General features: G+C 59.1%; 100 protein-coding genes and 2 pseudogenes (1 of these 102 running past the window's edge). 69 read left to right on the forward strand and 33 right to left on the reverse strand.

The features are described from left to right. On the forward strand, window positions 1-282 hold a 282-nt coding region (locus AFK24_RS19180), incomplete at its 5' end, for a DJ-1/PfpI family protein (RefSeq protein ID WP_170826364.1). A gap of 303 nt (window positions 283-585) precedes the next feature. Then, on the forward strand, window positions 586-1548 hold the full coding sequence (locus AFK24_RS19185) for an IS110 family transposase (RefSeq protein WP_065834734.1): 963 nt from the start codon (window positions 586-588) through the stop codon (window positions 1546-1548). Between the two features lie 28 nt (window positions 1549-1576). Here the strand turns inward: AFK24_RS19185 and AFK24_RS19190 are convergent. Together AFK24_RS19190 and AFK24_RS19195 are read right to left on the reverse strand one after the other, a co-directional pair. Next, window positions 1577-1996 (reverse strand): annotated as a pseudogene (locus tag AFK24_RS19190) (L,D-transpeptidase family protein); the annotation flags it as partial. Window positions 1997-2183: 187 nt separating this feature from the next. Further along, a complete protein-coding gene (locus AFK24_RS19195) occupies window positions 2184-2735 on the reverse strand; it encodes an NUDIX hydrolase (RefSeq protein WP_065834736.1) in 552 nt (183 codons plus the stop codon). Between the two features lie 156 nt (window positions 2736-2891). On the opposite strand from AFK24_RS19195, the gene AFK24_RS19200 reads away from it, so the two are divergent. The 5 genes from AFK24_RS19200 to purT all read left to right on the forward strand — a co-directional run bounded on the left by AFK24_RS19200 (window position 2892) and on the right by purT (window position 6194). Further along, window positions 2892-3488 (forward strand): CoA pyrophosphatase, encoded by a 597-nt coding sequence (locus tag AFK24_RS19200; protein ID WP_065834737.1) that lies wholly within the window; start codon window positions 2892-2894, stop codon window positions 3486-3488. A gap of 38 nt (window positions 3489-3526) precedes the next feature. Then, window positions 3527-4051 carry a gamma carbonic anhydrase family protein gene (locus AFK24_RS19205; protein WP_065834738.1) on the forward strand — a complete coding sequence of 175 codons (525 nt, stop codon included), beginning with the start codon at window positions 3527-3529 and terminating at the stop codon, window positions 4049-4051. 2 nt (window positions 4052-4053) lie between these two features. Further along, on the forward strand, window positions 4054-4260 hold the full coding sequence (locus AFK24_RS19210) for a DUF1289 domain-containing protein (protein ID WP_065834739.1): 207 nt from the start codon (window positions 4054-4056) through the stop codon (window positions 4258-4260). A gap of 182 nt (window positions 4261-4442) precedes the next feature. After that, a complete protein-coding gene (locus AFK24_RS19215) occupies window positions 4443-4910 on the forward strand; it encodes a VUT family protein (protein ID WP_065834740.1) in 468 nt (155 codons plus the stop codon). Between the two features lie 102 nt (window positions 4911-5012). Next, window positions 5013-6194 carry a formate-dependent phosphoribosylglycinamide formyltransferase gene (purT, locus tag AFK24_RS19220; RefSeq protein ID WP_065834741.1) on the forward strand — a complete coding sequence of 394 codons (1182 nt, stop codon included), beginning with the start codon at window positions 5013-5015 and terminating at the stop codon, window positions 6192-6194. 89 nt (window positions 6195-6283) lie between these two features. Here purT and AFK24_RS19225 read toward each other — a convergent pair whose 3' ends face one another. The 4 genes from AFK24_RS19225 to AFK24_RS19240 form a co-directional block, all read right to left on the reverse strand. After that, a complete protein-coding gene (locus tag AFK24_RS19225) occupies window positions 6284-7003 on the reverse strand; it encodes a WbqC family protein (protein WP_065834742.1) in 720 nt (239 codons plus the stop codon). Between the two features lie 159 nt (window positions 7004-7162). Beyond that, entirely contained in the window at window positions 7163-8485 is a 1323-nt protein-coding gene (locus AFK24_RS19230; protein ID WP_065834743.1) for an MFS transporter, read from the reverse strand. A gap of 298 nt (window positions 8486-8783) precedes the next feature. Continuing rightward, complete coding sequence (locus AFK24_RS19235; protein ID WP_065834744.1) at window positions 8784-10031, reverse strand: HlyC/CorC family transporter; 1248 nt, start codon at window positions 10029-10031, stop codon at window positions 8784-8786. 12 nt (window positions 10032-10043) lie between these two features. After that, window positions 10044-10856, reverse strand: coding sequence for a cytochrome C assembly family protein (locus tag AFK24_RS19240; RefSeq protein WP_065834745.1), 813 nt, complete (start codon window positions 10854-10856; stop codon window positions 10044-10046). A gap of 199 nt (window positions 10857-11055) precedes the next feature. On the opposite strand from AFK24_RS19240, the gene ffh reads away from it, so the two are divergent. The 11 genes and pseudogenes from ffh (at window position 11056) to AFK24_RS19295 (ending at window position 24581) form a co-directional block, all read left to right on the forward strand. Continuing rightward, window positions 11056-12432, forward strand: a complete 1377-nt coding sequence (ffh, locus tag AFK24_RS19245) for a signal recognition particle protein (RefSeq protein WP_065834746.1) — start codon at window positions 11056-11058, stop codon at window positions 12430-12432. A 248-nt stretch (window positions 12433-12680) separates the two neighbouring features. Then, complete coding sequence (gene rpsP, locus AFK24_RS19250) at window positions 12681-12938, forward strand: 30S ribosomal protein S16 (protein ID WP_020289547.1); 258 nt, start codon at window positions 12681-12683, stop codon at window positions 12936-12938. Window positions 12939-12943: 5 nt separating this feature from the next. After that, window positions 12944-13480, forward strand: coding sequence for a ribosome maturation factor RimM (rimM, locus tag AFK24_RS19255; protein WP_020289546.1), 537 nt, complete (start codon window positions 12944-12946; stop codon window positions 13478-13480). A gap of 5 nt (window positions 13481-13485) precedes the next feature. Further along, on the forward strand, window positions 13486-14238 hold the full coding sequence (trmD, locus tag AFK24_RS19260; protein ID WP_065834747.1) for a tRNA (guanosine(37)-N1)-methyltransferase TrmD: 753 nt from the start codon (window positions 13486-13488) through the stop codon (window positions 14236-14238). 43 nt (window positions 14239-14281) lie between these two features. After that, window positions 14282-14632 carry a 50S ribosomal protein L19 gene (gene rplS / locus AFK24_RS19265; RefSeq protein ID WP_020289544.1) on the forward strand — a complete coding sequence of 117 codons (351 nt, stop codon included), beginning with the start codon at window positions 14282-14284 and terminating at the stop codon, window positions 14630-14632. Window positions 14633-14747: 115 nt separating this feature from the next. Continuing rightward, complete coding sequence (gene xerD / locus AFK24_RS19270) at window positions 14748-15644, forward strand: site-specific tyrosine recombinase XerD (RefSeq protein ID WP_065834748.1); 897 nt, start codon at window positions 14748-14750, stop codon at window positions 15642-15644. A gap of 150 nt (window positions 15645-15794) precedes the next feature. Further along, window positions 15795-16535, forward strand: coding sequence for a thioredoxin fold domain-containing protein (locus AFK24_RS19275; protein WP_065834749.1), 741 nt, complete (start codon window positions 15795-15797; stop codon window positions 16533-16535). Window positions 16536-16673: 138 nt separating this feature from the next. Then, entirely contained in the window at window positions 16674-17978 is a 1305-nt protein-coding gene (locus AFK24_RS19280; protein ID WP_065834914.1) for a homoserine dehydrogenase, read from the forward strand. 104 nt (window positions 17979-18082) lie between these two features. Next, the gene (gene thrC / locus AFK24_RS19285; protein ID WP_065834750.1) at window positions 18083-19492 is read left to right on the forward strand and encodes a threonine synthase; all 1410 of its coding nucleotides are present in this window, start codon (window positions 18083-18085) and stop codon (window positions 19490-19492) included. Window positions 19493-19667: 175 nt separating this feature from the next. Beyond that, on the forward strand, window positions 19668-23225 hold the full coding sequence (locus AFK24_RS19290) for a transporter substrate-binding domain-containing protein (protein WP_240500417.1): 3558 nt from the start codon (window positions 19668-19670) through the stop codon (window positions 23223-23225). Between the two features lie 82 nt (window positions 23226-23307). Further along, window positions 23308-24581: pseudogene (locus AFK24_RS19295) on the forward strand (EAL domain-containing response regulator). Here AFK24_RS19295 and AFK24_RS19300 read toward each other — a convergent pair. Next, window positions 24554-25210, reverse strand: a complete 657-nt coding sequence (locus tag AFK24_RS19300) for a response regulator (RefSeq protein WP_065834916.1) — start codon at window positions 25208-25210, stop codon at window positions 24554-24556. The pseudogene AFK24_RS19295 and the gene AFK24_RS19300 sit on opposite strands and share 28 nt — an antisense overlap. Window positions 25211-25697: 487 nt before the next feature. Between AFK24_RS19300 and AFK24_RS19305 the strand changes: the two genes are divergently transcribed. Continuing rightward, entirely contained in the window at window positions 25698-25994 is a 297-nt protein-coding gene (locus AFK24_RS19305; protein ID WP_065834752.1) for a DUF3509 domain-containing protein, read from the forward strand. Window positions 25995-26177: 183 nt separating this feature from the next. Here AFK24_RS19305 and AFK24_RS19310 read toward each other — a convergent pair whose 3' ends face one another. Then, complete coding sequence (locus tag AFK24_RS19310; RefSeq protein ID WP_170826368.1) at window positions 26178-27023, reverse strand: TIGR02285 family protein; 846 nt, start codon at window positions 27021-27023, stop codon at window positions 26178-26180. A gap of 381 nt (window positions 27024-27404) precedes the next feature. Between AFK24_RS19310 and AFK24_RS19315 the strand changes: the two genes are divergently transcribed. From AFK24_RS19315 to AFK24_RS19325, 3 genes are all read left to right on the forward strand, one after another. Continuing rightward, on the forward strand, window positions 27405-27947 hold the full coding sequence (locus AFK24_RS19315) for a YaeQ family protein (RefSeq protein WP_065834754.1): 543 nt from the start codon (window positions 27405-27407) through the stop codon (window positions 27945-27947). Between the two features lie 53 nt (window positions 27948-28000). Continuing rightward, a complete protein-coding gene (gene recJ, locus AFK24_RS19320) occupies window positions 28001-29716 on the forward strand; it encodes a single-stranded-DNA-specific exonuclease RecJ (RefSeq protein WP_065834755.1) in 1716 nt (571 codons plus the stop codon). Window positions 29717-29815: 99 nt separating this feature from the next. Further along, window positions 29816-30922 (forward strand): NADH:flavin oxidoreductase/NADH oxidase, encoded by a 1107-nt coding sequence (locus tag AFK24_RS19325; protein ID WP_065834756.1) that lies wholly within the window; start codon window positions 29816-29818, stop codon window positions 30920-30922. Window positions 30923-31281: 359 nt separating this feature from the next. Here the strand turns inward: AFK24_RS19325 and AFK24_RS19330 are convergent, their stop codons facing one another. The 6 genes from AFK24_RS19330 to ydcS all read right to left on the reverse strand — a co-directional run bounded on the left by AFK24_RS19330 (window position 31282) and on the right by ydcS (window position 38324). Then, window positions 31282-32586: a hypothetical protein gene (locus tag AFK24_RS19330; RefSeq protein ID WP_065834757.1), complete on the reverse strand. Its 1305-nt coding sequence runs from the start codon at window positions 32584-32586 to the stop codon at window positions 31282-31284. Between the two features lie 196 nt (window positions 32587-32782). Beyond that, window positions 32783-34207 (reverse strand): gamma-aminobutyraldehyde dehydrogenase, encoded by a 1425-nt coding sequence (locus tag AFK24_RS19335; protein ID WP_065834758.1) that lies wholly within the window; start codon window positions 34205-34207, stop codon window positions 32783-32785. A 27-nt stretch (window positions 34208-34234) separates the two neighbouring features. Next, the gene (locus AFK24_RS19340; protein WP_065834759.1) at window positions 34235-35062 is read right to left on the reverse strand and encodes an ABC transporter permease; all 828 of its coding nucleotides are present in this window, start codon (window positions 35060-35062) and stop codon (window positions 34235-34237) included. Further along, the gene (locus AFK24_RS19345; RefSeq protein ID WP_065834760.1) at window positions 35052-35990 is read right to left on the reverse strand and encodes an ABC transporter permease; all 939 of its coding nucleotides are present in this window, start codon (window positions 35988-35990) and stop codon (window positions 35052-35054) included. Before AFK24_RS19345 ends, AFK24_RS19340 begins: the two co-directional genes overlap by 11 nt. Before the next feature lies 1 nt (window position 35991). Beyond that, complete coding sequence (locus AFK24_RS19350; RefSeq protein ID WP_065834761.1) at window positions 35992-37047, reverse strand: ABC transporter ATP-binding protein; 1056 nt, start codon at window positions 37045-37047, stop codon at window positions 35992-35994. Window positions 37048-37172: 125 nt separating this feature from the next. Beyond that, window positions 37173-38324, reverse strand: a complete 1152-nt coding sequence (gene ydcS, locus AFK24_RS19355; RefSeq protein WP_065834762.1) for a putative ABC transporter substrate-binding protein YdcS — start codon at window positions 38322-38324, stop codon at window positions 37173-37175. A gap of 205 nt (window positions 38325-38529) precedes the next feature. Here ydcS and AFK24_RS19360 point away from each other — a divergent pair, with 205 nt between their 5' ends. The 15 genes from AFK24_RS19360 (at window position 38530) to AFK24_RS19430 (ending at window position 55322) form a co-directional block, all read left to right on the forward strand. Then, complete coding sequence (locus tag AFK24_RS19360; protein ID WP_065834763.1) at window positions 38530-39306, forward strand: tellurite resistance TerB family protein; 777 nt, start codon at window positions 38530-38532, stop codon at window positions 39304-39306. A gap of 307 nt (window positions 39307-39613) precedes the next feature. Next, window positions 39614-41236 carry a methyl-accepting chemotaxis protein gene (locus AFK24_RS19365; protein ID WP_065834764.1) on the forward strand — a complete coding sequence of 541 codons (1623 nt, stop codon included), beginning with the start codon at window positions 39614-39616 and terminating at the stop codon, window positions 41234-41236. A 9-nt stretch (window positions 41237-41245) separates the two neighbouring features. Further along, window positions 41246-41770: a chemotaxis protein CheW gene (locus tag AFK24_RS19370; RefSeq protein ID WP_065834765.1), complete on the forward strand. Its 525-nt coding sequence runs from the start codon at window positions 41246-41248 to the stop codon at window positions 41768-41770. Next, entirely contained in the window at window positions 41770-43074 is a 1305-nt protein-coding gene (locus AFK24_RS19375; RefSeq protein ID WP_065834766.1) for a CheR family methyltransferase, read from the forward strand. Before AFK24_RS19370 ends, AFK24_RS19375 begins: the two co-directional genes overlap by 1 nt. Beyond that, entirely contained in the window at window positions 43071-43760 is a 690-nt protein-coding gene (locus AFK24_RS19380) for a chemotaxis protein CheW (protein ID WP_065834767.1), read from the forward strand. The genes AFK24_RS19375 and AFK24_RS19380 overlap by 4 nt, the downstream gene beginning before the upstream one ends. Further along, window positions 43757-46123 (forward strand): hybrid sensor histidine kinase/response regulator, encoded by a 2367-nt coding sequence (locus AFK24_RS19385; protein ID WP_065834768.1) that lies wholly within the window; start codon window positions 43757-43759, stop codon window positions 46121-46123. The genes AFK24_RS19380 and AFK24_RS19385 overlap by 4 nt, the downstream gene beginning before the upstream one ends. After that, the gene (locus AFK24_RS19390; RefSeq protein ID WP_065834769.1) at window positions 46120-47130 is read left to right on the forward strand and encodes a chemotaxis response regulator protein-glutamate methylesterase; all 1011 of its coding nucleotides are present in this window, start codon (window positions 46120-46122) and stop codon (window positions 47128-47130) included. Before AFK24_RS19385 ends, AFK24_RS19390 begins: the two co-directional genes overlap by 4 nt. Before the next feature lie 45 nt (window positions 47131-47175). Beyond that, window positions 47176-48180 (forward strand): response regulator, encoded by a 1005-nt coding sequence (locus AFK24_RS19395; protein WP_065834770.1) that lies wholly within the window; start codon window positions 47176-47178, stop codon window positions 48178-48180. A 210-nt stretch (window positions 48181-48390) separates the two neighbouring features. After that, a protein-coding gene (gene prfB / locus AFK24_RS19400; protein ID WP_139110540.1) for a peptide chain release factor 2 occupies window positions 48391-49486 on the forward strand; the annotation gives its coding sequence in 2 pieces (ribosomal slippage) (window positions 48391-48462 and window positions 48464-49486; 1095 coding nt in all). A gap of 96 nt (window positions 49487-49582) precedes the next feature. Further along, complete coding sequence (lysS, locus tag AFK24_RS19405) at window positions 49583-51085, forward strand: lysine--tRNA ligase (RefSeq protein WP_065834771.1); 1503 nt, start codon at window positions 49583-49585, stop codon at window positions 51083-51085. Between the two features lie 246 nt (window positions 51086-51331). Then, on the forward strand, window positions 51332-52063 hold the full coding sequence (locus AFK24_RS19410) for a TetR/AcrR family transcriptional regulator (RefSeq protein ID WP_065834772.1): 732 nt from the start codon (window positions 51332-51334) through the stop codon (window positions 52061-52063). Between the two features lie 22 nt (window positions 52064-52085). Further along, window positions 52086-52631 carry a hypothetical protein gene (locus AFK24_RS19415; protein ID WP_065834773.1) on the forward strand — a complete coding sequence of 182 codons (546 nt, stop codon included), beginning with the start codon at window positions 52086-52088 and terminating at the stop codon, window positions 52629-52631. A 47-nt stretch (window positions 52632-52678) separates the two neighbouring features. Next, window positions 52679-53956: a flavohemoglobin expression-modulating QEGLA motif protein gene (locus AFK24_RS19420; protein WP_065834774.1), complete on the forward strand. Its 1278-nt coding sequence runs from the start codon at window positions 52679-52681 to the stop codon at window positions 53954-53956. 176 nt (window positions 53957-54132) lie between these two features. Next, window positions 54133-54996, forward strand: coding sequence for an alpha/beta hydrolase (locus AFK24_RS19425; protein WP_430962170.1), 864 nt, complete (start codon window positions 54133-54135; stop codon window positions 54994-54996). After that, on the forward strand, window positions 54993-55322 hold the full coding sequence (locus AFK24_RS19430) for a hypothetical protein (RefSeq protein ID WP_065834776.1): 330 nt from the start codon (window positions 54993-54995) through the stop codon (window positions 55320-55322). Before AFK24_RS19425 ends, AFK24_RS19430 begins: the two co-directional genes overlap by 4 nt. A gap of 111 nt (window positions 55323-55433) precedes the next feature. Here AFK24_RS19430 and AFK24_RS19435 read toward each other — a convergent pair whose 3' ends face one another. From AFK24_RS19435 to AFK24_RS19445, 3 genes are all read right to left on the reverse strand, one after another. Next, window positions 55434-56216, reverse strand: coding sequence for an OmpA family protein (locus AFK24_RS19435; protein ID WP_065834777.1), 783 nt, complete (start codon window positions 56214-56216; stop codon window positions 55434-55436). A gap of 48 nt (window positions 56217-56264) precedes the next feature. Further along, window positions 56265-56684, reverse strand: a complete 420-nt coding sequence (locus AFK24_RS19440) for a DUF4398 domain-containing protein (RefSeq protein ID WP_065834778.1) — start codon at window positions 56682-56684, stop codon at window positions 56265-56267. Window positions 56685-56946: 262 nt separating this feature from the next. Continuing rightward, window positions 56947-57291, reverse strand: a complete 345-nt coding sequence (locus AFK24_RS19445; RefSeq protein ID WP_065834779.1) for a pilin assembly protein — start codon at window positions 57289-57291, stop codon at window positions 56947-56949. A 230-nt stretch (window positions 57292-57521) separates the two neighbouring features. Here AFK24_RS19445 and ppc point away from each other — a divergent pair, with 230 nt between their 5' ends. From ppc to AFK24_RS19480, 7 genes are all read left to right on the forward strand, one after another. Continuing rightward, window positions 57522-60158 carry a phosphoenolpyruvate carboxylase gene (ppc, locus tag AFK24_RS19450; protein WP_065834780.1) on the forward strand — a complete coding sequence of 879 codons (2637 nt, stop codon included), beginning with the start codon at window positions 57522-57524 and terminating at the stop codon, window positions 60156-60158. Window positions 60159-60434: 276 nt separating this feature from the next. Continuing rightward, complete coding sequence (gene adk / locus AFK24_RS19455; protein ID WP_065834781.1) at window positions 60435-61082, forward strand: adenylate kinase; 648 nt, start codon at window positions 60435-60437, stop codon at window positions 61080-61082. An 85-nt stretch (window positions 61083-61167) separates the two neighbouring features. Next, window positions 61168-61842 (forward strand): tRNA (adenosine(37)-N6)-threonylcarbamoyltransferase complex dimerization subunit type 1 TsaB, encoded by a 675-nt coding sequence (tsaB, locus tag AFK24_RS19460; protein ID WP_065834782.1) that lies wholly within the window; start codon window positions 61168-61170, stop codon window positions 61840-61842. Window positions 61843-62661: 819 nt separating this feature from the next. After that, window positions 62662-62976, forward strand: coding sequence for a hypothetical protein (locus AFK24_RS19465; protein ID WP_065834783.1), 315 nt, complete (start codon window positions 62662-62664; stop codon window positions 62974-62976). After that, on the forward strand, window positions 62973-63854 hold the full coding sequence (locus tag AFK24_RS19470; protein WP_430962169.1) for a DUF72 domain-containing protein: 882 nt from the start codon (window positions 62973-62975) through the stop codon (window positions 63852-63854). Before AFK24_RS19465 ends, AFK24_RS19470 begins: the two co-directional genes overlap by 4 nt. A gap of 57 nt (window positions 63855-63911) precedes the next feature. Continuing rightward, the gene (locus AFK24_RS19475) at window positions 63912-64745 is read left to right on the forward strand and encodes an isocitrate lyase/PEP mutase family protein (RefSeq protein WP_065834784.1); all 834 of its coding nucleotides are present in this window, start codon (window positions 63912-63914) and stop codon (window positions 64743-64745) included. A 2-nt stretch (window positions 64746-64747) separates the two neighbouring features. After that, the gene (locus AFK24_RS19480) at window positions 64748-65446 is read left to right on the forward strand and encodes an extensin family protein (protein WP_065834785.1); all 699 of its coding nucleotides are present in this window, start codon (window positions 64748-64750) and stop codon (window positions 65444-65446) included. Here the strand turns inward: AFK24_RS19480 and AFK24_RS19485 are convergent. Next, window positions 65443-66066 (reverse strand): energy transducer TonB, encoded by a 624-nt coding sequence (locus AFK24_RS19485; protein WP_065834786.1) that lies wholly within the window; start codon window positions 66064-66066, stop codon window positions 65443-65445. The two genes, AFK24_RS19480 and AFK24_RS19485, sit on opposite strands and share 4 nt — an antisense overlap. Window positions 66067-66162: 96 nt before the next feature. Here AFK24_RS19485 and AFK24_RS19490 point away from each other — a divergent pair, with 96 nt between their 5' ends. Next, window positions 66163-66963: a class I SAM-dependent methyltransferase gene (locus AFK24_RS19490; RefSeq protein WP_065834787.1), complete on the forward strand. Its 801-nt coding sequence runs from the start codon at window positions 66163-66165 to the stop codon at window positions 66961-66963. A 265-nt stretch (window positions 66964-67228) separates the two neighbouring features. Here the strand turns inward: AFK24_RS19490 and AFK24_RS19495 are convergent, their stop codons facing one another. Continuing rightward, on the reverse strand, window positions 67229-67864 hold the full coding sequence (locus tag AFK24_RS19495) for a TetR/AcrR family transcriptional regulator (RefSeq protein WP_065834788.1): 636 nt from the start codon (window positions 67862-67864) through the stop codon (window positions 67229-67231). Between the two features lie 93 nt (window positions 67865-67957). Here AFK24_RS19495 and AFK24_RS19500 point away from each other — a divergent pair, with 93 nt between their 5' ends. Beyond that, the gene (locus tag AFK24_RS19500) at window positions 67958-69058 is read left to right on the forward strand and encodes an efflux RND transporter periplasmic adaptor subunit (protein ID WP_065834789.1); all 1101 of its coding nucleotides are present in this window, start codon (window positions 67958-67960) and stop codon (window positions 69056-69058) included. Between the two features lie 6 nt (window positions 69059-69064). Continuing rightward, window positions 69065-72130 (forward strand): efflux RND transporter permease subunit, encoded by a 3066-nt coding sequence (locus tag AFK24_RS19505; RefSeq protein WP_065834790.1) that lies wholly within the window; start codon window positions 69065-69067, stop codon window positions 72128-72130. Between the two features lie 277 nt (window positions 72131-72407). Here the strand turns inward: AFK24_RS19505 and AFK24_RS19510 are convergent, their stop codons facing one another. The 7 genes from AFK24_RS19510 to AFK24_RS19540 all read right to left on the reverse strand — a co-directional run bounded on the left by AFK24_RS19510 (window position 72408) and on the right by AFK24_RS19540 (window position 81416). Next, entirely contained in the window at window positions 72408-73097 is a 690-nt protein-coding gene (locus AFK24_RS19510; RefSeq protein ID WP_065834791.1) for a DUF4197 domain-containing protein, read from the reverse strand. 78 nt (window positions 73098-73175) lie between these two features. Then, window positions 73176-73574, reverse strand: a complete 399-nt coding sequence (locus tag AFK24_RS19515; protein ID WP_065834792.1) for a YbaY family lipoprotein — start codon at window positions 73572-73574, stop codon at window positions 73176-73178. A 54-nt stretch (window positions 73575-73628) separates the two neighbouring features. Further along, window positions 73629-76130 (reverse strand): glycerol-3-phosphate 1-O-acyltransferase PlsB, encoded by a 2502-nt coding sequence (gene plsB, locus AFK24_RS19520; RefSeq protein ID WP_065834793.1) that lies wholly within the window; start codon window positions 76128-76130, stop codon window positions 73629-73631. A gap of 175 nt (window positions 76131-76305) precedes the next feature. Then, entirely contained in the window at window positions 76306-76683 is a 378-nt protein-coding gene (locus AFK24_RS19525; RefSeq protein ID WP_065834794.1) for a hypothetical protein, read from the reverse strand. Between the two features lie 83 nt (window positions 76684-76766). After that, the gene (locus AFK24_RS19530; RefSeq protein WP_065834919.1) at window positions 76767-77576 is read right to left on the reverse strand and encodes a putative RNA methyltransferase; all 810 of its coding nucleotides are present in this window, start codon (window positions 77574-77576) and stop codon (window positions 76767-76769) included. Then, the gene (gene dapE, locus AFK24_RS19535; protein ID WP_065834795.1) at window positions 77576-78727 is read right to left on the reverse strand and encodes a succinyl-diaminopimelate desuccinylase; all 1152 of its coding nucleotides are present in this window, start codon (window positions 78725-78727) and stop codon (window positions 77576-77578) included. The genes AFK24_RS19530 and dapE overlap by 1 nt, the downstream gene beginning before the upstream one ends. Before the next feature lie 100 nt (window positions 78728-78827). Beyond that, window positions 78828-81416 carry a glycosyltransferase family 2 protein gene (locus AFK24_RS19540; protein WP_065834796.1) on the reverse strand — a complete coding sequence of 863 codons (2589 nt, stop codon included), beginning with the start codon at window positions 81414-81416 and terminating at the stop codon, window positions 78828-78830. Window positions 81417-81866: 450 nt separating this feature from the next. Here AFK24_RS19540 and tcdA point away from each other — a divergent pair, with 450 nt between their 5' ends. Next, a complete protein-coding gene (tcdA, locus tag AFK24_RS19545; protein WP_065834797.1) occupies window positions 81867-82712 on the forward strand; it encodes a tRNA cyclic N6-threonylcarbamoyladenosine(37) synthase TcdA in 846 nt (281 codons plus the stop codon). Here tcdA and AFK24_RS19550 read toward each other — a convergent pair. The 7 genes from AFK24_RS19550 to map all read right to left on the reverse strand — a co-directional run bounded on the left by AFK24_RS19550 (window position 82688) and on the right by map (window position 90923). After that, a complete protein-coding gene (locus tag AFK24_RS19550) occupies window positions 82688-83101 on the reverse strand; it encodes a SufE family protein (RefSeq protein ID WP_065834798.1) in 414 nt (137 codons plus the stop codon). The two genes, tcdA and AFK24_RS19550, sit on opposite strands and share 25 nt — an antisense overlap. Then, window positions 83098-84309: an aminotransferase class V-fold PLP-dependent enzyme gene (locus AFK24_RS19555; RefSeq protein ID WP_065834799.1), complete on the reverse strand. Its 1212-nt coding sequence runs from the start codon at window positions 84307-84309 to the stop codon at window positions 83098-83100. Before AFK24_RS19555 ends, AFK24_RS19550 begins: the two co-directional genes overlap by 4 nt. Before the next feature lie 67 nt (window positions 84310-84376). Further along, on the reverse strand, window positions 84377-85411 hold the full coding sequence (dapD, locus tag AFK24_RS19560; protein WP_065834800.1) for a 2,3,4,5-tetrahydropyridine-2,6-dicarboxylate N-succinyltransferase: 1035 nt from the start codon (window positions 85409-85411) through the stop codon (window positions 84377-84379). A gap of 45 nt (window positions 85412-85456) precedes the next feature. Continuing rightward, complete coding sequence (locus AFK24_RS19565; protein ID WP_065834920.1) at window positions 85457-85765, reverse strand: arsenate reductase; 309 nt, start codon at window positions 85763-85765, stop codon at window positions 85457-85459. A 353-nt stretch (window positions 85766-86118) separates the two neighbouring features. Next, a complete protein-coding gene (gene dapC, locus AFK24_RS19570) occupies window positions 86119-87312 on the reverse strand; it encodes a succinyldiaminopimelate transaminase (protein ID WP_065834801.1) in 1194 nt (397 codons plus the stop codon). Window positions 87313-87381: 69 nt separating this feature from the next. Continuing rightward, window positions 87382-90081, reverse strand: a complete 2700-nt coding sequence (locus AFK24_RS19575; protein WP_065834802.1) for a [protein-PII] uridylyltransferase — start codon at window positions 90079-90081, stop codon at window positions 87382-87384. 59 nt (window positions 90082-90140) lie between these two features. Next, complete coding sequence (gene map / locus AFK24_RS19580) at window positions 90141-90923, reverse strand: type I methionyl aminopeptidase (protein WP_065834803.1); 783 nt, start codon at window positions 90921-90923, stop codon at window positions 90141-90143. Between the two features lie 315 nt (window positions 90924-91238). Between map and rpsB the strand changes: the two genes are divergently transcribed. The 21 genes from rpsB to eno form a co-directional block, all read left to right on the forward strand. Further along, window positions 91239-91982, forward strand: coding sequence for a 30S ribosomal protein S2 (gene rpsB / locus AFK24_RS19585; protein ID WP_020289482.1), 744 nt, complete (start codon window positions 91239-91241; stop codon window positions 91980-91982). A 191-nt stretch (window positions 91983-92173) separates the two neighbouring features. Then, window positions 92174-93037 carry a translation elongation factor Ts gene (tsf, locus tag AFK24_RS19590; protein ID WP_065834804.1) on the forward strand — a complete coding sequence of 288 codons (864 nt, stop codon included), beginning with the start codon at window positions 92174-92176 and terminating at the stop codon, window positions 93035-93037. Between the two features lie 215 nt (window positions 93038-93252). After that, window positions 93253-93996, forward strand: a complete 744-nt coding sequence (gene pyrH, locus AFK24_RS19595) for a UMP kinase (protein ID WP_003172271.1) — start codon at window positions 93253-93255, stop codon at window positions 93994-93996. Next, window positions 93993-94550: a ribosome recycling factor gene (gene frr / locus AFK24_RS19600; protein WP_065834805.1), complete on the forward strand. Its 558-nt coding sequence runs from the start codon at window positions 93993-93995 to the stop codon at window positions 94548-94550. The genes pyrH and frr overlap by 4 nt, the downstream gene beginning before the upstream one ends. Before the next feature lie 14 nt (window positions 94551-94564). After that, a complete protein-coding gene (gene uppS, locus AFK24_RS19605; protein ID WP_065834806.1) occupies window positions 94565-95320 on the forward strand; it encodes a polyprenyl diphosphate synthase in 756 nt (251 codons plus the stop codon). Further along, window positions 95320-96135 carry a phosphatidate cytidylyltransferase gene (locus tag AFK24_RS19610; RefSeq protein ID WP_065834807.1) on the forward strand — a complete coding sequence of 272 codons (816 nt, stop codon included), beginning with the start codon at window positions 95320-95322 and terminating at the stop codon, window positions 96133-96135. The genes uppS and AFK24_RS19610 overlap by 1 nt, the downstream gene beginning before the upstream one ends. Further along, a complete protein-coding gene (ispC, locus tag AFK24_RS19615) occupies window positions 96132-97322 on the forward strand; it encodes a 1-deoxy-D-xylulose-5-phosphate reductoisomerase (protein ID WP_065834808.1) in 1191 nt (396 codons plus the stop codon). Before AFK24_RS19610 ends, ispC begins: the two co-directional genes overlap by 4 nt. Window positions 97323-97398: 76 nt before the next feature. After that, complete coding sequence (rseP, locus tag AFK24_RS19620; protein ID WP_065834809.1) at window positions 97399-98751, forward strand: sigma E protease regulator RseP; 1353 nt, start codon at window positions 97399-97401, stop codon at window positions 98749-98751. Between the two features lie 74 nt (window positions 98752-98825). Next, window positions 98826-101198 (forward strand): outer membrane protein assembly factor BamA, encoded by a 2373-nt coding sequence (bamA, locus tag AFK24_RS19625; protein ID WP_065834810.1) that lies wholly within the window; start codon window positions 98826-98828, stop codon window positions 101196-101198. Window positions 101199-101243: 45 nt separating this feature from the next. Continuing rightward, window positions 101244-101747, forward strand: a complete 504-nt coding sequence (locus AFK24_RS19630) for an OmpH family outer membrane protein (RefSeq protein ID WP_020289474.1) — start codon at window positions 101244-101246, stop codon at window positions 101745-101747. A gap of 3 nt (window positions 101748-101750) precedes the next feature. Continuing rightward, window positions 101751-102806 carry a UDP-3-O-(3-hydroxymyristoyl)glucosamine N-acyltransferase gene (gene lpxD / locus AFK24_RS19635; protein ID WP_065834811.1) on the forward strand — a complete coding sequence of 352 codons (1056 nt, stop codon included), beginning with the start codon at window positions 101751-101753 and terminating at the stop codon, window positions 102804-102806. Between the two features lie 111 nt (window positions 102807-102917). Continuing rightward, the gene (fabZ, locus tag AFK24_RS19640; protein WP_020289472.1) at window positions 102918-103358 is read left to right on the forward strand and encodes a 3-hydroxyacyl-ACP dehydratase FabZ; all 441 of its coding nucleotides are present in this window, start codon (window positions 102918-102920) and stop codon (window positions 103356-103358) included. Further along, on the forward strand, window positions 103355-104131 hold the full coding sequence (gene lpxA / locus AFK24_RS19645; RefSeq protein ID WP_065834812.1) for an acyl-ACP--UDP-N-acetylglucosamine O-acyltransferase: 777 nt from the start codon (window positions 103355-103357) through the stop codon (window positions 104129-104131). The genes fabZ and lpxA overlap by 4 nt, the downstream gene beginning before the upstream one ends. 2 nt (window positions 104132-104133) lie before the next feature. Continuing rightward, window positions 104134-105273: a lipid-A-disaccharide synthase gene (gene lpxB, locus AFK24_RS19650; RefSeq protein WP_065834813.1), complete on the forward strand. Its 1140-nt coding sequence runs from the start codon at window positions 104134-104136 to the stop codon at window positions 105271-105273. Window positions 105274-105284: 11 nt separating this feature from the next. Next, complete coding sequence (gene rnhB / locus AFK24_RS19655; RefSeq protein ID WP_065834814.1) at window positions 105285-105935, forward strand: ribonuclease HII; 651 nt, start codon at window positions 105285-105287, stop codon at window positions 105933-105935. Between the two features lie 75 nt (window positions 105936-106010). Next, window positions 106011-109532, forward strand: coding sequence for a DNA polymerase III subunit alpha (dnaE, locus tag AFK24_RS19660; RefSeq protein ID WP_065834815.1), 3522 nt, complete (start codon window positions 106011-106013; stop codon window positions 109530-109532). A 109-nt stretch (window positions 109533-109641) separates the two neighbouring features. Further along, on the forward strand, window positions 109642-110589 hold the full coding sequence (locus tag AFK24_RS19665) for an acetyl-CoA carboxylase carboxyltransferase subunit alpha (protein WP_020289467.1): 948 nt from the start codon (window positions 109642-109644) through the stop codon (window positions 110587-110589). Between the two features lie 200 nt (window positions 110590-110789). Continuing rightward, the gene (gene tilS, locus AFK24_RS19670) at window positions 110790-112124 is read left to right on the forward strand and encodes a tRNA lysidine(34) synthetase TilS (protein WP_065834816.1); all 1335 of its coding nucleotides are present in this window, start codon (window positions 110790-110792) and stop codon (window positions 112122-112124) included. Between the two features lie 265 nt (window positions 112125-112389). Continuing rightward, window positions 112390-114021: a CTP synthase gene (locus AFK24_RS19675; protein ID WP_065834817.1), complete on the forward strand. Its 1632-nt coding sequence runs from the start codon at window positions 112390-112392 to the stop codon at window positions 114019-114021. Between the two features lie 17 nt (window positions 114022-114038). Continuing rightward, window positions 114039-114884 (forward strand): 3-deoxy-8-phosphooctulonate synthase, encoded by an 846-nt coding sequence (gene kdsA / locus AFK24_RS19680; RefSeq protein WP_065834818.1) that lies wholly within the window; start codon window positions 114039-114041, stop codon window positions 114882-114884. Window positions 114885-115052: 168 nt separating this feature from the next. Then, window positions 115053-115343: the beginning of a phosphopyruvate hydratase gene (gene eno, locus AFK24_RS19685; RefSeq protein WP_065834819.1), read on the forward strand. The gene runs 996 nt beyond the window's last position; the window shows 291 of its 1287 coding nt (coding positions 1-291); it begins with the start codon at window positions 115053-115055; its stop codon lies off the right edge, out of view.

A 115343-nucleotide genomic window follows, 5' to 3' on the forward strand; every position in this document is an offset into this window, starting at 1 on the left:
GTTCTTGAGTGGGTGCGGGCGTTTGACAAAGCGCATAAGCCGATCGCAGCGGTGTGCCACGGCGCACAGATTCTAGCGGCGGCAGGTATTCTCAAAGGTCGCGAATGCAGCGCCTATCCGGCCTGTGCGCCTGAAGTGCGTCTGAGCGGCGGTACGTTCATGGACATCGAAGTCACCGCCGCACACACCGAAGGCAACCTGGTAACCGCGCCAGCATGGCCGGCGCATCCAGCTTGGCTGGCGGGGTTTCTGGTGTTGTTGGGGACTGAAATCAAGCTTTGATGAAACACCGGTCCCGTTGGAGCGAGGCTTGCCCGCGAAGGCAATAGTTCAGACTCAAAGAATGTGCTGGATCTATTTGCGTCTTCGCGAGCAAGCTCGCTTGTATGTTTAGACTTGAAGGGGTGGGCGGGACTAAAAGCTTGATTCCGACTCTAGCCAGTACGGACCGTGGGAGACTTCTCGTCCCGCCCTTTCTACCCAAAGCGCCGATAAGGAATTCATCGGTAAAACCGACGATAGAGGCAAGCCAGCGCAGCGGTAGAACCCCGACAAGTACCTAAACCCTAGCTCGGAGGATTCGTCATGGCAATCCTTACCTCGCCAACGGTGATTGGCATTGACGTTGCCAAAGCCGAAATAGTCGTTTACCGCGAAGACCTGAAAACCACTCAAGCCATCGACAACAACCGCTTGGCTGTAGGCCGCTGGCTCAAAACGCTGCCAGCGCAAAGCTCGATTGCCCTGGAGGCGACCAGTATCTACCACTTGGACACCGTTGAACTGGCCCACGAAATGGGCCATCGGGTTTATGTTGTGGATGCTTATCGGGTGAGTCATTACCGCGAAAGTGTTGGCCAGCGGGCGAAGACCGATCCCTGTGATGCGCGGTTGTTGGCGCGTTATCTGAGCAGTGAACAGGAGCGGTTGCGCATTTGGAGCCCACCTCCGCAGGCCTACAAAGTCTTGAAAAGCCTGCTTCAACGACGTGCAGAGCTCATCAAGTTGCGTGTCAGTATCTCGCTGAGCTGGTCTGGCGAACCGCTTCTGCAAGAGTCATTGGCCCTGCTTCTGAAGTCCTACGAACAAGCGGAGCAGGCCCTTCAGCAGTTGCTGCGCAAAGTCAGCCGAGAGGCTGGCATCACCGAAAACATCAAGCGTTGCAAAGCCATTGAAGGAATTGGAGAGCTTACGGCCACTGGCTTGGCGACCGCCTTCATGCGCGGCCAATTCGCCAGCAGCGATGCTTTCATTGCTTTTTTGGGTATGGACTTGCGAGCAAAGGATTCAGGCAAGAAGAACGGGCCTCGCCATCTGTCCAAAAAGGGCGATGCGGAGTTGCGGCGGCTGGCACACAACGCGGCAATGGCGGCTTGTCGATCGCCCGCTTGGAGGCCGTACTACGAGTCTTATCTGGCCAGGGGGCTCGCCAAAACCCAAGCCTTGGTCATCCTCGCCCGCAAGCTTTGCCGGGTGGCATTCGCCCTGATGAAAAACCAGAGCGAATATCAACCTAATTTAAGGTTGCAGGGTTTCCCTGCAACATAGAATCTCCCACAGGTTTCAAGCATGCACTTTACGGCCTGATCTCGATCATCGTGCCGTCCTTCACCAGATCCCACACTTCGCGCATGTCATTGTTCTTCATGGCGATGCAGCCGTTGGTCCAGTCCAGGGTATGGAAATACCATTCCGGATATTCCTCATCCACTGGCGTGCCGTGGATCATGATCATGCTGCCGGGGTTGACCCCTTCGCGACGCGAGCGAGCCGAGTCGGTGATGTTCGGGTAGGAAATGTGCATCGACAGGTTGTAGTTGGTGCTGTTCTTGCGCCAGTCCAGCCAGTAGAAACCTTCCGGCGTGCGTTGATCGCCTTCCTGCAACTTGGTGCCCTTGGGTTGCTTGCCCAAGGAAATGCGATAAGTCTTGAGTGCTTCGCCGCCACTGATCAGCTGCAACTGACGCGCCGATTTGAGCACCAGAACCTTTTCGATCTTGCGATCGGCGATGTTCTCGATGTTGATCACTTTGTTACCGACGATCTTCTGCTCGCTGCCCTTGGGCACGATGGTTTGCGTGAACGCAGCCTGGGACAGCGGAACGAATGACAAGCACAAGACAGCAAACAACCAACGCATCGAAACGATTTCCCTGAAGCGGCGCGAAGTGCGCCAGCTGTAATTAAGTGTCCTGTATAGGCCGCGACGGCGGCAACGCGTCGGTGCGCACAGGGTAAATCTGTTGGCGCCGGTCAGCGAAGAAGCATTCTAGAGTACGTCTGACCGTCATGAAAGCCAGCTCGGACCATGGGATATCGGCTTCGTCGAACAAAGCCACTTCCAGGCTCTCGATGCCGGCGGCGAATGTCTGGGACGCCATCTGCGCACGGTAGAACACGTGGACCTGATTGATATGTGGTACATCGACCAACATGTACAGATGCAGATCGCCCAAGGTCGCACAGGCTTCTTCATCGGTCTCACGGCGCGCGGCTTGCTCGATGGTTTCGCCGTTCTCCATGAACCCGGCGGGCAGAGTCCAGAAACCCAGGCGCGGTTCGATGGCGCGCCGACACAGTAAGACTTTGTCACCCCACAGGGGCAGGCAGCCCGCCACGATATTCGGGTTCTGGTAATGAATGGTATGACAGTGTTCACAGACGTAGCGCAGGCGGCTATCGCCCTCGGGAATACGTTGTATGACCGGGTTACCGCACTGGCTGCAGAATTTCATGGAGTCATTCGATTGCTGAATTCAGCCGCTATCTTGGCGTGCGACGCGCCTGCTCGGCAAGAAGCGCTTTGTATTGACCAGAGTTGTCCTACAAGGGCTTGGGCAGTTCGCCGCTTTGGTGCATGATGCCGGGTAGGCAACAGATCGAGATTTCCCATGCTGGACGAGCTATTTCGCCGTGTAAGCAGTCATACGCCGAGCACTCTTGAGACGGATCGACGTTTCCCCGAGGCTGCGGTGTTATTGCCCATTACTCGCAGCGACGAACCCGAGTTGATCCTGACCCTGCGTGCCAGCGGTCTGTCGACTCATGGTGGCGAAGTGGCTTTTCCCGGTGGGCGGAGGGATCCTGATGACGTGGATCTGGTGTTCACCGCCTTGCGCGAGGCCGAAGAGGAAATAGGCTTGCCGCCGGGCCTGGTGGAAGTCGTCGGCCCACTCAGCCCGTTGATCTCCAAGCACGGCATCAAGGTCACGCCCTATGTAGGGCTGATCCCCGATTTTGTTGAATACCGCCCAAATGATGCAGAAATTGCTGCCGTGTTCAGCGTGCCGCTGGAGTTTTTTCGCCAGGACACCCGGGAACATACGCACCGCATTGATTACCAGGGGCGCAGCTGGTATGTGCCGAGCTATCGTTACGGCGAGTATAAAATCTGGGGCCTGACGGCGATCATGATCGTCGAGCTGATCAATGTGCTGTATGACAGCAAAATCAGCCTGCATCAGCCACCCGAACATTCCGTGACCTGAGCTAGATCAATCGGCCGTAGAGCCTTGAGGAGCGACGCATGAAATACCGCCTGGGCGACGCCCGTGTTGAAACCGATCCGAATAGCTGGGTTGCACCCAATGCCGTGCTGATTGGCAAGGTCAAGCTGGAGGCGGGCTCCAGTGTCTGGTTCAACGCTGTGCTGCGCGGCGATAACGAACTGATTCATATTGGCGAGAACAGCAATGTGCAGGACGGAACGGTCATGCACACGGACATGGGTTCGCCGCTGGAAATCGGCAAAGGCGTGACCATTGGCCATAACGTCATGCTGCATGGTTGCAGCGTGGGGGATTACAGCCTGATCGGCATCAATTCGGTGATCCTCAACGGGGCGAAAATCGGCAAATACTGCCTGATCGGCGCCAATTCGCTGATCGGCGAAGGCAAAGTGATTCCTGATGGTTCATTGGTGATGGGCTCTCCCGGCAAAGTCGTGCGGGAACTCACCGAAATCCAGAAGAAGATGCTTGAAGCCAGCGCTGCGCATTACGTTAACAACGCCCGACGCTACGCCCGGGATTTGCAGCCGCAGGAGGACTGAGCATGCAGGCCGAACGCCGCGTCCCGTCCCCTTGCGTGAGCATCTGCGCGCTGGATGACGATGATGTCTGCCTGGGCTGCCAGCGCACCGTCAAGGAAATCACCGACTGGCACGCCCTGGACAACGAGCAACGCCGCGCGGTGTTGGTGTTGTGCCATGAGCGAGCGGAGGCGAGTGGATTGGTTTGGTCGGTGCCGTCACCTTCCTGAAACCGTAAAGCATTTTCGCGAGCAAGCTCGCTCCCACGGGGCCAGCGTATATCTTTCTTTGTGGGAGCGAGCTTGCTCGCGAAGCGGTCTGTCCGACATTACGCCTCGCCAACAAGTTGGCTCCTACAGAGTCTCGCGGCTGGTACTATCAGCAGCATCTTCCCGCCACATAAGCCTCGCCCATGCTCTTCCTGATCACCTACATCGGCAGTGTCGTGCTGATCAACTTTGCGTTCTCTACCGCGCCGCATCTGGACGTTATCTGGTCGGCGTGGGGTGGGTTGGTGTTCGTGCTGCGCGACATGGTGCAGACCCGCTTCGGCCATGGCGCGATTTTCGCCATGCTGGCAGCGCTGGTGTTGTCCTACGTGACCTCCGATCCCACGATCGCGCTGGCCAGCGCCACGGCATTCGCAGTGTCCGAATGCATTGACTGGCTGGTGTTCAGCATCACCAAACGGCCGCTGCACGACCGGCTCTGGCTGAGTTCGGCGCTGAGCATCCCGCTGGACACCTTCATCTTCTTCGGCATGATCGATGCCATGACCACGCCAGTCATTATTACCGCGCTGGCCTCCAAGTTTGTGGGGGTGACGGCGGTCTGGCTGATCATGGTCTGGCGCGCGCGCAAGAACGCTTGTCCGGGCTGAGGTCCAATTCCCGGGGCTTCGTGGTAAATTGCGCGCCTTTCTCCACCGCGGTCGCCCGCATTCGGCGGGCTGCCCTCGATATCTGCTCCACGAGGACCTGAGATGACTCAAATCGGAACTCCACTGTCGCCTACCGCGACCCGCGTTTTGCTCTGCGGTTGCGGCGAACTGGGCAAGGAAGTAGTGATCGAATTGCAACGCCTTGGCGTCGAAGTGATCGCGGTTGACCGCTACGCCAACGCGCCAGCCATGCAGGTCGCCCATCGCAGCCATGTCATCAACATGCTCGACGGCGCCGCGCTGCGTGCAGTCATCGAAGCCGAGAAGCCACATTTCATCGTGCCGGAAATCGAAGCCATCGCCACCGCGACGCTGGTGGAACTGGAGGCGGAAGGCTTCACCGTGATTCCGACTGCACGCGCCGCACAGTTGACCATGAACCGTGAAGGTATTCGTCGTCTGGCTGCTGAAGAGCTGGACCTGCCCACTTCGCCGTATCACTTCGCCGATACCTTCGAAGAGTATCGCAAAGCCGTGGAAGACCTGGGTTTCCCCTGTGTCGTCAAACCGGTAATGAGTTCTTCGGGCAAGGGGCAGAGCCTGCTCAAGACCACCGATGATGTGCAGAAAGCCTGGGATTACGCCCAAGAGGGCGGTCGCGCCGGCAAAGGTCGGGTGATCATCGAAGGTTTCATCGATTTCGATTACGAAATCACCTTGCTGACCGTACGTCACGTGGGCGGTACGACGTTCTGCGCGCCGGTCGGCCATCGTCAGGAAAAAGGCGACTATCAGGAATCCTGGCAGCCACAGGCCATGAGCCCGGTAGCGCTGGCGGAATCCGAGCGTGTCGCCAAGGCCGTGACTGAAGCCTTGGGCGGTCGCGGGCTGTTTGGCGTCGAGCTGTTCATCAAAGGTGATCAGGTCTGGTTCAGCGAAGTCTCGCCGCGTCCGCACGATACTGGCCTGGTGACCCTGATTTCGCAGGATCTGTCGCAATTCGCGCTGCACGCTCGCGCCATTCTCGGCCTGCCAATCCCGTTGATTCGTCAGTTCGGGCCATCGGCTTCAGCAGTGATTCTGGTTGAGGGCAAATCCACCCAGACGGCATTCGCCAACCTGGGCCAGGCCCTGAGCGAACCTGATACGGCGCTGCGTCTGTTTGGCAAGCCGGAAGTCGATGGCCAGCGCCGCATGGGTGTGGCTCTGGCTCGCGACGAATCCATCGAAGCCGCACGCGCCAAGGCGACGCGTGCTTCGCGGGCGGTGAAGGTTCAGTTGTAACGTTCGGTTGTAACATTGCCAGCACACACCGCCACAGTTCCCTTATGGCAACTGTGGCGTGTGTATCACACAGTGGTCGCCCGGATCGTTTAACAGGCTATTCGCGTGTTTTCGTGAATGTAAGCAGCGACGTCCCCCGGCGGGTTCCACATCAGTACGTCGAGAATCGATAGATTGCCGATGAATTCGTACGGCGCCGTGTCGTAGACAAACGTCGATACATCCAGAAAGCGCAACTCTATGCCACGTTGCTGCCATTCACTGGCAACGAATATCGCCCGTCCGCCCGGCGCGTTGATGTACCTGCCTGCGCCCAGTCGTCCGCTGATTTCCAGCGCCCATTGGCCTGGATGCTGGATGGGCGGCAGGTGCAGATCCATGGCGGAATGCGGCTTCCAGCTGAAAGGCAGATCGAGGTAGTCGCATGTGGCTTTGAGAGACTGGGTGTTCAGTTCACCGATGCCATTGTCCTTGACCGAGGCAAACGTATTTCTCACCAGGTCTCGCACTTTTTGATAGAAGGGGGCCTTGCCGCGATAGTGCTCCAGCTGGCCGAGAATGCGTTGTAATGCGGCCGAGTGATCAATCACTGTGGTGGCCTGGATCGACGTGCCCAATGTGGTGCTTACCGGCACGTTGATGTATTGCCAGCCACCTTTTGCATCAAGAATCCGGTTGCGATTCATCCAGGTTTTGCGGCAGTACTGCGCAGTGTCGAATATCACTCCGCGTTCCGCCGCCGCGATGAGTTGAAAGTACCCCAGATAGGGGAAGAAATAAGGTTGCATGATGGCTAGCGTGTTATTCATTTCTGGCGTCTTCAGAACGGTTCCCCGGAGCCTTGAGAATAGCCGTCGAAATCACTTTGTCTGTGGGAATAACCAATGAATACGGGGTTTTATGGGGCTAGCCGACAAATGACCGGCAGGGCCGCCTGCAAATCATTTGTCGACTTCGCACGGGTGGCGTCAGGCGATCTTGTCCAGGTCGGCGTGACGCGTTTCCTTCAGGCGCAGCACGGCAATCAGGCTGATTAATGCCGCCGCTGATACATACCCGCCAACCCAGCTCAAGCCGCCCATCGCCACCAGTTTCTGAGCGAAAAACGGTGCCACCGAAGCACCGACAATGCCGCCCAGGTTGTAGGCCGCAGACGCGCCGGTGTAACGCACGCGTGTAGGAAACAGTTCCGGCAGCATGGCACCCATCGGAGCGAAGGTAATACCCATCAGGAACAGTTCGATACACAGGAACAAGGCCACTGCCCAGGTCGTGCCGTGGGTCAGCAAAGGTTCCATGGTAAAGCCGGACAGAATCGCCAGAACCCCGCCAATGATCAGCACCGGACGCCGGCCGAAGCGGTCGCTGGCCCAGGCAGCCAAGGGCGTGGCCGCAGCCATGAACAGCACGGCGAAGCACAGCAAACCGAGGAAGGTCTCGCGACTGTAGCCCAGGGTCGAGACGCCGTAGCTCAGCGAAAACACCGTTGAGATGTAAAACAGCGCGTAGCAGACCACCATGGACGCCGCACCCAGCAGCATCGGCGCCCAGTATTGGCTGAACAGCTCGGCGATCGGCATCTTGACCCGTTCGTGACGAGCAATGGCGTTGGCGAAGATCGGGGTTTCTTCCAGCTTGAGTCGCACGTACAGGCCAACCATCACTAACACTGCACTCAGCAGGAACGGAATCCGCCAGCCCCAGGAGCGAAACTGTTCGTCATCCAGGGTCATCGCCAGAGTCAGAAACAGCCCGTTGGCGGCGAGGAAACCAATCGAAGGGCCCAGCTGCGGGAACATGCCGAACCAGGCGCGCTTGCCCGGCGGGGCGTTTTCAGTGGCCAGCAACGCCGCGCCACCCCATTCGCCGCCCAGGCCCAGGCCTTGCCCGAAACGCAAGACGCACAGCAGGATCGGCGCCCAGGCGCCGATAGTCGCGTAACCGGGCAGCACGCCGATCAGCGTGGTGCAGACCCCCATCAACAATAGCGAAGCGACCAGCGTCGACTTGCGGCCAATGCGGTCACCGAAGTGGCCGAACAGCGCTGAGCCCAGTGGACGTGCGAGAAAGGCGATGCCGAAGGTCAGAAACGCCGACAGCATCTGTGCGGTGCCGGAAGTCTGCGGAAAGAACACCGGCCCGATCACCAAAGCGGCGGCGGTGGCGTAGACATAAAAGTCGTAGAACTCGATCGCCGTACCGATGAAGCTGGCCGTGGCGACCCGTGTTGCGGAGTTGGCCGGGCGAGCCGGAGCAGCGTGATTTTCGCCCAGGGCGGAAGTTGTGGTCATACGGGAATCCCTGACAGTCATCTTGCCTGTCGACAATCGCCTTGGCTGGGCGATGCACGGCGGCAAACGTTAATTATTGTGGGGACAGCGCTGATCAGGTTAGCCCGGATGTGGGCAAGAGGCGTGGCAATGCCAAAGGGTAGGGCGGATGCCAGGGAAGTGCGAAACATTTCAGGCTGAGTGACTGGCCGATCAGGCTGAGTGCGGGTAGCACGCGGATCGGCGGGGCTGGGTAAGCGGCTCGATTATAGAAAGGCCGCTGCGGGCAGAACAAGGAGGTTTTGCACGCAGCTACGCTTTAATTGACGGCGCGCGTCGCCGAGTTCTGCCACATCAGCACGCGAGTGACCCGATTGTCTTCGGTTTGCAGAATTTCCAGGCGATACGGTCCGATCTTCAGGCAGACCGAGCTTTCCGGGATGGTTTCCAGGGCTTCGGTCACCAGGCCGTTCAAGGTTTTCGGGCCATCGGACGGCAGGTGCCAACCCAGGCTCTTGTTCAGTTCGCGGATCGACGCTGCGCCATCGACCACCAGACGGCCATCTGCCTGAGGATGAATGTGTGGGTTGTCGAGAGTCTGTTCGTTTTCGAATTCGCCGACGATTTCTTCGAGAATGTCTTCCAGGCTGACGATGCCCAGCACTTCGCCGTATTCGTCGACCACCACGCCCAGACGCCGCTGCTGTTTATGGAAGTTCAGCAATTGCAGTTGCAACGGCGTGCTTTCCGGCACGAAGTACGGCTCATAGCAGGCAGCTAGCAGTTGCTCCTTGGTCAGCTCGGCCTTGGGGAGCAGATGGCTGATCTGGCGCGTATTGAGGACGCCCTGAACCTGATTGATGTCGTTGTGATACACCGGCAGGCGGGTATGCCGGGAAATGATCAGGCGTTCGATGATGTGTTCGATAGGTTCATCGAGATTGACCCCGTCGACATCGCTGCGCGGTACCAGAATGTCGTTGACGGTGATGCTGTCCAGCGCGTGAATCCCGGACAGTACCGGCGAACCGCCAGGTTCGTGCTCGTGAACCCCTTCCTGATTCGGGTCCGACAAGGAATCCTGATCGTCTTCATGCCGGGGGGCAGGCTTGTTGCGGGCGTTGAAAGGCAGCACGAGCGCGATGGCGAGAGTATTGAACAGCCAGGCCAGCGGCCACATGATTTTCATCGGAATGCTCAGCATGCCGTTGGCCAGTTTGATGATAGCCAGTGGATGCCGCACAGCCAGGCGGCGCGGTGCGTACTCGGCAAAGACCAGGATCAGGCCGGTGCTGACAAGCCAGGCAACCGTCGGGCCGTTGTAAAGCCAGTAGCGCATAGACAGCAGCGTCGCGATCACCACGATCAGGGTTTTGACCAGAGTATTGGTCAGGATCAGGCTGCCGAGCTGGAATTCCAGTCGCGGCTTGACCGGGTCGGTTGGGCGAGTGCCGATTCGCAAGGCCTTGACGCGGTGGTGCGCGGCTTCGACGGCCGTAAACAAGGCTGACCAGAGGATCAGCAGCGCAACAACACCAAGCATTGGGCCGATGGGCAAGTTATCCATGATCAACGCCCGTCAGATGTGCAGAATGAATTCACGGACCAGCTTGCTGCCGAAATACGCCAGCATCAGCAGGCAAAAGCCGCCCAGGGTCCAGCGGATAGCCTTGTGTCCGCGCCAGCCCAGACGATTTCGACCCCACAGCAACACACTGAAGACTATCCAGGCCAGACACGCCAGCAGGGTTTTGTGCACCAGATGTTGAGCGAACAGGTTCTCGACGAACAGCCAGCCGGAAATCAGCGATAGCGACAACAGCGACCAGCCGGCCCATAGAAAGCCGAACAACAGGCTTTCCATGGTTTGCAGCGGCGGGAAGTTCTTGATCAGCCCGGAAGGATGCTTGTGTTTGAGTTGATGGTCCTGCACCAGCAGCAGCAGCGCCTGGAACATCGCGATGGTGAACATGCCATAGGCCAGGATCGACAGCAGGATATGGCTGAGAATGCCCGGTTCCTCGTCAATCGGCTGCACGGTGCCGGTCGGCGCGAACTGCGCCAGCAGCACGGTTGCCAGCCCCAGCGGGAACAGCAGCACCAGCAGGTTTTCCACCGGAATCCGCGCGGTAGCGAGCAGCGTCAGGGCAATCACGGCCACGGCAATCAGGCTGGCGGCGCTGAAGAAGTCCAGGCCAAGCCCGATAGGGCGCACCAATTGCGAGAAAAGCCCGGTGGCATGCGCGATGACGGCTAGCGTGCCAAGCAGGCAGAGCAGCCGTTTGTCGGCCTTGGTGCCCTGGCTCAGACGAAGGCCCTGATAGATGGTCGCAGCGGCATAAAGGCAAGCGGCGGCGAGGCTGGGTAGCAGGCTGGGTGGCAAGGGGAACATAAATCCTGATGGGCGGGCCCGAAAGGCGCTGAGTTTCGCATACAACCCGCATTTCACGAAAGACCACAGAGGCAGACTCCGAGCGGAGTCTTCGCTATAATCCGCGACCTGCTCAAGCCGCAGGCTCGCCGAGCGCCATTTTTTACTACGGGCCGGGCCGCATCAACCGGGGTTCGACGAGAGCCTGAAAGGATCGCGCATGTTTGAAAACCTTACCGACCGTCTCTCGCAGACGCTGCGCCACGTAACTGGCAAGGCCAAGCTGACCGAGGACAACATCAAAGATACCTTGCGCGAAGTGCGGATGGCGTTGCTTGAAGCCGACGTTGCCTTGCCGGTAGTCAAAGACTTCGTCAACAAGGTCAAGGAACGCGCCGTCGGCACTGAAGTGTCGCGCAGCCTGACGCCGGGCCAGGCGTTCGTGAAGATCGTCCAGGCCGAGCTGGAAGACATGATGGGGGCGGCCAACGAAGAGCTGAGCCTTGCCGTCACGCCTCCGGCAGTAATTCTGATGGCAGGTTTGCAGGGTGCGGGTAAAACCACCACTGCGGGCAAACTGGCCAAGTTCCTCAAGGAGCGCAAGAAGAAAACCGTCATGGTGGTCTCGGTGGACGTGTATCGTCCTGCGGCCATCAAGCAGCTGGAAACCTTGGCCAATGACATCGGCGTAACATTCTTTGCGTCCGATATCAGCCAGAAGCCGGTAGAGATCGCACTGGCGGCCATCAAGGAAGCCAAACTCAAGTTCATTGATGTCGTGATCGTCGATACCGCCGGTCGTCTGCACATCGATGTCGAGATGATGGGCGAGATCCAGGCGTTGCACGCTGCGGTCAAACCGGCTGAAACCCTGTTCGTAGTCGATGCCATGACCGGTCAGGACGCCGCCAATACCGCCAAGGCGTTTGGCGATGCCTTGCCGCTGACCGGCGTGATCCTGACCAAGGTCGACGGTGATGCTCGTGGTGGCGCGGCGCTGTCGGTCCGGGCGATTACCGGCAAGCCGATCAAATTCATCGGTATGGGCGAGAAGAGCGACGCTCTCGAACCCTTCCACCCCGACCGTATCGCTTCGCGAATCCTGGGCATGGGCGACGTGCTCAGCCTTATCGAGCAGGCTGAACAGACCCTCGACAAGGACAAGGCCGACAAGCTTGCGAAGAAGCTGAAGAAGGGCAAGGGCTTCGATCTCGAAGACTTCCGCGATCAGCTACAACAAATGAAGAACATGGGCGGCCTCGGCGGCCTCATGGACAAACTGCCAAGTATCGGCGGCGTGAACCTCTCGCAAATGGGCAATGCCCAGGGCGCGGCAGAGAAACAGTTCAAGCAGATGGAAGCCATCATCAACTCGATGACTCCGGCCGAGCGTCGCGACCCGGAGTTGATCAGCGGTTCGCGCAAGCGTCGCATCGCCATGGGTTCGGGCACGCAGGTGCAGGACATCGGGCGTCTGATCAAGCAGCATAAACAGATGCAGAAGATGATGAAGAAATTCTCCGCGAAAGGCGGAATGGCGAAAATGATGCGCGGCATGGGCGGAATGTTGCCCGGCGGCGGCATGCCAAAGATGTGATTACGTCGCGCGCAAGTTCGTTTGCGCGCAGCTCGCTGGAGGGAAACCTCCAGCAAAACACCCGTCTGGCGGGTGTCTATCCGCCGTCGAAATCGACGGCTCCATAGCAAATCTTGATGGCATGCCGATAGGCGCCGGAAAAAGACATTTGCAAAAGTCCGGATATTCCTTAGAATATGCGGCCTTTCGGGCACCTATGCCCGCTGTGCATCTTAGATTTGCAGCACCGACTACAGGAACGATGTTCAATGCTAACCATCCGTCTTGCCCTTGGCGGCTCCAAAAAGCGCCCGTTTTACCACCTCACTGTTACCGATAGCCGCAATGCGCGCGACGGTTCACACAAAGAGCAAATTGGCTTCTTCAACCCGGTTGCCCGTGGTCAGGAAGTTCGTTTGTCCGTGAACGACGAGCGTCTGGCTTACTGGATGAGCGTGGGTGCACAAACATCCGAGCGCGTTGCTCAGCTGTTGAAAGAACGAGCCAAGACTCAGGTCGCGGCCTGAGCAATATGAACGCGACGCCAACTGTTGCCGACGATTTGATCGTCATTGGCAAGATCTACTCTATTCATGGCGTTCGCGGCGAAGTGAAGGTTTTTTCCTTTACTGATCCGATTGGAAACCTGTTGGATTACAAAACCTGGACGCTTCGGCGCGAAGGCAGCGTTAAACAGGTAGAGCTGGTCAGCGGACGCTTGCAAAACAAGTTTCTGGTCGCAAAGCTCAAAGGTCTCGATGATCGTGAAGAAGCCCGTCTTCTATCCGGTTACGAAATCTGTGTGCCACGCAACCTGTTCCCTGATCTGACCGACGGCGAGTACTACTGGTACCAGCTGGAAGGTTTGAAGGTTATCGACACTCTTGGGCAATTGTTCGGGAAAATCGATCATCTTCTGGAAACCGGCTCGAACGATGTAATGGTGGTCAAGCCCTGCGCAGGCAGCCTGGATGATCGCGAACGCCTGTTGCCCTATACGGAGCAATGCGTGTTGGCAATCGACCTGAGTGCCGGCGAGATGAAGGTGGATTGGGATGCGGACTTCTAAGCGCCATGGCTAGCCTGCGCATAGAAGTGATCAGTCTGTTCCCCGAGATGTTTTCCGCCATCAGCGAATACGGCATAACCAGCCGAGCGGTGAAACAAGGGCTGTTGCAGCTCACTTGTTGGAATCCGCGGGACTACACCACGGATCGACATCACACTGTGGATGATCGCCCATTTGGCGGTGGTCCGGGCATGGTGATGAAGATCAAGCCCCTTGAAGATGCTCTGGTTCAGGCCAGGCAAGCGGCAGGGGAAGCGGCGAAGGTAATTTACCTGTCGCCACAAGGCCGCCAACTGAATCAGTCTGCTGTACGCGAACTGGCACGGGAGGAAGCGATTATCCTCATCGCCGGTCGTTATGAAGGCATTGACGAGCGTTTCATTGAAGCTCATGTCGATGAAGAGTGGTCGATTGGTGACTATGTACTGTCTGGCGGCGAGCTGCCGGCAATGGTGCTGATCGACGCGGTTACGCGGCTGCTGCCTGGAGCTTTAGGGCATGCGGACTCCGCGGAGGAAGATTCCTTCACGGATGGTCTGCTGGATTGCCCGCATTACACCCGACCGGAGGTGTATGTGGATCAGCGTGTTCCCGACGTGTTGCTTAGTGGCAATCACGCACATATCCGGCGTTGGCGTTTACAGCAGTCCCTTGGGCGGACCTATGAACGACGCGCCGATCTTCTGGAAAGCCGCTCGCTTTCTGGAGAAGAGAAGAAGCTGCTGGCGGAATACATCCGCGAGCGGGACGATAGTTAACGTATCGATGGTCGATCCAGATGGATCACCTTAGGAGCACAGCATGACTAACAAAATCATTCTTGCACTCGAAGCAGAGCAGATGACGAAAGAGATCCCTACCTTTGCCCCGGGCGACACTGTTGTCGTTCAGGTGAAAGTGAAGGAAGGCGACCGTGCGCGTCTGCAAGCGTTCGAGGGCGTAGTAATTGCCAAGCGTAACCGTGGCGTGAACAGTGCTTTCACTGTTCGTAAAATCTCCAACGGTGTTGGCGTTGAGCGTACTTTCCAGACTTACAGCCCGCAAATCGACAGCCTGGCTGTGAAACGTCGCGGTGACGTTCGCAAAGCCAAACTGTACTACCTGCGTGACCTGTCCGGTAAAGCAGCTCGCATCAAGGAAAAACTGGCTTAAGTCCAGCAATCCGATGCAAAAAAAAGCAGCCTTCGGGCTGCTTTTTTGTGTCCGGGATTTTATTGTCCGTGTTCAATAGCGGTCTTTCGCGAAACAGCACAAGCGTCCATCACCTATGCCTGCAATCGACCATCCGCTGATTGACCGTTTTCTCGACGCCCTGTGGCTGGAGAAGGGGCTGTCGGACAATACCCGCGACGCTTATCGCAGCGACCTGGCCTTGTTCAACGGCTGGCTTGAAGAGCGGGGCGTGGATCTGATCAGTGTCGGGCGCGAAGCCATTCTTGATCATCTGGCCTGGCGCGTGGATCAGGCCTACAAACCGCGTTCGACGGCGCGTTTTCTTTCCGGTGTGCGCGGTTTCTATCGCTATTTGCTGCGCGAGAAGCTGATCCAGATTGACCCGACGTTGCAAATCGATATGCCGCAACTGGGCAGGCCCCTGCCCAAGTCGCTGTCCGAAGCCGATGTCGAAGCCTTGTTGGCGGCTCCCGATCTGAGCGAGGCTATTGGCCAGCGGGATCGCGCGATGCTTGAAGTCCTGTACGCCTGCGGTCTGCGGGTTACCGAATTGATCAGCCTCACGCTGGAGCAAGTCAACCTGCGCCAGGGCGTATTACGGGTCATGGGCAAAGGCAGCAAGGAGCGGCTGGTGCCCATGGGTGAAGAGGCTATCGTCTGGATCGAGCGCTACATGCGCGGTGCTCGCGATGAGCTGCTGGCCGGGCGTCCCAGCGATGTGTTGTTCCCCAGTCTGCGGGGCGAGCAGATGACACGCCAGACGTTCTGGCATCGCATCAAGCATCAGGCTGTGGTGGCCGGTATCGGCAAGTCACTGTCGCCACATACCTTGCGCCACGCATTCGCGACCCATTTGCTCAACCACGGCGCAGACCTGCGCGTGGTGCAAATGCTGTTGGGCCACAGTGATCTGTCGACCACGCAGATTTACACCCATGTCGCCCGTGCCCGATTGCAGGACATGCACGCCAAGCATCACCCGCGCGGCTGAAGGCATCAATGGCAGGAATTGCCCGATATCCGGCGTCGGTCCGGGTCGGTGTTGCAGGGCTTATGTGATAGTCTTTGCCGGTTTCGCAAATGGATGCTGGCACCCGCTGTTTTCAGCGCGGCCCATTTGCCCACCGCCCGAGGAGTTTTCATGCGCGTGATTCAGATTTTCGCCGCCGCAGTCATTGCGCTGGCCAGTACCTTCAGCCTGTTCGCTCAGGCTGATGCGCCCGCCGAACAAGCCATTCGCAAGACGCTGGATTCACTCAAGCTGGAATTGCCAGTCGAAAGCATTGCGGCCAGCCCGCTGAACGGCCTTTACGAAGTCAAGCTCAAGGGCGGCCGCGTGCTGTATGCCAGTGGCGACGGGCAGTTCGTCATGCAGGGTTACCTGTTCCAGATCCAGGACGGCAAACCGGTCAACCTGACTGAGAAAACCGAGCGTCTGGCAATTTCCAAAACCATTAATGGCATCCCGACCGCTGAAATGGTGATCTACCCGGCCATTGGCGAAACCAAATCACACATCACCGTATTTACTGACACCACGTGCCCGTATTGCCACAAGCTGCACGCCGAAGTGCCGCAGCTGAACAAGATGGGTATCGAAGTCCGCTATGTTGCTTTCCCGCGTCAGGGCCTGGGTTCGCCCGGCGATGAGCAACTGCAGGCAGTCTGGTGCTCCAAGGATCGCAAGGGCGCCATGGACCGCATGGTCGATGGCAAGAACATCCAGGCGCCTAAATGCGCCAACCCTGTGACCAAGCAATTCGAAATGGGCCAGTCGATCGGTGTCAACGGCACACCGGCCATCGTCCTGGCTGACGGTCAACTGATCCCGGGCTACCAGCCTGCGGCGCAAGTGGCCAAACTGGCGCTCGGCGCAGAATAATCCAGCGTCATCAAGGTTTCCTTGAAGACCGTGGGACGACAGCTGTCAGCGTCGTCCCGTTAAATTGAGAGCCGCATGGTGACGTGCGGCTGTTTTCCACGGCCAGCCTCGAGTTGGCCGTTTTACGGGGAGTTCATAGTGAAACCGGTCAAAGTAGGCATCTGTGGGCTAGGTACTGTCGGTGGCGGTACCTTCAACGTACTTCAGCGTAACGCCGAGGAGATTGCCCGCCGCGCCGGGCGTGGAATCGAGGTGGCACAAATTGCCATGCGTACGCCGAACCCCAACTGCCAGATTACCGGTACCCCGACCACCAGCGATGTATTCGCGGTGGCAACCAACCCTGAAATCGATATCGTCATCGAGCTGATCGGCGGCTATACCATAGCCCGTGACCTGGTCCTCAAAGCCATTGAAAATGGCAAGCACGTCGTCACTGCCAACAAGGCGCTGATTGCCGTGCACGGTAACGAAATTTTCGCCAAGGCGCGCGAGAAGGGCGTCATCGTCGCGTTCGAAGCGGCAGTGGCGGGCGGTATTCCGGTAATCAAGGCAATCCGTGAAGGGCTGTCGGCAAACCGTATCAATTGGGTGGCCGGGATCATCAACGGCACGGGCAACTTCATCCTCACTGAAATGCGTGAAAAAGGTCGTACGTTCCCGGACGTCCTGGCCGAAGCTCAGGCGCTGGGTTATGCCGAAGCCGATCCGACCTTCGACGTCGAAGGCATCGATGCCGCGCACAAGCTGACCATTCTGGCTTCCATTGCGTTCGGTATCCCGCTGCAGTTCGACAAGGCCTACACCGAAGGCATCACCAAGCTGACCACTGCTGACGTGAATTACGCCGAAGCGCTGGGCTATCGCATCAAGCACCTGGGCGTTGCGCGCAGCACTGCCGCTGGCATCGAGTTGCGTGTTCACCCGACGCTGATCCCGGCCGATCGATTGATCGCCAACGTCAATGGCGTGATGAACGCGGTGATGGTCAATGGCGACGCTGCGGGTTCTACCCTGTTCTACGGCGCCGGTGCCGGCATGGAGCCTACGGCTTCGTCGGTGATCGCTGACCTGGTGGACGTCGTGCGCGCCATGACTTCCGACCCTGAGAATCGCGTACCGCACCTGGCCTTCCAGCCGGACTCGCTTTCCGCGCATCCGATCCTGCCGATCGAAGCCTGCGAAAGCGCGTACTACCTGCGAATCCAGGCCAAGGATCATCCGGGCGTGCTGGCGCAAGTGGCGAGCATTCTGTCGGAGCGCGGCATCAACATCGAATCCATCATGCAGAAGGAAGTCGAAGAACATGACGGCCTGGTGCCGATGATTCTGTTGACCCATCGCGTGATTGAGCAGCGCATGAATGACGCCATCCAGGCATTGGAAGCGTTGCAGGATGTGGTTGGTCCGGTAGTCCGGATCCGGGTCGAACATCTTAATTAACAGTCAGCGACAAGCTTCACGCGACAAGCTGCAAGCCTGAGCCGATTGGTTTTACTTGCAGCTTGAGCCTTGAGGCTTGCAGCTCAAACCGAAGGTTTGATTTTATGCGTTACATCAGTACCCGCGGCCAAGCGCCAGCTCTGAATTTCGAAGACGTGCTGCTCACTGGCCTGGCCAGCGATGGCGGCCTGTATGTGCCGGAAAACCTGCCGCGTTTCACTCAGGAAGAAATCGCTTCCTGGGCCGGGCTGCCTTATCACGAACTGGCTTTCCGTGTGATGCGCCCATTCGTGACCGGCAGCATCCCGGATGCGGATTTCAAGAAGATCCTCGAAGAAACCTACGGCGTGTTTGCCCACAGTTCGGTGGCGCCGCTGCGTCAGTTGAACGGCAACGAATGGGTACTGGAGCTGTTTCACGGCCCGACCCTGGCGTTCAAGGACTTCGCTCTGCAACTGCTGGGTCGTCTGCTCGACTACGTGTTGGCCAAGCGTGGCGAGCGCGTCGTGATTCTGGGCGCAACCTCTGGCGATACCGGTTCGGCGGCAATTGAAGGCTGTCGTCGCTGCGACAACGTCGATATCTTTATCCTGCACCCCAACAACCGGGTTTCGGACGTGCAGCGTCGGCAGATGACCACCATCTTCGGCGACAACATCCACAACATCGCCGTCGAAGGCAACTTCGACGACTGCCAGGAAATGGTCAAGAATAGCTTCGCTGATCAGGCTTTCCTCAAGGGCACGCGTCTGGTCGCGGTCAACTCGATCAACTGGGCGCGGATCATGGCCCAGATCGTTTACTACTTCCACGCGGCCCTGCAGCTGGGGGGCCCGGCGCGTTCGGTGTCGTTCTCGGTGCCGACCGGCAACTTCGGTGACATCTTCGCCGGTTACCTGGCCCGCAACATGGGGCTGCCGATCAATCAGCTGATCGTCGCCACCAACCGCAACGACATCCTGCACCGCTTCATGAGCGGCAATCAGTACGTCAAGGAAACCCTGCACGCCACGTTGTCGCCTTCGATGGACATCATGGTCTCGTCGAACTTCGAGCGTCTGCTGTTCGACATGCACGGTCGCAACGGCGCGGCCATTGCCGGCCTGATGGATACGTTCAAGCAAGGTGGCGGTTTCAGCGTCGAAGACGAGCGCTGGACCGAAACCCGCAAGCTGTTCGACTCCCTGGCCGTCAGTGACGAGCAGACCTGCGAAACCATCGCCGAGGTGTTTGCGCAAACGGGTGAGGTGCTGGATCCGCACACCGCCATTGGCGTCAAGGCGGCACGCGCCTGTCGTCGCAGCCTGGATACCCCGATGGTGATCCTCGGCACGGCCCATCCGGTCAAGTTTCCTGAGGCAGTGGAGAAGGCGGGCGTAGGAAAAGCGCTTGAGCTACCTGCACATTTGTCTGATTTATTCGAGCGTGACGAACGCTGCACCGTTCTGCCGAATGACCTCAAAGCCATACAGGCCTTCGTCAGCCAGCATGGCAATCGCGGCAAACCGTTGTAACGGTATCGTTGTGTAACAACTTTAGGCCCGCCACCCGGCGGGCCTTCTCATTTCCGCATGCCAAACTTTGGGTGTTTAGAATCTTGCGGATGAGTCAGTTTTAGTGAAAGAAGCAAACATTGCGCGTGCTTTAAAGGCACCCGGCCATGCAGCGAACAGGCGCGTATTGCACGCGGTGCTCTTGTCGATATTGCTGCTGCTCAGTCAATGGGCCTTCGCCGCCCAAAGCCTGCCGTTCAATCTTGTGGCTCCTTTCGTGGTGCTTGAGCCCTTGGCGCTCAGTATTCCGGATCGCCAATGGCTGCAGCAGCGCAAGAAATTGCGCGTCGGTATTTCCATTGCTGACTATGAACCCATCGACATCACCAGCGACCACAACCGCTACCAGGGAATCAGTGCCGATTACCTGAGCCTGATTGGCAGCAAGCTGGGTACGACGATTGAGGTTGTGGGTTTTGCCAAAAGGCACGAGGCCGTTGTTGCATTGCGCAACGGGACGATTGATATCCTGACCAGCGCCAACGGCTACGAGCGTGGACTAAGCGGGTTGGCCTATTCAAGCGACTATATGCCGGACCGCTCGTTCGTCATCGGTCGCGGCTCCGACACGGCGCTGCCTGCCAAGCTGGCCGGAAAAAAGATCGTATTGCTGGACGGCTATGCCGATGACCATGTCGTGCATACGACGTATCCCGACAGCGAGATCATTCTTGCTCCGAACCTGTTCAGTGCCCTGGAAGCTTTGAGTCACGGTGAAGCTGATGCCTTCATTGGCAACGAAGTGATCGCGCGTTCCTATATCGCCTTGCATCCGTATCTGGATTTCCAGATCAAGTTCGAGAGCGCGCTGCCGCCGATGGGGTTCGCGTTTGCGGTTCGCGACGACCAGAAACAGCTGTTATCGCTGATCAATGAAGCGCTGGTCAGTCTCGGTGCGGCGCTTAACCGTGAAATTCTCGGTCGTTGGACGCTGGGCCTGGGGTCTGATGTGAACGGCCAGCGTATAACGCTGAGCAATGCCGAAAGAAAATGGATCGTCAAACATCCCAATGTCACGGTGGCCACCAGTCAGCATCCGCCCTATATCTACAAAGACACGAACGGCCAGTGGGTCGGCTTGAATATCGATATCCTGGCGAGAATTTCGCGTCTGACCGGCCTGCAATTCGTGCATACGGAAGTCGCTTCAACCCGGGCGACCTTGAACCTGCTGCAAAGCGCTCACGCCGACATGAACACCACCCTGGCGGAGAATAACGAACGCAGGAAAATCCTCGATTTCACCTATGCCTTTGGTGGCAACAGTTGGGTGTTCGTGGTGCGGGCAGACAGCGAGTCGCCTGTTTCCCTGAAGGATCTGACGGGGCGCACGCTAGCATTGCCCGCCCGGCATGCGCTGGAAGAAGTCATCCGGCGCGAGTATCCCGACGTCAGGTTGCGCCAGGTGGCGAATTACGAAGAGGCGCGTCAGCAGGTCGCCAAAGGTCAGGCCGATGCCACTCTGCAGAATGAAGCGGGCGCTCACCTGAATCTGCCTGACACGCTCAAGGTCGGGCGCAGCGTCGATGGCCGATGGTCGCCGGACCGATTTTCTGTAATCAAGGCCCAGCCCGAGTTGCTGAGTATTCTGAACAAGGCCCTTGAGGAGTTTCCGGTACCTGAAATGCGCGCCATCCGCATGAAATGGCTCGGTGCGGTGGTCCCGCAGCCTTCCATCTGGAATCGGATTCCGGCCTGGGTTTACTGGGTCCTGGTTCTGGCGTTGCTCATCGGCATGGTTTCGCTGATCTGGAGCAGCCGCCTGAAGGTTCAGATTCGCCAGCGCCAGAAAGCCGAAGAAGCGCTCAACGATCAGCTCGCGTTCAAGCATGCGCTGCTCAACGGTATACCCAACCCGATTTATGTTCGTGATCTCATGGGGCGCCTGGTTTCCTGCAACAGCAGCTACGAAGAAAGTTTCGGGGTCAGTTTCGAGCAGATGAACGGGCGGCGCTTGATTGACGTCGACGTGATTCCCCATGAAAGCGCGCAGCAACTGCATGCTGATTACCTGACGTTGCTGGAAACACGCAAACCGGTGTTTGTAGACCGCAGCATGCAGCTGTTCGACAAACGGATTGATGCCCGGCAATGGACCGTGCCGTTTTTCCGTGCCGACGGTCAGCTGCAAGGTCTGCTGGGTGGGTGGATCGATATTTCCGACCGTAAACTGCTGGAATCCCGGTTACAGGAAGCCCGGCAGCAGGCGGATCGGGCCAGCGAGGCCAAGAGCGCGTTTCTGGCCAGCATGAGTCACGAAATTCGCACGCCGATGGGGGCGATCATCGGCTTGCTGGAGCTGGAGCGGGAAAAAGCGCTGCGCCTTGGCCAGGTGCCATCCCAAGGCCTGGAAACGGCCTTTCGGTCGGCAACGGAGCTGGTCGAACTGATCGGCGAAAGCCTCGATCTGGCAAAAATCGAAGCGGGTGGTCTGCAGTTGAACCTGGCTCTGGTGCCTTTGCAGCCATTCATGGCAGGCATCGTTCAGCTGTTCGAGGCCCAGGCCGCCGAAAAAGGCCTGGACCTGTCTCTGGATTTCGCCGAAGGAGCCCAGGGTTTTTATCAGCTGGACCCGCTGCGTTTGCGTCAGGTTCTGCATAATCTGCTGGCGAACGCCTTGAAATTTACCGACCGGGGCTCCGTGGTTCTGGGCATCGACGCCACGTCCCATGACGCTGAGTCGGTGCAATTGCACATCAGCGTTCGTGACTCCGGTGTTGGAATCAGCCCCGAGCAGCAAAGGGAGTTGTTCCAGCCATTCGTCCAGGGTAGCGAAGAGATCGCCGGGACTTATGGCGGAACAGGGTTGGGGCTGAGTATCTGTAAACAACTGGTCGAGTTGATGGGCGGAAAGATCAGCCTATCCAGCGAGGTGGGACAAGGCGGCACTGAAATTATCGTTGACGTCCCGATCAAGCGTGGCCCTGAAGTGCCCGCGACTTTGATCTCAACGCCGATTCAGACGCCGGCGGTACGCCGCCTGCGTCTGTTGGTCGTCGATGATCTTTCCGCGAATCGTCTGGTATTGACTCAACAACTGGAATTTCTCGGCCATCAGGTCGTGGCGGTTGAAGGGGGAGGGCCAGCTCTGGAACTGTGGCGTGAGGAGGCGTTTGATCTGCTGCTCACCGATTGCAATATGCCCGGAATGACCGGTTATCAGCTAGCCGAGACAATTCGGCTGTTGGAAAGCCAGGAGCAACGACAACGTTGCCCGATCATCGGCTGTACCGCCAACGCTTTGGTGGGAGAGGAACAACGTTGCATGGCTGCAGGTATGGATTCGGTCATCGTGAAACCTGTTTCGCTTGAGCGTCTGGCTCAGCTCCTCGCAGCCCATGCGCCGCCACTGAGCTTCGATATGGACGCGCTAAGACGTTTGACCCAGGCCAACCATGAGCAAATGCAGCGCATGCTTGCCGAACTCTGGAGAAACCTGGATCAAGAACAGGGTTTTATTCAGCAGGCTGTCGAACGGCACGACTGGAAGGCCTTGAGCGCCATCACGCACCGTTTGAAGGGCGCGGCCTGTCTGGTTGATGCTGTCGAGCTGGCCAGGGCCTGCGCTGGCGTTGACGAACATGCGCGCAATGAGTCGGAAGCCGCCCTGGATGAACACTGGCCAATCCTGCAACGGTCCATGGTTCGCTTGCGAGCCGACATCATTTTGCAGCTGGATCAGCCCCCGTTTTAGGACATGTCCTATAGGGCACAGAGAAGTGACTGGTTAAAGTACAGGGCATTCGGCCAGGCGGCCTGGAGTCAGGAAACCGATCGTGCGTTCACTTACCGTATTGATACTAGAAGACAACCCTTTCCAGCTGATGGCGTTGCATCAAATGCTCAACGCCAATCAGATTTTCGATGTGCTGACCGCCCCCAGCGTTGCTCAGGCGCGGCAGTCGTTGAACAAACGCGGCGGGGTAGACATCGCAATCTGCGATCTGATGATGGAAGGGCCTGATGGTCTGGAACTGATTCGTCATCTGGCGCTGAGCGGTCAGGCGCGCGCCGTGATCATCCTCAGCAGCACCGAGCCCAGCGTTCAGGAAAGCGTTGCGCAGCTGGCTCGGCAGCAGGGCATCGCAGTGTTGGGCTGTCTGCAAAAACCGGCGTCGACAGTCGCCATCGGCGAGCTGCTGGAGGCCTACGATGCGCTGCCGGATGCTTGCGATGAGCCCTTGCCGACGCCACGTTCCGCCCTGACCTTCCAGGAGTTGTACCCGGCGGCACAGCACGGGGCAATTGATTTGTCGGTGTTGTCCGAGCAATGGGTCGCCTGTTATCAACCCAAGGTCAGCTTGTCTGGCGAAGTACTCGGCGTGGAAGCCTTGGTGCGCTGGCAGCATCCGGAGTACGGATTATTGACCCCCGACCGCTTCATGCCCGCCCTGGAAGGCGCGGGGTTGATGGTGCCGTTGACCTGGCGGGTGCTTGGTCTGGCGCTGAAGCTGTCTGCCGATATGTTGTGCGAGCAGGGCGAGGCGTTGCCGGTGGCGGTCAATATCACGCCGCAAATGCTTGAACTGCCCGATTTTGCTGAACAGGTACTCGCCCGGCTGGTGCACTTCGGATTACCCGCGCAGATCCTTACCCTGGAGATCGTCGAGCAGGCCGCTCCCGAACCTTCGACCTGGCAAGTGGAAGGCCTGCTGCGCTTGCGTATGCATGGCTGCAAGCTGTCCATCGATGATTTTGGTACCGGCGCGTCGAACCTTGAGCGGCTGCTGCAACTGCCTTTCACCGAGCTCAAGGTGCCTGCTGAATTTGTGCGCGACATGGCAGACGACTCGCGCAAGAGTGCCGTGGTTGCTGGTGCAATGCTCATCGCACGGAGGATGTCACTGGACGTGGTGTTTGAGGGGGTCGAGTCAATGGATGACTTCTATTCGGTGATGGCGCTGGGCGGCGCATCCCTGCAAGGGTATTTCATCTCCCGGCCGTTGTTAGTGCGTGATGTGCTGCCGTGGATTACAGAGCGCACGGGCCTGGAAGCCAGCCAGCTCGGGCCGCAAAGCGGGCTCAGCCGAGGCCATTCTCCTGCAGGTAAATGAACAGCGCGGCCTCGTTTGCCAACCCCAGTTTGCGCATCGCGTTGATTTTTTGCGCACTTACGGTTTGCTTGCTGCGATTCAGTTGCATGGCGATTCCTCCGATTGTCATTCCCGCTGCGAGCAGCCTTATGACTTCCAGCTCACGCGGTGACAGCGGTCTTACGGTCCCGTTCAGGTCATGGTCGGCGGCATCCAGCATGATCTGGCGCACGGAGTCGGCGATATACAGATGTTTGCGACGCACGTTGGCGATGGCTGCAGGAAGTTCGCCAGCGACACTGGCTTTGCTTAACAGCCCCTGGACTTTCAAATCGAGAATCGCTCGAAACAACGCGGCGTTGTTGAGCATGGTGACCACGACGATGGGCAGCGTCGGAAAGTCCCGGCGGATTTTCTGCAACAGCCGCAAGCCGTCGTTGTGGTGTTCGTCGGGCATCATGAAGTCCGTCACCAGCACATCAGCTTCAACCCGCCGAAGGATCTCCAGCAGCTCATCCGGATTGCTGGCCTGGGCGATGACTTTCGCGCAATTGTTCTGCTCCAGCACCACCCGCAAACCGATGAGAAATATGGGATGGTCGTCGGCCAGGATGATGCGCAAGGATTTCTCGGCGTAAGCGCTCACAATGTTCATTCCAATTGATTGCATATCGGGGCGCATCCCCATGAGCGGCGGCAGGTTGCGCGGTCCTTATCTCGATTAGATATCAGGATTGGACATGCTGCGGCTCCATGGCGGGAGAAGTCTGCGTAGGAACAGGTCGTGATTCTCCGCGAAATTTCCTACAGTTTGTTTGCGGCGGCCTGGCGCTATCGCGCAGCAAGCATTCTCCCCTGAGGCGATCGGCCCGCGTTCCGACTTGCCCGAGAGCCCTCTGTAGGAGCGAATTCATTCGCGAAGCAGTGTTTCAGGCGCTGAATCTCTGCCGGATGTACCGGCTCATCGCGAATAAAATCGCTCGTGCCGGGCCGGTTTTTTCTCTGTCACATTCAGCTGGCATGCTCAAGTGCTCGGTTAGTTGCACCCTCTGGTCAAGCAATAAGAACTTTCTGATGACGCCGATGGTCATTGATAAGCACCTTTGCATTCAAACTGTTGAGTGGTGATCTAGATGGAAAATATCAGCTTACTGCTAAGTCAGGCTCTGGCCCCTTACCAAGCCCACATTGGGCCGGCCGGACCTCAGGGTGAGCGTTTGGTCTCGCTCAAGGATGCGTCTGGAGCTGTGGTGATCAAGCGTGTTTTCAGCGCAGCGCAACTGGGCGACAAACGCCAGTTGACGGACGTGGTCGACGGTTTGCGCCGTGATCTGATGGTTGCCGAAGGGCGAATAGAGCCTTCTGTGATTGCTGCAATGCGTCATGCGGCGTTGAGTCGCCCGTTTATCTCGTCGCCCGTTTTTGTTTAACCGGTTCGGGAACCTTATGGTGGCCGTACGCTCTGATTAATTACGGCAGGTTCAAACATTGTGCTCCGGTGATTGATGCCTGCCGTACTGGTCCCTATGGACCACGGTTTACCCCGAGTAGTCTCCCCGCTGCTCGGGGTTTCTTTTTTTCAGGGCCGGCACATTCTTGCCGCCCGCTGGCATTTACCGCTGCTCATCCTCAAAGAATGCCTTGGCATCCTGCAGATACTCTTCACGCTGGCCGTCAGGCAGCCACTGCGCGTACAGCCCGATCAAGCTGGTTTTGCGCAGCACCCGCATCTCCCGATTGATGATCTCCATCGCCTGCTGGCCTTGGGGGGAGTTCGAGCATCCGACATGGGTAAATTGATATTTAGGCGTGCCCTTGACCGGCAGGAATGTCAGCTCTTCCTCGACAATGCCTTGTTGGCGAGCCTGATAAAGCGCTTCGGGCCAATAGCTGATCAAGGCTTGCAAGCGGCCCAGGCGTTCCATTTGCAGCAAGCTGCCGATGGCGTCATTGCCGTAATGCAGATTGAGTTCATTTGCTGGAGTGTCACGCAGGATTCGGTCGATGACCGGTCCGTAGCTCCGTTCGGCAACCACGCCGAGCTTGATCGTCCGGCTCTTGAGCAGCGCCTCCAGATCGATCTGGTTCTCGGACAGGAACGGCTTGAAGCTGTCCATATCGTCCTGACGCACCACCAGACCATTGCTGCGTACTGCATAAGTCGGGATCGAAAACAGCAGGTTTTTCGCCCGTTCGGCAGTCCAGAGCAGCATTGGATCACAGGTAAACGACGACTTATCGACAAGCATCTGCATGCCTCTGGCACGATTCACGCGCATCAGCAGGTGCTCGTATTCCGGCATTCGGGCAATCAGCAGTGGCAGCAGCCTGTCGATAGCGCCCTGACCCTGTTGCGGACCGGAGAAAATCGTCACTGGTGGCATGTCGCGCAGCAGCCAGATCAACGTTTCTTTCCCCTGACTGCTGGAGGGCAAGGCACACAGCGTCAGCAAGGCCAGTAAAGAAGCCATGCAAGACCTGGCGGGCGGCGCGCTGCAATAAGGCATTCGCGAATGTCTTCCCCGAGAAATGGCTGAGTATAGGACGGTAAAAAAGACGCTGGGGTGATCAGCGTTTGAAACAGACATATTCAGCAACAATGCCAGCAATGCCGCCGAGGATATCGTTTTTTTTGATTGAATATCAAAGCCTTGAAACCAATTAGCACCAATTGAACCAATGTGCATGACAGTGGCCTGGATTTCCAGTGATTCGCCGCGTTGCAGGTCCGCCACAAGTGTCCATCGGTACTTGCCGTCAGCTGATCGGCCGGCTTTGGTCGTTCAATGGGGCTGCATCGGGTAGACTTGCCGCCTTTCCTCGCATCTAGAAGCCCGTTCATGGCCCAGCCGTCCACGACCTACAAATTCGAACTGAACCTCACCGACCTGGATCGTGGGGTTTACGAGAGTGTCAAACAGACCATCGCCCGTCACCCTTCGGAAACCGAAGAACGCATGACAGTGCGTCTGCTTGCCTATGCCTTCTGGTACAACGAGCATCTGTCGTTCGGTCGTGGGTTGTCGGAAGTCGACGAGCCCGCACTCTGGGAAAAAAGCCTGGACGACCGCGTGTTGCACTGGATTGAAGTCGGGCAGCCTGACGCCGATCGCCTGACCTGGTGCTCGCGTCGTACTGAACGCACCAGCCTCCTGGCTTACGGTAGTCTGCGTGTCTGGGAAGGCAAGGTCATCCCGGCGGTCAAGAACCTGAAGAACGTCAATATCGCTTCAGTGCCGCAAGAGATTCTCGAAGTGCTGGCCAAGGACATGCCCCGCGTCATCAAATGGGACGTCATGATCAGTGAAGGCACGATTTTCGTGACCGACGATCGTGGTCAGCATGAAGTCCAGTTGCAGTGGCTTACGGGCGAACGTGGCTGAGTGACAGGCTCTACGCTTTAGATCGATAACCACAGAGAACCAGCGAAAACCGCATGCGCATCGAACCTCGTCTGTTGCCGGAAACCCTGCCTTTTCTCGGCGATTTGCCGCCATTGCTTACCCGGCTGTATGCCTCGCGGGGCGTGTTGTCGGAGGCCGAACTCGACAAGAGTCTGGCGCGGCTGATCCCGTATCAGCAACTCAAGGGCATTGATGCCGCGGTGGATCTGCTGGTGACAGCGCTCAACGAGCGCCAGCGTATTCTGATCGTCGGCGACTTTGACGCAGACGGCGCCACGGCGAGTACCGTTGGCGTACTGGGTTTACGTCTGCTGGGCGCGGCCCATGTGGATTATCTGGTTCCCAACCGCTTTGAATATGGCTACGGCCTGACCCCGGAAATCGTCGCCGTCGCTTTGCAGCGTCAGCCGCAACTGCTGATGACCGTGGATAACGGCATTTCCAGCGTCGAAGGTGTGGCCGCTGCCAAGGCGGCCGGCTTGCAGGTATTGGTCACCGATCACCACTTGCCAGGCCATGAGCTTCCCGCCGCTGACGCCATCGTCAATCCCAACCAGCCGGGCTGTACCTTTCCGAGCAAGGCGCTGGCCGGGGTCGGGGTGATTTTCTATGTGTTGATGGCCTTGCGTGCGCGGCTGCGGGAAAACGGCTGGTTCGAGGCCAATCAACGCACGCAACCCAATCTGGGCGAGTTGCTGGATCTGGTCGCTCTGGGCAGCGTTGCCGACGTCGTGCCGCTGGATGCCAATAATCGCATCCTCGTCCATCAGGGCCTGATGCGTATTCGCGCCGGGCGTGCACGTCCCGGACTCAAAGCCATTCTCGAAGTCGCCCGCCGTGAAGCGTCGCGCATCACTTCAACGGACCTGGGCTTCATCATCGGCCCACGCCTCAACGCGGCGGGGCGTCTGGATGACATGAGTCTGGGCATCGAATGCCTGCTCTGCGAAGACGAAACCCTGGCGCGGGAAATGGCCGGCCAGCTGGATGAGTTGAATCAGGATCGCAAATCCATCGAGCAAGGCATGCAACGCGAAGCGTTGGCCCAACTCAAGGATCTGCCGTTGGAATCGATGCCGTTCGGTCTGTGTCTGTTCGAACCGGACTGGCATCAGGGCGTGATCGGCATTCTTGCTTCGCGCCTCAAAGAACGTTATCACCGGCCGACCATTGCCTTTGCCAGCGCGGGCGATGGCGTGCTCAAAGGTTCGGCGCGCTCGGTGCCGGGTTTTCATATTCGTGATGCGCTGGATGCGGTCGCAGCGCGGCATCCGGAACTGATCAGCAAGTTCGGCGGGCATGCCATGGCGGCGGGCCTGTCCTTGCCTGAGGCCAATTTCCCCGCGTTCGCCGAGGCGTTTGATGTCGAGGTGCGGCGTCAGCTCAATGAAGATGATCTGACGGGACGCTTGCTGTCCGACGGAGCCCTGGCGGTCGAGGAATTCCACTTGGAGCTGGCCCGTGCCCTGCGCAATGCTGGCCCTTGGGGACAACATTTCCCCGAACCCCTGTTTCATGGCGTGTTCCAGTTGGTAGAGCAGCGGGTGGTGGGCGAGCGGCATTTGAAGATGGTGCTGAAAAGCGAATGTGGCACGGTCAAGCTCGATGCCATCGCGTTTGGCGTGGATCGCGACATTTGGCCCAACCCGAACATTCGCTGGGTTGAACTGGCCTACAAACTGGACCTCAACGAGTTTCGCGGCAATGAAACGGTGCAACTGATGGTGGCGCATATCGCCCCGCGCTAACGATCAGCAGGAACCCTCGGTTGCAAAGGATTGTCGACTAATCTCTTGGTACGGTTTAACCACCAGCCCAAACGACATTATTCAGCCTGAGAGGTCCCCATGAGCCTGTTGCTAGAACCTTATACCTTGCGCCAGCTGACCCTGCTCAATCGCATTGCCGTATCGCCGATGTGCCAGTACTCATCGGTGGATGGTCTGGCCAATGACTGGCATCTGGTTCACCTCGGCAGCCGAGCAGTCGGCGGCGCTGGCCTGATTTTCACCGAAGCCACGGCGGTGACCAAGGACGGCAGGATTACCCCCGAAGACCTCGGTCTGTGGAATGACGAGCAGATCGAACCCCTGCAACGCATTACCCGCTTCATCACTGCGCAAGGTGCAGTCGCCGGCATTCAGCTGGCTCACGCCGGGCGCAAGGCCAGCACCTGGCGGCCATGGCTGGGCAAATCCGGCAGTATCAAGGCGGAAGAGGGCGGCTGGACACCTTGGGGTCCGTCGCCGATTGCCTTCGATCCGAAGCACACCGCGCCCGTGCAGCTCAGCGAAACGCAAATCCAGGAGGTGATCCAGGCCTTCGTCGATGCCGCTAAACGCGCGTTGACTGCCGGCTTCAAAGTCGTGGAAGTGCATGCCGCCCACGGTTATCTGCTGCACCAGTTCCTTTCGCCGCTGAGCAATCAGCGTCAGGATCAATACGGTGGTTCCTTCGAAAATCGCATTCGCCTGACCCTGGAAGTGACCGCAGCGGTACGCGCGGTCTGGCCCGAAGAGCTGCCATTGTTCGTTCGCGTGTCGGCTACCGATTGGGTGGAAGATGGCTGGAATCCGGATGAGACGGTCGAACTCGCACGTCGCCTCAAGGATCTGGGCGTGGACCTGATTGATGTTTCTTCGGGCGGCACTTCGGCCAACGCAGAAATTCCGGTCGGCCCGGGTTATCAGACCCGCTTCGCCGAACGTGTGCGCAAGGAATCGGGCATGGCCACTGGCACCGTAGGCATGATCACCGAACCCGCCCAAGCCGAGCACATCCTGCGCACCGGTCAGGCCGATATCATCCTGCTGGCCCGCGAACTGCTGCGCGACCCGTACTGGCCGCTGCACGCCGACGACGACCTGGGCGGTCGCCTGGCAACCTGGCCCGCGCAGTATCAGCGCGCTACCCATCGTGATCAGCCGATCCATGAGTCGGATTTGCGCGATTGATTGAGACCGTTCGGTGCTTGCTGAATCCAACGTTCAGCAAGCATTGGTATCAGGTTGTTCTCAAACGCTCGGCACCGATGGCCGCTTCGGCCAGGTACCGTTCTTGCCCATCCAGATGCTGCCGGTAATGCTCACGCAGCGGCGCTACCCAAGTAGCGACTTCAGATTGAAGATTTCCTCAACCAGCTCCAGGCGCCACAGCACCAGCGGTCAGGTAATTCGAATCCGCCCCGGCCACTGTTTAACTCTTGAATATCATATGCCTGACCGTAGTCGCGGTATTCGTGTCATGCCGCGTAGACCACTGATGTCACGGCCAGTTTTATTGAAGCAAGCTTGTGGGTTTTTCCACTGCTTTGCTAAACCGCCTGAGGCGTTTCTTGCTCGGACAAAAAACGTGCAACGACGCCTTCGGTCGTCAGGCTCCAGCCTGTTACAACGACCTTGCGATCTGTTTGTCTGGTCAAGTCGAAGGCGCGCTTCGTGGAATTTAGCATGACCCACCCTTCCTTTTGCCCGTAGTTGGCGTCGAATACTCCAGTTTTCAAATAGCGCGCCAACACGACAGCATCCATGTCTCCCAGCAAAATGAAACCATCCTGGTCTTCGACAGTATTGCGCCATTCAACGGGCGAGGCAGATCCGGGCAGTGCAGCGGCTAAGCTATCTCCGCCATTGAACGATAGATCGCGGGAGCCGTCTGCCTCGAAACTAAACAGGAGTCCATTATTTTCGGAATTCGCAGCCGTATAGTTGGCGACCAGCAGCAGCTTGTTTTTGCTGTGTGATATCAATGATGTAACAAATCCATACTTACCGAGCGGCGAGGTGATAATCACAGACCCCAGATTGCCAAATGATAGGTCGGCAGTGCCATCACTGTTGTAACGATTGATATACATGGTTGGAGTACTGGTGCTCAAATGCCCCGCTACCACTATTTTCCCTTCCGGAGTTATTACGTGGCAGTCGGCATTGTTTTCCAATTCGGGTTTTATATACACATAGCCGTTATCCTGAAACTTTGTATCCAATGTGCCGTCGGCGAGAAGGCGTCCCAAGATGCTGAAGACAGGACGATCTGGCCCAACGGAATATATAAACGTTTTGGAAAACAGGATTTCCCCTTCCGGCAGCGGTGTCAACGTGCAGCTGCTGCGCACCGGCCACGGGTCAGATATGCCGCTTCGGGGATAGGTGCTGCAATCTGATACACCTGTTGGCGCCGTTGCATTGATATATGCTACTCCGTTGGAACCGAAAGACAGGTCGGGCTTTCCATTGCTGTCCAGGCGGCTGATCGCCGCTTCGTAAATCCCCGGCTCCGGCTGGTAGACCCCGGAAAGAAGAATATCGCCGTTGGAAAGTTCAATGCATGAAGTGGCGTGGGAAGCGACGTTATCAACAAAGAAATCGTGTGCTATACCTGTTCCATCGTTTCCGAACGAGGGATCCAGTGCGCCATTTTCATCCAGTCTGATCAGCGCATAGTGATATGGGTATGGCCGTTTAGTTGCACTGATCAGAATTTTTCTTTGTGAAGTGGTTATTACTCCATAGGTTTGTTCAATAAGATCGGAATCAAAGGTGTAAATACCCAGACTGGCAAAACTTTGATCGAGATCCCCTGCGGTAATTTCAGTTACTGGTTTGATGCTGTCCATGTCACATCTCCCTCAAGCGGTTTTAACAAAGTCTCCTTCGGACGGCTTCATTGAAGTCTGCGACGCACAGATGCGAATAGTCTACTGTCAGAAGTGACAGTGGTGAAAACTTATGGCTATAAGTCGGAGGCGAATAGACCGTGCCCGGTTACTACAGCGGGAAGTGGTTGACTCGCCCGCTGTAGATCTACCGGGTTCAATGCTTAAACATCACATGCCTCACCGTGGTGTAGTCCTCCAACCCATACATCGACAGGTCCTTGCCGTAGCCGGACAGTTTTTGTCCGCCGTGGGGCATTTCGCTGACCAGCATGAAGTGGGTGTTGACCCAGGTGCAGCCGTATTGCAGGCGTGCGGCCAGGCGGTGGGCGCGGCCGATGTCCTGGGTCCAGACGGACGAAGCCAGGCCGTAGTCGGATTCGTTGGCCCAGGCCAGCACTTGCGCTTCGTCCTCGAATTTCGTTACCGAGACAACCGGGCCGAACACTTCACGGCGGACGATTTCGTCGTCCTGCTGGGCGTCGGCGATGACGGTGGGTTCGAAGAAGAAGCCATTGCCTTCCACGGCTTTGCCGCCGGTAATCAGCCGCGTATGGGACTGGGCGAGGGCGCGCTCGACGAAACCGGCGACGCGGTCGCGATGCTGGGCACTGATCAGCGGGCCGAGTTCGGTTTGCGGGTCGTTTTGCAGGCCGTATTTGATGCTGCTGACCGCTTCGCCCAGCTTCTCGACGAACTTGTCGTAGATGCCTTGCTGCGCGTAGATCCGACAGGCGGCGGTGCAATCCTGACCGGCGTTGTAGAAGCCGAAAGTGCGAATTCCTTCGACAGCCGCGTCGATGTCGGCGTCATCGAAGATGATCACCGGCGCCTTGCCGCCCAGTTCCATGTGCATGCGTTTGACTGTGCCAGCGGTGCTGGAAATGATGTGCGAGCCGGTGGCAATCGAGCCGGTCAGTGACACCATGCGCACTTTGGCGTGGGTGATCAGCGCATTGCCAACGGTCGAGCCACGCCCGAACACCAGGTTCAGCACGCCTGCGGGAAAGATATCCTTCGCCAGCTCCACCAGACGCAACGCAGTCAGCGGCGTTTGTTCGGACGGCTTGAGCACCACCGTATTGCCTGCGGCCAGCGCCGGAGCGATTTTCCAGGCGACCATCATCAGCGGGTAGTTCCATGGCGCAATCGAGGCGATCACGCCAATCGGATCGCGGCGGATCATCGATGTGTGCCCCGGAAGGTATTCACCGGCTGCCGAACCGCCCATGCAGCGACTGGCGCCGGCGAAGAAACGGAACACATCGGCAATCGCCGGGATCTCGTCGTTCAAGGCCGCGCTATAAGGTTTGCCGCAGTTGTCGGACTCAAGCCTGGCCAATTCTTCGCCGTTGGCTTCGATGGCGTCGGCCAGTTTCAACAGCAACAGGGAGCGGTCCTTGGGCGGGGTTTGCGACCAGCTTTCGAAAGCGACATCGGCGGCGCGCACGGCGGCATCGACCTGAGCTTCGCTGGCTTCCTTGAGTTCCACCAGCACCCGGCCCAATGCCGGGTTGAACACCGCCTGGCTCGGACCTTCACCCGCCACGAGCTGGCCGTTGATCAGCAGTCTGGTTTGCATGATGTTCTCCTTGATCAAGCCTTCGGGTTATTTACCGCCGCTGCCTGCCACGCTTTCACCACCACGGGTCAGGTAATACGCGCCGAGGATCGGCAACATGGTGACCAGCATGACCAGCATCGCCACGACGTTGGTCACCGGCACGTCCCGTGGGCGGCTGAGCTGGTTGAGCAGCCAGATCGGCAGCGTGCGTTCATGACCTGCCGTAAATGTGGTGACGATGATCTCGTCGAACGACAAGGCAAACGCCAGCATGCCCCCGGCCAGCAGCGCCGAGCCAAGATTGGGCAGAATGATGTAGCGAAAGGTTTGCCAGCCGTCGGCGCCCAGATCCATCGACGCTTCGATGAGGCTGTGGGACGTGCGACGCAAGCGGGCGATGACATTGTTATAGACGATGACCACGCAAAATGTGGCGTGGCCGACAATGATCGTGAACATGCCCGGCTCGATGCCGAGAGTCTTGAACGCCGCCAGCAGCGCCAGCCCGGTAATGATGCCGGGCAGGGCGATGGGCAGGATCAGCATCAGGGAAATCGCGTCCTTGCCGAAAAAGTCCCGCCGATACAGCGCGGCCGACGCCAGGGTGCCGAGGACCATGGCGATCAGCGTTGCCACACAGGCGATCTCCAGGGAAAGCTTGATCGCCTCCAGTACGTCAGGCCTGGCGAACGCAACGCTGAACCACTTCAAGGTGAAACCCTGCGGCGGAAAGCTGAAGGCAGCGTCCTGGGTGTTGAAGGCGTACATGAAGATGATCAGGATCGGGAAATGCAGAAACACCAGCCCGCCCCAGGCAGCGATGCGCAAACCGAGGGAAGGCCGGTCTGTTTGTGGCGCAGATTTAGAGCGCATCGAAAGCCCCCAGACGTTTGACGATGGACAGGTAAATCGCGATCAGCACAATCGGCACCAGAGTAAACGCCGCCGCCATGGGCATATTGCCAATCGCGCCTTGCTGGGCGTAAACCATGCTGCCGATGAAATACCCCGGCGGGCCGATCAGTTGCGGCACGATGAAATCGCCGAGCGTCAGGGAAAAGGTGAAGATCGAGCCGGCGGCGATCCCTGGGATCGACAGCGGCAGAATCACCTGCATGAAGGTCTGGCGCGGCCTGGCGCCGAGGTCCGCCGAAGCTTGCAGCAGGGACGGCGGCAGTCTCTCCAGCGAGGCCTGAATGGGCAGGATCATGAACGGTAACCAGATATAAACGAATACCAGAAAGCGGCCCAGATACGACGTCGATAACGTGCTGCCGCCAACCCCCGGAATGCCGAGAATGAACTGCAACAGTGGCTCCAGCCCCAGATGCTGGACGAACCACTGCGCGACACCACCTTTGGCCAGCAGCAAGGTCCAGGCGTAGGCCTTGACGATATAACTGGCCCACATCGGCAACATCACTGCGATGTAGAAGAGCGCCTTGATGTTGCCACTGGTGTAGCGCGCCATGTAGTAAGCGATCGGGAAGGCGATCACGCCACTGGCGATGGAAACCGCGACCGCCATGGTCAGGGTACGCTTGATAACGTCGAAGTTTGCCGGCTGGAACAGCGCAGCGAAGTTGGCCAGGGTCAGCTCTGGAGTGACCGCCATGGTGAAGTCGTCAAACGTATAGAAGCCCTGCCAGATCAGGCTGAGCAGCGAGCCGAAATACACCGCGCCGAACCAGAGCAGCGGCGGGATCAGCAGCAGTGCCAGATACAGGTTCGGGCGCATGTACAACACATCGCAAAAGCGTCGCAGCACTGATCGGTCCGGTCCGGACGCCGCCTGACTCATGTCACTGTGCTCCGGTTGCGGAGGTATCAATGGCTGACGCATCGCTCAACGCAACCATCGCTTCCTTGGCCCAGCGCACCGCCAGGCGCTGGCCGGGTGCGTGCTGACCGGTATCGTCCAGCCATTGCGTATTGGCCTGGCTGATGCTCAATAACTGCCCGCTTTCCAGCGCCAGTTCGTAACGTGTCGAGCTGCCTTGATACTGAACATCATGCAGCACGCCGCTGATTTCTATCTCATGGCTCGCCAGCGGGCCTGTCGCGAAGCGGATATGTTCCGGGCGAATGGAAAAAGGCTGTGCATTGCCGCTCAGCTGTCGGGCCAGATCGCCACGCAGCACATTCGAGGTGCCGACGAACTCGGCGACAAAGATCGTGGCGGGTTTCATGTACAGATTGCGCGGGGTATCGACCTGCTCGATGCGGCCTTTATTGAACACGGCAACCCGGTCGGACATGGACAGCGCTTCGGTCTGGTCATGGGTGACGAAGATGAAGGTGATGCCCAGCTGGCGTTGCAGCTTCTTCAGTTCGCCCTGCATTTGCTCGCGCAACTTGAGGTCAAGCGCGCCCAACGGTTCGTCGAGCAACAGCACCCGAGGACGATTGACCAACGCCCTGGCCAGGGCAACCCGCTGGCGCTGACCGCCGGACAACTGCACCGGCTTGCGCTGGCCATAACCGTCGAGAGCGACCATCGCCAGGGCTTCGTCGGCGCGGGCGTAGCGTTCGGCCTTGCCGACACCCTTGACCTTCAATCCGTAGGCGACGTTGTCCCGCACGTTCATGTGCGGGAACAGCGCGTAATCCTGAAACACCGTGTTCACGTCGCGTTGGTAGGGCGGCAGGCCAGCGGCTTCTTCGCCATGAATGCGGATCGAGCCCGCGCTGGGCTGCTCGAATCCAGCGATCAATCTCAGGCAAGTGGTCTTGCCCGAACCTGATGGCCCGAGCATGGAGAAGAACTCACCATCCTCGATCTGGATGGAAACCCGATCAACGGCCTTCACCTCGCCAAACTGCCGGGAGACGTTGGTGAACTCGACTGCTAAGGGCATTTTGTTTGCTCCGCTAGGACCGCTGCTTAGCACTGTGGGAGCGAACTTGTTCGCGAAAGCGGTGTGTCAGGCGCTGATGTTTTGCCTGAAAGACCTTCGCGAGCAAGCTCGCTCCCACAAGGTCGCTATCTGCCACCCATAATTGCAATGTAGTCCTGGGTCCAGCGGCTGTAGGGCACGAACTTGCCGCCTTCGGCCTGTGGGGTTTTCCAGAAGGCAATGTGCTCGAACTGATCGAAGCCATTGGTCGCGCAACCTTGAGGGCCGAGCAATTCATTGGTCTTGCACGCTTCGGGTACGGCGGGGAGCGAGCCAAACCAGGCCGCGACGTCGCCCTGGACCTTCGGTTGCAGCGACCAGTCCATCCATTTGTAGGCGCAATTCGGATTTTTGGCATCGGCGTGCAGCATGGTCGTGTCGGCCCAGCCGGTGGCGCCTTCCTTGGGAATGGTCGAGGCGACGGGCTGCTTGTCGGCTTGCAGGCCATTGACCATGTAACCCCAGGAACTTGAGGCTGCGACGCCTTCGTTCTTCACGTCGCTCATCTGCACCGTCGCGTCATGCCAGTAGCGGTGGATCAACGGTTGCTGTTTGCGCAGCAGATCCAGCACGGCGGCGTATTGGGTTTCGGTCAGCTGGTAGGGATCGACGATGCCCAGTTCCGGCTTGGCGGATTTGAGGTACAGCGCCGCGTCGGCGATATAGATCGGGCCGTCGTAAGCCTGGACCCGGCCTTTGTTGGGTTTGCCGTCGGGAAGATCCTGCGCCTCGAACACCACGCTCCAGCTTATCGGTGGCACCGGGAATACCGTGGTGTTGTACATCAGGACGTTCGGGCCCCATTGATAGGGCGTGCCATAGGTTTGCTGGTTAACCACGTACCAAGGACCGCCCTTGAGGCGCGGGTCGAGGTTTTTCCAGTTGGGGATCAGTGCAGTGTTGATCGGCTGGACGCGCTTGCCGGCGATCAGCCGCAACGATGCGTCGCCTGATGCCGTCACCAGGTCATAGCCGCCTTTGGTCATCAGGCTGACCATTTCGTCGGAAGTCGCGGCGGTCTTGACGTTGACCTTGCAGCCGGTTTGCTGCTCGAAGCCCGTTACCCAGTCGTACGCTTTGTCGCTTTCGCCCCGCTCGATATAGCCCGGCCAGGCAACGATATCCAGTTGGCCTTCGCCGTCGCCGACGGCTTTGAGCGTTTCGGCGGCCTGTACGCTGACGCTGGCGATCAGGCCGGTGACGAGTGCGCTCAGGAGTGCAGTTCTGTGTGCTGACATAAGGTTCCCTCTTCTATAGTTATGTTCGGGGCAGTTATCAACAGCGGTAGTGCGACGACGGTGCAGCGACGTTATTGGAATGCTCACAATGTGCCGGAGCGCCGGTTGCCTTGCAACATCCAGAAGTACACCTGAAGCCAGTGGCGACACACTTCGTTTTAATCTGCCTGCCACTGAACTGCCTGAGAAGGCAACGGAGGCTTTCATGAACACGCGTGGTTTACTCGACCAACTTCTCAAATCCGGCCAGCAAATGTTGCAAGACAAGGCGGGCGGATCGCGACCGGCTGGAACATCCTCGTCGGGTGGTCTGGGTGGTCTTGGCGATCTGCTCGGCGGCGCGGGCAAATCGTCTTCCGGCGGCCTCGGCGATCTGCTGGGTGGCGCTGGCAAGGGCGGCTTGGGCGGCCTGTTGTCGGGTGCCGGAGGTGGCGCGCTGGCGGCGGGTGCCCTCGGCATGCTACTGGGCAATAAAGGCGGCCGCAAAATGGGCGGCAAAGTGCTGACCTACGGCGGTCTGGCGGCGCTTGGGGTTCTGGCCTACAAGGCTTATGGCAACTGGCAGGCCAGCCAGGGTTCCGCGCCACAGAATGAACCGCAAACCATCGATCGTCTGCCACCCGCGCAGGTCGAGGAGCACAGCCAGGCAATCTTGCGAGCCCTGGTCGCTGCCGCCAAGTCCGACGGCCATGTCGATGAGCGCGAACGCGTGCTGATCGAGGGCGAATTCACCAAACTGACCAATGATCAGGAGCTGCAACACTGGCTTCAGGCCGAGTTGAACAAGCCTCTGGACCCTGCGGAAGTCGCCCGCGCCGCCGCGACACCGGAAATGGCCGCAGAGATGTATATCGCCAGCGTCATGCTCGTGGATCAAGAGCACTTCATGGAACGCGCCTATCTCGATGAGCTGGCGCGGCAATTGAAGCTTGAGCCGGGTCTCAAGGCAGAACTGGAAGCGCAGGTGCGCGAGGTGCAATAAACCGGTTACCCGTGTGGCGCGTTGTTTTCAATAACCCGCTGACCCGAAGGCTCTTCTCGACACCGGGAAGGGCCTTTTTTTTGGGGAACACTCGTTTTTGAAGTAATGAATCGTCCGGTCAATTCGTTTGTGCGCATTGGTCGTGTACGAAATTTCCGATAATCCGGCGGAATAACGCTCTAACTATCTGTGAAACATCCCCTTGCTGGGTAAGGCGCTGGGCTATAATCACGCCGCTTTGGGCCGTCTGCCGGTCCGCTTCTTGAACTCGGTGATCACGCCGATGTTGAACTCTTGAGGGCTGACTGTGAAGAACTGGACCTTGCGCCAACGGATTTTGGCGAGTTTCGCTGTAATCATCGCCATAATGCTGCTGATGGTCGTCGTGTCTTACTCGCGTCTGCAGACGATCGAGTCCAGTGAAGAGCAGGTCCGCGTCGATGCACTTCCCGGCGTGTACTTCAGTACGCTGCTGCGCAGTGCATGGGGCGAAAGTTACATTCGCACCCTTGAACTGATCGGTGAGGGCAAGGGGCGCGAGCTGACGGCAGCGGAAAAAGATCAGTTTCACGAGTTCGAGGCTCGGCTGCAGGAACAGGTCGACAACTACAAACGGACCATTTTCGACGACTCCGACCAGGCCAACTTCACCGATTTCGAGAAAAGCCGCGCATCTTACTACCGCCTTCTGGCGCACGTCCACGAGGCCTATCAGCGTGGCGACTACGCCACGGCACGCGCAACCTTCTACGATGATGTGCGGCCGGTGTGGTCCCTGGGCCGCAAGCAGCTGAATGACATCATCGTCGTCAACAAGAAAGTCGCCGATGACGCAACGACCCGTATCGACGCGGGGGTGAAGGCCGCTCAGATCAGCATGGTCGTGTCGCTGTTCGTGGCGATTATTGCTGCCGGCCTGTGCGGCCTGTTCCTGATGCGCTCGATCATGTCGCCCATGCAGCGCATCGTGCAGATTCTCGAGATCATGCGGACCGGCGACTTGAGCAAGCGGCTCAATCTGGATCGTAAAGATGAGTTCGGCGCCGTGGAAACCGGCTTCAACGACATGATGACCGAATTGACCGGGCTGGTTTCCCAGGCCCAGCGCTCCTCTGTACAGGTCACGACTTCCGTCACCGAAATTGCCGCCACCTCCAAGCAACAGCAGGCGACGGCCACCGAAACTGCAGCAACCACCACCGAAATTGGCGCGACCAGCCGCGAAATCGCGGCGACCTCCCGTGATCTGGTGCGCACCATGACCGAAGTCACCACGGCTGCGGATCAGGCCTCGATCCTCGCTGGCTCCGGCCAGCAGGGCCTGGCGCGCATGGAAGACACCATGCATTCGGTGATGGGCGCGGCGGATCTGGTCAACGCCAAGCTGGCCATTCTCAATGAAAAGGCCGGCAACATTAATCAGGTGGTCGTCACCATCGTCAAGGTGGCCGACCAGACCAACCTGCTGTCCCTCAACGCTGCCATCGAGGCTGAAAAAGCCGGTGAATACGGTCGCGGATTTGCGGTTGTCGCCACCGAAGTGCGGCGTCTTGCCGATCAGACGGCCGTGGCCACTTACGACATCGAACAGATGGTCCGGGAAATCCAGTCGGCGGTTTCGGCGGGCGTGATGGGCATGGACAAATTCTCCGAGGAAGTACGCCGGGGCATGTTCGAGGTCACTCAGGTGGGCGAGCAGTTGTCGCAGATCATCCATCAGGTACAGGCGCTTGCGCCTCGGGTGTTGATGGTCAACGAAGGCATGCAGGCGCAGGCCACGGGTGCCGAACAGATCAATCAGGCGCTGGTGCAGTTGGGCGATGCCAGCAGTCAGACTGTGGAATCCCTGCGCCAGGCCAGCTTTGCCATCGACGAGCTGAGCCAGGTCGCGGTGGGACTGCGCAGCGGCGTCTCGCGTTTCAAGGTCTGAGTCCGGTCCATGAGTGTTCATCCGGTCAGGCGCGGCAGCCACTCGACGTGCAACAACAAGTTGTTTTTGTTGTTTCGCATCGGCGAGGAACGTTACGCACTGGAAGCGCTGGAAATCGCCGAGATATTGCCGCGTCTGCCACTCAAGCCGATCGCCCATGCGCCGCATTGGGTGGCTGGGGTGTTGGCTCATCGCGGCACGATGATTCCGGTCGTCGACCTGAGCGCGCTGACTTTCGGCCAGCCTGCGCGGGTGCGCACCAGTACCCGGCTGGTGTTGGTGAATTATCGCGTCGATGCCCAGCGCCCTTCGCAACTGCTCGGTCTGATTCTGGAACAAGCCACCGACACGTTGCGTTGCGCACCCGGTGAGTTCAAGGCTTATGGGCTGGACAATCCTGAAGCACGCTATCTGGGACCGGTTCGCGAAGACGAGTCGGGCCTGTTGCAATGGATCGGTGTGCAGGACCTGCTCAGCGATGCGGTGCGCGCGCTGTTGTATCCGCAGCCAACTGATGCGGGCGAGGAGCAGTAATGAGCGATCCTGCGCGGTTTTTTGCCTTCCTCAAGGACCGTATCGGTCTGGACGTCGCGTCCGTGGGCGAAGCGATCATCGAACGTGCGCTGCGCCAACGCTGCACGGCCTCCGCGTCGGCGAACTACGACAGTTACTGGGCGCTGTTGCACGGTTCGGCCAGCGAACAGCAGGCTTTGATCGAAGCCGTGATTGTTCCTGAAACCTGGTTTTTCCGTTATCCGGAATCCTTTGTCACCCTGGGAAAACTGGTTGGCGAAAGACTGGCGGTGCTGCAGGGTGTGCGTCCGGTACGCATCCTCAGCTTGCCCTGTTCGACGGGTGAAGAACCTTATTCCATCGCCATGGCGCTGTTTGATGCGCATATCGGCGCGCAGCAATTTCAGATCGACGCCATGGACATCAGCCCCCTATCCATCGCCCGTGCCGAGCGCGGCGTGTACGGCAAAAATTCTTTTCGCGGGGCCGATACCGCCTTTCGCGAGCGCTATTTCAGTACCGTGGAAGAGGGCTTCCTGGTCGATGAGCGGGTGCGTGATCGTGTTCGTTTCCGTGCTGGCAATCTGCTGGATCCGGGCCTGTTGACCCAAGCCGCTTACGACTTTGTGTTCTGTCGCAATCTGCTGATCTATTTCGACCAGCCGACCCAAAAGCAAGTATTTGAAGTACTCAAGCGCCTGACCCGCAACGACGGCGTGCTGTTCATCGGGCCTGCCGAAGGCAGCCTGTTGACGCGCATGGGCATGCGCTCCATCGGCGTCCCGCAGACGTTCGCATTCAGTCACCACGTCGAGCCACCTCAGGAAACCAGTACGAGTCAGGTGCCACTGCCGCTGGCAAACCTTGCCCGCAGCATGCCGGGCACGGCAGTCGCGCCGCCGGTGCGGATGCCAGCCCGCGCATACCCGCGAGCGACCGCACCAACGCCAACGCCGCGCCCCGCGCCTGGTGCGTCGAAAGCGACGAGCGGGACCACGGACGACGTCGCGACCTTGCTGGCAACCATCGCCAGCCTCGCCAATGAAGGCCGCAGCGTTGAAGCGCGGGCAGCGTGCGAGCGTTTCCTGCAACACCACGAACCGGTCGCACAGGTTTTCTATTGGCTCGGGTTGCTCAGCGAAGTCGAGGGCAGTGCCGCGCTGGCACAAGGTTTTTACCGCAAGGCACTCTATTTGCAGCCGCAGCACGCCGAAACACTGGCGCAACTGGCCGCATTGCTGGAGGCTCAGGGCGACAGCAGCGGTGCGCGTCGCTTGCACGAGCGCGCAGCCCGTGGCGTGAATAAACAAGGAAGCGGGCAATGAGCGGCAGTTACGGCTATGCGAGTTTTACGCACGAAGACGCTCAAGCCATCGATGACTGCTGGAATCGCATCGGCATCCACGGCGACCGCTCCTGCCCGTTGCTGGTCGAGCACATTCATTGCCGCAACTGCCCGGTTTACTCCGCTGCGGCCACGCGTCTGCTCGACCGCTATGCCCTGACTCGCGACGATCATGATTACTCGCTGGCCAGCGAGATGCACATCGACATCAAGACTCGTTCGATCCTGGTGTTTCGCCTGGGTGAAGAATGGCTGGCTTTGCCGACCCGTTGTCTGGTGGAAGTCTCGCCATTGCAGGCGATTCACTCGCTACCCCATCAGCGCTCCCGGGCGTTGCTCGGCGTGGCCAATGTACGCGGCGCGCTGGTTGCCTGTCTGTCGCTCGTGGAGTTGCTGGGCCTGGATCCCGCGCCGGCCCTCGCACACTCGGGACGGATCATGCCGCGCATGCTGATCGTCGCTGCCAAGGGCGGTTCGGTGGTGGTGCCGGTGGATGAAGTCGATGGCATCCATGCCATGGCCGAAACCCTGCTGGATTCGGCGTCCGCTTCCGGAACCCATGTCAACGCGCGATTCACCCGGGGTGTGCTGCAGTGGAAGAATTACAGCCTGCGCTTGCTGGATGAAGAGCAATTGATTTCGGCGATCAATCGGAGCCTGACATGACCCCGGATCAAATGCGCGACGCTTCGCTGTTCGAGCTGTTTACCCTGGAAGCCGAGGCCCAGACCCAGGTCCTGAGCGCCGGCCTGCTGGCCCTTGAACGCAACCCGACCCAGGCCGAGTATCTGGAATCCTGCATGCGCGCCGCCCACTCGCTCAAGGGCGCGGCACGCATCGTCGGGGTCGAGTTCGGCGTCAGTGTTTCCCACGTCATGGAGGACTGTCTGGTCAGTGCCCAGGAAGGTCGTCTGCACTTGCAGCCTGAGCATATCGACGCCTTGTTGCAGGGTACCGATCTGTTGATGCGTATCGCCACGCCCGGCGCGAGTAATATCGAGCAAGCCGACATCGACGCTTATGTGGCGCGGATGAACACCTTGCTGAAACAAGGCGCGGGCATGTTGCGCGGCGCGACGTTGCTGCCCGCTGCGATCGAGCCTGCTGCCGACTCGGCACTGCTGGCCAGCGCGATGCTGTTGGCTGACCTGGCGCTGTCCGGTGTCGCGATCCAGTCGAGCGCCGACAGCGCTGTGCAGCCTGCCCCCGAAGCGGCAAAGGCCGAGCCTCAACCCAGCACCACCGCCTCGCCGCGCCGCAACAGACGGGCCAGCGAAGGTGGCGAGCGGGTTTTGCGGGTTACCGCCGAGCGTTTGAATGGCCTGCTGGATATGTCCAGTAAATCCCTGGTCGAGACCCAGCGCCTCAAGCCGTTTCTGACCAATATGCAGCGCCTCAAGCGTCTGCAAGGCAACAGTCAGCGCGCACTGGATGACCTTGAAGCCGGCTTCGGCGAAACCGGCATGGCGCCAGAGGCCCAGAAAGCCCTGCACGAAGCGCGTCGGTTGTTGGCCGAGGCGCAACAGATGCTGATCCACCAGACTGCCGAGCTGGATGAGTTCGGCTGGCTGGCGGCGCAGCGTTCGCAGCAGCTGTACGACATGGCGCTGGCCTGTCGCATGCGGCCGTTTGCCGACGTATTAAGTGGTCAGGCGCGAATGGTCCGCGATCTGGGCCGCGAACTGGGCAAACAGGTGCGCCTGGAAATCGAAGGCGAGAAGACCCAGGTTGACCGCGATGTGCTGGAAAAACTTGAAGCGCCGCTGACCCATCTGCTGCGCAACGCTGTGGACCATGGCATTGAGCTGCCGGAAGAACGTATCGCGGCGGGCAAGCCTGCCGAGGGTCTGGTCCGGCTCAAAGCCTCGCATCAAGCCGGTCAATTGCTGGTTGAACTGAGTGACGACGGCAACGGCGTCGACCTGGAGAAGCTGCGCAGCAATATCGTCAAGCGGCAGTTGTCACCCGCCGAAACCGCCGCGCAGTTGAGCGAGGAAGAGTTGTTGAGCTTCCTGTTCCTGCCGGGTTTTAGCATGCGTGATACGGTCACCGAAATTTCCGGGCGCGGCGTCGGACTCGATGCGGTGCAGGACATGGTGCGCCAGTTGCGTGGCGGAGTCGGGCTCGAACAGGTCGCGGGGCAGGGCAGTCGCTTCCTGCTGGAAATGCCGCTGACCCTTTCGGTGGTGCGCAGTCTTGTCGTGGAAGTGGGCGGTGAAGCCTACGCCTTTCCGCTGGCGCACATCGAACGCATGAGCGACGTGGCGTCTGACGACATCATCCAGCTCGAAGGCCGCCAGCATTTCTGGCACGAGGGTCGGCATGTGGGGCTGGTCGCCGCCAGCCAGTTGCTGCAACGTCCGTCCGGGAAAAACACCGATGGCGTGCTCAAAGTCGTGGTGATCCGCGAACGTGATGCGGTGTATGGCGTGGCGGTCGAGCGCTTCATCGGCGAACGCACGCTGGTGGTCTTGCCCCTGGATCCGCGTCTGGGCAAAGTCCAGGACATCTCGGCCGGAGCATTGCTGGACGATGGTTCGGCGGTGCTGATCATCGATGTCGAAGACATGCTGCGTTCGGTAGAAAAACTGCTGAATACCGGACGTCTGGAGCGCATTGATCGACGTAATCGCCAGGTCGACGCGGTCACCCGCAAACGCGTGCTGGTGGTCGATGACTCGCTGACGGTGCGCGAGCTGGAGCGCAAGTTGCTGGTCAATCGCGGCTATGAAGTAGCGGTTGCCGTGGACGGCATGGATGGCTGGAATGCCCTGCGTGCCGAAGATTTTGACTTGTTGATTACTGACATCGACATGCCGCGCATGGACGGCATCGAACTGGTCACGCTGTTGCGCCGGGACTCGCGTCTGCAGTCGCTGCCGGTGATGGTGGTTTCGTATAAGGATCGCGAGGAAGATCGGCGTCGTGGTCTGGATGCCGGTGCGGATTATTACCTGGCCAAGGCCAGTTTTCATGACGACGCGCTGCTCGATGCCGTTGCCGAATTGATCGGGGATGCTCACGGATGAAAATTGCAATCGTCAACGACATGCCGCTGGCTATCGAGGCGTTGCGTCGCGCGCTGGCCTTCGAGCCTGCGCATCAAGTGGTCTGGGTGGCGTCCGACGGCGCCGAAGCGGTGCGGCGCTGTGCCGAACTGACGCCGGACCTGATCCTGATGGATCTGATCATGCCGGTGATGGATGGCGTGGAGGCAACGCGTCAGATCATGGCGGCGACACCCTGCGCCATCGTCGTAGTCACCGTGGACCGTGAGCAGAATGTGCATCGCGTCTTCGAGGCCATGGGTTACGGCGCGCTGGACGTGGTGGACACGCCCGCCATTGGCGGTAGCAATCCAAAGGAAGCCGCCGCACCCCTGCTGCGCAAGATTCTCAACATCGGCTGGTTGATCGGTCAGCGCGGTACGCGCGAACCCGCCGCCGCGCCCCCGATCCGCACGGCCGTGCAGCGTCGCGGCCTGGTCGCCATCGGCTCCTCGGCGGGCGGCCCGGCAGCACTGGAAATTCTCTTGAAGGGGCTTCCGGTGAACTTCCCGGCGGCCATCGTGCTGGTGCAGCACGTCGATCAGGTGTTCGCCGCAGGCATGGCCGAATGGTTGAGCAGCGCGTCCGGTTTGCCGGTGCGCCTGGCCAGGGAAGGCGAACCACCGTGCAGCGGCACGGTTCTACTGGCAGGCACCAATCACCATATCCGCATGTTGAAGAACGGCACGCTGGCCTATACCGCCGAGCCGGTTAACGAAATCTATCGGCCCTCGATCGACGTGTTTTTCGAGAGTGTGGCCCGCTACTGGAACGGTGACGCAGTGGGCGTTTTATTGACTGGAATGGGACGGGACGGCGCGCAGGGACTCAAGTTAATGCGCCAGCAAGGTTATCTGACCATCGCGCAGGATCAGCAGTCTTGCGCGGTTTATGGCATGCCCAAGGCTGCCGCCGCCATCGATGCAGCTGTCGAGATCCGACCGCTGGACACCATTGCGCCTCGCTTGAGAGAGGTGTTCACCCAATGACGCCCCCGTTGAGTCCACTGCCACCTGGTGCTCAGGAGTTCCCAAATGAATGACCTGCAGATGGACAATTTCAAGTCCTCCGATGAAAACGCTGCAATGGTATTGCTGGTCGACGATCAGGCCATGATCGGCGAAGCGGTACGTCGCGGGCTGGCCAATGAAGACAACATCGATTTTCATTTTTGCGCCGATCCTCACCAGGCCATCTCCCAGGCCGTGCAGATCAAGCCGACGGTGATTCTCCAGGACCTGGTGATGCCGGGGCTGGACGGCCTGACGCTGGTGCGCGAATACCGCAACAACCCGTTGACCAAGGACATCCCGATCATCGTGCTCTCCACCAAGGAAGACCCGCTGATCAAGAGCGCCGCGTTCGCCGCAGGTGCCAACGATTATCTGGTCAAGCTGCCGGACAACATCGAGCTGGTGGCGCGCATTCGCTATCACTCGCGGTCCTACATGACGCTGCTGCAACGTGACGAGGCCTACCGCGCCTTGCGCGTCAGCCAGCAACAGCTGCTCGACACCAATCTGGTGCTGCAGCGCCTGATGAACTCCGACGGCTTGACCGGGTTGTCCAATCGTCGTCACTTCGATGAATACCTGGAGCTGGAATGGCGTCGCGCGATCCGTGAACAGTCGCAGTTGTCGCTGATGATGATCGATGTGGACTTCTTCAAGGCCTACAACGATAACTTCGGGCACCTGGAAGGCGACGAGGCGCTGCGTCAGGTCGCCAAGGCGATTCGCGCCAGCTGCGCACGCCCGTCGGACCTGCCGGCGCGTTACGGTGGCGAAGAATTCGCCCTGGTGTTGCCCAACACCTCGCCCGGCGGCGCGCGCTTGCTTGCCGAAAAACTGCGCATGACCGTCGCCGGCATGAACATCCCGCACATCGCCCCGGCGCCGGGTTCGAGCCTGACCGTGAGCATCGGCGTCGCGACCATGGTCCCGCCGGTGGGCAGCAACAGCCGGCAATTGATTCAGAACGCCGACAAAGGCCTCTATGCCGCCAAGCACAATGGGCGCAATCAGGTTTCGGTGGGGTAAAAAAAACAGTTGGAGCCGAGCTTGCTCGCGAAGACGATGGGTCAGACGCTGAAAATGCTTTGGATCTACCTGCCTCTTCGCGAGCAAGCTCGCTCCCACGGATATCTATCGGCTCTTTAATGGCTGGCTCTGCCCAACGGACTGCCCTCCCGGCACGCAGCGGTGTATACTCGTCGGCTTTGAAAATTTCGCCTGCGAGTGCTGCCTACCATGGAAATCAACCCGATCCTAAACAGCATCAAGGACCTGTCCGAGCGCTCCGAAACCATTCGGGGGTATCTTTGACTACGATCACAAACATGATCGTCTGACCGAAGTAAACCGCGAGCTCGAAGATCCTAACGTCTGGAACAAACCCGAATACGCCCAGAGCCTGGGCCGCGAGCGCGCCTTGCTCTCGCAGATCGTCGACACCCTGGACGAAATGTCCACCGGGCTGGTCGATGCCAAAGACCTGCTGCTGATGTCCGCCGAAGAAGAAGACCAGGCCGCCGTCGATGACGTTGCCGCTGAAGTCGAGCGTCTGCGCGAGTCACTGGAGAAGCTGGAATTCCGCCGCATGTTCAGCGGCGACATGGATGCGAACAACGCTTACCTGGACATCCAGGCCGGTTCCGGCGGGACCGAGGCGCAGGACTGGGCCAACATCCTGCTGCGCATGTACCTGCGCTGGGCTGACAAGCGCGGCTTCGAAGCGATCATCATGGAGCTGTCGGCTGGTGAAGTCGCCGGCATCAAGGGCGCCACGGTCCACATCAAGGGCGAATACGCCTTTGGCTGGCTGAAGACCGAAATCGGCGTGCACCGCCTGGTGCGTAAAAGCCCATTCGACTCCGGCAACCGTCGCCACACCTCGTTCTCGGCCGTGTTCGTTTCGCCGGAAATCGATGACAACATCGAAATCGACATCAATCCGTCGGACCTGCGCATCGACACCTACCGCTCCTCGGGCGCTGGTGGTCAGCACGTAAACACCACCGACTCGGCGGTACGTATCACCCACGTTCCGACCAACACCGTGGTCTGCTGCCAGAACGAACGTTCCCAGCACGCCAACAAAGACACCGCGATGAAGATGTTGCGGGCGCGTCTGTACGAACAGGAAATCCAGAAGCGCAATGCCGCTTCCCAGGCCGTGGAAGACACCAAGTCCGACATTGGCTGGGGTCACCAGATCCGCTCGTACGTGCTCGATGCCTCGCGGATCAAGGATCTGCGCACCAACATCGAACGCAGCGACTGCGACAAGGTGCTCGACGGCGATATCGACGAATACCTGATCGCAAGCCTCAAGCAAGGGCTGTAAATACGCGCAGCCACCCCGGATTTCCGGCGCGTGGCTTGCCCGCGATCCCCTGCCGAAGGCGGGGGACAACGAACCTGTGATGGAATATCTAAAGACATGAGCGACCAACAACTCGACCCGCAAGCCCTGCAACAGGAAGAAAACACCCTGATCGCCCTGCGCAAGGAAAAGCTTGCTGCCGAGCGCGCCAAGGGTCAGGCCTTCCCGAACGACTTCCGCCGTGACAGCTATTGTGAAGACCTGCAGAAGCAATACGTCGACAAGACCAAGGAAGAACTGGCTGAAGCGGCGATCCCGGTCAAGGTTGCCGGTCGTCTCATGCTCAATCGCGGTTCGTTCATGGTGATCCAGGACATGTCCGGGCGCATCCAGGTTTACGTCAACCGCAAGACGCTTTCGGAAGAAACCCTGGCCGCCGTCAAGACCTGGGACCTGGGCGACATCATTGCTGCCGAAGGCACCCTGGCGCGTTCCGGCAAGGGCGACCTGTATGTCGAAATGACCAACGTGCGCCTGCTGACCAAGTCGCTGCGTCCGCTGCCGGACAAGCACCACGGCCTGACCGACACCGAAACCCGCTATCGCCAGCGTTATGTCGACCTGATCGTCAATGACGATGTGCGTCAGACGTTCCGCGTGCGCTCGCAAGTCATCGCGCACATCCGCAGCTTCCTGATGAAGCGCGACTTCCTCGAAGTCGAAACGCCGATGTTGCAGACCATTCCAGGTGGCGCAGCCGCCAAGCCGTTCGAGACTCACCACAACGCGCTGGACATGGACATGTTCCTGCGCATTGCGCCTGAGCTGTACCTCAAGCGTCTGGTTGTCGGTGGCTTCGAGAAAGTCTTCGAGATCAACCGCAACTTCCGTAACGAAGGCGTTTCGACCCGTCACAACCCCGAGTTCACGATGCTTGAGTTCTATCAGGCATACGCGGACTACGAAGACAACATGGACCTCACCGAGGAACTGTTCCGCGAACTGGCGCAGCTGGTTCTGGGCAGCACCGACGTGCCTTACGGCGACAAGGTGTTCCATTTCGGCGAACCTTTTGTGCGCCTGTCGGTGTTCGATTCGATCCTGAAATACAACCCGGAACTGACCGCTGCCGATCTCGAAGACATCGACAAGGCGCGGGCCATCGCCAAGAAAGCTGGCGCCAAGGTGCTGGGTTTCGAAGGCCTGGGTAAATTGCAGGTGATGATTTTCGAAGAGCTGGTCGAGCACAAGCTTGAGCAGCCGCACTTCATCACTCAGTACCCGTTCGAAGTGTCGCCGCTGGCGCGCCGCAACGACGACAACCCGAATGTCACTGACCGCTTCGAGCTGTTCATCGGTGGCCGTGAAATCGCCAACGCCTATTCCGAGTTGAACGACGCGGAAGACCAGGCCGAGCGCTTCATGGCTCAGGTGGCTGACAAGGACGCCGGTGACGACGAAGCCATGCATTACGACGCTGACTTCGTTCGCGCTCTGGAGTACGGCATGCCGCCAACCGCCGGTGAAGGTATCGGCATCGACCGGTTGGTGATGCTACTCACCAACGCCCCGTCGATCCGCGACGTGATCCTCTTCCCGCACATGCGCCCACAAGCGTAAGTGACGTGAAAACAGGCCGCCTTGGATGGGCGGCTTTTTTATGTCTTGCTGGTGGTTGAACCGCGATCTCGTTGGAGCGAGGCTTGCTGTAGGACCGGCTTTAGCCGGGAGGGCAATTGGCGCTCTCGCGACTAAAGTCGCTCCTACGGTCGCTCTTACGGCCGATTCGCAGGCAAGTCGGAACGCTGCTCGCTCCAACAGAGTCCGCGTCTGGCCGCGGATATATTTATCAAAGGAATCCCCGTAGTGACCCGTTCTATCGCGCAAAATGGAGCTGCAGGAGCCGCCACTGCCGTGGCGAAAAGTGTCGAGTATCGCGGCCGCAAGGCAAGCCGCGAGGGCAGCGAGCAGCGCCGCCAGCAGATTCTTGATGCGGCCATGCGCATTGTGGTCCGCGATGGCGTGCGTGGGGTGCGGCACCGGGCGGTTGCAGCCGAAGCCAGCGTGCCGCTCTCGGCGACCACCTACTATTTCAAGGACATCGATGACCTGCTCACCGATGCCTTCTCGCAATACGTCGAGCGCAGCGCCGCGTATATGGCCAGACTCTGGGAAAACACTGAAGTCGTGCTGCGCGACATGCTTGCCCGCAACGATGGCTCGGCCGCCGCGCGTTCGCGTCTGGCTGATGAAATCGCCGGCATGGCCATGGAGTACATTCGTCACCAGTTGCTGACGCGGCGCGATTTTCTGATTGCCGAGCATGCCTTCCACCACGAAGCCTTGATCAACCCGCGTCTGGCGCGTCTGGTCAGCGCGCATCAGGAAATTCTGCTGCAAGGCACCTGTCAGTTTTTGCAGGTCATGGGTTCGGCGCAACCACTTCAAGACGCTCAAGTGTTGACGGGGGTAATGTGCCGGATGGAATATCAGGCTCTATTGCACGGCCCGCAGCCCGACGCGGACAAGGAAAACCTCGGTATTCTTACTCGCCAGATGCATCTGGTGCTGGGCACAGCGAATCCTGCTGGCGAGTGACATGCCCTTTCGGGAGCCCCCCATGAAAGCCTGGCGTCTGGTCATAGTTTTGTCGTTCCTGCTGCTCAGCGGCTGTCTGGTGACCTTCAAGGACCCTATCCCTGCTCATGACGCCGCGCCATCGCAGTTGCTGGGGACCTGGACAAGCAAGAACGCCTGGGGCGAACCCCTTGAGCTGGAGATCAAACGCGCCGGCAACAATGAATACAAGGCAACCAGCTATCGTAAAGGTGATCGCAAGAACCGCGATGAATACGCGTTTACCGTGGCTCGACACGGCAGTCGCTGGTACCTGTCGGCGGGTCTGCCGGAGAAATACGGGTCTAATTTCGTGATTGCCGGGTTTGAATTGACGGAAAGCGATGAACTGGTGGTCTACAACCTGGATCTGGATCACGTCAGGCAGTGGACCGAGCAAAAGTTGCTCGACGGGCAGACGATGGAAACCGAGAAAGGCGAAGGTGTATTGATCACCAGCCCGCTTGAAACCGTGTTCGTGTACCTTGACGATCCTGCCAACTCAGATGTTTTCCTTGAGGTGGCGCGGTACCAGCGCCTACCCAAGTAGGGCTACACGCCCAACCAACCAAGGCCTGACCAACGAAGGAGCAAGGGGTGGACGAGTACCAGCAGACTATTCGTACGTTGTCGGATCGGATCGTTTTGGCGCAAACGCCGATCCGTGTTCTGGATGCGGTGAAGTGGGATGACACCGTGCGCAAGGATTTCCTCGCCGCCAAAGGTAAGGCCATGCCCGCCGTGGATCGCGCCTACTACGAAAATCGACCTCTGGGTTTTGACTCTGGTGCCGTCAAACTGGAGTTCCAGAACATCGAGCGCGACCTCACCCGACAGCTGGGTCAGTTCAACCCGGTGGGGCAGATCATGCGGCGCATGTGCAAGGAATACCGCATGGTGATCCGCATGCTCGAAGCGCGGGGCACACCGGACTTTGGCTTGATCTCCCAAGAGCTCTACGGCGCGGCCTCGGATGCATTTCATGCGGGCGACCCGACGCTGTCCGACCTGGGCCTGATGCTCTCGGATTACCTGAACAACATCGCCGGTCGTGGCGATCTCAAGGATGAAGCCAAGACCCTCACCGCCAAGGACGCCGTGGCGATGCTGCAAAGCCGCCTGAACAAGGTGTTCGGCGAAGCCGAGGAAACCATCCGGGTGTTCGAGTCCGATGGCATCGTCGCCGATGCCGCCGCAGGTGCCGATTACATCAAAATCCGCGCTGATGCGATGTTCAACGAACGTGACGTGCGCGCCCTGGAAGTTCACGAAGGGCTGGTGCATGTCGGCACCACGCTCAATGGCCAGAATCAGCCGATCTGCACCTTTCTGTCCAAGGGCCCGCCGTCGTCGACCGTGACTCAGGAAGGCCTGGCGATTCTCATGGAAGTCATCGCCTTTGCGTCCTATCCGAGCCGCCTGCGCAAGCTGACCAACCGCACTCGCGCGATTCATATGGCCGAGGAGGGCGCCGACTTCCTGCAAGTCTTCGAGTTCTACCGCGAGCAGGGCTTCGGCATGTCGGAAAGCTACGGCAATGCCAGTCGGGTTTTCCGGGGATCGGTGCCCAATGGTCTGCCATTTACCAAAGACTTGTCCTACCTCAAGGGCTTCATCATGGTTTACAACTATATTCAGCTGGCGGTCCGCAAAGGCAAGCTGGAACAAGTGCCGCTGCTGTTCTGCGGCAAGACCACCCTCGAAGACATGCGCACGATGCGTCAATTGGTCGATGAAGGGCTGGTGGTACCGCCGAAATACCTGCCCGAACAGTTTCGCGACATGAATGCCCTGTCGGCCTGGATGTGTTTCTCGAACTTCCTCAACCACCTGAGCCTGGACCGGATCGAAGCGGATTATTCGAATATTTTGTAGGGGGATTGAATCCGTTGGAGCGAGGCTTGCCCGCGAAGAGGTCGGCAGATTCGCAAAAAATCTGAGCGAGAGAAATCGCCTTCGCGGGCAAGCCTCGCTCCAACAGGCAAAAGGAATCCCGCTTGAAGCTGCTGACCACCCTTGCGCTGCTGCTCACTCTTTCCGGCTGCAGCTCCATGCTCTTCTACCCGGAGCCCGGTCTGCCGTTCACTCCGGAAAAGGCCCATCTGCAATTTCGCGACGTCACCCTGACCGCCGCCGATGGCACGCGCTTGCACGCTTGGTGGCTGCCAGCCAAGGAAGGCGTCCCGGTCAAAGGCACGGTGCTGCATCTGCACGGCAACGGTGGGAATCTGGCCTGGCATCTGGGCGGCAGTTGGTGGCTTCCGGAGCAGGGTTATCAAGTGTTGCTGCTGGATTATCGTGGTTATGGGCTGTCTGAAGGACAACCGGGCTTGCCAGCCATCTATCAAGATATCGACGCCGCGTTTGCCTGGCTTGACCAGGCCCCTGAGGTCCAGGGCAAACCGATGGTCGTGCTCGGGCAAAGTATTGGCGGTGCGCTGGGCGTACATTATCTGGCCGAACACCCCGCGCAACGCGCCAGGCTCAAGGCGCTGGTGCTGGACGGCACACCCGCGAGCTACCGGCAGGTCGCGCGCTACACCTTGGGCACCTCGTGGTTGACCTGGCCGCTGCAAACCCCTTTGTCGTGGCTGATTCCCGATGCTGACAGCGCCATCAATGGCTTGCCGCAACTGGTCGGCACGCCGATGCTGATTTTCCAGAGCATGGACGACACCCTCGTGCCGCTGGCCAACGGCATCAGCCTGTATCAGGCCGCGCCACCGCCGCGTGTGCTGCAACTGACCCGTGGCGGTCATGTGCAGACATTTGCAGATCCAACGTGGCGCGCGGTCATGCTGCGCTATCTGGACGACCCGCTGCACTTCAACGGCCTGCGGCGCCTGGCCGAAGTGCCGAATTATCCCGCTGCTACATCGAATCCAAAAACTGCTGAATCCGAGAAAACGCAATGAACGAAGAACGTAACGCCATCCCGCTGATCATCACCGGAATCTGCTGCATCCTGGGTACGGTCGGCACCCTCTGGTACTACGGCTATCTGCATTTCGCCAAACCTGAAGATGCCTTGCTGCTCAATCAGTTCACGATGCTCAAGACCGTGCCGGGCGAGGATTACAAGATATCCGTCACCCCGGCCACCGAAGTGGCGCAGTGCATCGATGGTGTGCTGGTGCTGTTCGATACCGCGCAAAAAGGACTGTCCGGCGTGCTGATCAACGAAAAGAAACAGGCCGTACGTTGCGCCGGCGAGGAAACACCGCAGCAGTTGCAGCCTTGAACATCCACTACCCATTAGAGCGAGGCTAGCCCGCGAAGAACATCCACAACGGACAAAAAAAAGCCCGGCCTGTGAACACAGGCCGGGCTTTTTCGGTGTTGCTTCAGCGTTTTAGTGCATCGACGAACGCGGTGCTACCGGCTGGTTGTCGTTGGAGATGGTCACTTCCACACGACGGTTCTGGGCGCGGCCCGAGTTGCTGGTGTTGTCGGCAACCGGGTATTCCTTACCGTAACCCTGAGCGACGATGCGCGCTGGATCAACGCCCATCTGCACCAAAGCATTACGCACCGAACCGGCGCGGCGCTCGGACAGCGACTGGTTATACGAAGCCGAACCCGAGCTGTCGGTGTAGCCTTCGACAATCACTTTACGGTCCGGGTTGTCCTGCAGGAACTTGGCCAGTTGGCTGACGTTGGTCAGGCCGCTGGATTTCAGCTCGGCCTTGTTCAGGTCGAACAGCACGTCGCCGAAGGTCACCAGCGTACCGCGCTCGGTCTGCTTGGCGTTCAGGCTGCTTTGCAGCGCCTTGATCTGTGCGTCACGGGCATCCAGACGAGCCTGGGCGCGGGCCGCGGCTGCACCTTTCAGATTTTCTTCAGCGGTACGCAGGTTGATGGTCTGCTTGGCGAGCTCGACACGCTGGTTGGTCAGGTAAGCCAGTTGATCGACTTTCTTCTCGTTTTCCTTGGCGCGATAAGCCGCGTCAGCCTTGTTCAGCCAGTCGCTGGCATCCTTGGTTTCAAGGGCGGCGACTTGGGTGGCTTTCGGGTTGCTTTGCAGCGCGGAGAAATTGGTACGCGCCGATTCCAGATTAGGGTTAGGCGGCGTGGAGCAAGCAGCAAGAGCGACGCTCATGGCCAGCAGGGCAGGGATCATCAATTGTTTGCGCATAGTAGTCTCGTCCTTTAAATCGAATTCGAAATGCATGAAAAGCAGGTGTTATTGCGCCGGTGCCGGTTGCACCTGGCGCATGCCTTCTTCACGTAGTTCGTTGACGCCCTGGCGGGCATCCTGCACGGCTTTTTCAGCCTTGGCGGCCTGAGCCTTGCGCTCGGCTACGCGTGCATCCCATTCGGCCTGCTCAGCCAGACGACGTGCTTCGTCGTACTTCTGCTCCTGCATGGCGAGCTCTGCTTGCTTGAGCTTGTCCTGAGCCGACTTCATTTCTACCGCTGCGTACTCGGTGCCGCCGGCGCTGACTGCGCTGTTAACGGCCGACTGAGTGACTGCGTACTGCTCGCTCGGCGGATTGCCTGCGCAACCGGCCAGCACGAAGCTGGCGCCGATGGCCAGTGCGGCCAGTTTCAAACCTTTGAACTTGGACTTGGCAGTAAGGGTGTTCATGGTGTGCGATTCCATTGTTTATCTCCTGAAAACTTTGGTTTCCATGACAGTCATGCTCAGGGCTGAAGCGAGCGAGGTAGCAGCGGCAGTGCCATCTGCTATCCGTAGGCTTTTCTGTAATGGCTATGGGCTCGGACCTGTGCAGTTTTTGAATAGTTCATGTTTTTTTAACCTGCGTCTGAAAACTGACGTCGTTTGTCAGGCACCCGGCAACACCGCCATAGGCTGCATTGCAGAGCCCTAAGCAAGTAAGACGCGGAAGATATTCCCAGCGAAATCAAGATTGCTCAGCATCCTGCTGTTCGGAAAGTGCGTGCAGATGGCGTCGCGACAAGTCGAGGAAGCGCGGCGTGGGGCCGACATCTTCGTACAGCGGATCGCCTTCTTCATCGGTCGCCACCACATGCTGGCCCTTGACGTAGGGGAAGCTGGTTTCCAGCTCTTCCAGCGCCGCGCCGATCAGCTCACCCAGAAGCTCTTCGGGATGGCGCTTGGGGTACATCTCGGTCAACGCTGCCAACCGTGCGGCGGATTCCACATCCAGGTGAATCGCATAGCTGGTCTTAGTCAGGCGGCCTTTGGCATTCTGTTCCCAGTGGTTGGCGAGCTCACGGATTTTCATAGATACCCCTTTATTGGCCCGCTCTGGCGGGCTTGATCGAATAACGAGCCAATCAAACAGCCCGTTACTGAGATTAGCTTGAGTCCTGGCAAACGGTCGCCGGATGCCAAGGGTTTGTCGAACCGCAGGGTTTTGGTGCACTGTTGGTAGATCAGATTTCTGCACGCTGGTTCGGTAGTGAAGGTTACGAACTGGACAGCGCCCCTATAAAAACGCTGGGAGAGGGAACGATGGCTGATATCGATGCACGTTTGCGTGAGGACGTTCACCTGTTGGGTGAGCTGTTGGGCAACACCATCCGCGAGCAACGTGGCGCGGAGTTTCTCGATACGATCGAACGCATTCGCAAAGGCGCCAAGGCTGGCCGACGGGGCTCCGCAGCGGGTGCCGAGCAGCTGAGTTCCAGCGTAAATGCGCTGGAGGAAGATGAGCTGCTGCCAGTCGCACGGGCCTTCAATCAGTTCCTCAACCTGGCCAACATCGCCGAGCAATATCAGCTGATTCGCCGTCGCGATGATGCCCAGCCGCAACCCTTTGAATCCCGGGTCCTGCCCGAGTTGCTCGACCGTTTGAAGGACGCGGGGCATTCTCCGGAAGCGTTGGCGCGGCAACTGGGCAAGCTGGAAATCGAACTGGTCCTCACTGCGCACCCGACCGAAGTTGCGCGCCGCACACTGATCCAGAAGTACGACGCCATCGCCGCGCAACTGGCGGCGCTGGATCACCGCGACCTCAGTAGCGACGAGCGCGAGCAGATCACCTCGCGCCTGCAACGCTTGATCGCCGAAGCCTGGCACACCGAAGAGATTCGTCGCACCCGGCCAACTCCGGTGGACGAAGCCAAGTGGGGCTTTGCGGTCATCGAGCATTCGTTGTGGCAAGCCGTGCCGGATTATCTGCGCAAGGCCGATCATGCGTTGCACGCCGCAACCGGCCTGCATCTGCCGCTGGAAGCCGCACCGATCCGCTTCGCGTCATGGATGGGCGGCGACCGTGACGGCAACCCCAATGTCACGGCGGCCGTAACCCGCGAAGTGCTGCTGCTGGCGCGTTGGATGGCGGCGGATCTGTACCTGCGCGACGTCGATCAACTGGCGGCGGAGCTTTCCATGCAGCAGGCCAGCGCTGCGCTGCAAGCCCATGCCGGAGACAATGCCGAACCTTATCGTGCGGTGCTCAAACAACTGCGTGAACGTCTGCGTGCGACGCGCAATTGGGCGCACGCATCGCTGACCGTTACCCAGCCGATGCCGGATAGCGTGCTGAGCGACAACCGTGATCTGCTCGACCCGTTGCTGCTGTGTTTTCAATCGCTGCACGAATGCGGCATGGGCGTGATCGCTGACGGCCCGTTGCTCGATTGCCTGCGCCGCGCCGTCACCTTCGGTTTGTTCCTGGTGCGGCTGGACGTGCGTCAGGACTCCAGCCGACACAGCGCCGCCATGACCGAGATCACCGATTATCTCGGTCTGGGCCGCTATGAACAGTGGGATGAATCCGCGCGCGTCGATTTCCTGCTGCGCGAGCTGAATAACCGTCGGCCATTGTTGCCCAGCCATTTCAAGCCTGCTGCAGACACCGCCGAAGTCCTCGCCACCTGCCGCGAAGTGGCGGCGGCGCCTGCGGCATCGCTCGGCTCGTACGTGATTTCCATGGCTGGCGCCGCGTCGGACGTGCTCGCTGTGCAGTTGCTGCTCAAGGAAGCCGGGCTGCAACGGCCGATGCGCGTGGTGCCGCTGTTCGAAACCCTTGCGGATCTGGATAACGCCGGGCCGGTGATTGAGCAATTGCTCAGCCTGCCGGGCTATCGCGCGCGGCTGCATGGGCCGCAGGAAGTGATGATCGGCTATTCCGACTCCGCCAAGGACGCCGGCACCACCGCATCGGCCTGGGCGCAGTATCGGGCGCAGGAAAAGCTGGTGGATATCTGCCGCGAGCAACAAGTCGAATTGCTGCTGTTCCATGGCCGTGGCGGCACGGTTGGACGCGGCGGCGGTCCGGCACATGCGGCGATTCTGTCCCAGCCACCGGGCTCGGTCGCCGGTCGCTTCCGCACCACCGAGCAAGGCGAGATGATTCGCTTCAAGTTCGGCCTGCCGGGGATCGCCGAGCAGAACCTCAACCTGTACCTGGCCGCCGTGCTGGAAGCGACATTGCAACCGCCACCACCGCCGGAACCCGCCTGGCGCAAGATGATGGATCACCTGGCAGCCGATGGCGTCAAAGCCTACCGCGCTGTGGTGCGGGAAAATCCCGAGTTCGTCGAGTATTTCAGCCAGGCCACTCCGGAACAGGAGCTGGGTCGTTTGCCGCTGGGCAGCCGTCCGGCCAAGCGTCGCGCGGGTGGCGTGGAAAGCTTGCGGGCGATCCCGTGGATTTTCGCCTGGACCCAGACGCGCCTGATGCTGCCGGCCTGGCTGGGCTGGGAATCAGCGCTGAGCAAGGCGCTGGAACGTGGCGAAGGTGAGGTGTTGGCGCAAATGCGCGAGCAATGGCCATTCTTCCGGACCCGCATCGACATGCTGGAGATGGTGCTGGCTAAAGCCGACAGCGACATCGCCCGTTTATACGATGAGCGTCTGGTGGCGCCCGAGCTGCAACATTTAGGTACGCATTTACGCGACCTATTGTCGCAGGCCTGCGCTGTGGTGCTCGGTCTGACCGGGCAGTCCCAACTGCTGGCACATAGCCCGGCGACCCTGGAATTCATCAGCCTGCGCAATACCTATCTGGACCCGTTGCACTTGCTGCAAGCCGAACTGCTCGCCCGATCCCGTAGCCGCGAGGCAAGTCTGGACAGTCCCCTGGAGCAGGCGCTGCTGGTGTCTGTAGCGGGTATTGCGGCAGGTTTGCGCAACACCGGCTGACGTCACGGTCGAGCGGGCTGTCGGCGATTGCCTGTGCAGCCCGCCTCGCCAAAGCGCTGCAAGGCAGCAGTTGCACGCCGCTGAACTCGCCGGTGCAGCCTTTTACAACCGCCATCAGGACTAGGGTTACTGCGACTTTCGGCGGCTTGTGCCGCCTGTGTCGGCTGTGTATCTTGATCAGCCTTTGGCCATTCTTCGGCTTTAAACCTTATTTAGAGATTGGTCCTGTAGTGGCGAATCCGACGATTGCATATAAAAATTTTGAGGAGCACATCGATGCGCGTAATTCTGCTGGGAGCTCCCGGGGCCGGTAAAGGTACTCAGGCAAAATTCATCACCGAAAAATTCGGCATCCCGCAAATTTCGACAGGCGACATGTTGCGCGCAGCGGTCAAGGCTGGCACTGAGCTGGGCTTGAAGGCCAAAAGCGTGATGGACAGCGGCGGTCTGGTTTCCGATGACCTGATCATCGGCCTGATCAAGGATCGCCTGTCCGAACCCGATTGCGCCAACGGCGTCCTGTTCGACGGTTTCCCACGCACCATTCCGCAGGCTGAAGCCTTGCTGGCCGCCGGTCTGGAAATCGACAACGTGCTGGAAATCGCCGTGGATGACGAAGAAATCGTCAAGCGCATGTCCGGTCGCCGCGTTCACGAAGGTTCGGGTCGCATTTACCACACGATCTTCAATCCGCCGAAAGTCGAAGGCATCGATGACGTCACCGGCGAGCCTTTGCTGCAACGCAAGGATGATGTTGAAGAAACCGTGCGCCATCGTCTGGCCGTCTACCACGCGCAGACCAAACCGCTGGTGGATTTCTATAACAATCTCGAAACCAAGAATGGCAAGCCCAAGTGCAGCCATATCGAAGGCGTCGGTTCTGTCGAAGAGATCACTGCCAAGGTGCTCGCAGCGCTGAGCTGATCGAGTCCTTCAGTCAACAACGGCCCGCTTGCGGGCCGTTTGTCGTTTATAATGCGCCACTTTTTTCCCCACGACGGATACACCGATGACCACCTTGCTGGCCCTGGACACCGCCACTGAAGCCTGCTCGGTCGCTTTGCTGCATGACGGCAAAGTGCTGAGCCACTACGAGGTGATCCCGCGCCTGCATGCCCAGCGTCTGTTGCCGATGATCAAGACCTTGCTGGCGGAGGCGGGCATCGGCCTGTCAGCGCTGGACGCCATTGCCTTCGGTCGTGGGCCGGGCGCTTTCACCGGCGTACGCATCGCTATTGGCGTGGTTCAAGGCCTGGCTTTTGCCCTGGAGCGGCCGGTGCTGCCAGTTTCCAATCTGGCGGTGCTGGCGCAGCGGGCATTGCGCGAACATGGCGCCCATCAGGTTGCATCGGCAATCGACGCGCGCATGGATGAGGTGTATTGGGGTTGCTATCACGACGTGGCGGGCGAAATGCGCTTGCTCGGCGCTGAAGCAGTATTGCCGCCGGAGCAGGCGGCATTGCCGGCCGATGCCAGCGGCGACTGGTTCGGCTCGGGCACCGGCTGGGGCTATGCAGAACGCATTCCCGTGCAGCTGATCGGCCACGACGCGAGCATGCTGCCCCATGCTCAGGATCTGCTGACGCTGGCGACCTTCGCCTGGCACCGCGGCGAAGCCATCATCGCCGACGACGCCCAGCCGGTTTACCTGCGCGACAAAGTGGCAACGCCCAAGGCGCGGTGACAGGCATTGTGGGAGCGAGCTTGCTCACGAATCTGAATTCCGGTCGACACATTTGAGGCCGGGGCAAACGCTGAAGAACTTTCTTGGCAGACCCGACGCCTTCCCGGACAAGTCCGGTCCTACCGAACCATACATAACCCGGTAGGAGGGGACTTGTCCCCGAAGAGGCCGGGGCAAACGCTGAAGAACTTTCTTGGCAGACCCGACGCCTTCCCGGACAAGTCCGGTCCTACCGAACGATACCTAACTCGGTAGGAGGGGACTTGTCCCGAAGAGGCCGGTGCAAACGCTGAAGATCTTCCTCGGTAGCCCGACGCCTTCCCGGACAAGTCCGGTCCTACCGAACCATACATAACCCGGTAGGAGAAGACTTGTCCCCGAAGAGGCCGGTGCAAACGCTAAAGATCTTCCTCGGCAGAACCGACGCCTTCCCGGACAAGTCCGGTCCTACCGAACGATACATAACTCGGTAGGAGGGGACTTGTCCCGAAGAGGCCGGTGCAAACGCTGAAGATCTTCCTCGGTAGCCCCGACGCCTTCCCGGACAAGTCCGGTCCTACCGAACGATACCTAACTCGGTAGGAGGGGACTTGTCCCCGAAGAGGCCGGTCCAGGCGCTACATCGTTGGTGTCTGGAAATACTTCGCGAACAAGTTCGCTCCAAACCGGCGTTACTTACACCTTTCATCGCCTAAATTCCTCAAACAGCCTACCGGCGTCAACCTTTTGGGAAATGTGTGGTCTAGTTATCGTTCGGACATTTGCTAAGTGCCTGTCCGTGACGTTAAATTGCCACTATAAGATGCCGAGTACGCACACATGCGCATAGACGGACCCTCACATCGCTCCACCCCCATCAAGCGCAGGCCGCAAAAGGCCCCTGCGACTGTGGAGGGTACCTTCGAAGAAGTGGACGACGACATTGAGGTTCCGCAAAAGCCTGCACAAAACGCTGCAAAGTCGGGCGCCGGCGCGCAAGCAAGCTCCACCGCCAACGTTCCCGCCCGTCCGCAAGACATCATCTTCCCGCGCTCCATGAGCAGCCGCGTTGCCAATGCCCTGGCCAGTTATCTGACCACCGCGAGTTTTGTCGATTGGGATCTTGAAGTCTCGGGCCTCGATCTTCACGTTTGAACGCCGCTCGTTTGAAAAATCCGCGCCTGTATTTCCTTGGTTGCCCGTCCTGGAGTGAAAACGCCTGGCGTGATTTTTTGTATCCCGAAGATGCCCGTCCCAATGAAATGCTCGGCCTGTACTCGCAGGTTTTCAACGCCGTAGAAGGCAACACCACGTTCTATGCGCGTCCCAAGCCTGAAACAGTTCAGCGCTGGGCCGAAGTCTTGCCGGAGCACTTTCGTTTTACCGCCAAATTCCCCGGCGACATCAGCCATAACGGCGATTTGCGCCTGCAATTGCATGCCGCAGAGGATTTCATCCGGCTGATGGCGCCGCTGGGCCAGCGCGTTGCGCCGCTCTGGCTGCAGCTCGCGGCAAGCTTCACTCCGCTGCGGCTGGGTGAACTGGCCACCTTCATCGATGAGCTGCAATGCCCGCTCGCCGTGGAAGTGCGCAACCACGCCTTTTTCGACAAGGGCGAAGACGAGCGCATGCTCAATCGCCTGCTGCTGGATCGCGGCGTGGAGCGCATTTGCCTAGACTCGCGGCCACTGTTCAGCTGCGTGTCCACGGACCCTGCTGTGCTGCATGCGCAGTCGAAAAAGCCCAAGGTGCCACCTCGACCGGCGGCTCTGACTCAATTTCCCCAAGTGCGCTTCATTGGTCATCCTTTGCTGGAGGCGAACGACTCGTTTCTGCAGCAGTGGGTCGAAAAAGTCGCAGGCTGGATCGAAGAAGGGCGCACGCCTTACGTGTTCCTGCACACTCCGGACAATATCCAGGCCCCGCTGCTGGCCCAGCGCTTTCATCAACTGTTAATGATCCGCCTGCCAGGTTTGCCAAGCTTGCCGGAACTGGATCGCGCACCTCCCGTGGAGCAACTGGGCTTGCTCTGAGGTCTGAAGTTGTGGGCTTATAGCAGCCCACACCAATGACCTGAGCAGGACTCGCCCATGGATGCCCGTCAATTGCTACGCGCCCAGACCTTCCAAGCCATGCACGAGCGCGACAGCGCTTTTGTGATCCCTAATCCGTGGGACGCAGGTTCCGCGAAGTTGCTGGCATCCATGGGCTTCGAATGCCTGGCAACCACCAGCGCAGGCTTGGCCTTTGCCTTGGGCCGCGCCGATGCCGAAGGCGCGATCAGCCGCGATGAAGCCTTGGAAAACATCCGCGCCATTGTTGCCGCGACCGATCTGCCCGTGGCCGCCGACCTGGAAAACTGTTTTGCCGACAGCCCCGAAGGCTGCGCCGAAACTCTGCTCAAAGCCGCGCAAACCGGTATTGTCGGCGGCTCGATCGAAGACGCCAGCGGCAATCCTGACGATCCGATCTATGCGTTTGACCTGGCCGTCGAACGGGTCAGAGCCGCCGTCGCAGCGGCCCGCAGTTTGCCGTTTCCGTTCCTGCTGACTGCGCGTGCGGAAAATCTTCTCAATGGCCGGATGGATTTCGCTGACACACTGCGGCGGCTTGAAGCCTACGCCGATGCCGGGGCCGACGTGCTGTACGCGCCGGGCCTGCGCACCCGTGAGCAAGTCATCGCGGTGGTGCAGGCTGTGGCGCCGCGCCCGGTGAACGTGTTGATGGGCTTGAATGGCGTGAACCTCAGCGTCCAGCAACTCAGCGAGTGCGGGGTGCGGCGCATCAGCGTCGGTTCATCCCTGGCGCGTGCGGCGTTCGGCGGGCTGTATCGCGCCGCCGAAGAAATCCGCGCCCAAGGCACCTTCACCTATGCCGAGCAGGCGCTGCCCTTCGATCAACTCAACGCATTGTTCAAACCCTGAGGATGCGCGGTTCGACGGTATTTCTGGTCTTTGTGCTGCTGTGTGGCGCTGCCGTTGCGGCGCTGTGGCGGGGCTGGATCGAGGTGCCGGACATGTGGAATCCCTGGGCGCCGCTGGACATCAAGGCCGAACCGAACTTCCTGACGCCGTACAAGCTGTCGCGTCTGCAAAATGATCCGCAGCTGTGCGATCAAGCGCTCGGTAGTTCGTCGCTGCGTTTCAGTCATCAGGCCGACAGCGAGCCGTCTGCCGCCTGTCCGCTGCAAAACGTCCTGCGCGTGCAGGGCGGGGATGTGGCGTTGAGCAGCAGTTTTCTCGCCAGTTGCCGGTTGGCGGTGGCTTATGCGCTGTTCGACGTCCACACCTTGCAACCCGCCGCCCAGGCGGTATTCGGCCAGAAAGTGGCACGGATCGATCACCTGGGCAGTTTCGCCTGCCGCAATGTGTACAGCCGCAGCGACGGTCGCCTGAGCCAGCACGCGACGGCCAATGCTCTGGACATTGCCGGCTTTCGCTTGGCGGACGGCCAGCGGATCAGTGTGCTGGGCGACTGGAAGGATACTGGCGACAAAGGCAGGTTCTTGCGTCAGGTGCGCGACGGCGCCTGCAAGAACTTCAATACGGTGTTGGGGCCGGACTACAACGCTGCCCATCGCAACCATTTCCATCTGGATATGGGCCGCTGGAGTGTTTGTCGTTAAGCAGCCATGCGCAGGTTTTGCAGGACGATTGGGCGTGCCCAGCCATTTTCGTAGTCAAACTGGCGCTGTTGCGCTACGACGGTGGCGTCGTCCAGCGGCAACGCAGGCTTGTCGGCCAATTCCCATTCGAACTCGGCAATCGGCAGATGCAGTGGGCGCGGCTCTGGACCAGGGCCCGGAATGACGCTGTCGTCGTAAGGATTGAGCACGGTCGGGCGAACCCAGGTGCTGTCGAACTCAAGATGGCGCTGCTGGGCAATCATTTCGCTCAGGCTGAACGGCTCGTTCGGTGGCGGCAGCAAGTCCAGTTCGAACTCGGCAATCGGCAGGAACAACGGCTCAGGCGGCTTGCGCTGCACATCGGCGACCGGGCAGGCGCGCTGTTCGACGATCTTGCCCAGGGTGCGAGCCCCGGCAATTGGTTCGCCGGTGGCGATATCAGTGACAACGGCAGCGGATTCTGCCGAGACCTCGGTGGTGTCGCCAATCTGTTCAGCCATCGCACGGGCAAATGCATCCGACCAGAGCTGGGTAACGCTACCCAATGCCCGGGAATTACGCAGGCTGAAATCACCCGCGTGGGATAAGTAGCCTATGGATGTTTGCTGAATCTCTGACATAGCGATCAGTACACGTCTTGGGTCTGGCAAAATGCCTGATACTGGGTTATCGGCCGTTTTTGTCGATCATTAACAATTTTTGAGCGTGTGGACACAATGAGTGAGCAACCAGCGGGCAGCCGCATCCGGGTCGAAGCCCTGGCAAGCAATGGACAGGAGCAGGCAGCGCAATGGGCCCAGCGCCTGGGCTTGCCGTTACAGGACGCCGAAGCTGATTTTGCCTTGCAAGTCACCGAGGACGGTTTGCAGCTGCAGCAGTTGAGCGATGACGCGCCGGGCCCGGTGCGCGTGGACTTTGTTGAAGGTGCTGTTGCCCATCGCCGCCTGTTCGGTGGCGGCAGCGGACAGATGATCGCCAAGGCGGTGGGCATTCAGCCCGGCGTGCGCCCACGGGTGCTGGACGCCACGGCCGGGCTGGGCAAAGACGCGTTCGTGCTGGCCAGTCTGGGTTGCGAGATGAGCCTGATCGAACGTCAGCCGATCATTGCTGCGTTGCTTGAAGACGGTTTGCTGCGCGGTCGGCAGGATCGCGAAGTGGGGTCGATCATTGGCCAGATGCGCTTGCTGACCGGCAATTCCATCGAGCTGATTCGCAACTGGGAAGGCGAGGCGCCGCAGGTGATCTACCTCGATCCAATGTTCCCGCACCGGGAGAAAACCGCACTGGTGAAGAAGGAAATGCGCTTGTTCCGGCCCTTGGTGGGCGACGACATGGACGCGCCCGCGCTGCTCGAAGCCGCGCTGGCCCTGGCGACCCACCGCGTGGTGGTCAAACGCCCGCGCAAAGCGCCGTGCATCGACGGGCCAAAACCGAGTTATGCGCTGGATGGCAAATCCAGCCGTTATGACATCTATCCGAAGAAGGCGTTGAAATCCGCTGCCAAACCGGACGAATGACTACGCCTTTGAACTGGCCCCCCCAAAAAAATCCCTAAACAACCCGGTAGGAGGGGACTTGTCCCCGAAGATGCGTCGGCTGTCCCGGACTCTTCGGGAATGAATTCCCTCCTACGAAGATTTCGGCGATCAACTCCGGTAGGCCTGCACACACGACCTGTGTAGGACCGGATTCATCCGGGAAGACGGCATTCCGGGCGCCAGAGATGCGTCGGCCGTCCCGGACTCTTCGGGAATGAATTCCCTCCTACGAAGATTTCGGGGATCAGATCCGGTAAGCCCGCATAAACAACCCCACCACATCCCGCACATGCCTTTCGGTGCTGGCGGCGTCCGGCAGTTCGCCGCAGCCCACCAGCAAGCGGAAGTTGCAGGTGCCCTTGATCAGGCTCAGGAAGTGTTCGGCTGCGGTCCTTGCCGAGTCAAAGCGCAGCTCTCCGGTCTTTTCCAGGCGCGCCAGGAAGCGCTCCATTTCCTGAAGGATGCGCTGCGGTCCGGCCTCGAAGAAGATCTGCGACAGCGTCGGGTCCTGGGTGCCCAGCGTCACCATCAAGCGATGCAACTCAATGGACTCGGGGCTGTTGATCAGTCTGTTGAAGCTGCGCGCAATGTTCAGTAGCAGCGTCTCGACCGGCAATTCGCTGTGTAGATCAAAAAACAATTCCGGCATCTGTTCTTCACAGCGCGCTACCACTGCCGAGGAGAACAACGTCTCTTTGTCAGTGAAATGGCTGTAGACCGTGAGCTTGGAAACGCCCGCTTCTGCGGCGACCGCATCCATGCTGGTGCTGGCGTAACCGTTGCGCACGAACAGGTTTTTTGCCGCGTCGAGAATGGCCTGGCGCTTTGCCAGATCCTTGGGGCGGCCGGGGCCGGAGGTCGGTAATGAAGTGTCAGGCATATTCGTTTTAATAATGTACTGGTGAGTTTGATAATTTTTAATATACTCGCCAGTACAATTATTCCAAGCCTCAATTGCGAAGGTGTTGTCACCATGTTACGCAATGCACTCTCGGTCGTGCTGCCCATCACTCTGATTTCGTTGCTCGCCGCTTGCGGCCAAGAGGTCGCTGCGCCGGTTTCCGTGCGTCCGGCAATGGTGGTGCAGCCGCTGCCATCATCCCAGTCCATGGACAGCTACCCCGGTGAAGTCCGGGCGCGCTTCGAGCCGGACCTGGCGTTCCGCATTCCTGGCAAAGTCAGCAAGCGCTGGGTTGAGGAGGGGCAGCGGGTCAAGGCCAATCAACCCTTGGCCGAACTGGACGCACAGGATGTTCGCCTGCAACTGGAAGCCATCCGCGCCCAGGTGGCGGCGGCCGAGGCCAACTTGCAGCTGGTTCGCTCTGAACGCGATCGCTACAAGGCCCTGATGGAGCGGCAGATGGTCAGCCGTTCGCAGTTCGATAACGCAGAAAACCTCTACCGTTCCGGCGAAGCGCGGCTCAAGCAGATCAGGGCCGAGCTGACCGTTGCTGACAACCAGACCAGCTATGCCGTGCTGCGCGCGCCGCAGGATGGCGTGGTTGCCAAGCGGCTGGTGGAAGTCGGCCAGGTGGTCGCCGCGGGGCAAACGGTATTTACCCTGGCGGCGGATGGCGAGCGTGAAGTGCTGATCGGCTTGCCGGAACAGAACTTCTCGCGTTTCAAGGTCGGCCAGCCGGTGGCGGTGGAATTGTGGACCCAGCGCGAACAACGTTTCCCGGGCCGGATTCGCGAGCTGTCACCGGCCGCCGATCCGCGCTCGCGCACCTTCGCTGCGCGCATCGCCTTTGCTGGCGGCAAGATCCCCGCCGAACTGGGGCAGAGCGCTCAGGTGTTCATCCAGGCCGAACAGGTCGTGCCGTTGGCAGTGCCGCTGTCGGCGGTGACGTCCGAGAATGGCGTGCATTACGTCTGGCGTGTCGAGGCCGGCAATACGCTGAAGCGCGTGGTGGTCAGGCTTGGGCCTTACGGGCAGGAATCGGTGCCAGTGCTCGACGGGCTGGCAGCCAGCGACTGGATCGTGGCCGCCGGTGTGCATGTGCTGCATGAGGGTGAGCAGGTACGCCCGGTGGACCGCGAGAACCGCGCGGTGAAACTGGCGGCTAAGGAGTAAGCCCGGATGCACTTCAATCTTTCCGAATGGGCGCTGCGCAATCGGCAAATCGTCCTGTACCTGATGATCGTTCTGGCTGTCGTCGGTGCTCTTTCCTACACCAAGCTGGGGCAGAGCGAAGATCCGCCGTTCACCTTCAAAGCCATGGTGATTCGTACGATGTGGCCGGGCGCCAGCGCGGAAGAAGTGGCGCTGCAAGTCACTGATCGCATCGAGAAGAAACTGATGGAAACCGGGGAATACGAGCGCATCGTTTCATTCTCGCGACCCGGTGAATCGACCGTGACCTTCGTGACTCGCGATTCCATGTTCTCCGCCGCGCTGCCGGAACTGTTCTACCAGATCCGCAAGAAAATCAGCGACATCCGCCAGAACCTGCCGCCGGGTATTCAGGGGCCGTTCTTCAACGACGAGTTCGGCACCACCTTTGGCAATATCTACGCGCTGACCGGCAAGGGCTTTGACTACGCGGTGCTCAAGGATTACGCCGACCGTATTCAGCTGCAACTGCAGCGGGTCAAGGACGTGGGCAAGGTAGAGCTGATCGGTTTGCAGGACGAGAAGATCTGGATCGAACTGTCCAACGTCAAGCTCGCCACCCTTGGCTTGCCGCTGGCGGCTGTGCAGCAAGCGCTTGAAGCGCAGAACGCAGTCGCAGCCACCAGTTTTTTTGAAACGCCCACCGAGCGGGTGCAGTTGCGGGTCAGCGGACGCTTCCAGACTGTCGAAGAAATTCGCGAGTTTCCGATCCGCGTCGGCGACCGCACGCTGCGTATCAGCGATCTGGCCGAAGTGCATCGCGGCTTCAACGACCCGCCCGCGCCGCGCATGCGCTTCATGGGTGAGGATGCGCTGGGTCTGGCGGTGGCGATGAAGGACGGCGGCGACATTCTGGTGTTGGGCAAGGCCCTGGAAGGCGAGTTTTCCCGCATCCAGAAAAACCTCCCGGCCGGCATGGAGCTGCGTAAGGTCTCCGATCAGCCTGCCGCGGTGAAGACCGGCGTCGGCGAGTTCGTCCGGGTGCTGGCTGAAGCCTTGGGCATCGTCTTGCTGGTGAGTTTCTTTTCCCTCGGCATGCGCACTGGCATGGTCGTGGCGCTGGCGATTCCGCTGGTCCTGGCGATGACCTTCGCCTGCATGTATTACCTGGGAATCGGCCTGCACAAGATTTCCCTAGGCGCGTTGGTGCTGGCGCTGGGCTTGCTGGTGGATGACGCGATCATTGCTGTGGAAATGATGGCGATCAAGATGGAGCAGGGCTACGACCGGATGCGCGCGGCGAGCTTCGCCTGGACCAGCACCGCGTTCCCGATGCTCACCGGGACGCTGATTACCGCCGCGGGTTTCCTGCCGATTGCCACCGCGCAGTCGAGCACCGGCGAATACACCCGCTCGATCTTCCAGGTGGTCACCATTGCCTTGCTCGCGTCATGGGTCGCGGCGGTGGTGTTTGTGCCCTATCTGGGCGAGCGACTGCTGCCGGATCTGGCGAAAATCCATGCCGAGAAACACGGCGCGGGCGTGTTTGATCCCTATGCGACGCCGTTCTATAAGCGGGTTCGGGGGCTTGTCGGCTGGTGCGTTCGCCGTCGCAAGACAGTGATCGTCTTGACGGTAGGACTCTTCGTGCTGTCGGTGGTGATGTTCAAGTACGTGCCCCAGCAGTTCTTTCCGGCTTCGGGTCGACTTGAGCTGATGATCGATCTGAAACTCACCGAAGGCGCTTCGTTGAGCAACACCGCCGATCAGGTCAAGCGGCTGGAACAGATGCTCAAAGATCACGACGGCATCGACAATTATGTTTCCTACGTGGGCACCGGTTCGCCGCGTTTCTATCTGCCGCTGGATCAGCAACTGCCTGCGGCGAGTTTTGCCCAGTTCGTAGTGCTGGCCAAATCCATCGAGGACCGGGAAACCCTGCGCAGCTGGCTGATCACTAACCTCAACGAACAGTTCCCGACTTTGCGTTCGCGGGTCACGCGCCTGGAAAACGGCCCGCCCGTGGGTTATCCGGTGCAGTTCCGGGTCAGCGGCGAGCACATTGACGAGGTACGGGCACTGGCGCGCAAAGTGGCGGCCAAGGTCCGCGACAATCCCCATGTGGCCAATGTGCATCTGGACTGGGAAGAACCCAGCAAAGTCGTATACCTCAATGTCGATCAGGACCGCGCCCGGGCGCTCGGCGTAACAACCGCCAGTCTGTCGAAATTCCTGCAAAGCTCGCTCACCGGTTCCAGCGTGAGTCAGTACCGTGAGGACGATGAACTGATCGAAATCCTCCTGCGCGGCACCGCCAACGAACGTCAGCAACTGGGCGCGCTGGCGAGTCTGGCGGTGCCCACCGACAACGGCGCGAGTGTCGCCTTGTCGCAAGTGGCGACCCTGGAATACGGCTTTGAAGAGGGCATCATCTGGCACCGCAACCGACTGCCCAATGTCACGGTGCGCGCCGATATCTACGGCAAGGAGCAACCGGCGACGCTGGTCCAGCAAATCATGCCGACCTTGCAAGGCGTGCGCGATGAATTGCCGGATGGCTATCTGCTGGAAGTAGGCGGTACGGTCGAGGATTCGGCGCGGGGCCAGAACTCGGTCAAGGCCGGCGTGCCGTTGTTCATCGTGGTGGTGCTGACTTTGCTGATGATCCAGCTACGCAGCTTTTCGCGGATGTTCATGGTGTTCCTCACCGCACCGTTGGGGCTGATCGGCGTGACGCTGTTTCTGCTGGTGTTCAATCAGCCGTTCGGCTTCGTCGCGATGCTCGGCACCATCGCCTTGTCGGGGATGATCATGCGCAACTCGGTGATCCTGGTGGATCAGATCGAACAGGATATTGCCGGCGGACTGGATCAGTGGCAGGCGATTATCGAAGCCACGGTGCGGCGTTTCCGACCTATCGTGCTGACCGCGCTGGCGGCGGTGCTGGCGATGATCCCGCTGTCACGCAGCGTCTTCTTCGGCCCGATGGCGGTGGCAATCATGGGCGGCCTGATCGTCGCGACAGCCCTGACCTTGCTGTTTCTGCCTGCGCTGTATGCGGCGTGGTTTCGGGTCAAAAAGGAAGGCCAGTGAGATGTAGTTACCGTTTGAGCACACCGGACACTATGTGCAGCAAACATAGAGTCATATAGGAGGGGACTTGTCCGCGAACAGGCCGGTGCAAACGCAGACGATATTCCTTCGCAGACCCGACGCCTTCCCGGACAAGTCCGGTCCTACCGGGCCAAACACAACTCGGTAGGAGGGGACTTGTCCCCGAAAGACGGTAGCTCAGGCGGCGTTAACTTTGCGGATTTCCGTGGTCAGGACCATCGCATTCGGGGACAAGTCCCCTCCTACAGTCAGGGATTCAGAGCGCCCCAAATACCTTCTTCGCCAGACTGGTCGCCGCCGCAGCCGGGTTGGCGCGGATGGTTTCTTCCTGTTTGGCGATCATTTCGAACAAACCGTTCAGCGCCTGTTCCGTCACGTAGCCCTCGATGTTCGAGCTTTTCGCATCCAGAACGCCCAGCGTCGCAGCCTGCCCGGCGAACGAGTTGTACTTCTGCGCCAGGCCAACCTTGTCCGTGGCTTGCTTGACGATAGGCAGGAACTTGGCGCGGATCTGCTCGCGGCTGCTGCTGTTCAGGTACTGCGTCGCTGAATCCTTGCCGCCGCTGAGAATGCCCTTGGCATCCGCAACGCTCATCTTCTTCACGGCATCTACCAGCAACGTCTGGGCTTGCGGCATGGCGGCTTCAGCGGCCTGGTTCATGCTGGTTTCCAGCTGATCGACCTGCGCGCCCATGCCGAACTGTTTCATCTTCTTCGCGACCTTGCCGAGATTGCCCGGCAGTTCGATGCGCACGTCCTGGTTGTTGCTGAAACCACCGGGTTTGCCCAGTTGCTTGACTGCAATCTGCGCGCCTTGGGTCAGCGCGTCCTTGAGGCCGCCGGTTGCATCTGCCTGGGACAGATCACTCAAGGAGGCGGCAAATACGTTGGCCGACAGCAGCAAACCTGCGCACAGGCTGGCGAAGGTAAACGGGGAGCGAAGCATGGCAGCATCCTTTTCAAGGGGAATCTGGGTAGCAGCGCCGAACAGGCATCGGCGCTGGAGAGTGAGGGTATCAGGAACTCAGCGCGGCGGATTCAGACGGATGCGCAGGGGCTGTTGATCGCTGCCGTCCAGCTTGACGCTGTAATGATCGGTGCTGATAAACAGCAGTTGGCCATCCGACTCAATGCGCGCGCTGACGGAGTAACGATGGCCGGGTTGAATCTGCTTGCTGTCGTATTGCAGATGAAAGGGCAGCGGCACCTGGCCTTTTATCGGTCCGCTCTGGCGCGCCAACACTACGGCAGGCGCGTCAACCCGCGAGACGTCCTGCAAGGTGACGCTCAAGGTTGCCGAAGGCGGCAGGGCCATGCGTTGCAGATAGAAGACTTCGCCATCGAGGCTGGCCTGGCTGTTGGACTGAAAGGTGCTGCAAGCACCGAGCATCGCAGTCATGAGGATGAGTGCAAGATTTTTCATCGGGATCTCCCTATCGGTTGGTGCCGGTTTTAACCCGGCACCAAATTGCGAAATTTAGCGGATTTCCTCAACCGGGTCAGCTTCGGTTACATCTTCGTTGCGATGCAAGGCGACCTGACGGATCGACAGGCGGATCTCCGCTGGCAGCACACGCTTCGCCGCGCCTTCGGCCAGTTCCCCCAGCAACGGGTGGTAACTGAGCTTGCCGTTGGCATCCTTGCGCAGGACGCCCAGGTCCAGCAGCGTCTGGATAAAATGGCGGAACAGGCTCTTGTCGAAGAACTCCGGCGCATTCAGTCCATGCAGGATCGACAACCGTTGCGCCATCACCGTACACAGATCTTCCAGTTCTTCGGCGCTCAGGGTGTTCTGGCCGCTGTTGAGCAATAGCGAGGTGGCCATGTAAAAGCGCTGCAACGTCTGGGCAATCGCCCGCGACAGCAGGGTCAGCAGCACGAACTCGCGGGAACTCGGCGCAGGGCGCAGGTACACGTCATTTTCGAAACGCAGCAGACCTTGCTCGACAAACGCTTCCAGCCATTGATCGACCACCGCATCCAGCTCCTCCAGCGACCAGCGGATGAACAGCTCGGATTGCAGGTACGGATAGAGCGCACGGGTGTAGCGCAGCAGCAGTTCGCGGGTCATGCGGGACGAGCTCTGGAAGAAGCTGGCCAGCAATGATGGCAAGGCGAAAATATGCAGCACGTTGTTGCGGTAGTAGGTCATCAGGACGGCGTTCTGTTCATCCAGATACAGAATCTTGCCCAGCGCGTCCTTTTGCTCCGAAAGCAGGTCCATGCCTTTCACGTGTTCGATCAAGGCCCGACCGTCACCTTCGGGCAGCGTGGTGTGCGGCGAATAAGGCACCCGGCGTAGCAATGTCAGATAAAGGTCGAGCACGCGGGCCATGGCCTGATCATCCAGCGCCAGTCGTTGCGTCGAAAGCAGGGCCAGTGCCACCAGATTTACCGGGTTGATGGCGGCGGCTTCGTTCAGATGCCGGGCAACACGCTCGCCCAGGCGATTGGTGGTTTCGTTCAGCCATGCCGGGCGGAACTGCGGGCCCAGCTGTTGCGTGCGCCAGTCGGCTTGTTCCGCGTCGAGAAATTCCGCGAGCTTGATCGGCTCACCGAAGTTCACCGACACCTGGCCGAAGCGCTGCTTGAGCGCGCCAATCACCTTGAAGATGTCGAAAATCGATTCCTTCTTCTTGGTCGCGCCACGCAGTTCGCCCAGATACGTGCGACCTTCGAGAACCCGCTCGTAACCGATGTACACCGGCACGAACACGATGGGCATCCGCGAGTTGCGCAGGAAGCTGCGCAAGGTGATCGCCAGCATGCCAGTCCTGGGTTGCAGCATGCGCCCGGTGCGTGAACGCCCGCCCTCTACGAAGTATTCGACCGGGAAACCTTTGGTGAACAGGGTATGCATGTATTCGTTGAACACCGAGGTGTACAGCGGATTGCCCTTGAATGTGCGACGCATGAAAAACGCGCCGCCGCGACGCAGCAGCCCGCCGATTACCGGCATGTTCAGGTTGATACCGGCGGCGACATGCGGTGGCGTCAGGCCGTTGCGGAACAGCAGATACGAAAGCAACAGGTAATCGATATGGCTGCGGTGGCAGGGCACATAAATGATCTCATTGCCCTGCGCCACGTTCTGCACGCCTTCGATATGGCTGACCTTGACGCCGTCGTAGATCTTGTTCCAGAACCAGCTCAGCACCACTTCGAGAAAACGAATGGCCGAATAGGTGTAGTCCGAAGCGATTTCATTGCCGTAGCGCAGGGCTTGCTCGCGAGCCTTGTCGACGGGGATTTTTTCGCGTTCGGCTTCATCCAGAATCGCCTGCTTGACCAGCGGCTCGTCCAACAGCCCCTTGACCAGATTGCGCCGGTGCGACACGTCCGGGCCGATCACGGCGGTCTTCAGGTTGCGAAAATGCGTGCGCAGCAGGCGCTGGGTCATGCGCAGGGTCAGCTCGTGGCCCTTGTTCTCGTTGATCAGGTCGCGCAGATGGATCGGTGCGGAAAACTGCACCCGGGTCTTGCGCCCCAGAATCAGGATGCTGACCAGCCGCCTTAGCCGTCCGGTCACCGCCCAGCTGTCGGCAAATAATAATTTCCACGGGCTCGATTCGCGATCCGGCGACTGGCCCCAGAACACGCTGACCGGAATGATCTGCGCATCCTCGGTGGCGTTCTGGCTCACGGCGCTGATCAAACGTTCCAGCATCGGCGGCGCGCCGCTCTTGTCCTGACGGCCCAGCCAGTCCGGTCCCGGCGTCAGGTAAAAGAAGGCTGCAGGCTCGATCAGCTCGCCCACCGAGACCGACAATACTGGTCGAGGCAATCCCGCCTTGCGGCATTCGGTATCGATCACCGCCAGGTCGCTCAGTGAAGGCGATTGCAAGGCGTAGAACACCGGTCGACTGCGGTCGAGATTGAGGGTGAAAGACGATTGATTAATGGTCTCGGAGCGCACCCAGAGATACAACAATCGGCGCAGTGTGCCGAACACGAGACGGCGGAACGGAGAGCGGGTCATACGGCTTCTGCTGAAAAGGGGCGGAGCCCACGAGGGCGCCAGTTTGCCGTATCTGGCGGGGATGGGCAAAAGGGCGGATGGGGCTCAATTCATTCCGTAGGACCGGCTTTAGCCGGGAGCGCGTTCTCCCGGCTAAAGCCGGTCCTACATTGAATCAGGGACCGTTGTTTTTAGCTCACGCCGTATGCCAGACAATCTCTTCCTCGCCATCTTCGCTGATGCGAATCCAGCGGTCGGCGGTTTCGTCACTTTCTTCTTCGACCCAGGTGCCGGGTGCGCAGCGTACTTCGACTTTCAGGGCGGCGAACGCAGCGCGGCCGCAGGCGATGTCGTCTTCCCAAGGCGTCTGGTTGCTTTCCAGAAACAGGCTATTCCATTTGCCGACAGCCTTGGGCAGCCAGGTCACTGGCACGTTGCCAGCTGTGCATTTCCAGGTCTGGCCTTTTTGTACCCAGTCCGTGCACGGGCCGATGGCGGCGCTGAGCCAGGTGGCGATGGCCTTGTAGTCGACGTCAGCGTCTTTCAGGTAAATCTCGATATCGGGTTGGCGCATGGATGCCTCGTAAGAAATTGAAAAAATCCATTCGCGGATTCAGTCGAGTGCCTCGCCAATGCAAGACACCTTCATTCAGATAGTTATTGGCGCACGAAATAATCGTAGCGCATGGAAACCGTGACTTCGAACGGCTCAACCTGCTCGATGACATTGGCCCGACGTTCAGCGCTGGCGCGCCAGCCGTGAGGCGTCATGGCCAGCAGGTTGGCGCGGGCCTGAGCGTCGATCAGGCTCAGTTTGAAGCGCAGGGTTTCGCTGTGATCCAGCAGCATGCCTTCAGGAACCAGGGCTAGATGCTTGTCGTCAGCATAGTCGCGAACTTCGTCATACAGGCGCTCGCGCAGCTCCATCAGATGCTCGCTGGTCGGACCGACGCGCATCAGCCCGCCGCCCGGCGTCAACAAGCGTTTGGCCTCGTTCCAGTCCAACGGGCTGAACACGCTGGCGAGAAACTGACAGCTGGCATCCGGTAATGGCACGCGCGCCATGCTGGCGATCAACCAGGTCAGCTGCGGATCACGACGGCAGGCGCGTTTGACCGCTTCCCGGGAAATATCCAGCGCATAGCCATCGGCTTGCGGCAGGGCAGCGGCGATTTGCGCGGTGTAATAACCCTCGCCACAACCGATGTCCAGCCAGCGCGCCGGGGCACGTTCGGCCGCCAGTTCTGCCAGACGTTTCGCCACCGGCGCGTAATGCCCGGCGTTGAGAAAGTCCCGCCGCGCCTCGACCATGGCCTGGTTATCGCCAGGATCGCGGCTGTTCTTGTGCTGCACCGGCAACAGGTTCAGATACCCCTGACGGGCGCGGTCGAAGCGATGATTCGCCGGGCACGCCACGCCGTTGTCCACCGCACTGAGCGGCGCCGAGCAGATCGGGCAGGTAAGCATCATGCGAGCAGTTTGACCAAGGTCTGATAGTAGATTTCAGTCAGCACGTCGAGATCGCTGGCCAGCACGCGTTCGTTGACCTGGTGAATGGTCGCGTTGACCGGTCCCAGCTCGACAACCTGAGTGCCCATGGTGGCGATGAAACGCCCGTCAGACGTGCCGCCGCTGGTGGACGCCTTGGTTTCGCGACCGGTAACCGCGCGAATGCTGTCCGACACCGCGTCCAGCAAATCACCCGGTTCGGTCAGGAACGGCAGACCGGACAGCGCCCAGTCCACATGCCAGTCCAGATCATGCTTGTCGAGGATGGTCGCGACCCGCTGCTTCAAGCCTTCGACCGTGGATTCGGTGGAGAAGCGGAAGTTGAAGATCGCAACCAGTTCACCGGGAATCACGTTAGTGGCACCGGTACCGGAATTCAGGTTGGAAATCTGGAAGCTGGTCGGCGGGAAGAATGCATTGCCTTCGTCCCAATGCTCGGCGGCCAGTTCGGCCAGCGCCGCAGCGGCCAGATGAATCGGATTGCGCGCCAGATGCGGATAGGCCACGTGGCCTTGTTTGCCGCGTACGGTCAAGGTTGCGCCCAGGGAGCCGCGACGACCGTTCTTCACCACATCGCCTACCAGCGTGGTGCTCGACGGTTCGCCGACGATGCACCAGTCCATGCGCTCGTTGCGCGCTTTGAGGATTTCCACCACGGCTTTGGTGCCGTGATGCGCCGGGCCTTCTTCGTCACTGGTGATCAGAAAGGCAATCGAGCCTTTGTGGTTCGGGTGATCACCGACAAACCGCTCGGCCGCCACCAGCATGGCCGCGAGGCTGCCTTTCATGTCCGCAGCGCCACGGCCGCAGAGCATGCCGTCAGCATCGATCAAGGCGTCGAACGGATCGTTCTGCCAGGCGTTCACCGGTCCGGTGGGCACCACGTCGGTATGCCCGGCGAAACACAGGACCGGACCTTCACTGCTGCCATGGCTGGCCCAGAAGTTATCCACATCCTCGATACGCATCGGCTCCAGCTTGAAGCCGGCATCGCCCAGGCGTTGCATCATCACCGCCTGACAGTCGGCATCGATAGGCGTCACCGACGGACGACGGATCAGGTCGCAGGCGAGTTGAAGAGTGGGCGAAAGGTCGGCTGAGGCCGTCATGTACTGGACTCCGGTGGCATGGCTTTGAACGCGAAAAGGCGCATATCTTAAAGCAAAACGGCAGCCAGAGGCCGCCGTTTAGTCTTGCCTGAGATTTATGTCAAACGGTAGCGGGCTCGGTAATCACCACCGGTTTGGGCAGCGAGGACAGGAAAGCCATGATCAACGCCGCCAGATACGGCAGTGATTGCACCACGAGCATGATGACCCAGAAGCGCATGTCGGCGCTCGGCAAGCCCTGCACCAGACAGATCCCGGTCGCCGCACCCCATAACAGCAGCATGATGAACAGTTCTTCCCGAGCTTCGGAAATCGCCACCAGCAGACCATGGCTGGCGGCATTTTTCGGGGTCCGGAAGAACGGAATGCTCGTGGTGAAGAAGCCATACAACACGGCTTTGGCGATGGTATGCGACAAGGCCAGCCCGGCCAATGCGGCGTAGAACGCATCCTTGAGGTTGACGCCCACGGCGCGACGATAAAGGAAGATGATCTTGCCGACCTTGAACACGAACAGCGCCAAGGGCGGGATGGCGAAGATCAGCAGCGGCGGATCGACGCGTTTGGGCACGATGATCATCGCCGACGACCAGAGCAATGCGCCGACGGTGAAGAAGATGTTCATGCCATCAGCGACCCACGGCAGCCAGCCCGCGAGAAAGTGGTAGCGCTGACCACGCGTCAGTTCGGTGTCCTTGCCGCGCAGCAGGCTCGACGCATGGCGCTTGATGATCTGGATCGCGCCATACGCCCAACGGAACCGCTGCTTCTTGAAGTCGATGAAGGTATCGGGCATCAAGCCCTTGCCGAAACTGTTGTGCGCATACGCTGCGGAATAGCCCTTTTCGAAGACTCGCAGGCCCAGCTCGGCGTCTTCGCAGATGCACCAGTCGGCCCAGCCCAGTTCTTCGAGCACTGAGCGCCGGGTCATGGTCATGGTGCCGTGCTGAATGATCGCGTCGCGGTCGTTGCGGGTGACCATGCCGATATGAAAGAAGCCTTTGTACTCGGAATAGCAGAGCTTCTTGAAGGTGCTTTCGTGCTGATCGCGATAATCCTGGGGCGACTGCACCACGGCGATTTTCGGGTCGGCGAAGTGCGGCACCATGTGTTTGAGCCAGTTGCGGTCGACGCAGTAATCCGAGTCGATCACGGCAATCACTTCGGCATCCGGTGCGGTGTGCGGGATCAGGTAATTCAGCGCGCCGCCCTTGAAGCCGGCGAGCGGGGCGACGTGGAAGAACTTGAAGCGCGAACCGAGCAGCTCGCAATGCGCCTTGACCGGTTCCCAGACCGCCGGATCCTTGGTGTTGTTGTCGATCAATAACACTTCGAAATCCGGATAATCCAGCGCCGCCAGCGCGTTCAAGGTCTGTTTGACCATTTCCGGCGGCTCGTTGTAGCAAGGCACGTGAATCGACACCTTCGGGCGGTAGGCATTATCCGTTTCGACTGGCAGAAATTCGCGTCGCCGTTTGTGAGTCCAGACCGCTTCGGCCAGCTCGTGAGCCTCGGTCAGCAGCACGATAAACACGCCCAGCGCGCCCAACGCCAGAAGGAATCCGACCAGCAAACTGAACCAGGTGCTGTATTGCTGGCTGTAGTCGTAGCCGATCCACACCAGCACCGAGCCACACAGAAACGCGACGAAGGTCAGGAAGGTACGACCGCGCTGGCGCAGGGCCGAACCGTCGATCAACAGTAACGCCAGCGACAACATCGCCAGAACCACTGAACCGATGGCCAGCACGCGCCATTGCGGAATGGCCACCACAGGGCCTTCAAAGTTGAATTTCTGCTGGCGGTTGGCGTTATAAACGCCCCAGTACGCGCCCACCGAACCTTCATCGCTGGCTTTCCACGGCTGATCGAAAGCTTCGATCACAAAGTAGTTGTAGCCTTGGCGGTTGAGCTTGTTGACCAGCGTGCGCAGGTAAATCGCCTGATCGGCCTGGGTTGCGTCAGCCCCGCCACGCATCCGCCCGTTGCTCGGCCAGCCGACCTCCGAAAGCAACAGCGGCTTCTTGGGGAACATTTTTTTCAGTTCGCGGGCACGGTCGAGGACAAACTGGCCGGACTCGCTCATGGGGATGAACTCCCAGTACGGCAGAATGTGCGCGGCCACCAGATCGACGTGCTTGCCCAGTTCCGGGTATTTCTCCCAGATGTGCCACTGCTCGGAAGTGGTCACGGGCACTTTGACTGCGGCGCGCACCCGATCCAGCAGGGCGCTCAACTGGCTGACAGTGATTTCCTCGCGGAACAACGCTTCGTTGCCGACCACCACACGAACGACGCTGCGCGATGTGTTGGCCAGTTCGATGGCGCGGGTAATTTCACGCTCGTTACGTTCGGCGTCCGGACTGATCCAGATGCCCAGCGTCACCCGCAAACCAAATTCTTCCGCCAGTTTGGGGATATCACCCAGCGAGCCGTCCACCGAATAAGTACGAATACTGTCGGTTTGCTTGCTCATCAACTCCAGGTCCTGACGCATTTCATCGTCGGACGGATACACGCCCTTTTGTGGGTTTTGTCCCAGGCGGAAGGGAGAATAGGAGAAGCCGGAGATTTGCTCAGGCCAGTCCGGGGCCGTAACCGGGCGATTGATCAGCGCCCAGAAGCCGGTAAACAACGCGGCAATTGCCACGACTACAACAAGATTGAGTCCAAATTTACGCGATGACATAGATGCTTCTGGTTCCAAAGGGTGGAACGGGGAATCGCCGGCGAATGCCCGCTGTCAGGTACTTTGGCAGCTTACGCGTGTTGAAGTTCTTTTCTGAAAATGTTGTAGGAAAATTAACCCAGCGTTGTGGCACAGGAAACTGAACTGCCCCCCCAAAAAAAGTTGAACGGACTTGTTGCGTGGCTTACACCGACCTCTTCGGGGACAAGTCCCCTCCTACCGGGTTGTATATAGTTCGGTAGGACCGGACTTGTCCGGGAAGGCGTCGGGTCTGCGGAGGAAGATCTTCAGCGCTTGCACCGGATTCTTCCCCGATAAAGTGGAACGCCACCCCGGCCGGTCCCACAGAATCCTCATCAGTTCATCAGCTTTCTGACCAATCACTCGCCGCATGGATGCTCTCACCACCGCAACGCCCTATAATGCGCGCCGGTTTTCGGGGTATTGGTCATGAGCACAGAAGATCCACGGTTTGCAGGCGTCGCCCGTTTGTATGGCATCGAGGGCCTGGAACGCTTGCGCGCGGCTCACGTGGCGATAGTCGGCATCGGTGGAGTCGGCTCCTGGGCGGCGGAAGCCATGGCGCGCTGTGGCGTTGGCGAGATTTCCCTGTTCGACATGGACGACGTGTGCGTCAGCAACAGCAACCGTCAACTGCACGCGCTGGACAGCACCGTCGGCCGCCCCAAGGTCGAAGTGATGGCCGAACGGCTGCGCGCGATCAACCCGGACTGCATCGTGCATGCGGTGGCGGACTTCGTGACCCGCGATACCATGGCCGAATACATCACGTCCAATCTGGATTGCGTGCTGGATTGCATCGACAGTGTGAACGCCAAGGCTGCACTGATCGCCTGGTGCAAGCGCCGCAAGATTCAGATCATCACCACCGGCGGCGCGGGTGGGCAGATTGATCCGACGCAGATTCAGGTCTGCGATCTGAACCGTACCTTCAATGATCCGCTGGCTTCCAAGGTGCGTTCGACCTTGCGCCGCGATTATGGCTTTTCCCGCACCGTGACCCGTCACTACAGCGTGCCGTGCGTGTTTTCTTCGGAACAGCTGCGCTATCCCAAGCCCGACGGCAGCATTTGCCTGCAGAAAAGCTTCGTCGGCGACGGCGTCAAACTCGATTGTGCCGGTGGTTTCGGCGCAGTGATGATGGTTACGGCGACCTTCGGCATGGTTGCAGCGACCAAAGCCGTGGACAAAATCGTAGCGGGAACGCGGCGTCCTTCAGAGCGCGCTAAACCGGTTTCGGTGCCGCCGCCTCAACGGGCAGCGGTAGAAATCTGACGCATTTTTCCCAGTACAGCGTTCAGTCCGTTACTGCGCGAAGGCGACAGCTGACGGCTCAGGCCGAGTTGGTTGAACCAGTCCGGCAGATCAACCTGCTGTAATTCCTCTGCCGACAGGCCATTGACCCGCGCCAGCAACACCGCGACCAGACCGCGAATCACCCGCGCATCGCTGCTGGCCCGAAACTGCCAGCGGCCTTCGACGAAATCTCCCACCATCCAGACCTTGCTTTCGCAGCCGTGCACCAGATGCTCGTCGCTTTTCTCGTCATCGCTCAGCGCTGGCAGGCGTTCGCCCCATTGCATGAGCAGACGCGCACGCTGTTCCCAACCTTGAAGCTGGTTGAAGGTTTCCAATGCTGCCTGAGCGTCAGCGGGCAGCATCATTGCAGCAGCTCCAAAGCCTGATCCAGCGCGCTGAAAAATCGCACAAGATCGTCGGAATCGTTGTACAGCGCCAAAGAAACCCGGATCGCGCCGGGCAAACCTAAACTCTTCAATAGCGGCATGGCGCAATGATGGCCTGCACGTACGGCGATGCCTTGTTCGGTGAGCAAATGCGCCAGATCTGCGTTATGCACGCCTTCGACGACGAAACTGACCAACGCCAGTTGCGGCGAGCCCAATACCTGAATGCCTGGCCGTTGCTGCAAGCCATCCAGCAATAGGGCGTGCAGTTGAGCTTCGTGTTCGACCACTGCGACATGATCAAGGCCTTGCAGATAATCCAGCGTCGCACCCAGACCGATCACGCTGGCAATCGGCGGCGTGCCGGCCTCGAAACCCAGTGGGGCAGGGCGGAATTTCGCGTGGTGATAGTCCGTTGTCAGGACCATTTCGCCGCCAAACTGCCAGTGATTGAGGCGAGACAAGGCGTCATGACGCCCGTACAACACACCGAGGCCTTCCGGGCCATACAATTTGTGGCTGGAAAACACGTAGAAATCGCAGCCCAGTGCCTGCACATCATGCCGACCATGCACCACACCTTGGGCGCCATCCACCACGGTCAGCGCATGGTTGGCCTTGGCCTTGGCCAGCGCCAACAGTTGAGGCAGCGGCTGCCAGGCGCCGAGCACGTTGGACAACTGGCTGACTGCCAGCAATCGAGTGCGCGGGCCGATCAGCTGAGCGGCAGCGTCCAGATCAATCAGGCCATCGGCTGCTAGCGGCAGGACCACCAGTTTCAGATCCCGGCGTTGGGCCAATTGCTGCCATGGCAACAGGTTGGCGTGATGCTCCAGAGCGCTGATAGCGATTTCATCACCCGCTGCGAACTCATGCTCCAGGCCGTAAGCCAGCAGATTGAGCGCCGAGGTTGCACCATGGGTGAAGACGATCTGCCCGGATTCACTGGCATTGAGCCAACTGGCGACCTTGCCACGGCTGTCTTCGAACGCCTGGGTGGCATGCGCCCCCGGTAAATGCTGGGCACGATGCACATTGGCCGCGCCGTTGGCGTAGTAATGATTCAGGGCATCAAGTAATGCCTGGGGTTTTTGCGTGGTGGCGGCGTTGTCCAGATAGGTCTGGCCTTGCCGTTGCAGGGCGGCGATGGCTGGGAAGTCAGCGCGCCAGGGAGAAGAGAGGGGCATCGTTTTAGCTCGGTGAATCGGGTTCGGACTGCCTTAAAGGCAGGCGCGAACCCGGACGCGGCATCGATCAGTTGTGAGCGTGCAGCGTTTCGTTCAGCTCGATGGCCGACTTGTGGGTTTTGCATTCCACAGCGCCGGTTTGCGAGTTGCGGCGGAACAGCAGGTCCGGTTGACCGGCAAGATCACGCGCTTTGACGACTTTGACCAACTGGTTCTTGTCGTCGAGCAGGGCTACTTTGGTGCCAGCGGTCACGTACAGGCCGGATTCAACAGTGTTGCGGTCGCCCAACGGAATGCCGATACCGGCGTTGGCGCCGATCAGGCAGCCTTCGCCCACCTTGATCACGATGTTGCCGCCGCCGGACAAGGTGCCCATGGTCGAGCAACCGCCGCCCAGATCCGAACCCTTGCCGACGAAAACGCCCGCCGAAACGCGGCCTTCGATCATGCCCGGGCCTTCGGTACCGCCGTTGAAGTTGACGAAACCTTCGTGCATGACGGTGGTGCCTTCGCCGATATAAGCGCCCAGACGTACGCGAGCGCTGTCAGCGATACGCACGCCGCTCGGCACCACGTAGTCGGTCATTTTCGGGAATTTGTCCACCGAGAACACTTCCAGCAGCTCGCCTTTGAGGCGTGCTTCCAGTTGACGCTCGGCGAGTTCGCCCAGGTCGACAGCGCCCTGGCTGGTCCAGGCCACGTTTGGCAGCAACGGGAAGATCCCGCCCAGGTTCAAGCCGTGCGGCTTGGCCAGACGATGGGACAGCAGGTGGAGCTTGAGGTATGCCTCAGGCGTCGAAGTCAGTGCCGTGTCTTCGGCCAGCAGGGTCGCAACCAGTGGATTGTGGCTTTCTGCCAGACGGGTCAGCAATGCTGCCTGAATGCTGTCGACGGATTTCAGCGAGTCGGCCAGCTTCAAAGCCATGTCGGTGTTGAAAGTGATTGCCTGGTTGCCGCCGGTGTAACCCAGAACCGGGGACACGGCTGCGATCAGCGCGGCGGACGGATTGATCAGCGGCTGGGCGTAAAAGACTTCCAGCCACGTGCCTTGACGATTTTGAGTGCCGACGCCAAAGGCCAGGCTGAACAGGGTAGTGGACATGCGAATACCTCTTACTGATTAAAGGACCATCGATAGCGCTTTGGCTTATCGGATGGCCGCTGCATACAAGTCGGGTTTAAAGCCAATCAGGGTTTTGTCGCCGAGATCAAGCACCGGGCGCTTGATCATCGAGGGTTGCGCGAGCATCAGTTCTATCGCTTTGGCCTGGTCGAGATCGGTCTTCTGTCCGTCGTCGAGCTTGCGAAACGTTGTCCCTGCTCTGTTCAGCACAACCTGCCAGCCGTGTTCATTGCACCACTGCGTCAGGTGCTCACGGTCGATGCCGACAGTTTTATAGTCATGAAAGTCGTAGCTCACGGCTTTTTCATCGAGCCAGGTGCGCGCCTTCTTCATAGTGTCGCAGGCTTTGATTCCGTAAAGGTGCAACTTGTTGATTTCATCAGCCACGAGCTTGCCCCCTTGGAACGGTGCGAGAAAAAAACGGTGACGGATTATGCCATGGACCAGCGGGTTCGGCTGCGACAGGTTGACGGGTTTATTGCAACTTGTCGCCGAAACGCTTGCAATTTGCCTCCGGGAGGAGGCCGCGCGCAGTGTAGGCAGTAGATATTGCAGTTGTGCGATGTGGGTCGTGTCCGGCTTCGCGCCATCTGAGATATCGCGTCAACCCGTAGGACCGGCTTTAGCCGGGAGAATGCCCTCCCGGCTAAAGCCGGTCCTACGGACGATCGATAAACCTTGTTGACTTAGCGGGTAATAAAGTCGCGAATCCGCTCAGCGGCTTCAACGCACTCGGCCAGCGGCGCTACCAGTGCCATGCGCACGCGACCGGCGCCTGGGTTGAAACCGTCCACTTCTCGCGACAGATACGAACCTGGCACCACGGTCACATGTTGCTCGACGAAAAGGTCGCGACAGAATACGGCGTCATCGGTGCCGACATTCGGCCACAGATAGAAGCCGCCGTCCGGACGCTGGACGTCCATGACCGGCGCGAGGATTGCCAGCACGGCGTCGAATTTCTCCCGATACAGCGCGCGATTGGCACGCACGTGTTCTTCGTCATTCCAGGCGGCGATGCTTGCCAGTTGGGTTTGCACCGGCATCGCGCAGCCGTGGTAAGTGCGATACAGCAGGAAGGCCTTGAGGATTTCCGCGTCACCGGCGACAAAGCCGGAACGCAGGCCTGGCAGGTTCGAGCGCTTGGACAGACTGTGGAACACCACGCAGCGTTTGAAATCCTGACGACCCAACGCCACGCAAGCGCTGAGCAAGCCTGCTGGCGGGGTTTGTTCGTCGAAATACAGCTCGCTGTAGCACTCGTCGGCGGCGATCACGAAATCATATTCGTCAGCCAGAGCGATGAGCTTTTTCAGGGTTTCCAGCGGGATCAACGCGCCGGTCGGGTTGCCGGGCGAGCACAGGAACAGAATCTGGCAGCGTTTCCAGACATCGGCCGAGACTGCGTCGAAATCCGGGTTGAAACCGTTCTCGCTCAGGCACGGCAGGTAGTGCGGCTGCGCACCGGCCAGAAAAGCTGCGCCTTCGTAGATTTGATAAAACGGGTTCGGGCTGACCACCAGTGCGTCGTCGCCGCGATTGACCACGGTCTGGGTGAAGGCGAACAGCGCTTCGCGAGTGCCGTTGACCGGCAGCACGTTATGCGCCGGGTCAAGCCAGCCGCCGGGCACGCCGAAACGCCGCTCGCACCAGCCGGCAATGGATTCGCGCAGGGCCGGAATGCCCAATGTGCTTGGATAAACCGCCATCTGGTCCAGATTATCGGCCAGCGCCTTGGCGACGAATTCCGGTGAACGATGCTTGGGTTCGCCGATGGACAGCGCGACCGGCAGTTTTTCCGGATTGGGCGTCACGCTGCCAAGCAGCGCGCGCAGCTTCTCGAACGGGTAAGGCTGAAGCAATTGCATCGCGTTGTTCATTGATTGGGTCTCAAGAGCAGGGCGCTCGGGGTGGCGAGCGCCGTTGAATCGATTCATGAAGAAAGCGGATCAGATGCTGATGCGCCATTCGCCGCCGGGTTCCTGATCGACACTGAGTTGCTCGACGATTGCGTCCTGCAATTGGCTGCACAGTTGCGGATCGGATAACGGCTGGTTGTTTTCATCGGTGATGAAGAACACGTCTTCCACGCGTTCGCCCAGGGTGGCGATCTTGGCATTCTGCAATGACAGATCAAACTCCAGGAAGATCTTGCCGATGCGCGCCAGCAGGCCGGGACGGTCGGGCGCAGAGAGTTCCAGGACCGTGACCGGACGCTGGGCGTCATTGTGAATAGTGACTTGCGGCGCAAAAGCAAAGTGCTTGAGCTGGCGCGGCACCCGGCGCTTGATGATCGTCGGGTAATCGTCCGGATTGCGCAGCGCGTCGGTCAGGCCATCACGAATCTGCTTGATCCGCTCGGGATTGTTGCCAATCGAGCCGCCGTCGTTGTCGAGCACGATATAGGTGTCGAGGGTGAACTTGCTGCTGGAGGTAATGACCCGCGCATCGTGAATGTTCAGGTTCAGCTGGTCCATCGCCGCCACGGTCACCGCGAAGAAGTCATGCTGGTCGGGCGCATAGATGAAGATTTGCGTGCCGCCTTCGAACTCGCGCTGGGTGGTTTCCTTGATCAGCACCAACGGGCCGCCATCGACCGGCTGTTGCAGGATCGCATCGCTGTGCCACGCCACATCCCCGGCGGTATGCCGCAGGAAATAGTCATCGCCCAGTTGCGCCCAGAGCTGCTCGACGTCGTCCGGATCGGTGCCGCTGCGCACCAGAATATCCAGCGCGGCGCTTTGTGTGCGGCGGATCTGCTCTTCGCGGTCCACCGGGTTTTCCAGGCCGCGACGCAAGGCACGCTTGGTTTCGGTATACAGCTGGCGCAACAGGCTGGCCCGCCATGAATTCCACAGCGTCGGGTTGGTGGCGTTGATGTCGGCCACGGTCAGCACATACAGGTAATCCAGATGAACTTCGTCACCTACGAACTGAGCGAAATCATGGATCACCTGCGGATCGGACAGATCCTTGCGCTGGGCGGTGGTGGACATCACCAAGTGGTGGCTCACCAGCCAGACAATCAACCGGCTGTCCCAGTTCGGCAATTGGTGGCGCACGCAAAACGCCTCGGCATCCACCGCGCCCAGCTCCGAGTGGTCGCCGCCGCGGCCTTTACCGATGTCGTGGTACAAGCCGGCCAGATAAATCAGTTCCGGCTTGGGCAGCTTGCCCATGATCTTGCTGGCCAGCGGGAATTTCTCGGTCACCTGCGTGTATTGCAGCTTACGCAGATGCTTGATGAGGTTCAGGGTGTGCGCATCGACGGTGTAGATGTGGAACAGGTCGTGCTGCATTTGCCCGACGATGTGGCCAAACTCCGGCAAATACAGGCCCAGAATGCCGTAGCGGTTCATCCGGCGCAGGTTGCGATGGATGCCGATTTCGCACTTGAACAGCTCGATGAACAGGCTGGTGTTGCGAATGTCGTGGCGGAAATCATCGTTGATCAGGTGTCGATGCTCGCGTAACAGCCGGATGGTGTCGGCGCGCACGCCTTTGATTTCCGGGTGTTGGGCCATCAGCACGAAGATTTCGATCATGGCGAACGGCGTGCGTTTGAACACATTCGGCCGGGTCGCTTCGATGTAGCCGTCATGCAACTGGAAGCGCGAATTGAGCGGCTGGGTCACCGCGCCTTCGTCTTCGACCAGAATCACTTCTTCGAAATGCTGGATGATCAGGTCGCTCAGCTCGGCGATGCTCATGACCACGCGGTAATACTTCTGCATGAAGCGTTCGATGGCCAGCTTCGCGTCGCTGTCCTGATAACCCAGCAGGGCGGCGATGCTGCTCTGATAGTCGAACAGCAGCCGATCTTCGGAACGGCCGGCCAGCATGTGCAGGGCGTAACGAACCTTCCAGAGAAACTCCTGGGAGGAGGCCAACAGATTGTTCTCGCTTTCCAGCAGGAAACCTTCGCCGGCCAATGCGTGCAGGTTGAGGGTGCCGTATTGGCGACGGGCGACCCACAGGATGGTCTGGATATCGCGCAGACCGCCGGGACCCCCTTTTACATTGGGCTCCAGGTTGTATTCGGTGTCGTTGTACTTGTGATGCCGGTTTTTCTGCTCGGCGCGTTTGGCGAGGAAAAACTCCTTGCTCGGCCACATTTGCGTCGGGCTGGTAACTTCCAGCATGCGCTGGCGCAGACGCTCCGGCCCGGCAATGGTGCGACTTTCCATCAGGTTGGTGATCACCGTGAGGTCGGCGCGGCCTTCCTGGGCGCATTCGTCGACCGAACGCACGCTCTGACCCACTTCCAGGCCGATGTCCCACAGCAACGTCAGAAAACGTTCGATGGGCTCGCGGAAGACTTCGTGATCGGCGCTTTCCAGCAGAATCAGCAGGTCAATGTCCGAAAATGGATGCAGCTCGCCGCGCCCGTAGCCGCCAACGGCCAGAAGGGCGATGTCGGCTTCTTCGCTCCAGTCGAAGTGATCCCAGGCCTGTTGCAGGATGTTATCGACAAACCAGGCCCGATCCTCGATCAGCCGACGGATGTCCCGGCCGGACTTGAAGCGTGCGTCGAGCACTTCCCGCGCATTGCGGATGGCTTTCTTGAAGGCCGCAATAGGGCTCGCCTTCAAGGCCAGTTCGGCCTGGAACTGGCCGCGGTCGAACAAATCGGGATCCACCTGCGGCATGGAACTGCTTTCCTTTTATCTATATCGGGCGAGCCTGGGGATCAGAACAGAAATCCGGATCAGGCTGACGTTCGGGCAATGGTGTCGTCGCTGCGCAAGGTAAAGATTTCATAGCCATCGGCGGTGACCAGAATCGTGTGTTCCCACTGCGCGGACAATTTGCGGTCCTTGGTGATCGCGGTCCAGCCATCGCCCAGCAGACGGGTTTCGGCGCGGCCCTGGTTGATCATCGGCTCGATGGTGAACGTCATGCCTTCCTTCAGTTCCATGCCATCGCCGGCCTTGCCGTAGTGCAGGACCTGAGGTTCTTCATGGAAGACCTTGCCGATGCCATGCCCGCAATATTCGCGCACCACGGAGAAACCGCTCTTCTCGGCGTGCTTCTGGATCACTTCGCCGATATCACCCAAACGGGTGCCAGGACGCACGATTTCGATGCCTTTATACAGGCATTCCTGAGTGATTTTCGACAGGCGCTCAGCCCATTCTGGCACTTTGCCAACATGGAACATCTTGCTGGTATCGCCGTGGTAGCCATCCTTGATGACCGTCACGTCGATGTTCAGCACGTCGCCGTTCTTCAGTGGCTTGTCATTGGGGATGCCGTGGCAGACCACGTGGTTGATCGAGGTGCAGATCGATTTTGGATAGCCCTTGTAGTTCAGGGGCGCAGGAATGGCTTTCTGCTCGTTGACGATGAAGTCATGGCAGATGCGATCCAGCTCTTCGGTTGTAACGCCAGGCTTGACGTAAGCACCGATCATTTCCAGGACGTCGGCAGCCAGGCGGCCGGCGATACGCATCTTTTCGATGTCTTCAGGGGTTTTGATGGTGACTGTCATACGAACTCTCTCGGCACGGCAAGCGTGCGGCTAATACGGAAAGCGGCGATTCTATCAGACCGTCGAAGACCGGGTGATCATGGCTTCCTTATATAGGGGCGCGAAGCCACTAATAAAAGTGTGTGAGAACAAGCGCTTGATCCGGGTTTCGTTATCCGAACTTTTATGATATAAAATGCGCCGCTTTCCGGGGTATGCCCCGCAAGCCCAAACCCACACACGTGTCGACACGATGACCTGGGTGCCTTCGGCTCGAAGCCGCTGGTTGGTCATTGGGATACGTGGAGGCCTAACCCGACTTATCAAGGAACTATCATGTCCCAAGTCAATATGCGCGATATGCTGAAGGCCGGTGTGCACTTCGGTCACCAAACCCGTTACTGGAACCCGAAAATGGGTAAATACATTTTCGGCGCGCGTAACAAGATTCACATTATCAACCTTGAAAAAACCCTGCCAATGTTCAACGAAGCTCTGACTTTCGTTGAGCGCCTGGCTTCGGGCAAAAACAAGATCCTGTTCGTTGGTACCAAGCGCTCGGCTGGCAAGATCGTTGCTGAAGAAGCAGCACGTTGCGGTTCGCCGTACGTCGATCACCGCTGGTTGGGCGGCATGCTCACCAACTTCAAAACCATCCGTCAGTCCATCAAGCGTCTGCGCGAGCTTGAAATCCAGGCTGAAGACGGCACGTTCGCCAAGCTGACCAAGAAAGAGGCGCTGATGCGCACTCGCGATCTGGAAAAGCTGGATCGTAGCCTGGGTGGTATCAAGGACATGGGCGGTCTGCCAGACGCACTGTTCGTTATCGACGTTGATCACGAGCGCATCGCAATCACCGAAGCCAACAAGCTGGGCATCCCTGTTATCGGCGTAGTCGATACCAACAGCAGCCCGGAAGGCGTTGACTACATCATCCCAGGCAACGATGACGCAATCCGCGCTATCCAGCTGTACATGGGTTCGATGGCTGATGCTGTAATCCGTGGTCGTAACAATGTTGCTGGCGGCACCGACGTTTTCGTCGAAGAAGCTCCAGCTGCAGCAGTGGTTGAAGGCTGAGTAACTAACGCCTGGCGTTGACTCAGTACGCAAAAAGGGGGCTTGGCCCCCTTTTTGCCACCTCGAAAACCATGTGTCGGCGTAGTCATGGCGCTGTTGTCATGTACGGCTGTCACCCTGTGTTTTCAAGAATTTTGTACGCCCGATCCGTCGGGTGGAATGGTTTAAGACCTATCCAAGAGGATTTTGAAATGGCAGAGATTACTGCAGCGTTGGTTAAAGAACTGCGCGAGCGTACCGGCGAAGGCATGATGGATTGCAAAAAGGCCTTGACCAAGGCTGGCGGCGACATCGAAAAAGCCATTGATGACATGCGTGCTTCCGGCGCGATCAAGGCCGCTAAAAAAGCAGGCAACGTTGCTGCTGAAGGCGCTATCGCAATCAAGGACGACGGCAAGGCTGCCGTTATCATCGAAGTCAACTCGCAGACCGACTTCCTGGCTCTGCAGGACGATTTCAAGGCATTCGTTGCTGCCAGCGTCGAGAAAGCCTTTGCTGACAAACTGACTGAAGTCGCTCCGTTGATCGAAGCTCAGGAAGCTGCACGTCTGGTACTGGTCGGCAAGGTTGGCGAAAACGTCAACATCCGTCGTCTGGCCCGCATCGAAGGCGACGTTGTAGGTTCTTACCTGCACGGCAACAAGATCGGTGTAGTTGTGACCCTCAAAGGCGGCACCGTCGAGCTGGCTAAAGATATCGCCATGCACGTAGCGGCAAGCAACCCTGAGTTCCTGCTGCCTTCGGAAGTTTCGGCCGAAGCGATCGAGCGCGAAAAAGGCGTCTTCATGCAACTGAACGAAGACAAGATCAAAGGCAAGCCAGCCGAAATCGTTGAGAAAATGGTTGGCGGCCGTATCACCAAGTTCCTGGCCGAAGCCAGCCTTGTTGAGCAAGCCTTCGTGAAAAACCCGGAAGTCAAGGTCGGTGAACTGGCCAAGAAAGCCGGCGCTGAAATCGTTTCTTTCACCTACTTCAAAGTAGGCGATGGCATCGAGAAGCCAGTTGATAACTTCGCTGACGAAGTTGCTGCACAACTGGCTGCTGCCAAGCAGTAAGACGGTTTTTCAGCTGTCGCCCCAAAGAGGCTGCCCGCTCACGCGCGCAGCCTCTTTGGCAAAGGCAAAAAGGAAAAGGTATTTGTTTTCCTTGGAGAAGTGGCTTACAAGGCTGCATTCTTCCGACGCTGTCGCAGCGTCAAGCTAGAGTTAGCGCAGGCTTAAAGTGCCAGCACAGATTTTTTTTCAGCAAAACGCCGCAGGAGAGATTCGCAATGGCTCAGCAGGGCAGTGGTTATCAGGCTCGCTATAAACGCATTCTACTCAAGCTTAGCGGCGAGGCCCTCATGGGCTCGGAAGAGTTCGGCATTGATCCCAAGGTTCTGGATCGGATGGCGCTTGAAGTCGGCCAGCTGGTCGGCATCGGTGTTCAGGTCGGACTGGTGATTGGCGGTGGCAACCTGTTTCGCGGTGCGGCGCTGAGTGCTGCCGGTATGGATCGTGTTACAGGCGATCACATGGGCATGCTGGCCACTGTGATGAATGCCTTGGCCATGCGCGATGCGCTAGAGCGCGCCAACATCTCGGCTATCGTGATGTCGGCGATTTCCATGGTCGGCGTGACTGACCACTACGACCGTCGCAAGGCCATGCGTCACCTGAACGCCAAGGAAGTCGTCATCTTTGCCGCCGGTACTGGCAATCCGTTTTTCACCACCGATTCGGCTGCGTGCTTGCGTGCGATCGAAATCGATGCCGACGTCGTGCTCAAGGCGACCAAGGTCGATGGTGTCTACACCGCAGACCCGTTCAAAGACCCTCATGCAGAGAAGTTCGATCATCTGACTTACGATGAAGTGCTGGATCGCAAGTTGGGCGTGATGGATCTGACGGCAATTTGCCTGTGCCGCGACCACAAGATGCCGTTGCGCGTCTTTAACATGAACAAGCCCGGCGCCCTGCTGAATATCGTCCATGGCGGCGCTGAGGGAACCCTGATCGAGGAAGGCCAACAATGATCAACGAAATCAAGAAAGACGCTCAAGAGCGCATGCAGAAATCCCTGGAATCCCTGGCGCACGCGTTCAGCCGGATTCGTACCGGTCAGGCTCACCCAAGCATTCTCGGTGGTGTGATGGTGCCGTATTACGGCGCAGATACCCCGCTGAACCAGGTTGCCAACGTCACCGTCAAAGACTCGCGTACGCTGCAGGTCGTCGCTTTCGAGCGCAACATGCTGGCCGCCGTCGACAAGGCGATCCAGAGTTCCGGCCTGGGTTTCAACCCGACCAATCTGGGTGAGTTGCTGCTGATTTCCATGCCGGCTCTGACTGAGGAAACCCGCAAGGGCTTCACCAAGCAGGCTCGCGAAGCAGCAGAAGACGCCCGCGTTGCCGTGCGCAACATCCGTCGTGATGCTCTGAGTCAGCTCAAGGATCTGGTCAAAGAGAAAGAAATCAGCGAAGACGAAGAGCGTCGCGGTGCTGACGACGTTCAGAAACTGACCGACAAATTCGTCGCTGAAATTGAAGTCGCCGTGAAGCAGAAAGAAGCTGACCTGATGGCTGTATAAGGTTCGGGGCTTTCATGGAAAAGACAAAACTGGCCGGGCCTTCATCGGTGCCGCGTCATGTAGCGATCATCATGGATGGGAATAATCGCTGGGCAAAGAAACGCCTGCTACCCGGTGTCGCCGGGCATAAAGCAGGCGTCGATGCTGTTCGTGCGGTGATTGAGGTGTGTGCCGAGGCCAAGGTCGAAGTGCTCACGCTTTTTGCGTTCTCCAGTGAGAACTGGCAGCGCCCGGCGGAAGAAGTCGGCGCGCTGATGGAGCTGTTTTTCACGGCCCTGCGGCGTGAGACCCGGCGTCTGAATGACAACGCCATCAGCCTGCGGATCATCGGTGATCGCTCGCGATTCCACCCAGAATTGCAGGCCGCCATGCGCGAAGCGGAATTGAGCACGGCAGGCAATGATCGGTTTGTCCTGCAGATCGCCGCCAACTACGGCGGTCAGTGGGATATCGCCCAGGCTGCCCAGCGTCTGGCCCGTGAAGTCCAGGCCGGCCATCTGCAGCCTGAAGACATAACGCCGGAGCTGCTGCAAACCTGTCTGGCAACCGGCGATTTGCCGCTGCCGGACTTGTGCATCCGCACCGGTGGCGAGCACCGCATCAGTAACTTTCTGCTTTGGCAGCTGGCGTACGCCGAGCTGTACTTCTCCGACCTGTTCTGGCCGGACTTCAAACACGATGCCATGCGCGCTGCGCTGGCCGATTTCGCTTCGCGCCAACGTCGCTTCGGTAAAACGAGCGAGCAGGTAGAAGCTGGAGCCCGGGCTTAATGCTGAAACAACGGATCATCACGGCACTGATTCTGCTGCCAATCGCACTATGTGGCTTTTTCCTCCTTGAGGGCGCTGGTTTCGCGTTGTTCATCGGTCTGGTCGTGGTGCTGGGTGCCTGGGAATGGGCGCGCCTGGCGGGTTTCCCTGCCCAGTCCGCACGAATTGCCTATGCCGTGGCCGTCGCCGCCTTGTTGTTCGTGCTCTATCTGGTGCCTGGGCTCGCGCCGTGGGTATTGGTCGCGGCCGTGATCTGGTGGGCAGTGGCGACTTATCTGGTGCTGACCTATCCCGCGTCCAGTGCGCATTGGGCAAGTGCCGCCTGCAAACTGACGATCGGCCTGTTGATCCTGCTGCCTGCGTGGCAGGGGCTGGTGCTGATCAAGCAGTGGCCACTGGGCAATTGGCTGATCCTTGCGGTGATGGTTCTGGTCTGGGGCGCGGACATTGGTGCGTACTTTTCCGGCAAGGCGTTCGGCAAGCGCAAGCTTGCTCCAAAGGTCAGTCCCGGCAAAAGCTGGGAAGGCGTGTATGGCGGTTTGCTTACCTGTCTGGTGATTACCGCCATCGTCGGCGTGTTTCGCGGCTGGTCGGGATCGCAGTTCGTGCTGGGACTGCTTGGCGCGGCCATCGTCGTATTCATTTCCGTGGTGGGTGATTTGACAGAAAGCATGTTCAAGCGCCAATCCGGCATCAAGGACAGCAGCAACCTGTTGCCTGGGCATGGCGGCGTCCTTGATCGCATCGACAGCCTGACCGCTGCCATTCCTGTTTTCGCGGCGCTGCTGTGGGCTGCTGAGTGGGGCGTTCTGTGAGTGCTCCGCAACTGATTACTGTCCTAGGGGCGACTGGATCGGTCGGCCTGAGCACCCTCGACGTCATCGCGCGGCATCCTGATCGTTATCAGGTGTTCGCGCTTACCGGCTTCAGTCGCACCAGCGAATTGCTGGCGTTGTGCTTACGGCATACGCCGCGCTTTGCCGTATTGCCGACGCAGGACATCGCTCGCAAGCTGCAGGATGATCTGGCTGCTGCCGGCCTGGACACCCGGGTGTTGGTCGGCGAACGTGGTCTCTGCGAAGTGGCAGCACATCCGCAGGTCGATACCGTACTGGCGGCGATTGTCGGTGCAGCGGGGCTGCGGCCGACGCTGGCGGCTGTCGAGGCCGGCAAGAAAGTCCTGCTCGCCAACAAGGAAGCGTTGGTGATGTCCGGGGCGCTGTTCATGCAGGCCGTGCGGCACAGCGGCGCGGTACTGCTACCCATCGACAGCGAACACAATGCGATCTTCCAGTGTTTGCCGGTGGATTATGCTCGTGGCCTGGGGCCGGTGGGTGTGCGGCGTATCCTGCTGACGGCATCGGGCGGTCCATTTCGCGAGACGCCACTGGCCGAGTTGCACGATGTTTCCCCGGAGCAGGCGTGCGCTCATCCTAATTGGTCGATGGGGCGCAAAATATCCGTAGACTCGGCAACCATGATGAACAAGGGCCTGGAATTGATCGAGGCGTGCTGGCTGTTCGATGCGCGTCCTGAACAGATCGAAGTGGTCATTCATCCACAGAGCGTGATTCATTCGATGGTGGATTACGTCGATGGCTCGGTGATCGCCCAGCTGGGCAATCCTGATATGCGCACGCCGATCGCCCATGCCCTGGCGTGGCCGGGAAGAATCGACTCCGGCGTAGCACCTCTGGACTTGTTCAGTATCGCGCGCCTGGATTTCCAGGCGCCGGACGAAAATCGCTTCCCTTGCCTGCGTCTGGCTCGACAGGCGGCGGAGGCGGGCGACAGCGCTCCGGCGATGCTTAACGCCGCCAACGAAGTCGCGGTAGCCGCATTTCTAGATCGGCGCATCCGCTATCCCGAGATCGCGAGTATGATCGATGAGGTTTTGAGTCTTGAGCCGGTTGTTGCGCTCGAAGATCTGGCCGCAGTATTTGAGGTTGACTCCAAAGCGCGCGTTCTGGCTGAGCAATGGCTCAGCCGCAACGAGCGATAACAGCACACGCAAGAAAGCACGGGCTCAGGCGACGGCAACCGAAAACGCCCGTTGAGTCGGTGACTGGAGAAGGTTGATGAGCGCGCTCTATATGATTGTTGGCACCCTGGTTGCGCTGGGCGTGCTGGTGACCTTTCACGAATTTGGCCACTTTTGGGTGGCCAGGCGTTGTGGCGTCAAGGTTTTACGTTTCTCTGTCGGTTTCGGCATGCCGCTGGTCAAGTGGCATGACCGTAAGGGCACAGAATATGTGATTGCTGCGATTCCGCTGGGTGGCTACGTGAAGATGCTCGACGAGCGTGAAGGCGATGTCCCGCCTGAGCTTGCCGATCAATCCTTCAACCGCAAGACGGTTTATCAGCGTATCGCCATCGTCATCGCCGGTCCGGTTGCCAACTTCCTGTTGGCCATTGTGTTTTTCTGGGCGCTGGCAATGTTGGGCAGTCAGCAGGTGCGGCCGGTTATCGGCGCAGTCGAGCCGGGCAGCATCGCGCAAAAAGCCGGGCTGACTGCCGGTCAGGAAATTGTCGACGTAGACGGCGAGCCTGTTGCCGGCTGGTCAGCGGTCAATCTGCAGCTGGTGCGACGCCTGGGTGAAAGCGGCACCATCGCTCTGAAGGTGCGTGAGCAAGGCTCGACAGTCGACTCGCCGCGTCAGCTAGCGCTGGATAACTGGCTAAAAGGCGCTGACGAGCCTGATCCGATCAAATCCCTGGGGATTCGCCCATGGCGTCCGGCGCTGCCGCCGGTATTGGCTGAACTGGATCCGAAAGGCCCGGCGCAGGCCGCAGGCCTCAAGACCGGTGATCGGCTGCTGGCACTGGATGGTCAGCCGCTGACCGAGTGGCAGCAGGTCGTGGATCGGGTGCGCGAACGTCCCGAAGCGAAGATTTCCCTGCGCGTCGAGCGCGATGGCGCGCAAATGGATGTCCCGCTGACCCTGGCTACACGTGGCGAAGGCAAGGCCGCCGCCGGTTACCTGGGTGCTGGAGTCAAGGGTATCGACTGGCCGCCGGAGATGTTGCGCGAAGTCAGTTACGGTCCGTTGGCCGCTGTGGGCGAGGGCGCGAAGCGTACCTGGACCATGAGTGTGCTAACCCTCGATTCGCTCAGGAAAATGTTGTTCGGCGAGCTATCTGTAAAAAACTTGAGTGGACCGATAACCATTGCTAAAGTGGCGGGCGCTTCGGCCCAGTCGGGCGTCGGTGATTTCCTGAATTTCCTTGCTTATCTGAGCATAAGCCTGGGTGTTCTCAATTTGCTGCCTATTCCCGTATTGGACGGGGGGCATTTGTTGTTTTATCTGATCGAGTGGGCGCGTGGTCGCCCCCTTTCGGAAAAGGTTCAGGGTTGGGGGGTTCAGATCGGTATAAGTCTGGTAGTGGGTGTTATGTTGCTCGCGCTGGTCAACGATCTGGGTCGACTGTAAAGCTTCATTGAGTTGCGAATCTGCCGCATTTTGCGGCAGTTTGTTTATTGCCAGTTGGAATAAGAAAGGACTTCATGAAACGTCTGCTGCTAACTGCGGTTCTTGCCGCACTGATGATCGCCGAAGTTCACGCTGAGTCCTTCACCATCTCCGATATCCGTGTCAATGGCCTGCAGCGGGTTTCCGCTGGCAGTGTATTTGGTGCGCTGCCGCTGAACGTTGGCGAGCAAGCGGATGATGGTCGTCTGGTCGATGCCACTCGCGCGCTGTTCAAGACTGGGTTCTTTCAGGACATCCAGGTGGGCCGTGACGGGAATGTGCTGGTTATCAGTGTTGTCGAGCGCCCGTCCGTGGCGAGCATCGAGATCGAGGGCAACAAGGCCATCTCTACCGAAGACCTGATGAAAGGTCTCAAGCAGTCAGGTCTGGCTGAAGGTGAGATCTTCCAACGCGCAACCCTTGAGGGTGTGCGTAACGAGCTGCAACGTCAGTACGTTGCCCAAGGCCGTTACTCCGCTGAAGTGGCCACCGAAGTCGTTCCTCAGCCCCGCAACCGCGTTGGCTTGAAGATCAACATCAATGAAGGCACCGTCGCTGCTATCCAGCACATCAACGTGGTGGGTAACACGGTGTTCCCTGATGAAGACCTGATTGGTCTTTTCGAGCTCAAGACCACCAACTGGCTTTCCTTCTTCAAGAACGACGACAAGTACGCCCGTGAGAAGCTCTCCGGCGACCTCGAACGTCTGCGTTCCTACTACCTTGATCGCGGCTATATCAATATGGATATCGCTTCGACCCAGGTATCGATCACGCCTGACAAGAAGAACGTGTACATCACGGTCAACGTCAATGAAGGCCAGAAATACAGCGTCAAGTCCGTCAAGCTGAGCGGCGACCTCAAGGTGCCGGAAGACCAGGTCAAATCCCTGCTGCTGGTCAAGCCGGGCCAGGTCTTCTCCCGCAAGGTCATGACCACCACCTCCGAACTGATCACCCGTCGTCTGGGTAACGAGGGTTACACCTTCGCCAACGTCAACGGCGTACCAACGCCGCACGACGAAGACCATACGGTTGATATCACCTTCGTGGTGGATCCGGGCAAGCGTGCCTACGTGAACCGCATCAACTTCCGTGGCAACACCAAGTCCGCGGACGAAGTGCTGCGTCGCGAAATGCGCCAGATGGAAGGCGGCTGGGCTTCGACCTACCTGATCGACCAGTCGAAAACCCGTCTTGATCGTCTGGGCTTCTTCAAGGAAGTGAACGTCGAAACCCCGCCTGTTCCGGGTACCGACGATCAGGTGGACGTCAACTACGCCGTTGAAGAACAAGCGTCCGGTTCGATCACCGCCAGCGTCGGTTTTGCCCAGAGCGCCGGTCTGATCCTCGGTGGTTCGATCAGCCAGAACAACTTCCTCGGTACCGGTAACAAGGTCAGCATCGGCCTGACCCGCAGCGAATACCAGAGCCGCTACAACTTCAGCTATGTCGATCCGTACTGGACTGCTGATGGCGTGAGCCTGGGTTACAACGCGTTCTACCGCACGACCGACTACGATGACCTCGACGTCGACGTGGCAAGCTATGCCGTAGACAGCCTGGGTGCTGGCATCAGCATGGGCTACCCGATCAACGAGACCTCGCGTCTGACCTTCGGCCTGACCGTTCAGCAGGATGAAATCAAGACCGGTACTTATACCGTCGATGAGATTTTCGACTTCGTTGACCAGGAAGGCGACAAGTACCTGAACTTCAAGGCGTCTGCCGGTTGGTCCGAGTCCACCTTGAACAAAGGCGTACTGGCGACTCGCGGTCATTCGCAAAGCCTGGTGTTGGAAACCACGCTGCCGGGCAGCGACCTGTCGTTCTTCAAGCTTGATTACCGCGCGCAGTATTTCCACCCGATCACCGACAACTACACCCTGCGTCTGCACACTGAGCTGGGTTATGGCGACGGTTATGGTTCGACCTCGGGTCTGCCGTTCTACGAGAACTACTATGCCGGTGGCTTCAATTCGGTACGTGGCTTCAAGGACAGCACCCTTGGTCCGCGCAGTACGCCGAGCAGCGGTACTAAACCGGGCACACTTGCAGATCCGGACCAGGATCCACTGCCGTTCGGCGGTAACGTGCTGGTCCAGGGTGGCGTAGAGGTTATGTTCCCTCTGCCGTTCATCAAGGATCAACGTTCCCTGAGGACTTCGCTGTTCTGGGACGTAGGTAATGTCTTCGACAGCAATTGTGATTCTGCCAAGACGCTCAATGGTCAAAAAGTCGAGTGCAACAACGTCGACCTTTCCGGTCTGGCAAGCTCCGTCGGCGTAGGCGTGACCTGGATCACTGCGCTTGGCCCGTTGAGCTTCGCTTTGGCGATGCCGATCAAGAAGCCGGACGACAACACCGAAACTCAAGTATTCCAGTTCTCCCTTGGTCAGACCTTCTAAGGGTCTGGTCTTAGCTAATGACAACGAATTCCGTAGGAGTAGATCGTGCGTAAGTTGACTCAATTGGTACTGCTGGCAACTGTTCTCGTTGCAAGCCCGGCGTTTGCCGACATGAAAATCGCTGTCCTGAACTATCAGATGGCTTTGCTGGAATCTGATGCGGCCAAGAAGTACGCCGTTGACGCAGAGAAGAAGTTCGGTCCGCAACTGACCAAGCTGAAGTCTCTGGAAAGCAGCGCCAAAGGCATCCAGGATCGTCTGGTAAGTGGCGGCGACAAAATGGCCCAGCCTGAGCGCGAACGCCTTGAGCTTGAATTCAAGCAAAAGGCCCGTGACTTCCAGTTCCAGTCCAAGGAGCTGAACGAAGCCAAAGCCGTTGCCGACCGCGAAATGCTCAAGCAACTCAAGCCGAAGCTGGATCAGGCTGTAGAAGAAGTGATCAAGAAAGGCGCATTTGACCTGGTCTTCGAACGCGGTGCTGTGATTGACGTCAAACCTCAGTACGACGTGACTCGCCAGGTCATCGAGCGCATGAATCAGCTGAAGTAAGTCATGACTGTATCCATCAAGCTTGGCCAATTGGCCGAGTTCCTTGGCGCGACCCTGCGTGGCGCCGAGGATAAAGAGATAACCGGGCTGGCCACTTTACAAGAGGCCGGCCCTGGTCATGTCAGTTTCCTGGCAAATCCGCAATATCGTAAATTTCTTGCCGATACCCACGCGTCTGCCGTGTTGCTTAAACCTGCGGATGCCGAGTTGTTCGTCGGGGATGCGTTGCTGGTGCCAGACCCTTATCTGGCGTATGCACGAATTTCTCACCTGTTTGACCCCAAGCCCAAGGCTGCACCCGGTGTGCATCCAACGGCCATCGTCGCGGCGGATGCATTCGTCGATGCCACTGCCAGTGTCGGCCCGTTCGCCGTCATTGAAAGCGGTGCGCGGATTGCCGCCAGCGTAGCCATTGGTGCCCACTGCTTCATTGGTGCCCGTTGTGAAATCGGTGCAGGCGGCTGGCTCGCCCCACGGGTTACGCTTTACCACGATGTACGCATTGGCGAGCGCGTGGTAATTCAGTCGGGCGCGGTGCTGGGTGGCGAAGGATTTGGTTTCGCCAATGACAAAGGTATCTGGCAGAAGATTGCGCAGATTGGCGGTGTCCTGGTGGGCGACGACGTGGAAATTGGCGTTAATACCGCCATCGACCGTGGCGCGCTGGCCGATACCCGCATCGGCAATGGCGTGAAGCTGGACAACCAGATCCAGATTGCCCACAACGTGCAAATTGGCGATCACACCGCGATGGCCGCCTGCGTGGGGATATCCGGTAGCACAAAGATTGGCAAACATTGCACCCTTGCCGGCGGTGTCGGACTGGTGGGGCATATCGAAATCTGCGACGGCGTTTTCATCACCGGCATGACCATGGTGACGCACTCGATCACCGAACCAGGGGCCTATTCTTCGGGTACGGCGATGCAACCGGCCGCTGAATGGCGTAAGAGCGCAGCCCGCATTCGCAAGATCGATGAAATGGCTCGCAGGCTGCAAAAGCTGGAAAAGATGGTCGAGGCCGTGACCTCAGGCGTTAATGCTTCATCTGATGGCTGATACCTTTTTCATATCAAGCGTGCACAGCCGATAAATTGCCTCCTTGATTTGCAGAGGAGTGCTGCGCACCCGTCGCGCACTCCCAATCTTTACTACAGGCTTCCCCACGAAATGATGGACATCAACGAAATTCGCGAATACCTGCCTCACCGCTACCCGTTCCTGCTGGTGGACCGTGTAGTTGAGCTGGATGTTGAGAGCAAGAGCATTCGTGCCTACAAGAATGTCAGCATCAATGAACCGTTCTTCAATGGTCACTTCCCTGCGCATCCAATCATGCCGGGCGTGTTGATCATCGAGGCAATGGCCCAGGCAGCCGGTATCCTTGGTTTTAAAATGCTTGACGTGAAGCCTGCTGATGGCACGCTTTACTACTTCGTGGGCTCCGACAAGCTGCGCTTCCGTCAGCCAGTGCTGCCGGGCGACCAGTTGATTCTTGAAGCGAAGTTCATCAGCTGCAAGCGTCAGATCTGGAAGTTCGAATGCCAGGCCTCGGTCGACGGCAAGCCGGTATGCTCCGCAGAAATCATCTGTGCGGAACGTAAACTATGAGTTTGATTGACTCTCGCGCAATCATCGATCCGACAGCCATTCTGGCTGACGATGTAGAGGTCGGCCCGTGGTCGATCATCGGAGCCGGTGTGGAAATTGGCGAGGGTACAGTGATCGGGCCGCACGTGATCCTGCGTGGCCCGACACGGATCGGTAAACACAATCGCATCTACCAGTTTTCGTCGGTAGGCGAAGACACGCCTGATCTCAAATACAAAGGCGAAGAGACCCGCCTGGTGATCGGCGATCACAACGTGATTCGTGAAGGTGTGACGATCCATCGTGGCACCATTCAGGATCGCGCCGAGACCACTCTGGGTGATCACAACCTGATCATGGCTTACGCGCATATTGGCCATGACAGCGTCATCGGCAATAACTGCATTCTGGTCAACAACACCGCGTTGGCCGGCCATGTGCACGTTGACGATTGGGCGATTCTGTCCGGATTCACCCTGGTGCATCAGTTTTGCCACATCGGCGCCCACAGCTTTTCAGGTATGGGCACCGCGATTGGCAAGGACGTTCCGGCATTCGTCACGGTCTTCGGCAACCCCGCCGAGGCCCGCAGCATGAACTTCGAAGGCATGCGTCGTCGCGGCTTTGCCGAAGACGCCATTCACGCGCTGCGTCGAGCTTACAAAGTGGTTTATCGCCAAGGCCTGACGGTCGATCAGGCGATTGCCGAACTCGCCGAACCTGCCGCATTGTTTCCTGAAGTGGCGGTGTTCCTCGAGTCCATTCAATCGTCGACTCGCGGCATCACTCGCTAACCATGACTGGCGTATTGCGTATCGCGCTGGTGGCTGGCGAGGCTTCCGGCGATATTCTCGGTTCCGGACTGATGCGCGCCATCAAGGCTCGTCATCCTGATGCGCAATTCATCGGGGTAGGCGGTCCGTTGATGGAAGCCGAAGGGATGGTTTCCTATTTCCCCATGGAGCGCCTGTCGGTCATGGGGCTGGTCGAGGTGCTGGGGCGTTTGCGCGAACTGCTCGCCAAACGCAAAGTGCTGGTCCAGACCCTGATCGATGAAAAACCGGACGTGTTCATCGGCATCGATGCACCGGATTTCACCCTCAACATCGAACTTCAATTGCGCCGTGCCGGTATCAAGACCGTGCATTACGTCAGCCCGTCGGTCTGGGCCTGGCGGCAAAAGCGTGTGCTGAAGATTCGTGAGGGTTGCGACCTGATGCTCACGTTGTTGCCTTTCGAAGCGCGTTTCTATGAAGAAAAAGGCGTTCCGGTCAAATTCGTCGGGCATCCTTTGGCCGACACCATCCCGCTTGAGGCTGATCGTGCTGCGGCACGCGCCGAGCTGGGCTTGGGCGACGGCCCCGTTGTAGCCTTGATGCCGGGTAGCCGTGGCGGCGAAGTAGGCCGTCTGGGCGGCCTGTTTCTTGATGCTGCGCAGCTGCTGCTGGCCCAGCGTCCGGGGCTGCGTTTCGTACTGCCGTGTGCTAACCCGCAGCGCCGTGCGCAAATCGAACAATTACTGCAAGGTCGTGAGTTGCCACTGACGCTTCTCGACGGCGGTTCGCATCTGGCGCTCGCCGCCTGCGACGCGGTGTTGATCGCGTCCGGCACCGCTACCCTCGAAGCCTTGCTGTACAAACGACCAATGGTCGTTGCCTATCGAATGGCACCGATTACCTTTTGGATACTCAAGCGTTTGGTGAAAAGCCCGTACGTCTCCCTGCCGAACCTGCTGGCCCAGCGCCTGTTGGTGCCGGAACTGCTGCAGGATGCTGCGACCGCTGAAACATTGGCGCAGACGCTGCTGCCGCTGCTTGAAGGCGGCCAGGAACAGACCTCGAGCTTTGATGAAATACACCGGACCTTGCGTCGCGATGCCTCCAATCAGGCCGCCGAAGCGGTATTGAGCCTGATCGGTCGGTCGCCTTCACTGTGAGTGCGCGAACAATGCAAATGGGTCTGGATTTCAATCTGGTCGAAGAACTGGTTGCCGGCGTCGACGAGGTGGGTCGCGGCCCGCTGTGCGGCGCAGTCGTGACCGCTGCGGTGATCCTCGATCCGCGTCGGCCGATTCTGGGTCTGAATGACTCCAAGAAACTCACCGAAGCCAAGCGCGAAAAACTCTACGACGAAATTTGCGAGAAAGCCTTGTGCTGGTTTATCGCCAGGGCCGAGGTCGAGGAAATCGACGAGTTGAACATTCTTCACGCCACGATGCTGGCCATGAAGCGTGCCGTCGAGGGGCTGATCATCACGCCGAAGCTGGCGCTGATCGACGGCAACCGCTGCCCGCAACTGTCGGTGCCCAGCGCGCCGGTGATCCAGGGCGACGCCCTGGTTCCGGCGATTGCAGCGGCATCGATCCTGGCCAAAGTCAGTCGTGATCGGGAAATGGCCGCATTTGAACTGATTTATCCGGGGTACGGCATGGGCGCCCACAAGGGTTATCCGACGCCCGTCCATCTGGAAGCCCTGGCGCGCCTGGGCCCGACGCCGATTCATCGGCGCTCCTTTGCGCCGGTACGTGCTGCCTATGAAGCCCGGGAGATGATGATGTTGAGCAACATGCCGTCGATATCGGCATTCCCGCTGGACTGACAGTGGGCTGATGTTTTGCCAAAGGCCCGGTACAATCCGGGCCTTCGTTTTTTGTTCTAGCGCTATAGGATCACCATGCCGGCTTCTTTCGTTCATCTACGCCTGCACACCGAATATTCGCTGGTCGACGGCCTGGTCCGGGTCAAGCCACTGGTCAAGACCCTGGCTGCCATGAACATGCCCGCCGTGGCGGTGACCGACCAGAACAACATGTGTTCGTTGGTCAAATTTTATAAAGCCTCCATGGGCGCGGGGATCAAGCCCATTTGCGGCGCGGACCTGTGGCTGTCGAACAAGGACGAAGACGCAGCGCTGAGTCGCATCAGCCTGCTGGCCATGAACGCCAAGGGTTATCGCAACCTGACCGAACTCATTTCCCGGGGATTCATCGAGGGCCAGCGTAACGGCCAGGTGATCATCGAGCGCGAATGGGTTGCCCAGGCCAGCGAAGGCCTGATTGCGCTGTCTGCCGCCAAAGAAGGCGAGATCGGCATGGCCTTGCTCGGCAACAATCCCGACGAAGCCGACAAATTGCTCAGCGAATGGATGGCGGTGTTTCCTGACCGTTTCTATGTCGAGGTGCAGCGCACCAACCGTCCCAACGATGAAGAACATTTACACGCTGCCGTGGCCCTGGCCGATCGGCATGGCGCGCCGCTGGTTGCGACCAACGACGTGCGCTTCATCAAGCAGGAAGATTTCGAAGCCCACGAAACCCGTGTGTGCATCGGCGAAGGACGCGCCCTGGACGACCCGCGCCGCTCGCACAATTACAGTGATCAGCAGTACCTGAAAAGCGCCGAGGAAATGGCCGAGCTGTTCAGTGACTTGCCCGAGGCGCTGGAAAACACGGTGGAAATCGCCAAGCGCTGCAACATCGAGGTCAAGCTGGGCACGCACTTCCTGCCCAACTTCCCGATCCCCGATGGCATGACCATCGATGAATACTTCCGCAAAGTGTCGTTCGACGGTCTGGAAGATCGGCTTTCGGTATTGCTGCCCAAGGACACTACCGAAGATTACGACGCCAAGCGTCAGGTGTATGTCGACCGGCTGAATTTCGAGCTGGATATCATCATCCAGATGGGTTTCCCCGGTTACTTCCTGATCGTGATGGACTTCATCCAGTGGGCCAAGAGCAATGGCGTTCCGGTCGGCCCCGGCCGTGGATCGGGTGCTGGCTCACTGGTGGCGTACGTTCAGAAGATTACCGACCTCGATCCGCTGGAATATGACCTGCTGTTCGAACGCTTCCTGAACCCGGAACGGGTCTCCATGCCCGACTTCGACGTCGACTTCTGCATGGATGGCCGCGACCGCGTGATTGATTACGTGGCCGAGAAATACGGGCGCAATGCGGTAAGCCAGATCATCACCTTCGGTTCCATGGCCGCCAAGGCTGTGGTCCGCGATGTTGCGCGAGTGCAGGGCAAGTCTTACGGCCTGGCGGATCGCCTGTCGAAGATGATTCCGTTCGAAGTCGGCATGACCCTGGAAAAGGCTTACGAGCAGGAAGAAATCCTCCGCGATTTCCTCAAGGTCGATGAAGAAGCGGCTGAAATCTGGGAGATGGCGCGAAAGCTGGAAGGCATCGTGCGTAACGTCGGCAAGCACGCTGGCGGCGTGGTCATCGCGCCGACCAAACTGACTGACTTCTCGCCGATCTATTGCGATGAAGTCGGCGACGGTCTGGTCACCCAGTTCGACAAGGACGACGTCGAGGCTGCCGGGCTGGTGAAGTTCGACTTCCTGGGGCTGCGGACCCTGACCATCATTGACTGGGCGCTGAAGACGATCAATCGCGACCGCGCCAAGGTCGATGAGCCGCCGCTGGATATCGCTTTCATCCCGCTGGACGACGCGCCGACTTACCAGCTGCTGCAAAAGGCTGAAACCACGGCAGTGTTCCAGCTTGAATCCCGAGGCATGAAGGAGCTGATCAAAAAGCTCAAGCCCGACTGCCTGGAAGACTTGATCGCACTGGTGGCCTTGTTCCGTCCGGGCCCGCTGCAATCAGGCATGGTTGACGACTTCATCAACCGTAAGCACGGCCGCGCCGAGCTGTCGTACCCTCACGTCGATTATCAGTACGAAGGCCTCAAGCCGGTACTCGCGCCAACCTACGGCATCATCCTGTATCAGGAACAGGTGATGCAGATTGCCCAGGTCATGGCCGGTTACACCTTGGGCGGTGCGGACATGCTGCGCCGGGCCATGGGCAAGAAAAAGCCCGAAGAAATGGCCAAGCAGCGCGGCGGTTTCATTGAAGGCTGTACCAACAACAATATCGACCCGGACCTGGCCGGTAACATTTTCGACCTGGTGGAAAAATTCGCCGGTTACGGCTTCAACAAGTCTCACTCGGCCGCCTATGGCCTGGTCTCGTACCAGACTGCCTGGCTGAAGACTCACTACCCGGCGCCGTTCATGGCGGCGGTACTTTCTGCGGATATGCACAACACCGACAAGGTCGTGACCTTGATCGAGGAAGTGCGGACCATGAAGCTGCGCCTCGATGCGCCGGACGTGAACACCTCGGAGTTCAAGTTCACGGTCAGTGACGACGGCCGGATTCTGTATGGCCTTGGCGCGATCAAAGGCGTTGGCGAGAGCCCGGTTGAAGCCATCACCGAAGCGCGTCAGGAAGGGCCGTTCACCGACCTGTTCGATTTCTGCGCCCGCGTCGATCTCAAACGGGTCAACAAGCGCACGCTGGACGGTTTGATCCGCAGCGGCGCGCTGGATCGCTTGGGGCCATATTTCGAAAGCGAACCCAAAGCCTACCAAGCCAACATCGACCGCAATCGCGCGGTATTGCTCGCGGCGCTGGCCGAAGCCATTCAGGCCGCCGAGCAAACCGCGCGCAGCCATGACAGCGGTCACGCGGACCTGTTCGGCGGTTTGTTCGTCGAAGAAGACACCGACGTCTATGCTAACCACCGCAAGACCAAGGAAGGCACGCTCAAGGATCGGCTGCGCGGCGAAAAAGAAACCCTGGGGCTGTACCTGACCGGTCACCCCATCGACGAATATGAAGGCGAAATTCGCCGTTTTGCCCGGCAACGGATCATCGATCTCAAGCCGGCGCGGGATACTCAAACTGTCGCGGGCCTGATCATCGCGTTGCGGGTCATGAAGAACAAAAAGGGCGACAAGATGGGTTTCATCACCCTGGACGACCGTTCCGGGCGTATCGAAGCCTCGTTGTTTGCCGAAGCGTTTCACTCGGCGCAATCGCTGTTGCAGACCGACGCAATGGTGGTAGTCGAGGGCGAAGTCAGCAATGACGACTTCTCCGGCGGCCTGCGTCTGCGCGCCAAGCGTGTGATGAGTATCGAAGATGCCCGCACCAACCTTGCCGAAAGCCTGCGCCTGACCGTGCATGCCGAGGCGCTCAAGGGCGACCGGCTGCGCTGGCTTGGCGATTTGTGCAAAAAACATCGCGGCGCTTGCCCGATCACCCTGGATTACACCGGCCTGGATGCCAAGGCGTTGTTGCAGTTTGGCGAAGCGTGGCGAATCGATCCCGCAGACAGCTTGATTCAAGCGCTGCGTGACCAGTTCGGGCGTGAGAACGTCTTCCTGCAGTATCGCTGAACTCAGCCCTGAATTTTTAATCTCGACCTGAATGCGCCAGTTCCCGTAAGGTATGGCGCTCACGGATCAACCGGCCGGCCTCTTGGCCGTCGACCCAAGACGGATGCCTATGAACCCGAATTTTCTTGATTTCGAACAGCCGATCGCTGACCTGCAAGCCAAGATCGAAGAATTGCGCTTGGTGGGTAATGACAACTCGCTGAATATCGGCGACGAAATCTCGCGTCTGCAGGAAAAGAGCAACACGCTGACCGAAAGCATTTTCGGCAATCTGACCAGCTGGCAGATCGCACGTATGGCGCGTCATCCGCGTCGTCCGTACACCCTGGACTACATTCAGCACATCTTCACCGAGTTCGACGAACTGCACGGCGACCGTCACTTCTCCGACGACGCCGCGATTGTCGGTGGCGTCGCGCGTCTGGAAGGTCAGCCAGTGATGGTCATCGGCCACCAGAAGGGTCGTGAAGTCCGCGAAAAGGTTCGCCGCAACTTCGGCATGCCGCGTCCCGAAGGCTACCGCAAGGCCTGCCGTCTGATGGAAATGGCCGAGCGCTTCAAGATGCCGATCCTGACCTTCATCGACACGCCGGGTGCTTACCCTGGCATCGACGCTGAAGAGCGCAACCAGAGCGAAGCGATTGCCTGGAACCTGCGGGTCATGGCGCGTCTGAAAACGCCGATCATCGCCACCGTTATCGGCGAAGGCGGTTCCGGCGGCGCATTGGCCATTGGCGTCTGCGACCAGCTGAACATGCTGCAGTATTCGACCTACGCGGTCATTTCCCCAGAAGGTTGCGCCTCGATCCTGTGGAAAACCGCCGACAAGGCGCCGGACGCTGCCGAAGCCATGGGCATCACCGCTGATCGCCTCAAGGGGCTGGGCATCGTTGATAAAGTCATCGGCGAACCACTGGGCGGCGCCCATCGCGATCCTGCCGGTGCAGCCGAGTCGATTCGTCAGGAACTGAGCGATCAGTTGCAGATGCTCAAAAAATTCGATAACGACGCGCTGCTGGCCCGTCGTTATGAGCGTTTGATGAGTTACGGTCTGTAATCTGGATACCCTGTGGGAGCTGATTCGTTCGCGAGCCTTCGCGGATAAATCCGCTCCTACAGGGGCGCGCGGTGTCTCTGTAGGAGCGAATTTATTCGCGAGACGGTATTTCAGGCGCCACAGAAGCAGCGCCTGAATCGCCTCCTCCAGGATGAAGTGGAACGCCACCCCGGCCGGTCCCACGGTTGAAATTTGTTGCAATGACTACACACAAACACCCCCACGATCTCCCCGCCAGGCTTGCCCAAGCCTTGGCCCCTTGGCGCCACGCGCCCGCTTGGCATGTCGGTTTCTCCGGCGGCCTGGATTCCACGGTTTTGCTGCACGTGCTGGCTGATCTTGCCCGCCGCGAAACGCTGCCACCCATCAACGCCATCCATGTCCACCACGGTCTTCAGGCTGCTGCCGATGCCTGGCCTGCGCATTGTCAGCAGGTGTGCGCTGCGCTGGGCGTGTCGTTGCAGGTGATTGCCGTGCAGGTCAAGGCAGAAGCCAGCCTGGAACAGGCAGCGCGGGATGCCCGATATGCGGCATTCACCGCGACGTTGAAACCGGGCGAGGTGCTGCTGACGGCGCAACATCAGGACGATCAGGCTGAAACCCTGCTGTTCCGTTTGCTGCGGGGCGCGGGGTTGCGCGGGCTGGCGGCGATGCCCGTCAGCCGTGCGCTGGGCGAGGGGAGCCTGTTGCGGCCGTTGCTGGGGATCTCGCGAGCGGATCTTGAAGCTTATGCCCGAGAGCACGAGCTGGACTGGATCGACGATCCAAGCAACGACGACGTGCATTTCTCCCGCAACTACCTGCGCAATCAGGTAATGCCAGCGTTGACCTCACGCTGGCCGCAAGCGGCGGCAAACCTGGCGCGGACCGCCGCACATCTGGATGAAGCGCAGCAGTTGCTGAACGAACTGGCGGAGCAGGATCTTGTGGCCGCGCGTTCTGACAGCCTGTTGCCGTGGGTCGCCATCCCGTCGCTGGGCCTGGCGCCGTTGGTCGATTTGTCGGCAGCGCGACAACGTAATGCGCTGCGCCATTGGCTCGCGCCCTTGACGCGCTTGCCGGACAGCGACCACTGGCGCGGCTGGGAAGACTTGCGTGATGCCGGGCAGGATGCGCGGCCGGTCTGGCGTCTGGCCGACGGCGAATTGCATCGTGCCGAAGGCCGTATCTGGTGGCTTTCCGGTGACTTCCTGCAACCACTCAAGGCGGTTTCGGCGTGGGGCAATCTTGCCCGGCCGTTGCGCCTACCCGGCAATGGCCAGCTGCGCATTGATGGAAATATTCCGGCGGGATCGTTCGAGGTGCGTTATCGCCAGGGCGGGGAAATCCTGCATTTGCCGGGTCGCGGTCATCGGGATCTCAAGCGTTTGCTCAATGAGCGCGGTATTCCGCTGTTTGTCCGCGGCCGATTGCCGCTGCTGTACCGCAACGGGCAGTTGTTGGCGGTTGCCAACCTGCCGGAACTCAACGCCGATGCCCATGGCGACTGGCGTTTGCAATGGCAGGCGCCGACGAATGACCAAAGTTTGAGCTGAAAGGCCATTTCCGGTAGACTACGCTCCCTTCTTGATACAGCTTCTGTGGATTGTTTTTTAATCGACGGCAGCTGCCGGTTACCAACCCGTTTTTGCTGAGTAATTCTTAAATGTGGCGCGCAATCGACAGGCTGTTACAGCCGGTCCGTTTCAACGCAGCAGTTCGGGAGTGCACCGTGAATTCTTTCGGTAATCGGGGGCTTCGGCCTTCCTTCGCTATCCCCGGCGGCTCTGACCGCTTTAACGCAGACTTCTAGGGTTTTTCATGACGCGCTACATCTTCGTCACGGGCGGTGTTGTTTCTTCATTGGGGAAAGGCATTGCCTCGGCTTCATTGGCGGCCATCCTGGAGGCGCGGGGACTTAAGGTCACCATGCTCAAGCTTGACCCCTATATCAACGTGGACCCGGGCACCATGAGCCCGTTCCAGCACGGTGAAGTGTTCGTCACCCACGACGGCGCCGAAACCGACCTGGACCTGGGCCACTATGAGCGGTTCATCCGCACCACTATGACCCAGAACAACAACTTCACCACTGGCCGTGTGTACGAACACGTCCTGCGCAAAGAGCGCCGTGGTGATTATCTGGGCGCGACCATTCAGGTCATTCCGCACATCACCGACGAAATCAAACGCCGGATCATCAAAGGCGCTGGCGATGCCGACGTTGCGATGGTCGAAATTGGCGGGACCGTGGGTGACATCGAGTCGCAACCGTTTCTGGAAGCCATTCGTCAATTGCGTTTCGAAGTCGGCGCCAAGCGCGCGATGCTGATGCACTTGACGCTGGTGCCGTACATCGCCACTGCCGGCGAAACCAAAACCAAGCCAACCCAGCACTCGGTGAAGGAACTGCGTTCCATCGGCTTGCAACCGGACGTGCTGGTCTGCCGCTCCGATCACCCGATCGACATTTCCTCGCGGCGCAAGATTGCGCAGTTCACCAACGTTGAAGAGCGTGCGGTGATTGCTTTGGAAGACGCCGACACCATCTACAAGATCCCCGGCATCCTGCATTCCCAGGGCCTGGATGATTTTGTTGTCGAGCGTTTCGGTCTGCAGTGCGGCGGCGCCGATCTGTCCGAGTGGGAAAAAGTGGTCGACGCCAAGCTCAACCCTGAGCATGAAGTCACCATCGCCATGGTCGGCAAGTACATGGAACTGCTCGACGCCTACAAGTCGCTGATCGAAGCGATGAGTCACGCTGGCATCTCCAATCGCACCAAGGTCAATCTGCGCTACATCGACTCCGAAGACATCGAGAATCAGGGCACTGCTCTGCTCGAAGGTGTCGACGCGATTCTGGTGCCTGGCGGTTTTGGCCTGCGTGGCGTGGAAGGCAAGATTACCGCTGTGCAGTTTGCTCGTGAAAACAAGGTGCCGTACCTGGGCATCTGCCTGGGCATGCAAGTGGCGGTCATCGAGTTCGCGCGTAATGTACTGGGCTGGAAAGACGCGAACTCCACCGAGTTTGATCGCAACAGCACGCACTCCGTGGTGGGTTTGATCACCGAATGGGAAGACGCGACCGGTGCAGTCGAAACGCGTACCGAGACCTCCGATCTGGGCGGCACCATGCGTCTGGGTGCTCAGGATTGCCAGCTTGAGACAGGTTCTCTGGTTCATGACTGCTATGCCAAGGATGTCATCGTCGAGCGTCATCGTCATCGCTACGAAGTGAACAACAAGTTGCTGCCACAATTGATGGAAGCGGGCCTGAAGGTTTCGGGTCGTTCCGGTGATGGCGCATTGGTTGAAGTGGTCGAAGCACCGGATCATCCGTGGTTCGTGGCTTGCCAGTTCCACCCTGAGTTCACCTCGACACCTCGCGACGGTCATCCGCTCTTCACTGGCTTCGTCAAGGCGGCGCTGGTTCAACATCAGAAAAATGCTTGATTCGGGAAACCCAGAACATGGCTCAGAAAACAATCCGCGTAGGTTCGATCGAGATCGCCAACGACAAACCTATGGTCTTGTTCGGTGGCATGAATGTGCTCGAATCCCGGGACATGGCCATGCAGGTCTGCGAAGAATACGTAAAGGTTACTGAGAAACTCGGCATCCCTTACGTGTTCAAGGCCAGCTTCGACAAGGCCAACCGTTCGTCCATGCACTCTTACCGTGGCCCCGGCCTGGAAGAGGGTATGCGGATTTTTGAAGAGATCAAGAAGACCTTCAATGTCCCGCTGATCACTGATGTTCACGAGCCTGAGCAGGCCGCAATCGTCGCTGAAGTCTGCGACATCATCCAACTGCCGGCATTTCTGTCGCGGCAGACGGATCTGGTCGTGGCCATGGCCCGCACCGGCGCGGTCATCAACATCAAGAAAGCCCAGTTCCTCGCGCCGCAGGAAATGAAGCACATCCTGAACAAGTGCGAAGAAGCGGGTAACGATCAGTTGATCCTCTGCGAGCGCGGTTCCAGCTTCGGCTACAACAACCTCGTGGTGGACATGCTCGGCTTCGGCATCATGAAGCAGTTCGACTACCCGGTTTTCTTCGACGTGACCCATTCCCTGCAAATGCCGGGCGGTCGCGCCGACTCTGCCGGTGGTCGTCGTGCCCAGGTATTGGAACTGGCCAAGGCCGGCATCAGTCAAAGCCTCGCCGGGCTGTTCCTCGAAGCGCATCCGGACCCGGATAACGCCAAATGCGATGGCCCTTGTGCCTTGCGTCTGGACAAGCTGGAGCCGTTCCTGGCTCAGCTCAAGGCTCTGGATGAACTGGTGAAGAGCTTTCCACTCGTAGAAACCGCTTAAATCGCGCTTCTCCGGGCAGACACCCTCCGGTAAAGTGCCGCTTGATCGTTTTCCCCCGATGGTTTCATCGGGGTTATCGCCCTGAGGCCTGCCCTGCAATCAAAGCCTCAGCGCGCTGAATGTTTTCCAGCTGCGTCGTTCTCGTCCAATCTTGGAGTGTTTACAACAATGGCAAAAATCGTCGACATCAAAGGTCGTGAAGTTCTCGACTCCCGTGGCAATCCCACCGTGGAAGCAGATGTGCTCCTCGACAACGGCATCATCGGTAGCGCTTGCGCACCGTCCGGTGCTTCAACCGGCTCGCGCGAGGCGCTTGAGCTGCGTGATGGCGACAAGAGTCGTTACCTGGGCAAGGGCGTACTCAAGGCCGTAGCCAACATCAATGGCCCGATCCGTGACCTGTTGCTGGGCAAGGATCCTGTTGATCAGCAAGCCCTGGACCGCGCCATGATTGCTCTG

The organism is Pseudomonas syringae (assembly GCF_001698815.1).
Classification (GTDB): Bacteria; Pseudomonadota; Gammaproteobacteria; order Pseudomonadales; family Pseudomonadaceae; genus Aquipseudomonas; species Aquipseudomonas syringae_A.

What these genes read in the sequence shown, in the direction of transcription:
- bamA (WP_065834810.1), top strand. Translation starts at nt 98,826, where the DNA reads ATGAAACGTCTGCTGCTAACTGCGGTTCTTGCCGCACTGATGATCGCC.
- AFK24_RS19505 (WP_065834790.1), top strand. Translation starts at nt 69,065, where the DNA reads ATGCACTTCAATCTTTCCGAATGGGCGCTGCGCAATCGGCAAATCGTC.
- AFK24_RS19240 (WP_065834745.1), bottom strand. Translation starts at nt 10,856, where the DNA reads ATGTTCCCCTTGCCACCCAGCCTGCTACCCAGCCTCGCCGCCGCTTGC.
- trmD (WP_065834747.1), top strand. Translation starts at nt 13,486, where the DNA reads ATGGCTAGCCTGCGCATAGAAGTGATCAGTCTGTTCCCCGAGATGTTT.
- AFK24_RS19555 (WP_065834799.1), bottom strand. Translation starts at nt 84,309, where the DNA reads ATGCCCCTCTCTTCTCCCTGGCGCGCTGACTTCCCAGCCATCGCCGCC.
- AFK24_RS19440 (WP_065834778.1), bottom strand. Translation starts at nt 56,684, where the DNA reads ATGGAATCGCACACCATGAACACCCTTACTGCCAAGTCCAAGTTCAAA.
- purT (WP_065834741.1), top strand. Translation starts at nt 5,013, where the DNA reads ATGACTCAAATCGGAACTCCACTGTCGCCTACCGCGACCCGCGTTTTG.
- AFK24_RS19200 (WP_065834737.1), top strand. Translation starts at nt 2,892, where the DNA reads ATGCTGGACGAGCTATTTCGCCGTGTAAGCAGTCATACGCCGAGCACT.
- AFK24_RS19480 (WP_065834785.1), top strand. Translation starts at nt 64,748, where the DNA reads ATGCGCGGTTCGACGGTATTTCTGGTCTTTGTGCTGCTGTGTGGCGCT.
- AFK24_RS19665 (WP_020289467.1), top strand. Translation starts at nt 109,642, where the DNA reads ATGAACCCGAATTTTCTTGATTTCGAACAGCCGATCGCTGACCTGCAA.
- ffh (WP_065834746.1), top strand. Translation starts at nt 11,056, where the DNA reads ATGTTTGAAAACCTTACCGACCGTCTCTCGCAGACGCTGCGCCACGTA.
- AFK24_RS19515 (WP_065834792.1), bottom strand. Translation starts at nt 73,574, where the DNA reads ATGAAAAATCTTGCACTCATCCTCATGACTGCGATGCTCGGTGCTTGC.
- AFK24_RS19495 (WP_065834788.1), bottom strand. Translation starts at nt 67,864, where the DNA reads ATGCCTGACACTTCATTACCGACCTCCGGCCCCGGCCGCCCCAAGGAT.
- AFK24_RS19675 (WP_065834817.1), top strand. Translation starts at nt 112,390, where the DNA reads ATGACGCGCTACATCTTCGTCACGGGCGGTGTTGTTTCTTCATTGGGG.
- lpxD (WP_065834811.1), top strand. Translation starts at nt 101,751, where the DNA reads ATGACTGTATCCATCAAGCTTGGCCAATTGGCCGAGTTCCTTGGCGCG.
- rimM (WP_020289546.1), top strand. Translation starts at nt 12,944, where the DNA reads ATGAACGCGACGCCAACTGTTGCCGACGATTTGATCGTCATTGGCAAG.
- xerD (WP_065834748.1), top strand. Translation starts at nt 14,748, where the DNA reads ATGCCTGCAATCGACCATCCGCTGATTGACCGTTTTCTCGACGCCCTG.
- AFK24_RS19550 (WP_065834798.1), bottom strand. Translation starts at nt 83,101, where the DNA reads ATGATGCTGCCCGCTGACGCTCAGGCAGCATTGGAAACCTTCAACCAG.
- AFK24_RS19525 (WP_065834794.1), bottom strand. Translation starts at nt 76,683, where the DNA reads ATGCGCCAACCCGATATCGAGATTTACCTGAAAGACGCTGACGTCGAC.
- rpsB (WP_020289482.1), top strand. Translation starts at nt 91,239, where the DNA reads ATGTCCCAAGTCAATATGCGCGATATGCTGAAGGCCGGTGTGCACTTC.
- AFK24_RS19325 (WP_065834756.1), top strand. Translation starts at nt 29,816, where the DNA reads ATGAGCCTGTTGCTAGAACCTTATACCTTGCGCCAGCTGACCCTGCTC.
- dapC (WP_065834801.1), bottom strand. Translation starts at nt 87,312, where the DNA reads ATGAACAACGCGATGCAATTGCTTCAGCCTTACCCGTTCGAGAAGCTG.
- AFK24_RS19565 (WP_065834920.1), bottom strand. Translation starts at nt 85,765, where the DNA reads ATGAAGAAGGCGCGCACCTGGCTCGATGAAAAAGCCGTGAGCTACGAC.
- AFK24_RS19530 (WP_065834919.1), bottom strand. Translation starts at nt 77,576, where the DNA reads ATGCTTACCTGCCCGATCTGCTCGGCGCCGCTCAGTGCGGTGGACAAC.
- AFK24_RS19575 (WP_065834802.1), bottom strand. Translation starts at nt 90,081, where the DNA reads ATGCCGCAGGTGGATCCCGATTTGTTCGACCGCGGCCAGTTCCAGGCC.
- map (WP_065834803.1), bottom strand. Translation starts at nt 90,923, where the DNA reads ATGACAGTCACCATCAAAACCCCTGAAGACATCGAAAAGATGCGTATC.
- AFK24_RS19225 (WP_065834742.1), bottom strand. Translation starts at nt 7,003, where the DNA reads ATGAATAACACGCTAGCCATCATGCAACCTTATTTCTTCCCCTATCTG.
- dapD (WP_065834800.1), bottom strand. Translation starts at nt 85,411, where the DNA reads ATGTCCACTACCCTGTTCAGCCTGGCCTTTGGCGTCGGCACTCAAAAT.
- AFK24_RS19340 (WP_065834759.1), bottom strand. Translation starts at nt 35,062, where the DNA reads ATGCGCTCTAAATCTGCGCCACAAACAGACCGGCCTTCCCTCGGTTTG.
- ppc (WP_065834780.1), top strand. Translation starts at nt 57,522, where the DNA reads ATGGCTGATATCGATGCACGTTTGCGTGAGGACGTTCACCTGTTGGGT.
- AFK24_RS19415 (WP_065834773.1), top strand. Translation starts at nt 52,086, where the DNA reads ATGAAAGCCTGGCGTCTGGTCATAGTTTTGTCGTTCCTGCTGCTCAGC.
- adk (WP_065834781.1), top strand. Translation starts at nt 60,435, where the DNA reads ATGCGCGTAATTCTGCTGGGAGCTCCCGGGGCCGGTAAAGGTACTCAG.
- AFK24_RS19235 (WP_065834744.1), bottom strand. Translation starts at nt 10,031, where the DNA reads ATGGATAACTTGCCCATCGGCCCAATGCTTGGTGTTGTTGCGCTGCTG.
- AFK24_RS19205 (WP_065834738.1), top strand. Translation starts at nt 3,527, where the DNA reads ATGAAATACCGCCTGGGCGACGCCCGTGTTGAAACCGATCCGAATAGC.
- AFK24_RS19385 (WP_065834768.1), top strand. Translation starts at nt 43,757, where the DNA reads ATGACCCCGGATCAAATGCGCGACGCTTCGCTGTTCGAGCTGTTTACC.
- AFK24_RS19330 (WP_065834757.1), bottom strand. Translation starts at nt 32,586, where the DNA reads ATGGACAGCATCAAACCAGTAACTGAAATTACCGCAGGGGATCTCGAT.
- tsf (WP_065834804.1), top strand. Translation starts at nt 92,174, where the DNA reads ATGGCAGAGATTACTGCAGCGTTGGTTAAAGAACTGCGCGAGCGTACC.
- tcdA (WP_065834797.1), top strand. Translation starts at nt 81,867, where the DNA reads ATGAGCACAGAAGATCCACGGTTTGCAGGCGTCGCCCGTTTGTATGGC.
- rpsP (WP_020289547.1), top strand. Translation starts at nt 12,681, where the DNA reads ATGCTAACCATCCGTCTTGCCCTTGGCGGCTCCAAAAAGCGCCCGTTT.
- AFK24_RS19430 (WP_065834776.1), top strand. Translation starts at nt 54,993, where the DNA reads ATGAACGAAGAACGTAACGCCATCCCGCTGATCATCACCGGAATCTGC.
- lysS (WP_065834771.1), top strand. Translation starts at nt 49,583, where the DNA reads ATGAGCGACCAACAACTCGACCCGCAAGCCCTGCAACAGGAAGAAAAC.
- AFK24_RS19345 (WP_065834760.1), bottom strand. Translation starts at nt 35,990, where the DNA reads ATGAGTCAGGCGGCGTCCGGACCGGACCGATCAGTGCTGCGACGCTTT.
- pyrH (WP_003172271.1), top strand. Translation starts at nt 93,253, where the DNA reads ATGGCTCAGCAGGGCAGTGGTTATCAGGCTCGCTATAAACGCATTCTA.
- AFK24_RS19370 (WP_065834765.1), top strand. Translation starts at nt 41,246, where the DNA reads ATGAGTGTTCATCCGGTCAGGCGCGGCAGCCACTCGACGTGCAACAAC.
- AFK24_RS19390 (WP_065834769.1), top strand. Translation starts at nt 46,120, where the DNA reads ATGAAAATTGCAATCGTCAACGACATGCCGCTGGCTATCGAGGCGTTG.
- dnaE (WP_065834815.1), top strand. Translation starts at nt 106,011, where the DNA reads ATGCCGGCTTCTTTCGTTCATCTACGCCTGCACACCGAATATTCGCTG.
- AFK24_RS19425 (WP_430962170.1), top strand. Translation starts at nt 54,133, where the DNA reads ATGCTCTTCTACCCGGAGCCCGGTCTGCCGTTCACTCCGGAAAAGGCC.
- AFK24_RS19435 (WP_065834777.1), bottom strand. Translation starts at nt 56,216, where the DNA reads ATGCGCAAACAATTGATGATCCCTGCCCTGCTGGCCATGAGCGTCGCT.
- AFK24_RS19360 (WP_065834763.1), top strand. Translation starts at nt 38,530, where the DNA reads ATGAACACGCGTGGTTTACTCGACCAACTTCTCAAATCCGGCCAGCAA.
- dapE (WP_065834795.1), bottom strand. Translation starts at nt 78,727, where the DNA reads ATGACGGCCTCAGCCGACCTTTCGCCCACTCTTCAACTCGCCTGCGAC.
- AFK24_RS19195 (WP_065834736.1), bottom strand. Translation starts at nt 2,735, where the DNA reads ATGAAATTCTGCAGCCAGTGCGGTAACCCGGTCATACAACGTATTCCC.
- lpxB (WP_065834813.1), top strand. Translation starts at nt 104,134, where the DNA reads ATGACTGGCGTATTGCGTATCGCGCTGGTGGCTGGCGAGGCTTCCGGC.
- AFK24_RS19540 (WP_065834796.1), bottom strand. Translation starts at nt 81,416, where the DNA reads ATGTCATCGCGTAAATTTGGACTCAATCTTGTTGTAGTCGTGGCAATT.
- fabZ (WP_020289472.1), top strand. Translation starts at nt 102,918, where the DNA reads ATGATGGACATCAACGAAATTCGCGAATACCTGCCTCACCGCTACCCG.
- AFK24_RS19315 (WP_065834754.1), top strand. Translation starts at nt 27,405, where the DNA reads ATGGCCCAGCCGTCCACGACCTACAAATTCGAACTGAACCTCACCGAC.
- frr (WP_065834805.1), top strand. Translation starts at nt 93,993, where the DNA reads ATGATCAACGAAATCAAGAAAGACGCTCAAGAGCGCATGCAGAAATCC.
- tsaB (WP_065834782.1), top strand. Translation starts at nt 61,168, where the DNA reads ATGACCACCTTGCTGGCCCTGGACACCGCCACTGAAGCCTGCTCGGTC.
- AFK24_RS19210 (WP_065834739.1), top strand. Translation starts at nt 4,054, where the DNA reads ATGCAGGCCGAACGCCGCGTCCCGTCCCCTTGCGTGAGCATCTGCGCG.
- AFK24_RS19475 (WP_065834784.1), top strand. Translation starts at nt 63,912, where the DNA reads ATGGATGCCCGTCAATTGCTACGCGCCCAGACCTTCCAAGCCATGCAC.
- rseP (WP_065834809.1), top strand. Translation starts at nt 97,399, where the DNA reads ATGAGCGCGCTCTATATGATTGTTGGCACCCTGGTTGCGCTGGGCGTG.
- AFK24_RS19215 (WP_065834740.1), top strand. Translation starts at nt 4,443, where the DNA reads ATGCTCTTCCTGATCACCTACATCGGCAGTGTCGTGCTGATCAACTTT.
- rplS (WP_020289544.1), top strand. Translation starts at nt 14,282, where the DNA reads ATGACTAACAAAATCATTCTTGCACTCGAAGCAGAGCAGATGACGAAA.
- kdsA (WP_065834818.1), top strand. Translation starts at nt 114,039, where the DNA reads ATGGCTCAGAAAACAATCCGCGTAGGTTCGATCGAGATCGCCAACGAC.
- AFK24_RS19610 (WP_065834807.1), top strand. Translation starts at nt 95,320, where the DNA reads ATGCTGAAACAACGGATCATCACGGCACTGATTCTGCTGCCAATCGCA.
- lpxA (WP_065834812.1), top strand. Translation starts at nt 103,355, where the DNA reads ATGAGTTTGATTGACTCTCGCGCAATCATCGATCCGACAGCCATTCTG.
- AFK24_RS19485 (WP_065834786.1), bottom strand. Translation starts at nt 66,066, where the DNA reads ATGTCAGAGATTCAGCAAACATCCATAGGCTACTTATCCCACGCGGGT.
- AFK24_RS19335 (WP_065834758.1), bottom strand. Translation starts at nt 34,207, where the DNA reads ATGCAAACCAGACTGCTGATCAACGGCCAGCTCGTGGCGGGTGAAGGT.
- AFK24_RS19380 (WP_065834767.1), top strand. Translation starts at nt 43,071, where the DNA reads ATGAGCGGCAGTTACGGCTATGCGAGTTTTACGCACGAAGACGCTCAA.
- AFK24_RS19350 (WP_065834761.1), bottom strand. Translation starts at nt 37,047, where the DNA reads ATGCCCTTAGCAGTCGAGTTCACCAACGTCTCCCGGCAGTTTGGCGAG.
- AFK24_RS19230 (WP_065834743.1), bottom strand. Translation starts at nt 8,485, where the DNA reads ATGACCACAACTTCCGCCCTGGGCGAAAATCACGCTGCTCCGGCTCGC.
- tilS (WP_065834816.1), top strand. Translation starts at nt 110,790, where the DNA reads ATGACTACACACAAACACCCCCACGATCTCCCCGCCAGGCTTGCCCAA.
- ydcS (WP_065834762.1), bottom strand. Translation starts at nt 38,324, where the DNA reads ATGTCAGCACACAGAACTGCACTCCTGAGCGCACTCGTCACCGGCCTG.
- AFK24_RS19185 (WP_065834734.1), top strand. Translation starts at nt 586, where the DNA reads ATGGCAATCCTTACCTCGCCAACGGTGATTGGCATTGACGTTGCCAAA.
- AFK24_RS19375 (WP_065834766.1), top strand. Translation starts at nt 41,770, where the DNA reads ATGAGCGATCCTGCGCGGTTTTTTGCCTTCCTCAAGGACCGTATCGGT.
- thrC (WP_065834750.1), top strand. Translation starts at nt 18,083, where the DNA reads ATGCGTTACATCAGTACCCGCGGCCAAGCGCCAGCTCTGAATTTCGAA.
- AFK24_RS19465 (WP_065834783.1), top strand. Translation starts at nt 62,662, where the DNA reads ATGCGCATAGACGGACCCTCACATCGCTCCACCCCCATCAAGCGCAGG.
- AFK24_RS19510 (WP_065834791.1), bottom strand. Translation starts at nt 73,097, where the DNA reads ATGCTTCGCTCCCCGTTTACCTTCGCCAGCCTGTGCGCAGGTTTGCTG.
- plsB (WP_065834793.1), bottom strand. Translation starts at nt 76,130, where the DNA reads ATGACCCGCTCTCCGTTCCGCCGTCTCGTGTTCGGCACACTGCGCCGA.
- AFK24_RS19490 (WP_065834787.1), top strand. Translation starts at nt 66,163, where the DNA reads ATGAGTGAGCAACCAGCGGGCAGCCGCATCCGGGTCGAAGCCCTGGCA.
- recJ (WP_065834755.1), top strand. Translation starts at nt 28,001, where the DNA reads ATGCGCATCGAACCTCGTCTGTTGCCGGAAACCCTGCCTTTTCTCGGC.
- rnhB (WP_065834814.1), top strand. Translation starts at nt 105,285, where the DNA reads ATGCAAATGGGTCTGGATTTCAATCTGGTCGAAGAACTGGTTGCCGGC.
- AFK24_RS19275 (WP_065834749.1), top strand. Translation starts at nt 15,795, where the DNA reads ATGCGCGTGATTCAGATTTTCGCCGCCGCAGTCATTGCGCTGGCCAGT.
- AFK24_RS19395 (WP_065834770.1), top strand. Translation starts at nt 47,176, where the DNA reads ATGAATGACCTGCAGATGGACAATTTCAAGTCCTCCGATGAAAACGCT.
- AFK24_RS19305 (WP_065834752.1), top strand. Translation starts at nt 25,698, where the DNA reads ATGGAAAATATCAGCTTACTGCTAAGTCAGGCTCTGGCCCCTTACCAA.
- uppS (WP_065834806.1), top strand. Translation starts at nt 94,565, where the DNA reads ATGGAAAAGACAAAACTGGCCGGGCCTTCATCGGTGCCGCGTCATGTA.
- AFK24_RS19445 (WP_065834779.1), bottom strand. Translation starts at nt 57,291, where the DNA reads ATGAAAATCCGTGAGCTCGCCAACCACTGGGAACAGAATGCCAAAGGC.
- AFK24_RS19500 (WP_065834789.1), top strand. Translation starts at nt 67,958, where the DNA reads ATGTTACGCAATGCACTCTCGGTCGTGCTGCCCATCACTCTGATTTCG.